This window comes from Flavobacterium sp. FlaQc-49 (assembly GCF_044005985.1).
In the GTDB taxonomy this organism is placed as follows: domain Bacteria; phylum Bacteroidota; class Bacteroidia; order Flavobacteriales; family Flavobacteriaceae; genus Flavobacterium; species Flavobacterium cupriresistens.
Genome location: NZ_JBIPCS010000007.1, coordinates 1 through 115,343 on the forward strand (window position 1 = coordinate 1; position 115,343 = coordinate 115,343).

Genomic DNA, 115,343 nt, shown 5'->3' on the forward strand with positions numbered 1-115,343 from the left:
GCACGAACAAAGTAAAGTTGAAATGAGAACTTATAAAACAAAAAACACCTGCAAAAACGTTTTTGCAGGTGTTTAATTAAAATATTTTTATCTAATAATCTGTATCGATTATTTAGGACTAGTCAAGTTTCTGATTACCAGATTTTAACTCGTTTGTCCGGGTCAACATACATTTTATCCCCTTTCTTAATTCCGAAAGCATCATAAAAAGCATCTACATTCTGAATTGGCACATACGCTCTGTACATTCCAGGAGAGTGCGGATCTGTTTTCACCTGACTTTTGATTGCTTCGTCTCTTGATTTTGTTCTCCAAACAGTAGCCCAAGAAATAAAGAAACGTTGCTCCGGTGTAAATCCATCAATTAAACCAGGATTTCCGTTTGCTTTTAAATACAATTGTAATCCATCGTAAGCAGCGTTTATTCCACCTAAATCTCCAATATTCTCGCCTAAAGTAAATTTACCATCTACGTGAATTCCAGGTAACGGCTCTAAAGCACTGTATTGTGCTGCAAGTGCCCCACCAAGTGCTGTAAATTGTTTCAAGTCATCAGCAGTCCACCAGTCAACTAAATTTCCGTCAGCGTTGTAACGAGCACCTGAATCATCAAATCCGTGTGAAATTTCGTGACCAATTACCGCTCCGATTCCACCATAATTTACTGCTTCATCAGCTTGGTAGTTGTAAAATGGAGGTTGCAGAATAGCTGCAGGGAAAACAATTTCGTTATAAGAAGGATTAAAATAAGCATTTACCGTTTGTGGAGACATTCCCCATTCTGTTTTGTCAACCGGTTTGCCCAATTTAGCTAAATCTTCTTTGAAATCCCATTTAGAGAACGTTTGCATGTTAGAGAAATACGTTCCTCCTTCAGCAACATTTTTAATTGTCAAAGCCGAATAATCTTTCCATTTGTCCGGATAACCAATTTTAACGGTAAGTTTCTTCAATTTTTCAATTGCTTTTACTTTTGTCTCAGCCGACATCCATGCCAAAGCATTGATTCTGTTTTCGTATGCCAAAATCACATTTTGGATCATTTTCTGCGCTTTCACTTTTGCTTCAGCAGGAAATAATTTTTCAACATATAATTTCCCTAACGCTTCTCCAACAGTATTATTAACTACCTGCAAAGCTCTTTCTTCACGTGGACGTTGTTTTAACGTTCCGGTTAATGTTTTTCCGTAGAAATCAAAATTAGCATTTTCGATATCAGTCGATAACAAAGAAGCTGATCCGTTAAGAACAGACCATTTTAGGTATTCTTTCCACTCTTCTACTTTTTTTGCTGTAAAAATCTTTTCCAGATCGGCCATGTAACGGGGTTGAGTTACAATAACAGTATCAACTTTTGCCATTCCGATTCCGGCAAAATATTTATCCCATTGAATAGAAGGAACTGTCTTTTTTAAATCCGCAACAGCAGTTGGGTTGTATTGTTTTCTGCGGTCTCTGCGTTCTACACGATCTAATCTTGGTGCAGACATAGCGGTTTCTAAAGCTAAAATCTGAGCTGCACTTTGTTTTGCTTTTGCAGGAGACTCGCCAATAAACTGCATCATTCTGGCAATATGAAGTTCATATTTCGCACGTTTTTCTTTAGAATCTTTATCATCAGCATTGTAGTAATCTTTATCCGATAAACCTAAGCGTCCTGGACCCATACTTACCGAATTCACATTACTGTTTTTCGCATCAGCACTAACTCCAACTCCAAAAAAACCAACACCACCCTGAGGCTCCATTTCGATAAGGAAATTTTGTAAATCCGCTACGTTTTTAATAGCCTCAATTTTCTTTAAAATAGGCTCAATCGGTTTTATACCTTGTTTGTTTCTTCCAACAGTATCTAAAATAGAATTGTATAAAGCAATTGCCTTACCTTGATCTGTGTTTGATTTGTACTTTGGATCTTTCGAAGCTTCTTTTAATATAGCAAGCGAATTATCATCCGTTCTTTGTCTCAATTCGTTAAAACTTCCCCATGAATTTCTGTCACTAGGAATTTCCGTTTTGTCTAACCAACTTCCGTTTACGTAGCGAAAAAAATCTTCACTTGGACTAATTTTGGTATTCATGTACGAAACATTGATACCCGGTTCCTTTGGTTTTGCATCCTGAGCCTGCGCAGCTAAAAATGTAAACATTGCAGAAACAACACAAAACATAGGCTTGTTTAGCTGTTTAATCATTATAATTTATTATTTAAGGTTTAACACAAACATATTGTTATTATTTCAAACTTTATGTTAAAATTGAACAATAATCTGCCACAGCTTTTTTAATGCAAATATTTCATCACAATAAGCTAAAAATTTCATGAATATATATTCCCTTTTTTACCTTCTATTTGAAATTGTTTTTGGAATATTTACCAAACCAATTCAAACAAAAGTGAAAGCAAGAATACAAGCCGCATTATCCGGTAGAGTTGAAGCTATCGGACTACCAATTCTCGCCTTATGTTGGGTAAGTTTCTTTTGGGGAACTACTTGGCTGGCCTCAAAAGAAGGTGTAAAACATATGCCTGCTTTACAACTGGCAACCATTCGTCAGTTTTTAGGAGGGATACTCTATGTTGGTTATTTCTTATATAAAAAAGAACCTTGGCCCAAAGGCAAACAATGGACAACGATTTTGATCCTGGCCATCTTAAATTTTGTTTGCAGTAATGGTTTAAGTACCTGGGGAGTAAAATACATAAGCAGCGGACTTGGCGCCATCATCGGTGCGATCTTCCCGATTTGGATTGTTGTGATTTGTTTTTTTAAAGGGGAGCGAATAGCAAAACTGGCCGTAACCGGACTTTTAATTTGTTTTGGGGGAATCTGTATTATTTTTATGGATCATTTGGGTGATTTTTTGCGACCGGATTTTCAATTTGGAATCTTTCTGTCTGTCGCATCAACCATTACGTGGGCTTTCGGGATTTTACATACCAAGAAAAAAGCAGCCAGTTTTAATCCCTATTTTAGTTTGGGATTACAAATGCTGATTTCAAGTTTTATCCTTTTGAGTGTAACAGAGCTTTCCGGAATTAATATCCCTTACAGTCAAATACCAACAACTTCCTGGTGGGCGATTGCCTATTTGGTAATCATTGGTTCTGTATTAACTTTTATTGCTTTTATATATTCTTTGCAACATCTTCCAACTGAAGTTAGCAGCATTTATGCGTATATCAATCCGGTTGTAGCTATTTTATTAGGCTCCTTTATTTTTGGGGAAATGCTTACACAGGCCATTACAATTGGAGTAATCGTAACATTGATAGGACTGTATCTCGTAAACAAATCGATTCGAAAATTAAAAAAATAATATAAAATAGTACATCACCAAAGTTAAAAAAACAAGGAATAAGGGTTTTAAAAACTGCTTTTTGTATTTTTGCGCCAAATCAAGTTTATGAAATCCTTACTTTACAAATACCGCAAATTCTTTATCGTATTAACTGTATTTTCTGTTATAACTCTTTCTTTGTTTTATTCTGCTTTAAAACCGCAAAAAACATTACCGATTTACAATCCCGCCGATGTAAATCCGGAAATGGTCGACAGTACGGTTCAATACAAAAGTAAGTACCACACCATTGCCGATTTCTCTTTTGTAAACCAAAACGGAGATACTATCACACAGAAAAACTATGAAGGTAAAGTATATGTAGCCGATTTTTTCTTTACAACTTGTGGTTCTATCTGTCCTAAAATGACAACCAATCTGGCCGATGTTCAAAAGGCCGTTCTGAATAATCCAAAAGTGATGTTATTGTCTCATACTGTTTTTCCTGAAGTGGACAGCATTCCTGTTTTAAAGGCTTACGCCATAAAACATGGTGTAGTAGACAGCAAATGGAATTTGGTAACCGGAGACAAAAAAGAGATTTACACCATGGCCAGAAAATCCTATCTGGCAGTAAAATTAGGCAGACCCGATCAACTATACGATATGGTTCATACTGAGAATTTTGTTTTGGTAGATCAAAAACGCCGCGTTAGAGGTTTCTACGACGGAACCAATAAAGAAGATGTAAAACGTCTGATAGAAGACATCAATTTCCTTTGCGAAGAGTAAAATCTCTCAATTTTTAGAAACATTTAGCATTTGTGTAAGCATTAAACGCCATTAAATACAGAATAATTACCTATTTTTGCAATCTAAATTCAATCTAAATAAGCTTGCAAAATACTATCCACACTCTGAAAAAAGGCGAGAAAGCCATTATCAAAGATTTTGATATCGATGTTATTCCTCTCAAATTATTAGAAATGGGTTGTTTGCCGGGCAGCATAGTAGAATTACTTCAGATTGCCCCTTTTGGAGATCCTTTGTACTTGGACATTAATGGTTCTCATGTGGCTATTCGCATAGAAACTGCTCGTGAAATTGAAGTTGAACTTATCAAAACCAATTTGTAATGAGTGTTCAAAATATCAATGTTGCCCTTATTGGGAATCCAAATACAGGAAAAACTTCAGTATTCAATCAACTTACCGGACTAAACCAACACGTTGGGAACTATCCGGGAATTACCGTTGAGAAAAAAATGGGTTTCTGCAAACTGTCTCAAAACATCAAAGCAAACATACTGGATCTTCCAGGAACGTATAGTCTGAACGCAAGTTCTATGGATGAAAGTGTTGTGATTGAGCTTTTGCTTAACAAAAACGACAAATTATATCCCGATGTTGCCATTGTTATTACGGATGTAGAGAATTTAAAACGAAATCTCCTTATTTATACCCAAATAAAAGACCTTGAAATTCCAACGATATTAGTCATCAACATGGCCGATCGTATGGAAACAAAAGGAATTACGCTTGACATTCCGCTACTTGAAGCGCAACTTAAGACTAAAATTGCTTTGGTTAGTTCGCGCAAAGGGCACGGAATTGATGCATTAAAAGAATTAATTGTTTCGTACAAAACACTTCCAACAGAACCTTGCCTGAATGCATCGGTTATGGATAAAGCTTATTTTGAAAGCTTACAACAGGCATTCCCGAATCAATTGTTATATAAATTGTGGCTGGTTATTACCCAGGATGTAAACTTTTCGAATTTAGATCGACATGAAATTCGCAATACGTTTACAAAATCACATTCTGAATTAAAACGTCTGCAGCAGCAGGAAACCATAAAACGTTATCAATTTATAAATAATGTTTTAAAAGAAGGATTGAAAGTCGATGCCTCAATGGCAAAAGACATCAGAGCCAAATTAGATCGTGTATTGACCCACAAAGTATGGGGATATGCTATTTTTCTTGGGATTTTATTTCTTATTTTCCAATCTATTTTTTCGTGGTCTACCATTCCAATGGACTTTATTGATGGTAGTTTTGCGGCATTAAGTGCCTGGACAGCCGAAACATTACCAAGTGGTATTCTAACAGACTTACTCTCTGAAGGAATAATTCCGGGAATAGGCGGCGTAATCATTTTTATTCCTCAAATTGCCTTTCTGTTTTTATTCATTTCGATTTTAGAAGAAAGCGGTTATATGAGTCGCGTCGTCTTTTTGATGGATAAAATCATGCGCAGATTTGGGCTTTCAGGAAAAAGTGTGGTACCTTTAATATCGGGAACAGCTTGTGCTATTCCGGCGATCATGGCAACCCGTAATATCGAAAACTGGAAAGAACGTCTCATTACCATTTTAGTAACACCATTTACAACCTGTTCCGCAAGATTACCGGTTTATGCGATTATTATCTCTTTAGTAATACCAAGTAAACGAGTATTCGGAATCCTGAATCTTCAAGGTTTAACGCTAATGCTTCTGTATGTTTTAGGATTTGCGGGTGCGATTATTTCGGCCTATATTTTAAATAAAGTTCTAAAATTAAACACTAAAACGTATTTCGTTGTCGAAATGCCGAGTTATAAATTGCCTCTATTTAAGAATGTTGCCATCAATGTTGTTGAAAAAACCAAAGCGTTTGTTGTAGGTGCAGGTAAAATCATTTTAGCCATATCGGTTATTTTGTGGTTTTTGGCGTCTTACGGACCAGGAAAGAATTTTAACGACGCAGAAGCTATCGTAAAAGAAAGAACCGCTGAAAAGCATTTGAATGAGGTTGAATTTCAAAACGAGGTAAACTCTCAAAAACTAGAGAATTCGTATATCGGATTGATGGGAAGAGCCATCGAACCGGCAATTGCACCATTGGGTTACGATTGGAAAATAGGAATCGCACTAATCAGCTCTTTTGCTGCCCGCGAGGTTTTTGTGGGAACTTTAGCAACGATCTACAGTGTGGGTGACAGTGAAAACGAAGACACTATAAAAAGTAAGATGCAACAAGAAGTTAATTCCCAAACCGGTGAAAAGATCTTTAATTTTGCTTCGGGAATTTCACTCTTGTTATTCTATGCCTTTGCGATGCAATGTGCCAGTACACTTGCCATCACAAAAAAAGAAACCAATTCGTGGAAATGGCCGGCTATGCAGCTATTCCTTATGAGTGCTTTGGCTTATTTTGCTGCATTAATTGCTTTCCAAATTTTAAAATAAAGCACCATGGTACAAGAAATTATTGCCTTCGCCATATTAGGATTCGCGGTTGCCTTTCTGATCAAAAAATTCTTCTGGAAATCTAAGAAGAAGAAAGATTGTGGTGATGACAATTGCGGGTGTGGGTGATTTTTTTCTAAAGGCTCTGAGGTTCTGAGTTGCTAAGATTCTGAGATTTTAAACTTAGCAACTATATTTCCCTTGAGATTTAACTGCAAGCAACGCAAAGTTTGAGCATAACATTACGACTCCTTTTTACTTTTATACCCTATTTTTTCTGCACGCAGCTTTAGCAGATTAGGCTGATCTTATTTACCTTTTATAAAAAATGTGTGCAATCTGCTATCCGAGTGATAGCGAACTGGCGAAGAAAATCTACGTGCAAAAGAAAATCTTTTCGAGCCTTGGTTAATTTTTTAATTACACAGTAAAGACACGGTTCACAAAGTTTTTCCGCAAAGTTCACTTTCACTCATGAAAACAGAAAGACGGTCATCGAAACCAAAACTGAAAACTGAGACCGAAAACTGAGACTGAGACTGAGACCGAAAACTAAAAAAACTACTTAACCCCTTCCCACTCAGCATAGAACTGCGACAGGAACAACTCCATAAAATGATGTCTTTCGGTGGCGATTTGTTTTCCGGTTTCGGTATTCATTTTGTCTTTTAGGAGTAAAAGCTTTTCGTAGAAATGATTTATTGTGGGTGCATTGTTATTCTTGTACTCCTCTTTGGTCATGTTTGTAACCGGAGCGATTTCGGGATTATACAATGCTCTGTTTTTAAAGCCTCCGTAGTTAAAAGCTCTGGCCACTCCAATGGCACCAATGGCATCTAAACGATCCGCATCCTGGACAATATCTAGCTCTATAGAAGAAAACTTCTTTTCGAAGTTACCGCCTTTGTAAGAGATGTTTTCAATGATTTTTATCACGTGTACAATAAGCTCTTCAGAAACATTTTCTGATTCCAGAAACAAACGAGCTGTTTTTGGTCCAATCGTTTCATCTCCGTTATGAAATTTACTGTCGGCAATATCATGAAGCAAAGCTCCTAATTGCACTACTGTAAGATCACAAGCTGTGTTTTTAGCAATTAAAAGCGCATTTTTATACACACGCTCGATATGAAACCAATCGTGTCCTCCTTCAGCATCGTTCAATTTTTCTTTTACAAAAACTATCGTTTTGTTTATTAGGTCTGTAATATTCATAACTTTTTACTGTTAAACGAATTCTATTTATGTTTCGTATCGGTACAAAGATTTACTTGAGTTCCTTTATTTTCATTTAAATCTTAACTGAAATTAACCTTATAAAAAATGTTGATTATCAAAGACTTGTTAGCTTCAATAATCAACATTAATTTATTTGCTTTTATTAAATGCAACTTAATTGCAATATCAAAAATCAATCAAAATCAGAAATTCAAGCCTCGCCAAAAAATCTAAAATCTAAGATTACAATCTAGCCGGTTCTACCCATTTGAAGATATGTGACTCCTGTGGAATAACCAATCTCTCCGAGATTCTTGCCATACGAGCCGGTAATTTCATTAAATAATCACGTGCTTTTTCGGCTTCATCTGTTAAATTAGAAATCTTATCAATTTCCCATTTATCGATTAGTTTTTGCATGATATCTACATAATCGTTTGCTGTGTAAACACCGATACGTTGTGCTGAATCTGAAAATTGTTCAAAAGCAGAACTAATCTTTTGACCTGATTCTCTTAGGAAATGCGCCGGCATAACGATTTTTTGTTTCATCATATATTGAAACGCCAACATCATTTCGCTTGGATCAACCTGGAAAATTCTAGTTACAAATTCGCTGTAAGCATGATGATGACGCATTTCGTCACCCGCAATCATTTTACACATTTTAGACAACTTATTGTCACCAAACTTCTTCGCCATTTGAGCTACTCTATTGTGCGAAACATACGTTGCTAATTCCTGAAAACTGGTGTATACAAAGTTTTTATACGGATCAGATCCCGTTCCGATATCAAAACCGTCGTTAATTAAATGCTGTGTGGTCATTTCGATTTCACGCATGTTCACACGACCTGACAAATACAAGTATTTATTTAGTAAATCTCCGTGGCGGTTTTCTTCTCCCGTCCATTGACGGATCCATTTTGACCAACCATTTCCACCATTTTCTACCTGATTTATTCCCTCTACATCCATCAACCAGGATTCGTAAGTTGGTAAAGCTTCTTCTGTGATCGTATCACCAACAAGTGTTACCCAGAAATCATATGGCAATTCTTTAGCAATCTCGCGCAATTCTCTTACCTCTTCAAAGAAGTTATCTCCTTCAGAATTAGGCAAAAAATCAGACGGTTGCCAAATTTTTTCCACTGGAATTAAATACTGCTCAACGAAGCTGTCCACGTTTTTTTCCAAAAACTGCATTACTTCTAATCTAATGTTTTTTATAGACATTACTTATTTTAGATTTGGGATTTAAGCTTTAGCATACACTACAAGCAAAAATCTATTTATATTCATTTACTCCTTCTACAACTGCCTTTTCTGTAAGCGCCATTAACTCGGCAAAATCATAATCCTTTACCGCCATCGCTTTATGAGCTGTAAAGGTAAGGTGATTTCCTAAACCAACAGGAAAAAAACCAAAACGTACCATTTTCCATGAATTGTTGATACTTATCGGTACCACATAGGCTGATGGTGCATATTTACATAAGATTTTTAATCCACTTTGGGCAAATTCTTTCGGTTTTCCGGTTTTGCTTCTTGTGCCTTCGGGGAAAATAACGGCAGATCTCGTGTTTTTTTCAATATATTCAGACAGACCCTTGATTACCGGGATCGCCTGTTTAGGGTCTTTACGGTCAATTAGCACAGATCCTCCATGTCGCAAATTGAATGAGACACTTGGAATTCCACTACCTAACTCTTTCTTACTGACAAATTTACAATGAAATCGTCTAAAGTACCAAATCATTGCCACGATATCGTACATACTTTGGTGATTCGACACAAATATTAAGGGAACTCCGGTAGGAATTATCTCCCTGTTCTCTATTTTATACGTTGTTCCCGCAAGATTAGTACATCTTAAAAGGAAGAAGTTTAAATAATCAACGCTTTTTTTATGAGCCTGATAACCAAAAACGTTTAGGCAGATCCATTGAATTGGGTGAAAAACAACCAGACACAATCCAAAACATAAATAATAAATTACGGATATGGGATACGAAATTATCTTTTGCATGCTTGAAAAAATTAAAGGCCAAAAGTAATAAATAAATTTTTAGCGCTATTAAAATTAAAAACAATAACCGTATTTCTGGTTTAATTGTACCTTTGCCTGATAATTTTGCAAATTTTTTCTGAACTAAATGAACTTTACCTATCCCAAAAATGAACGTTTAAAAAGCAAAACAACAATTGGTTTACTGTTTTCTGAAGGAAAATCAGTTTCAAAATACCCGTTGCGTTTGGTTTATCATGTTGGAGAAGTGGAAGCTGAAGAAAAAATCAAAGTTGGCGTTTCGGTCTCAAAAAAGTACTTCAAAAAGGCCGTCGACCGCAATTACTTCAAACGTGTTTTAAGGGAAACCTATCGCCTCAACAAACACTTACTTTGGGACAATCTGGAAGGAAACTATTCTTTTATGCTTTTTTACCAAACTAAAGACCGATTATCGTACGAAGAAATTAATACCAAAACAATCCAGTTGTTTGAAAAATTCCTTCTGCAGCTAAACAAAACGAACGATTCTGAGAGCAAAACTGAGTTATAAGATTCGAAAGACAACTTAATTTATCAAATTAGATAAAAAATTCTAAAAAAATTGTAGTTTTAGCTCTAAATTGAAATTTTATGCGACATATTTTTTACGTATTCTTTTTTGTATTGTTTTTAGCGGGTTGTGGAAAGGAACAACAAGATGAAGTTAATAACGACATTAAGATTTCGGCTATAAAACTGCCTGCCGCAAAAATGGAATCGGATGTAAGTTATGACAAAGAAGTTCCGCCGCCACCTGAAATTCCACAAAAAATAATCCGACAAGCCACTTTGCGATTTGAAACGAGTGATTTAGAAAGCACTTTTGAACAAATCCAAAAAGCGATAAAAGACAACAAAGGAACTGTACAGAATGATACAGAAGAAAAAGGATATAGTACGGCATCCAGAAACATAACCGTTCGTGTTCCCAGTCAGAATTTTGATGCTTTCCTGCAATCCATTTCAAAAGGAGTTTCTTATTTTGATACCAAACAGATTTCCAGTGACGATGTAACGACAGAATATATCGACCTGGATTCGCGATTAAAAACAAAACGCAAATTAGAAAGCCGCTATCTCGAGATCCTTCAAAGAGCCACTAAAATCAGTGAGATATTAGAAATAGAAAAACAGATTTCTGCTATCCGCGAAGAAATTGAAGCAAAAGAAGGGCAATTAAAATACTTAGAAAGTCGTGTTTCGGAAAGCACTTTTTATATTGAGTTTTATAAAACAACAGCCGAAAGAGAAGGCGTTAAGGTTTCCTACGGTTCAAAAATACTAAACGCTATAAAATCCGGTTTTTTCGAATTATCCGGTTTATTTATCTGGATCATAAGTGTCTGGCCGTTTATACTATTATTTGGCGTGTTGGGTTATTACATTAGAAGAAGATTTAAAAGAAAAAAAATATAATCATGTATCCTTATTTCAAAAAGAAGTTTGTCATTCCTGTCGTTGCGGCCGGGTTTTTATTTATCGGAACCAGTTTCAAAGACGATTTTTTCGAAATAGCCAAACAAATCGAAATTTTCACCACCTTATTCAAAGCGGTGAACACCAATTATGTGGACGACACTAATCCGGGAGATTTGATGGATAAAGCCATTAAAAGCATGTTGGGCAGCTTAGATCCGTACACGGTTTATTTTAATGAACAGGATGTTGTCAACTTCAAAATCAACAACACAGGTGAGTATACCGGAATTGGTGCTCTGATCGCCCGAAAAAAAGACCGTCTGATTGTTCGTGAACCTTATAAAAATTATCCAGCTGACAAAGCCGGACTAAAAGCGGGAGATGAAATTATCCAGATTGGGGATGTCTTAATCGCCGATTTTCAAGATGATGCTTCGCAATTATTAAAAGGAGCAAAAAACACTAAAATCACCATAAAATACCTGCGTCAGGGAAAACCATTTACAACAGAATTGGTTTTAGACGAGGTCGATATTAAATCGGTGCCCTTTTACGGAAAAATCGATGATAAAACCGGTTATATCGTCTTGGCCCATTTTAGCAGAAAAGCTGCGGCGGAAGTCAAAGAGGCTTTAGAAAAATTAAAAGCGGACGGTGCCAAACAAATTGTACTTGATCTACGCGGAAATCCCGGAGGTTTACTAAACGAAGCCATCGATATTTGTAATTTGTTTGTTCCAAAAAATGAGGTTATTGTGACTACAAAATCAAGAATTGAAAAACACAACAACATTTACAAAACACAAAGAGACCCTGTAGATACAGAGATTCCGTTAGCCATCTTGGTAAACGGGAGAAGTGCCTCGGCATCAGAAATTGTCTCAGGAGCTTTGCAGGATTTAGATCGTGCTGTAATTCTCGGTAGTCGCAGTTTTGGAAAAGGTCTGGTACAACGTTCTGTTGATCTGACCTACGGAACACAGCTAAAAGTGACTATTTCACGTTATTACACCCCTTCCGGTCGTTGCATACAGGCTTTGGATTATGCGCATAAAGACAAAAATGGTGTGGCACAAAAAACGGATTCCAAAAACTTTACTGCTTTTAAAACCCGAAAAGGCAGAATCGTATATGATGGTGGTGGCGTTTTACCGGATATTGAATTAGACGAGGCCAAAATGAGTCCGATCACTACTGCGTTATTAAAAAACGACGGTATCTTTGACTATGCTACAACTTACTACTATAAAAATCCGAATCTGGGTGATAAAATCCCTGTTGTAACCGATGCTGATTACACCGGTTTTAAACAGTATTTAAAAACCAACAAAATTACTTTTGACACCGAAACAGAAGTGGCTTTGAAAAATACTTTGGCTGCAGCCAAAAACGAAAAAATAGACGAAACAATTGCGCCTGAATACCAACAATTATTAAACGCCCTTGAGAAAAGCGAAACTACTTTGCTAGATAAAAACCAGAAAGAAATTAAAAACCTGATTCAGGAGGAACTTATCAAAAGGTACCAATATCAGGAAGGTTTGTATCAATTTTACATTAAAAACAATTCAGAAATTAAAAAGGCCGTAAACGTTTTAAACAATCAGACTGAATATAAAACGATTTTAAAAATGTAAAAAATGAAATTTTGTAAAACACTGTTTCTTTTCTTTATTTTCATCCACCTGTCAGCTCAAAAGAAACCCGTTGAAACGGTTTATTTTGATTTTGACAAATATGATCTTACAGAAAGACAAACAGACGTTATTACAAAATTTATAAAAACCATCGACACTTCAAAAATCGAATCGGTACAGATCTACGGGTATTGTGACGATCGCGGAAATGATGAATACAATTTTCGATTGTCTAATAATCGTGTAAATACCATTCAGAAATTATTAATAGAAAATGGTTTTAACCAAAGTAAAATAATCATCCTTGAAGGAAAAGGCCGGGTGATCATCAAACCCGATACGGTAGAAAACCTACACGAAACCCGTTCGCAAAACCGTCGTGTCGATTTGATCGCCGTAAAAAAGAACTCGTTCGGAAAAGGGATTCATACTTCGTTTAAAAACCGCTTAAAAGTGGGCGATAAAATCTATTTAGACAATATTCTATTTGATTTAGGAAGTTCTAAACTCACAAATAACTCCAAAAAAGAATTAGACAAAATCGCCAAAATTCTTGAGCAAAAGAAAACCCTTGAGTTCGAAATTCGAGGACATGTCTGTTGCACGCCTGAAATTTATAGCGACGGAATTGACAAAGTTACTAAGGAAAGGAGACTTTCCTGGAACCGGGCCAAAACCGTTTTTATCTATTTGATGGGTCGAAAAATATCCAAAAGTCGCATGATGTATCAAGGTTGTGGCAATAAATATCCACTGGGCAAAGGAGACAACTTAGACCGACGCGTGGAGTTTGTGATTACCAAAGTTTGATTTTAACTTAAGTCCGTTGCATTTCAATATGCGGGATATCATCTTCCAGATACATTTCACTAGTTGGAACAAAACCGTGACTTTCGTAGAATTTCTTTAGATACAACTGCGCTCCAATCGTGATTTTATCGGTGCCAAAATTGGCTTTTATGCCTGCAATGGCCTCACGCATTAAATCGTGTCCCCATTTCTTATCTCTATAATTGGCATCGACCACTACTCTGCCGATTGACGCATAGTCAAAACTAATTCCGGCATCAAATAATCGCGAATAAGCGACTACTTTTCCATCGTACTCACCAATTAGGTGCAAAGCGAGCTTGTCTTTACCGTCAGGATCTAAATAAACGCAGTTTTGCTCGACTACAAAGATCTCACTCCTTAGTTTGAGCAAATCATATACCTCATGTGCTGTTAATGCCTCAAAGGGCTTTATTTTCCATTTTATTTCCATCTGATTCTGTTTTTGTACTATTGTAAAAATGGATTCCATCTTTTCTATATTTCAAACATAGAAAAATTATTCTTTAGAGTAGTGTTAAAGAACTAAATTAATTTTACAGACTTAATGGGTCGCTTAACGGTTAAATGATATCAAGCCCAAAACCTATGGAGCAGTAACAAAAATGAATATTAAAATTTAGTTTGTCTACTCCCCCTAATTTAAACAATATCGTTAATTTGTCACTTTCGACGAAGGAGTCTTATTACTTCAATGATAAAAGCTGAATACGATCATTAAAGAATCAAAATGTATGGGTTGCAAAGTTTTTTTGCTCGCAGATCTTGCAGATTTTGCGGATTGTTTTATTGGGGAGGCTAACAAACCGAACGACACTCAATAGGCGAAGCTCATCTGCTTGAAAATGTTAATTGCAAATTGCTTGAATTAATATCTGAAGGTGTAGACAAAGTTCATATCCTTGAATAGCCCTGCGAAAAGTTCTCGGGTTTCAAACTATAGTTGTCCTTATGCCAACAGACTATTAAACGAGCTTGCTAATGCAATTATGATTAATAAAATACCCGCAATTAAAAAAAAGCAGGAAGCAAACAACAACAATCCACAATAATTTAAATCTTTCTCAAAGCTTAATCCTTCCCTTTTTATAGATTCTCCAAGTCGGATAAGTTCGGGTCTGTTATTTATTACTTTCTCTTCCATTTCAGACAATTTTTGTCGCATACGAAAACCCCTTATAAAATGAGTCATACAATGGGTCGAAAAGTAACGGTGAATTAATGCTACGAGTGCTGCAACTATTAATGTTAATGCGCCAAGAAACAGAAGTATTTTATTTTCGGAAAATGGATCAATAAATATATTTTTCTTTCCATCATCTGTAACTTTAAATAATACATTGGTAATTAAAAATCCATATATCGTTAAACCAAGTAATGAAAGCCTCAATATCTCTGACGAAAAACTTTGATACTTCTCTAAAATTATAAAATCAACTTTATAGTTATCCTCGCTAATTGGGATGTTGCTTAAATATTTACTTCGAAGTGTTCTCATAGGTTAAACGTTAGGTAGTTACATGTAACTTCAAATGTACGAAACTCTTACAAAGTGTGGTAAAAATATCTTAAGACTGATTTAACCGCAAGGGGCGCAAAGAGGTTACGCAAGTTTCGCTAAGTTTTTTTTCCCCGTATGTCAGGCTGAGCGAAGTCGAAGCCCTCCTTTTTATTTAACTAGCCTTCGACTTCGCTCAGGGTGACAGTAGTATGAAGTAGAAATTGATTGTTATTTTGTGAGAACTTGTTTTCAACCGCAAGGATCGCAAGGTTTTTTTTGATATGTGGGGCTTTGTAAAAAACGCGAAGTTCGCAAAGCTTGATCTGAAAAACTTTGCGCAAGGATCACAAGGTTTAAAAAAAGTGGCCGTCCCAATAATTTGAGACGGCCACTTTTTTGCCTTGTAGAAATAGGGTTACTGTTTCTTCATCAGGATTTCCATACTCTTGAATTCCTCCCCTTTTTTGACTTCAAACATTTCCATTTTACGAGTCGTGGCGTCTACGAAAGTGTATAATTCTCTGTACGGTGTTTTTTTGCCGTTTAATGGGTTTATCATGTCGCCTTTAAATTCTATACTTTTACTTTTTTCATCGTACTTGCCTATGGCTACCAACATACCGGTTCCCATGTTATCAATGAAAGTTGTAGTGTATTCTTTACTGGCATTATTGTAGGCTAAGGTGCTTTTACCCTCAAAGGATTGTCCCATCATCATTCCTTTGTAACTAGATTCCTGATAACGACCGCCAAGTATCATTTTAATGACTGCTGTAGAACTGGCTTTTTGAGGTTTGCCGTTCGGTTCCATCCAAAAAGTCATGTCACACTTCCAGGTACCATTTTCGTCAGCCATCATTTTGTGTGGAGTTCCGGGGGTTCCGTAAGCAATCCATGCTTTTTCTTGTGCCGCAGAATCGAGAGGTCGTTCTGCAATTGCTTCTTCTGTTTTTATACTGTCCGCAACTTTAGCATTATCGGCTTCGGTTTTCCCATCCTTTTTACAAGAAGAAAAACAAAATACGGACATCGATACTATCACATAAATTCTTTTCATAATTATCTCATTTAAAGTTTATTAAACAAAAGTAACGAAAAAACAGAAGCTATCTTTTATCTACTTTAACTGATTTTATGATCGCTTCAAGATCCAGCATTAAATCACGTTCTTCATCGGATGGGGAATAACAAAATCCTTCAATAACCAAAATTCTATTGTATGCCTCGTCAATAATAGCATAATTGATAAAAGGGCCGGTCATGAAATCATTTTTTAGTTCCCAGGTTCCTTTGGTCTCAAAAGTCTTCTTTCCGTTTAATTCCGTCACTAAAAAATAGGGTGCATAGGCTTCACCCGTTATCATTTGTGTATTGGTTTCCCGTCCTTTTATATATCGGCCAACAGAATCTCTCATTTTCACGATATCCTCTACAACATTAGACCCTCGTTTAAGTTTTTTTAAGGGAACTTGATAGATCAGCAAACTTGTACTGCCACTAATGATCTCCTTCTTTAGCCAGATAAAATTCTTTTTATGCAACATGTATTCGTATCCGCTGGGAATTTGCAAATCGATATGGAATTTATTCTTTATAATAGTCGGATGCAAAAGTGATTTGCTATTATCTTCCTGAATTTTCTGAATTTCGGCATCGCGAATCATTTTGATCATTTCAGCCGAATTTAATTCGATGCTGCAAATGATGTCATCGACCGATTTTGCATAAATCCGAAAGGTGTTGTGCGGTAAAGAATGGGGATTGTGTTTTATCTCGAACTTATCGATCGTGCCTTTTTTTATGACAATAATACTTCGGCTGTCGGTAACGAAGCCTTCAAGAAGTTTGGCAGGATATTGATTAATCGTAAACAAAGGTTCTTCCTGTGTAAGACCAAGAACCGGAGAGGCAAATTTATTTCTGACGCTGTCGCCCACTTCGCCATACCACAACTGATCATCGATGATAACAGAAATGGTGTTTGTTTTGCCTGATACAGGCTCAGGATGTTTGTCGTTTTTAAAACAAGAAACGAACAAACACGAAAGTAAAAGCAATAAAAAATGGGTTTTATTCATTTTTTTAATTTATGAAATAAAACCCAAATTTAGTTAAGATTTTTTATTATCCGTTTATTTTAAGTTTCATTCCCGGTTTTAAATCATCATCTTTAATTCCATTCCACTTTTTAATATCTGAAATTGTTACTCCAGGATACTTTTTAGAAATGCTATACAATGAATCTCCCTTTTTAACGTAATAGTCTTTACCTAAGTCTTTTGATACTGTTTTCTTTTTGAACGAATCAACAGAATTTGAAGCAATTGCTTTCGTTTCTACAGTAACCTCTTCAATAACAGCTGTGTTTTTAGAAACTACCAAAGTTTTTCCTAAAACAATATTATTTGAAGTCAGACTATTTAGTTCTTTTAAGTCAGCAATAGTCGTACCGAATTTTTTAGCAATACTACCTAAATTATCTCCGCTTGCCACAATATACTCCTGAGACTGCTCCGTTGCTTTTTCTTTATGATCTGCAGCTGCAATAGCTTCTTCATTCGCTTTTCTATCCAAATCCGGAGTTTTTAGCTCTTTCGAATTTTTAGCTATCGGATCATTTGCTTTGATTTTTAACGTTTTACCGTAAGCTACCGTGTTCGTTTTGATATTGTTCCATTTTTTTAATTCCGGAATCGAAACATCATATTTACTTGCAATTGAACCTAGATTGTCTCCTTTACGAACTTTATAAAATTGGATATCTTGTATGTCTTTTTCTACTTTCGCATCGACTTTTACTTTCGCTTTCGCTTTAGGCGCAACCTTCATAGCTAGTTGGGTAGGAAGACCTTTAAATTCAGAATCGTGTTTTACGTATGCGTAAATTTTATCCTCATTTGAAACAAAAGTTGCTACTTTATCTTTTGGTAAACGCAGATAATGCGCTTCGTTTTGATAAAACGGTACTATATTTAATTTGTATGAAGGATTTAAAAGTTGAATCTGTGCTTGTGGCATATCTAACAAATCAGCTATTTGTTTGAATGACATTTGCGACTTAACCTGAACCGTATCGGTTTCGAAGTTTTTTACTACAGCTCTTTGTGGATTAATACCGTGTTCTTTATGGTATTCAAAAAGATACATGGTAGCCAGGAAAGCAGGAACATACCCTTGTGTTTCTTTTGGAAGGTGATTGCGAATGTCCCAGTATTTTGTTTTTCCGCCCGAACGACGAATTGCTTTAGTAACATTTCCGGGTCCTGAATTGTAAGAGGCTAAAACAAGTTCCCAATTGCCAAAGATGTTAAACATCTTGGTCATGTATTCTGAACAGGCTGCAGTTGCTTTTAGAGGATCACTGCGTTCGTCAATATAGGAATCGATTTTAAGGGCGTATTGCTTTCCGGTTCCGTACATGAATTGCCAAATTCCTGTGGCACCCATTTTAGAAACTGCTTTAGGGTTTAAAGCAGATTCTACAACGGCTAAATATTTAATTTCCAACGGGACATTTTGCTTGGCAAAGGCGTCCTCAAAAATTGGAAAATAGTATTCTGATAAGGACATCAATCGTGAAAACGATTTTTTCCTGTTTTTTAAGAACGATTTTATAATATTCTCAAGTCCTTGATTGTATTCAATTTCAAAAGGCGATTTCCCATTCATGGCCTGCAGTCGCTGCTTGAGCAACTCGGTTGGCAATTCTTCATTGACCGACACATCTGAATTGATGGTTTGAATGTCTTTTGTTAAATCGTCGTATATATCCAGGCTCACTAATTCATTCATCCAGAGACTGTCTACACGTGTAGCCAGTTCATCTTTTTTGAAAGTACTCTTAACCGAATCTAAATACGATATTTTTACTTCAGGCTTAATTGGAGCGTCTGTATTTGCAACATCTTGTGCAAAAGCAGCGATCGAAAAAAAAGCTGAAACCGCTAAGGAAATTTTTTTTACAATCATAGAACATTTATTTCAATAGGCTATAATTCAAAGCATTATAACACCATCATTTTGCAAACTTAAATGGTTTACAGCTGAAAACTATCTAAAAAAATGTTAAAACTACGATTTAATCTAAAATCGCAGCGATTCCCGGAAGTACTTTTCCTTCTAACATTTCAAGCATAGCACCACCACCTGTAGACACATAACTCATTTTATCTTCGAAACCAAATTGCTTTACTGCCGCAACAGAATCACCTCCTCCAACTAAAGAGAAAGCTCCGTTTTCTGTAGCTTCTGCGATATAATCACCAAGGGCAATTGTACCTTTAGCAAAAGATTCCATTTCAAAAACACCTAATGGACCATTCCATAAAATAGTTTTTGACTCTAAAATTACTTTTTTGAAGCTTTCTAAAGATTTAGGACCTGCATCAAGACCTTGCCATCCATCAGGAATTGCTGTAACATCTACCACTTGCGTATTCGCCGTATTAGAGAAGTCATCAGCAGCGACAACATCAACAGGAATGTGAACCTGTACCCCTTTTTCTTTAGCTAATCTTAGGATTTCAAGCGCTAATTCTTGTTTATCATCTTCACAAATAGATTTTCCAATTTTACCACCAAGGGCTTTAACGAACGTAAAAGTCATTCCGCCTCCAATGATCATGTGATCTACTTTGTCCAAAATATTTTCGATAACCGTAATTTTAGAAGATACTTTAGATCCACCTAAGATAGCCGTTACCGGTTTTTCACTGTTTTTAAGTACTTTGTTTAAGCTTTCTATTTCTTTAGCCAATAAGGTTCCAAAACATTTTTCGGTTGGAAAGAATTGGGCAATAATAGTCGTAGAAGCATGCGCTCTGTGTGCTGTTCCGAAGGCATCATTTACATAGATGTCTCCAAGTGACGCTAATTCTTTCGCAAAAGCCACATCTCCAGCTTCTTCTTCTTTATGAAAACGCAAATTTTCCAATAATAGTACTTCTCCCGCTTTAAGATTCTTTGAAGCAGTCTGAGCAACATCTCCAACACAGTTTTCAGCGAACTGAACAGGAACTCCTAAAATTTCGGAAGCTGTCTTTAAAATATGTTTTAATGAGTATTTCTCTTCAACACCAGTTGGTCTTCCTAAGTGCGACATTAAAATTACACTTCCGCCTTGTGCCAAAATAGCATCAATAGTTGGTTTTGCAGCTTCGATACGCGTAGCATCCGTTACATTAAATTTTTCATCCAGCGGCACATTAAAGTCAACACGGATTATTGCTTTTTTATTTTTAAAATCGAAATTGTTTAAAGTTTTCATTTGATACTTATTTAATATTTTGAAAGAAAAACAAATATAGAACTTTTAAAGTAGTATTAAATTCGAAAAAAACAAAAATAGCGGGTCTATGAAAACGAAAACGTTGTAAATTATGAAAAAAAACAAATTTATATTTAAAAAAGATAAAAATGCTTATTTATATACTAACCGTTAAAACATACTGCAAACTAAAACTCCTGATCTTGTCAGAAAATTAGTTTGCAGTATACCTCAACTGTAAATTTTATTAATCGTGAACCGGACTTTGTGTACAAGGACAGCTACTAATAGATCCTAAGAAATCGAATCCGATAGTGACCATGTGCGTTCCTGAGTTGTAAGCTCCAAGATCATTGAACATCACCTGATACGAATACCCGAAGTAGAACTTAGATTTCATAAATCCGGCCATTGGTCCTACTGCCAAAGGTTTTCCAAACTGATCGTTTAGGAATCTATACGAAACCCCAACCCAGTAATAGTCTTCGTAACGGTTGTAATGTCTGTACTTGAAGTTAAAATCGGTACTGGAACGTTTATCATTTGCAAAATACTGGTAGTACACAGATGGTTCGTATTCTATTCGACTGTTTTCTGAATCTCTAAATACATATCCGGTATATACCTGATAATTGGATAACAATCGTGGTTCAAGTGCTCTGCTGGCATCCTTGCCGGTAACACCAAACTTGTCGATATTTTTCTTTAAGAGGTTATTGGCATTAAAACTAACATAAAAATCTTTGAAACGATATAAGGCACTGACATCAAAGTTATTGTTTGCTGTATATCGGTCGTCTGTAACATAGGCATCCAACGGTCTATCGGTCGAACTATCGAACTCATTAACATCAATTCGGAAAGTATTGAAGTTATATGAAATACCAAATGATAAATATTGTTTAGAATAATAATCTAAGATCAAATGGTGTGCAAAAGAGACTTTAGCACCGGTTTGTCTGGTGTATCCATTTTTATCATTATACATCGAAATACCAACTCCCGAACGATCGAGAATCCTGAAATCTGCATACACAGACTGGTTTTGAGGAGCATCTTTGACACCAACCCATTGTGTAAGTCCATTGGCCCTAATTCTAAGATTGTCGCCAATACCTGCATAGGCAGGAGAAAGAACAAAAGGGTTGTCGGCAAGATACTGCGTAAATACCGGTAGGTTTAACTCCTGGCTGTAACTTGTCGTTACAGCCATAAGTACTAAGGATAAAATTAATTTTTTCATTGTAATATTTTTTTTAGATAACATCATAGGGGCTATTATTTTGTTATCTGTATAAAGTGAAATGTCCAACAAACTCTCTCATATCTCTCTCATCATTTAGTTTAAGAACATACCAGTAATCACCAGAAGGTAATTCTATACCATTGTATTTACCGTCCCATTTTTGACCGTAACGGTATTTACCAACTTCACGACCGTATCTATCAAAAATAGAGAACGTTAGATTGTTGTAAATATTGGTACAACCAGGACCCCATTCGGTATAACTACCGTTTGGTGTAAAATAATTGTCAAGACAAACGTCTACAAATTCTCTGTAAAGATTTAATTCAGCTTCACAACCATTCTGATCTCTAACTATAATTTTATAAGTTCCTGTTTTGTAGAATTTAAATTTGTTAGAAGATGTAAACGGTCCTCCTTCAAAACTGTATTCGTAAGCAGGAGCTCCACCGCTAGCCGTAACAGAAATTACATTCATTTCCTGTTGACCGGTAGTCTCAGCTAAAGTCAATTTAGTATAGGCTTTTATTGTGAAATCATTAGTCTTATCCTCACATCCGTTTGCGTGACTTACCAAAATCCAATGCAAGCCCGGAGCAACATCTTTGAAAACCGGATCATTAGTTTTTGTTGCAGGATTTCCATCAAGTTGGTAAGTAATAAGTGATAAATCATAATTACTAGGATCTACTTTCACAATTACTCTATTTGCCTGTGCATTATCAACACAATCATAGAATATTTCAACTATCGGGTCAAGTATAACTGCATTTGGCAATGTTATTACTTCTTCATCTGAACAATCCTTACTATCCTTTATGTAAACAGTATGTGCACCACCACTAACACCAGGGAAAATAAAACGAATTTGTCCAACTGCTCCAAGTGTAAATGGTCCATTTTCACTTACTAAACTATAGCTATATGGTCCTGTTCCTCCTTTTACTTCAACTTCAAAAGAACCATCTTTATCACCTTTACAACGCTCAGGTACTGTGTTGGCTACAATTTCAGTAATTACAATTGGATCCGGTTGTTTAACCTCAACATCTTTGATGATGATATAACAACCATTTTCATCCTGAACCATAACATCGTAGAATCCTGGTTTCAAGTTTACGAATTTATTATCATCAAAGAACTGTTTGAACTCAGGCTCTATAGCATATTTATAAACTCCTGTTCCTCCTTGTGCATTTACTGTTATCACTCCGTTATTGTAACCGTTACAGCTTATATCTGTAGCAATTGCTACTGCCGTTAAAGGTGCTTTTGGTTCTGTAATATCGATTACAGCCGAAGGTTGCTCACAATCTACACTGCTTACCTTCACGATATATCTTCCAACTTTTAAATCGGTAAAGACACCTGGTGTAAGCTGAATCGGAGCTGGTATAATATCTTTTCCTGCAGCATCTTGTAAAGTATAGATATAGTTTCCTAAACCTCCTTTAGCAATCGCGGTAATAGCACCCGTAGCACTTCCACTACACATGATATCGATATCAACTAACTTGTCAAATGTTAACGCTGGAATTACAGGCATTTCTACATAATTAGACTCCGAACTTGTACATCCGTTTGCATCTTTTACAAAATACTTGTAAGTCGTTTTAGTAGTTATAAATGGTAACGTTATATCAATTGACGAACCTGTCATTGAAATATAGTTGGTACCATCTTCACTATAGAAATAAGGTGCAGTACCTCCTGTAGCACTAAGTGTAAGAACTGGGAAAACTTTACAAGTTTCGTTCGTTTTCGTATCTAGTGAAGCCTTAACTTTTGTAGGCTCAGCAATAGTCACTGTATTAGAAACTCCTTTACAAGTCCAGCTATCATTAACCGTTACAGAATACGTTCCGGCTTTAAGTCCTGTAAATTGCAGGGCTCCTTGTGATTGTTGGCTGATTACTGTTCCGTCTACTAAAGTTCCGTTCAAAGTATACGTATAGTTACCTGAACCACCTGTTACTGTATTAATCGTAACCACTCCATTTTCGTCATCATAACAAGCAAGTAATGGTGTAGCGCTGATCACAACGTCAATTGGTTTTGGAATCTCTAACACCACTGGTGTAGAAACTTCACATCCTTTACTGTCTCTCACAAATACCGTATAAGATCCCGGAATTAATCCTGGGAAAATTCTATCTGAAGAGTAAGCCACATTTACAGGTCCTACCAATTTAAACTCATAACCACCTGGCCATCCACCTTCAGCAGAAGCTGAAATTCTACCGTCTTTATTCCCTACAGCACAAGTGATATCATCTTTAGACGCTAAAATTGTTAATTCCGCTGTTGGTCCTTCAATACTAAATTCAGTTTGAACTGGACAGAACGGAGTGCTGTTTAATGTAGCATCTACTGTATAAGTACCACTTACCAAATTAGTAAGATCTAATTTAGCCGAAGTAGTAACTCCATTACGAGTTGCACCTGATTCTTTATGTGTAATCACATAAGTAAAGATACCTGCTTCATCTGTTGGAACAATGTTGTCAACCAATGTTAAAGTAGCGCTACCGTTAGCCTCACCAAAACAAATAACATTTTTCACATTAGAAGCTACGATTTTGAATGTATTTGGCTCATTCACTTTATGGAATTTTTCGATGCTACATCCCGTTACCGTGTTAGTCACGATAATTTTATATAGACCAACTTTTAATCCTGTAAACAATCCTGTAGGACTAGATGTAATAGGGTAAACCGTACCGTCAACACCTTCTAGGGTATACGTTAACGTTGGTAATGTTCCTATTGTCGAGATTGCCGAAACACGAATCGACTCATCGTCTTTACAAGTAATTGTAGTAACATCAATTTTTAAATCACTGATGTTAGCATATGGAGCAATAACAACACTGTTAGACTGACCTTGACAATTGTTAGAATCAAAAACAGTTACGGTGTATGTACCACCTAAATAATCAAATTCTGTAAAGGTATTTCTGCCGTCTTTTTGAACAGAAACTCCATTTCTAAAGAATTCGTAAATCACATATTTACCTGAACCTCCTGCAACAGAACCCGGGGTTACCGTGATTGTAGCATTGTTTGCGTCATTAGTACCCGCAGTACAAAGGTATTGCGTAACTGTTGGCAACAATACTGTAATAGGTTGCGGTTGAGGCACTGTAACAGTTGCTGTACCAGGACATCCTCTTCCTGACAATACACTTACGGTATATAATCCGAATGGTAAGTCATTGAAAATTGGTGAATCCTGAGCTGGTCTTGGAGTAAATCCGGCTGGACCAGTTAAACTGTACGTATATTTAGGATTATTATTTGATGCAGCTAACGTTACTGTAATAGTTCCGTCTGAACCACCATTACAAGAAACAGCTGTTGGAGCCAACTTAATTCCGGTTACCAATGTAGGAACCTCAATTTCTTTTACTACTTCTTTTTCACATAATGTAACAATATCTCTTACTTTAAAAGTATAAACTCCCGGAGCAAGATTTGTAAAGTTAGGTTGAACCTGACTTGTAGCCCAATTGTCTTTCGTATATACATAACTGTTTGGAGGTGTAACTGTACCACCCAAAGCTTCTAGTGTAATCTCACCATTCGTAGCATTACAAACCGGCATGATACTAACTCTTGCACGCAACTCAAGCGGATTTAAAATCGTAACCGGAGCAGCTGCTGTTGTTTTACATTGGTTTGCATCCATTACCGTTACGGTGTAGTTTCCTGCTGCTAAAACAGTAAAGAAACTACCGTCCTGGAATTGTTTTCCGTCTAAACTGTATTTTAAAGGACCAACTCCGTTTGCAGTAACATCAATTCTATATCCTGCAACGCTTGCACATTGGCTGGCCACTTTTACATCGGTAATTACCGGTAGAGGGTCAACAGAAATCTGTACGGTTTGGAAAGCAAAACAACCGTTAAGGTCTTTCACATAAACATCCCACGCATCAAACAATGGAGCGATCTTAGTCGTTGCAATTGTTTTAGTTCCTGATGCATCGTAGTCTGTAGCAACCGGTAAAGTTCCTGCAGGTACAAAAGCAAAGATATAATCCGGTGTACCACCCACAATAGTTGTTTTATCTACCGTAAGCACTGCTCCTTTTGTATTACAATTCTGATTAGCAACATTTACTTTCAATCCACTAATATTTAATACCGGTGGTTGTGTAAGAGTTACTTTATTTGAAAGTACGGTACAAGCAGGGTATGCTGTTTGTGTAACCTCAACTTCATAATCTTTTCCTGCTGCTAATCCTGTAATGATATACGGATTGTTAGTACCTGCATTTATAGCTGTTCCTGAAGCTACAGGGGCTCCTGCAAGAAGCACTCTGTAGTTGTAAGTTCCTGTATAATTTTCAATAGTAATAGTAATTTTTCCATCACTAAACCCGTCACAGGTTACCATTGAAGAAGCATTTGCAATTACTTTCATAATATTAAATAACGGAACGTTATAAACATCAGAAAGAACAGTACATAAAGTCGTTTTATCTTTGATTAAGAACTGGTATGAATGACCGGCATCTGCGGCTATGTATTTGAACGTACTTGTTCCAACCGGAACCTGAACTACGCCACCAAACAATACACCATCTTTATATACCTGGTATTCAAAATTAGCAGTACCACCAGCAATAACTACGTTTATAATTTCACCTGCATTGGTACAATCTGCTTTAGTATCTAAACTAGTTGTAGCAGAAATCAATGTAGGGAATGCATTTATTGAAATTTGAACATCATCAACACATCCGTTTGCATCTTTCACATAGAATGTAAGAGTCTGAGCAGATTTGTTGTCTACGTTGAATACGTTCGTAGTCTTCCAATTACCAGTTGCGATATCGCTATACGTATAATCTGAAACTAAACCTGCTCCTACACCACCTGCACCAGTAACGGTAACAATTGTTGTGTTAACAGTATTTGTAGCAGAACATGTAAATGGCGAAGCAACAGCCGAAGCTACAACCGGATTTGGTTCATTAATTACCACGTTATCAGAATCTGAACAACCTCTGGCAGAAGTCACCGTAATTGAATACGTACCTGCAATTAAATCTGTAAATAATGGATTATTCACCTGAGTAACGACAGTACCAACCGTTGGCGCTGTACGCTGAATAGTGTAGGTATAATCCGGATTATTATTAGAAGCAGCCAAATTAATTAAAATTGAACCGTCTCCTGTAATACCCTGAGTACCTGAACAACTTGGCGAAGTTGGAGTAGCAGTAAACACAACCGGAGTTGGAGCTGTCATAACAATCGCCGGAATTGGGTAAGAACATCCTTTAGTATCGTATACTGTAAATACATAACTACCTGCAGCAGTTACCGTATAGTCAGCAAAAGTAGCAGCGGCATTAGCAAATGCTACCGGTGCAGAAGGAAGTCCTCCGTTTATTGCTACTGTGTAGCTGTAAGCAGGATAACCTCCAACAGCTTTTACTCTGATTGTTCCGTCAAGAACACCTGTACAATAAAGGTCTTTTCTGTTTTCTACCGAAGCAAAAAGCTGACCATTGATCTTAGTTGTTGCAGTAGCTGTACAACCAAATATATCTCTAACTGTAATGGTGTAATCACCTGGTTTTAAACCTGGGAATGAACCACTAGTTTGCCAGTTTGTACCATCAATACTAAACTCGTATGGTGTTACCGCATGTGGCGCACCTACAGAAGTAGCACTAACGTTTATAGTTGTTGAATTATCACTTATATAACAGTAATTTGAAGCATCTATTGTAATAGTTGGCTTAACCGGTGCTGTTAACGTAAATGAATCTGTTAGCACGCAACCGTTAGCATCTCTTACAGCAATAGCATAAGTTCCTGTTTGTGTAAGACCACTAAAAGTTCCGTTGGTATTTGTCAAAACAACTGTATCAGGTTGCGTCACGCTAAAGGTGTAATTACCCCAACCATTCAGAGCTGTTATAACAACCCCACCAAAAGTAGTACAACCTAATGGCGTAACCACTTTACTCATCGTAAGTGCAGCCGGTGGAGCAGTAATTGTAAATGGCTTAGTCATTTCACAATTTGTTACATCATCGTACACTCTTATAGAATGCGGACCAGCAGCTAATCCTGTCAGATCAATTTTTGCTGCAGTTAAACCTGTTACGGCAGCTAAACCATCTAATTCATAACGATAAGTTCCTCCTACCACTGAACCAAAACCTGATACGAAGAAAGAAGCTTTCCCGTCTATGGCTGTAGAACAAGTGATACCTGTTGTAGATTGTACAACAATATTAATTTTTGTAACGTCATTGATACGCAATGGTCTTTGGAAAATACAACCATTTGCATCTTTAACCTGGAATACGTAATCTATATTCGGTTTAATATTTCCGAAAGTAGCAACTGGACCATTGTCAATCATTTCACTAACAGGTGAAACAATTTGATACGTAAGGGCACCAACACCATTATCAACTCCTGAAACAACAACAGTTGTTGTCAATTGTGTACATGTAATGGCTACTCCTGGTGTCAAATCAAAATCCGATGGAGGGTTTAATTTAAGGATATCAACAGTACCTGACTTAGCACAACCATTTGTATCTCTTACACTAAATGGAATATTTAATTGATCCGCTTTAGTATCAATAACGTAATAAGTGTTTTTAGTAGTGAACGCACTATTGTTAAAACTATATTCATAACTACCGCTACCTCCTGTTGCAGACAAAACAACTTTAGCGTCTTGTCCAACATTTGCAGGGCCGCAAGTTAATGGGTCAATAACCGGAGCAGAAATAAATACTTCTGTTGGCTGACCTAAAATTACAGAACCTGGAGCTTCACAACCTAAATTATCTTTTACAATGTAATTATAAGTTCCGGCCGCAACGTCATAAATAGTTTTTGTTGTGAATAATGATCCATCAAAACTATATGTATAAGGTCCTTTTCCACCTGTAGCCGATAACTTAACACTTCCTGTACCACCAAAACATAAGGGTTGAATAGGGTTTGAAGCCGGTACAATTGGTACAATGGCGTCAATAGTTATAGGATTTGTGTCAATAGGACAACCATTTAAATCTGTAATTCTGAATACATACGTATCTGCAGCAGCTGCAGGAACCGTATAATCAAATGAGGTTACACCGGCAACAACAGTTGTTACAGGAGTAAATGCTGCAAAACCACCAAGGCCTTTCTTAACCTGGTACGTATATGGAGTTGTTCCGTTTTTAACTTCAACATGAATAACAGCATCTTCAACAACAGCTCCTGTCACAGAACAAGCCAAGACTTTGTCGATAGTAGCCACCGCAATTGGTGTTGCATTTATGTTTATAGTATGTGTAATTGGACAACCATTTTTGTCCGTAATAATAATCGTTTGCATTCCGGAATTAAGACCAGAAGCTGTATAAATTAATGTGGTAAGTGGAATTGGATTTCCACCATTAACACTTACTTTATATGGCGCCATTGAAGGTGTTGGGTCTGTTACTGTAACCGTAACAGCAAATGCTCCTTCTAAAGCACAATGATTCACTACACTTAAAGCAAATACCGGATTTGGATCTAAAAGAACTTTAACTGTTTTTTCTGTAATACAGTTATTGGCGTCTTTAACCCAAACCAAATAATCTCCTGACTCCACATAGAATGTACCTGTGTTATGAGTAGGTAAAAATGAAGCTACAGTTGGCTTAGTATCATCAGCAGCGTTAAAACCAATTGATCCGTTATCCGTAACAATTTGGTATAAATAAGAACCCGCTCCACCAGAAGCCTGAGCACTAACAATACCAGCCTTTGGATTACAGTTATCATTTTTAAGAGAAGACGCCAGTAATGTTAAAGGTATTGTTGCTTCTTTTATTTCAAACATAGTTGAAGCAGCTTTACATCCAATAACAGCTCCGTTCTTTTCTGTGAATACGATATAATATCTTCCCGGAATTAATGTTCCAGGCCCTGTTGCAGGATATGTTTTAGTAAATGATGTACCTGTAATTACTTCGTTTAATACAGGGCTTATTACTGCATTATCCTGATCTCTGAAAATTTGGTAATCAACAGAAGTTGTCCCTGCAGCATATCCGGTAACTGTAAATGTTACTTTACCATCACCAGCTCCGTTACAAGTAACGTTCTGAGCAGTTGGAGTTCCAACTAAACTAGAAGCTGGAGCTATAGGACCACTTGCCGTTTTTAAGAAATAACAATTTGTAGTTAAATCATGTACCACAAAGGTATAAGTTACACCAGGTATAAGAGGATTAAATGTTTTGGTATTACCATTAACAACATCTGGTCCTGAATAGTTATTCGTATATGGAGGCGTATTAAATTCTAGTATTCCAAACGCATAATTTCCACTACCAACTGACGCAACAGCCTTAACAATCGCAGTTCCTCCTGAAGTACAATCAGAAGCAGTAGAAATATCAATTTGTAAATCGTTTGGCGGTGATGCCATAACTTTCTCTACCGATACCGAACAGTCGTTTTGGTCTTTCACTTCCACCGTATAAACACCAAAATTGATAATATCAAACTTGTGATTTTCTCGGGTAGTAGTGGTATGAGAAGCCTTATACCCAAAATTATTACTAATATAGTAGGTATATTGTCCTGTTCCACCCGTAGCGCTAATTACTGTAATGGAACCTAAAGTCGATCCCGGAGGTGTTGACGTTGGATCACATTCTATATTTGCCACAATAGTATCAAAATCAATAGGATCCGGAGCCACAACAAATACTTGCGCCGCTCCTGACACCACGCAACCTTTAGCATCACGAACCTGATAGGTGTATCCTAAACCAGTTCCTGTTGCTCCGGCTAAATCTGTAAAATACCCCGTAGTATTACTTGTAACCCAATTATCGATTGTATAAGTAAACGGAAGAACTCCACCAGAAGTAACCGAAATTTGAATGGTTCCTTCTTTAGAAGAAGTACATTTTGTTCCTGTCGCTACTGCAGTAATAACAGGAAGTATAGGCGTTGTAACGGTTACCGCAACTGTACTTTCTGCCTCACATCCGCCAGAAATAACTCTGAAATAATAGTCACCGGCAGCTGATGTAGTATAAACATTACCAGCAATTGGTGTATAAACCATTGAAGGTGCTTTTCTAACCTCATATGCATAAGTAGCTCCACCACCAACAGCAGACAATGTAACCTGCGCATTTGTAGTTGTAAAAGGAGCAACTATACTACAAGTAACATCTTTAACCGGTGTTACTGTAAGTTTTAATTGATTGTTGACATTTAAAACAAAAACCGGCGATATACAGCCGTTATCATCTTTAATAGTCAAATTATAAGAACCCGGTCCCGGAATATTTTTAATTGGATTTGAAGAATAGTTTCCGTCAACACCATATAAAATACCTGAACCTGCGTAAACAGTTCCTGACATTGTTATATTTAAGGTACCACCTGTATAACAAGTTGTTCCTATTGGATCTATTGTTGGTGCTGCATCGCGTACTACATTTACCGGAATATTCTGAGAACAATTTCCGTTTTTATCTTTTACATAAGCAACATAGGCTAAACCATCAACAGTCGTATTTTTAGTAAAAATACCTGAAGTATTGTAATCTGCTGCCACAGGAGTAACTCCCAATTTTACAACAGCAAATTGCAATGGTGCTACCCCACCCGAAGCGGTAACTTCGATTCTGGATTCTACTGTCGGTGAACAGAAAACCTTTGAAGCAGTAGCTTTCAAATTAATAATTGCAGCAGGTTGTGATAATACAACACTATCGGAATCTTTACATTTAGTCGCACTATTGATTACTAAAAAAGTATAGGTTTCATTCCCTTTTAATCCGGAGTAAAGAACAGTATCTCCTGTTTTCACACCTCCGGTAATTGCACCTGATACGCTTCCTGTTAAAGTATAGGTATAGCCACCTGCAATGTTTCCTCCAACAGTAAACTTAATTTTACCATCGCTTACTCCATTACAACTTACGTTTGTATCAACTACACCGTTCACATTAATTGGTGTTACATTGATAATTTCAAAATTATCACTTACTGTACAACCGTTAGCATCTGTAATAGTAAAGTAGTATTTACCAGGGGCTAAATCTGTAAAGGTGTGCGACTGCGCAACAATTCCTGTTTCAACAGGTCTTGCCGGTGCAATTGCAGCTGTTGTACTAGTGATTTCGAATTTAAATGGTGATATACCATTCGTTATTGTTACTGTTAAATCAGTATCTAATTTCGTAGGATCACAACTGATTACTTGTTGCTGTGCAAAAATCAAAGCACTTGGTGGTTTTAATGCAAGTATAGTAGTAGTTGCTGTTGTTGTACAATCATTGGCGTCTTTTACTGTAATTGTTACCAAACCAGGCTTATCGGTTGTAAATGTATTTGAATCTACAAACCCTCTTCCATCACCATAATCATATTTATATTTTCCTCCTGTAAATGGAGTACCATTAATTGCCGTTACGGTAACTGTAGCAGCTTCTGGTGCATTTGCCGGCCCACATTTTAATTTTGTTGCATTAGCAGTAGCACTCAAAGCAATCGCAGGTTCTGTAACTGTAACGGATACAGGTAGAGAAGGACAGCTTTTTGCATCTATCACAGTAACACTATATGTTCCTGCTTTTACATTTGTAAATACATTACTTGTTGTTTGTGAAACTACTGAACCTGTTGTTGGTGCAGTTGGTGTTAAAACATAGGTATAACTTCCTGCAACAGGATTTGTTACTACCGTAATTGTTCCTGTAGCGCCTCCTTTACATTTTATAGCAGTAGGAGTTGCAGAAGTAACAATCGGTTTTACCAATGTGTTTATCTTTTGATTTACAACTGCTGAACAAGTTTTAGTGTCTGAAATCTCAAAATAATAAGTAGCAGCACTACTAACCGGATGCGTAAACGATGTTTGTCCCGTCGAAAGTGTCGTGAAAGGTTCCGAAGTAAATGTACCTGTTGTATTAACTCTGTATTTATAATTTGGATAACCGCCCGCAATATTAAATACACTAATTACTGCATCCGGTGAACCAAGAGAACAATCCAAATCTTTATCTATCTTGATACTTGCTGTTATTGGTGAAGCAATCGTCGGTACTGTTAAGGTTTCATAACACCCTGTAAAAGTATCTGTTACAAGTATTTTATGATCCCCAGGAGTTACATTTGTAAACGTTCCATGATTCTGAGTGGTTCCGTTGTCTAACTTATAGACATAGTTTGGTGCTGCATTAGGAGATACTCTTATGGTAGCTCCGGCTCCTTTAGCACAAAAATCTGAGGTTACATCTATTTTTACGTCTATAGCTACTTTATCATTGATCGTGAAATCTTGAGTTTTTGAACAGCCATTTAAATCGGTTACGACAACAGAATACGTTCCTGCTGTTAAATTACTAAACGTTTTAACCGTTTGCGTAATAGCAGTACCTGCGGGAGCAGTTGGTGTAACTACATAAGTGTATGGCAACCAACCTCCAACTGCGTTTATAATAGCGGTTCCTTTTTCCTTACAAGTAACATGCGTTAATGTTGGTAAATTTAAAGCTAAAGCTGCTGTCGGTGCTAAAATATTTACCGTTTGCGTAGCAAAACAAGTAGTTGCTGTATTAGTAACAGTAATTGAATGTGTACCTGCATTTAAATTTGGTACAGAGATCTCAAATGAAGTTCCTGCTGCCGGAGATGTTCCGGTTTGAACTGCCCCAGAATCTACTGTATAACTATAAGCTACACTATTCCCCATTCCTGAAACAGTAAATATGGCTGATCCTTTAGAATCTCCCAAACACATCACATTGATTTGTGATTTAACTGTTACCGAAATAGTTGGCAATGAGGCAATAGAAATTTCTTTCTCGAATTTACAATTATTGGCATCTGCTACTTCAAACTTATAAGTAATACCGGCATCTAAACCAGCGAATACGTTACTTGGCTGATAAGTACCAACTGTAGGTAAAAGCATTCTATATTTTAACCCTGTAGTTGGCACAGCAATTCCAGCTGCATTGACAACATTTGAAATGGTTACATTCGCTTTATTAGTTGGACAAGTTACTGCTGTAGGAGTAAGTGTCATTCCCTTAGGCGGGTTTAACGCTACTATAGTTCCCGCAGGAATTGTTTTAGGACATGATTTGGCATCTGTAATAGTTACGGTATAAACACCCGCTGCTGTTAAACCACTAAATACATATGTTGATTGTGGACCGGCTACTGCTACTCCATCTTTATACAATGTAAACTTATAAGAACCATTTCCACCAAAAAGACTTGCACTTGCAACTGTAATAGTAGCAGGATTATCGCAGGTATATGGGGTCGTTATTGAGGCTGTACCTGTTAAATCTTCAGGTTGGAAAACCTTAAATTTATTTTGTATCTGACAACCTTTAGCATCTTTAACAATATAAGTATATTCAGTACCGGCAACTGAACCAACTAAAGGACCATAAGTATCTTTACTAATAAAAAGTCCCTTACCATCAAATTGAAAAGTAAACGGAGCTACTCCTGTTAAACCTATAAGTTTAACTTTACCATCGTTAGCGCCAAAACAAGTTACATTTTCTACTTCTTCTTTTCCTGTTACAGCTACTTTATCATCAACTTTTCTGTCAATACTAAAAGTACATTTGTTAGCATCTTCTATATCAAAAGTATATGTTCCGGCTGTATCTGCAGAATAGGTAAAGGTTGGTCCTGTAATAGCACCACTTGTAAATAAAGTAGTAGCACCTCTTTTAACCACATACTTATACGGTGCAGTACCACCTTCTATAGTAACTTCTATAGTAGCATTTGGCGCAACCGGGTCACAGCTTAGTGTATTTTTAATTTCTGTTTTAGCCGTAATTTTGGCGTCAATTTTTTGACTTACCGCAAGGGCTTCGCAATTATTATCATCTGTAATTAAGAAGTCATACGTTCCTGTAGCAGTTGCCGTGTACTTAAAACTTGGCCCTGCAAAACTAGGACTAGGATCGCTGTAAGTTCCGCCGTTAACTTTTACCTGGTAGGTATATGGTCCTATACCACCCTTAATAGTAACCGTAATTTCCGCTTTATTATTATCAAAACACAAACCTGTATTGGCTACAACTTCTGCTGTAGGTTTTACCGGTTTATCAATAATTAAATCTGTACCTGTGGTACCCGGACATAAATTTCCGTCTGTTCCGGTTACCGTATAAGTTCCCGGTGGGATATTCGTTAATATTCCATCCGCCGGGAAAGTTTTAGTAAACGGTGAATTTTTATCTTTTAGTGTTACAACATAAGGTTCAACCCCTCCGGCCGCCGTTACAGTAACGGTTGCATTGGTTTTACAATTTGCAATACTTGCTTTAGCAGTTAAAACAAATGAAGTAGGTGTCGTAATTTTTGTAAGTATCGTAACACTACAAAGTATTCCAGATGGTGCTGCAGGATTGTCGTATCTCACACGAACATCATAGTCACCAGCTGCTTTACCTGAAATATCAACTTGAGCAGTTGTTGATTTAGCCCATGTCGCTCCTCCATCTATGGAATAAAAGTAACCTTTCGCTGTATCGAAATTTTCAGCAACAATACTGAAACCACCATCTTTGTCCCCGTTACATTTTATATTTTTAATTCCTTTTACAGTAGCTGTAAATGCTTTTTTATCTTGAATAATAAGTTTAAGCTTCTGCTCAGACAAACATGATTTTGGTAGTTGACGGACCCAAATATCATCAATAACTAAGTCATTACCATCATAAACTTCACTTCCTGAACGTACGACAAAAGTTAAGTTTGTATTATTACCAGGGTTCATTTTTATACTAATTGGAACCCATTTTCTCCTGTTTACATCATAAGTACCAGGTGCAATTGCCCCAGTATTATCTGTTGCAACAACTTGTCCTGAAGAATTAACTAATTCAACTTTAATATATGGAGCTTTAGATGCATCGCCAACACCCGGATTTAATAAGTTTCCGACGTAAAAATCTACGATTATATCCTGATTAGGAATAACGTCTACAATTGGTTTACTATAAAGAACACCATATTTTCCAGCTGCAGATCCAATATTTACCAATAAAAATCGTCCATTAGGATCTCCAGTATTGTTTAAATTATTTGGATTTGTGGTATGATCTTTAAAGTGAAACCATGCTCCTGTATTATTGCTTAACAAATCGTCATCTCTCCAAAAGAAACTTGCAACAGAATATTGATTATCTTCAACCGACCTTGTTGGGTTAGGACATTGATAAGGCTTTAAAACTCTTTGATCATTAAAACAATATGCAGAAGCAATACCTGGCGAAGTTGTTGGGGCTCCGCTACCAAAATCTTCTTTCAATAAATTACTGAAAGTTGGAGCAGATACCAATTTATATTTTACAATAATATCGTAAGTACCAGCCGGAACATCTTTAAAGACATTTGGTGGCACATTAGTATTTAAGGTTGTTCCTAAATAATACTCATAGGTATAAGTTGTACTTGGATCGGTTGTTACGGTAACCGTAGTGGTTCCTTTTCCGTCACAAGTATAGGCTGTTGGTTGTACAGTGAAAACCGGATCAGACGGTTTCGGGTCTAAAACAATACCCGACATTTCATAAATACAATCTGCAGCATCCTTAATCAATAAAACATAAGGTGTGGCTCTTGGCTCTACATAAGCCTGATTTGAAGTTATCCATGTACCTCCACCATCAAAACTATAACGGTATAAATTTGGCGCAGCGAAAGGAATACCTCCCTGAGCATTTGTAATTCTTACCAATCCTTGGTTTTCATGACCAGTTGGTCCGCAACCTGATAATTCGGCAACTCCCGCTGATGCAGTCAATTTTGATGCTGGTCCTCCAACAATTACTTCTCTGGCCAGATCAAAACATTCATCTGTACCATAAGTATATTTAACGATTACACTGTATTTACCCGGATTCAGGTTAGTAGTAGGCGATGTAGTATAAGCACCACCATCTACATTATAAGAAACTGTATAACCAGAATTTGATGGCGTAACCACCATTGAAATTTCACCTCCGTTATCATTATAACATTTACCATTTTTGGTATTGAATGTTACAGTAGGTTTAAGAATATCCGTAACTTTTATTGGTGGTATTGTAACGCGACATCCCTTATCATCTACTACCACAATATTGTATTCTCCACTAGCCGGTAAAGGTCTTGTTACCGGAATTTTAGGATCTGTAACATAATCTGTACTACCATTTACATAGTATAAATAATAAGGTGGTGGTCCTGGTCTTGGAGTTCCACCGCTTACTGATACTAAAATTTCACCATTAGCACAAGCCGTGAGTGGTTTAGTAAGATTTGCTGAAGCTGTTAAACGATAATCGAAAACTTCTATTTCGTCGATTTTGTTACAACCATTATGATTTGTTGCGCTTAAAACCTCATACTTACCTGGTGCAACACCTGTAAATGTGACATAATTATTATCAATAAGTCCTGAATTCTGAATCTCAACCGCACTTCCCACTGCTCTTAAGATAAATCTGAATTGACCCGGTACATTATTAATAACCGCTTTTACTGTCCCTAGTTCACCATTACAACGTGGATGTGTTGCTGTAATTTCTGTGCTAAAAATAAGTTCTTCGACATTCACTTCAACATGAAACGGACAAGAAGAAATTTCTCCGTTTACAAATACAGTCTGTCTGATCTGAACATCATAAAACCCTTTCGCTAAATTATTAAATACATTTGAAGCTTGGTAGTTTACACCGTCAAGACTATAAGAATATCCGGTATTTGGAAGTGGATTTGTAACCGTGATCGATCCCTTAGTATCACAAATAATATCTTGTTTATCTGCTTTTGGATCTAGTAAATTTTGATATACATTAAAATAATAAGTAGCGATACAAGTATTACCATAATTCACTACAAGTCTAAAGACACCAGGTCTGTCGGCAATATAGTCAGGTCCGGTTTTAACAGTTGTCCAGTTTGTTGCTCCTTCATAAGGACAGGTATCCGGGCCTGGAGTTGCCGGAAGATCTTTAGTTTCTTGCCAAACAATACTTTCTGCTCCAATAATTCCGGTCACTAATGGTCTTTTATCGTTTAAACCACATAAAAAGATCTTAGGAAAAGGTTTACCATCTCTTACGCAGGTAATCACCTCACCTGTTAGGGGATCAATGTTGTCTCCTTTTATTGGATTCTTCTTAGCTCCTGTAAGATAATCAACTACGTTAAAAGTTTGTTTGATCGGTTTACAATTTACCGCTCCGCTATTTTCAACGGTATAAGTCCCGGCTTTAGTTACCGTTACCTGTTGGTTATTGCCTCCAAAAACAACTCCGTTTTGATCTTTCCATATATAAGTGGTATAACCGTTGGCTGCTTTTAAAGTTGCAGTATCACATAATGACACGTTTCTATTAAACAAACATTCGTCAATACCAACTAAGAAATTGGTCGATGTAGGCTCTCCAACATTACAAGAAGAAATAGTAGAAAAACTACCTTCACCAAATCCTTCAGGACTGGTATTTTTATCTCCATAATATTTAGAAATAGCCGTGTTTTTTATTTCATTAGAACAGGCATCCACTAATTCATTACAATCTTTTACGACTCTAACTTTAAACTTAAGAATGTACTCTGCTCCATCTGCAGGAACAAAACTATCCGGTATACTAAATACCAGCGTTCTTGTTGCTGCTGTATAGGTAGCGGTAATACCCGGATACGTTTTTAAAATATCCGCTGTACCGTTAAAAATTACATTATTAGGAAGAACGTCGGTAATAGTAAACCTTTTAGCATTGTCATTACCTTCATTTCTAAATTTAATTTCATATCTAAGTTCCTGATCCAGTTTTACCGGTTGTGATCCGATATTATTATCATCTTCATCTAATACATTCTTTTTAAGAACTATTTTCGGAGCGATAATTTCTACCGATAATGCATTAAAAAACATAAAATAAGAGTCTCCTGATGTACTAATCCTAAGCGTAGCATTGGTCTCATCATTCTGCATTATTTTATTCTTATCATTATCAACCTTAATAACACCGGCATCATAACCTAATGTATTTCTACTGGCTGGTTGTCGACCCGCCAGAATAATATCTCCATCAGTTATGGTACTGTTAAAAAAGTTTGGCTCACTGGACGTAATTGGTCTCACTAGAGATTTAATCGGTCCGTAAGCAGCTGATTTTGCTCCTTTAATGAAAAGACCATCACCTGTAATTCTATTATCCCCTTCTAATGCACTAAAAGCTAATTTTACATTTACGTCTCCAAAAGGATTCGTTCTAAAACCCGAAATAGGAATATCTAATGGCGGATCAGCATCTCTAATAATACTAAAACCATCAAAACTCGTAATATATTTACTTGGGAGCAATGGATCTTTATAAATCACAAAAATAGACCAACCGGCAGAATTACCACCGTCACCATTTAATATCCCCTCAGAACATACTAAATCAGCGACCGTGTAAACACCTTCTTTCGCTGCTTTAACCTCGTCTGTAATCTCTTTAAAACAAGCATAGGGCTTTGATTTATATACACCAGTAACACCCGTACCTCCTTCATCATAAATTAGTGTACCGGTAATCGCTTTATAAGCAGCACCAGCTTCAGGTGTTTTTAATCTAACTTGATTGATTTTGCTTCGATCAGATCCTTGATAGGTTCCTGACCAATATAAAGCAGCATAAACAATTTCAAAACAGCTTTTACTGGCTTGTGGAATTGTTAATGTTGCTGAACTTGAATTAAAGCTGGTTTCATTGTCGATATCAATATTTCGCATATCGAATCGGTCATTGTACTGGCTTCCACTACCAACATCATTATACGCATCATTTGGCTTTTGCCCAGTTCCATTATCTCTATTTAAGATATTGTTTCCAATAACTAAAATATCTCCATTCAAACTGGTCGTATATCGCGAACTGAAGCTTTTTCTTAACTGAGAATAAGAAGAAAAACTTAGCAATAACAGTACAACTGCGATTAACGTTTTAAAAATAGTAGGTTTTTTCATAGTCCTTTTTATTTACTTAAACTTTATTCTCTAAGGGGCATTAGAGAATAAAAACAATTAGTATTTTAAAATTTTATTATTCAGACTCTTCCCAAAAATTAAGAAGGGTACAACTTTTTATTGATATTAATTTTCCACTTTAGCGATAACCATTTTCCCATTGTATGGTTTACTGCCTTTAGCTTCCAGTGCTTTTTGAGCATCTGATAATCCTTCGAATTTATCGTAATAAATGTAATATTTACTTGTTGTAACATTATAAAAGAAATTCACATTTGAAACTCCTGAAGCTACTGCTTTGGCAAGGAATTCATCTCTCTTCTCCACACTGCTGTGTACAGCAACAATTAAATAATACCCATTGTCAGAATTTTTAATATTCTTAATAATCTGCATGTTTGACTGATCTTCTCCAAAATCAAAATCACTTGCTGTTAGTGGTGTATTACTTAGTTTTGTTGTTTCTTTTATACGCTTAAGAGCAGCCAAATCCTGTTCATATCTTCCTTGATCATTTTCGTATGCAGCTCGTTTAATTCTACGTTTTTTCTCAATTTCAGTTTCTGCCTTAATACGTTCTAAATTGGCAAGTAAAGCTGCACTGTCTTGTTCCATTTTAAGCTGTGCTGCTTTCAACTGATTTATTTTCTCCAAATAAGCTTTGTTTAAAGCATCATTTTTATTTGGCACTTTTTTAAGTCTTTCGTTGTATAAATTCGTCAGTTTAGCAATCTCGTCTTTTTGTATTCTGTTTGCATCAGCCAATTGTGATTTTAAAGCTTCTAACTGACTGTTTTCAGCAGCAACACTTTTGAACGGTTTAGGCTCTTTGTAGATCCCTTTATCGCTTAAGTCATTCTCTTCTCTTAAGTCGTCCAAATCTTTTTGTTTGTTGGCTACCGTTGCATTAAACTGTTCCAATAAATCACTTTGTGTTTTTCCTGAAGCATCTAAAGACTGCGTTAAATTGTCAATCGCTCTTGCTGTATCATCTTTCGGTGCTGAAGCCGCTTTTGCTGCTGCTACTGCTGCTGCATCTGCCGCTAGTTTTGCTTGTAGCGCTACCGCATCAGCTTTGGCTTTGGCATCTGCTAATAATTTTGCTTCACGTGCTTCTTCAGCCAGTTTTAATTGTCTTGTTTCTTCTTCAGCTTGTAATTTTTCATTTGCTTCTGCATCCGCTTTAGCTCTGGCATCTGCTAATAACTTAGCTTGCGCTGCTTCCATATCTGCTTTAGCTTTAGCATCTGCTGCTAGTTTTGCCTGAAGTGCTTCTGCATCGGCTTTAGATTTGGCATCAGCTTCTAATTTCGCTTGTAATGCTTCTGCATCCGCTTTCGCTTTTGCGTCTGCTGCTAATTTCGCCTGAAGTGCTTCTGCATCCGCTTTCGCTTTAACATCGGCTGCTAATTTTGCTTGTAATGCTTCTGCATCGGCTTTCGCTTTTGCGTCTGCTGCTAATTTCGCCTGAAGTGCTTCTGCATCGGCTTTCGCTTTGGCATCGGCTGCTAATTTTGCTTGTAATGCTTCTGCATCAGCTTTCGCTTTAACATCGGCTGCTAATTTAGCCTGAAGTGCTTCTGCATCAGCTTTTGCTTTTGCGTCTGCTGCTAATTTTGCTTGTAACGCTTCTGCATCAGCTTTCGCTTTGGCATCGGCTGCTAACTTAGCTTGTAATGCTTCTGCATCAGCTTTCGCTTTGGCGTCTGCTGCTAACTTAGCTTGTAGTGCTTCTGCGTCAGCTTTCGCTTTTGCGTCTGCTGCTAACTTAGCTTGTAATGCTTCTGCATCGGCTTTCGCTTTGGCATCTGCTGCTAATTTTGCCTGGCGCTCTTCTTCTTCTAATTGTAATTTTTTAGCTTCTGCATCAGCTTGTGCTTTGGCAGTAGCTTCTGCATCCGCCTTAACTTTAGCATCTGCCAATAACTTAGCTTGTAATGCTTCCATATCCGCTTTCGCTTTGGCGTCAGCTGCTAGTTTTGCTTGTAGTGCTTCTGCATCTGCTTTTGCTTTTGCGTCAGCTGCTAATTTCGCTTGTAATGCTTCTGCATCGGCTTTCGCTTTGGCGTCAGCTGCTAATTTCACTTGTAATGCTTCTGCGTCGGCTTTGGCTTTTGCGTCAGCTGCTAATTTTGCTTGTAATGCTTCTGCATCTGCTTTGGCTTTTGCGTCAGCTGCTAATTTCGCTTGTAATGCTTCTGCATCAGCTTTGGCTTTTGCATCGGCTGCTAGTTTTGCTTGTAATGCTTCTGAATCAGCTTTGGCTTTTGCGTCTGCTGCTAATTTTGCTTGTAATGCTTCTGCGTCGGCTTTCGCTTTAGCATCGGCTGCTAGTTTAGCTTGTAATGCTTCTGCATCCGCTTTGGCTTTTGCATCGGCTGCTAGTTTTGCTTGTAATGCTTCTGCATCAGCTTTTGCTTTTGCATCGGCTGCTAGTTTAGCTTGTAATGCCTCTGCATCCGCTTTAACTTTTGCGTCAGCTGCTAATTTTGCTTGTAATGCTTCTGCGTCGGCTTTCGCTTTTGCATCGGCTGCTAATTTTATTTTCAATGCCTCTGCATCGGCTTTCGCTTTGGCGTCGGCTTCTAACTTAGCTTGTAATGCTTCTGCATCCGCTTTCACTTTAGCGTCTGCCGCTAATTTTGCTTGTAACGCTTCTGCGTCGGCTTTAGCCTTAGCATCTGCTGCTAATTTTATTTTCAATGCTTCAGCATCGGCTTTAGCTTTGGCGTCGGCTGCAAGTCTTGCTTGTAGTGCTTCTGCATCGGCTTTAACTTTTGCGTCAGCCGCTAATTTTTCTTTTAAGGCTGCTTCTTCGGCTGCTTTAGCTTTGGCATCAGCTGCCAATTTTGCTTTGTTTGCAGCATCAATGCTAGCTTTTGTTTTTGCAGCTGCTGCAGCTTTTGCTTTTGCATCTGCAGCAATTCTTGCCTGAAGTGCATCAGAATCAGCTTTGGCCTTAGCATCGGCAGCTAAGATGGACTGTAAATCCGCTTCTTCCGCTTTTGCTTTTGCATCAGTTTTACGTTTCGCTTCAGCTGCGTCAGCTTTGGCTTTAGTATCTGCTGCTAATTTTATTCTTAAAGCTTCAGCATCTGCTTTCGCTTTAGTATCTGCTGCTAGTCTAGCTTTTGCAGCAGCTTCCGCGTCTGCTTTAGATTTATCAGCCGCTAATTGTGCTTGTGTTTTTTGAGGTGTTACCGGTGTTGCTGTTTTAGCTTTAGCCGCTCCTTCTGCGTCAGCTTTTGCTTTTGCAGCTGCTAATCTTGCTTTCGCAACAGCCTCAGCATCTGCTCTCGATTTATCAGCCGCTAATTGTGCTGCTGTTCTTTGAGGTGCTGCTGGTTTAGCTACAGTTCTGGTTCCGGCAGTTTTTGCTCTTGCTTCAGCTACAGCATCGGCTTTGGCTTTGGCATCGGCTGCTAATCTTATTCTTAAAGCTTCTGCATCTGCTTTCGCTTTAGTATCTGCTGCTAGTCTTATTTTTGCGGCAGCTTCTGCATCTGCACGAACTTTTTCGGCTGCCGCAAGTCTTGCTTGCTGCGCTTCTGCATCTGTTTTAGCCTTCGTATCAGCTGCTAACTTCGCTTTTTCTGCACCACTCACTCTTGTTACCGGAGTTGTAGAAGCAGTAGTCTTTTTAGACGGTACCGGCTTTGATTGTGCAGGATCTATAAGAGAACCTTCTTCATCATCACCATAATAATAATTTCTGTTTTTAAATTTATAAGCAATAGCAAATTCATGAGAACCTCCTAAATTAGACAGATTACCCAATCCTCTTTCATAGTTATATTCAATAGCAATGCTTGGTGAAATATTAACACCAAGACCCGCTGAAACACCGTATAATGAATTATATCCTGCCTGTGCCCAAACTCCTTTTGGAATCGCCACCATAGCAAGTCCAGAAATGATAGTTTTATCTTGCTTGATTTCTGTTTTTAAGATTCCCGAAAATTTACTTCTGTCAAAAAAACCATAAGCATCAATATAACCGGTATACATAGCATGTAACTGAATGGCTCTTTCCGGATCTTCTTTAACTACTCCTGAACCAAAATTGTACAGCACTAAATTATTCACAGACAATCCAAAATCAAGGAATGCAGTACCATAATTAATCCCGGGATTGATCGTTAACATGGTATTTGAAGGATAATCTGCGTTTAAAACGTCCTGATCATCAGATACAATCTTTCCTTTATTCAAACTGCTTTGATAAATGCCCGCGTTTAAACCAAAAGTCAAATTGCTGTCTTCCTCCAAAACGATATTGTGAGCAAAGTTTCCAACTCCGCCAAACACTGTCATTAAACCATAGTTTTGTTGAAAAAGACTAAAAGCAAAAGCTTCATTTTCTCTAAAACGTCCCGAATAACCGAAAACATAGGTATTTGGGGCGTTCTCAAACTGAGTCCACTGTCTTTTGTTATAAAAACTTATATAAGCATTTTGCTCTCTAACAAAGCTAAATGCAGGGTTGATTAGGTATCTATTAAACTTTAAAGAATTTCTGATAGGTAACGAAAACGAAACAACTCCATTCTCAGGGACAGCTGTGTCCTGCGAATAGAGTACATTTGAAAAACCGTAAAATAAAGTTATGAATAGGTAAATTTTCTTCATATTATTTTATCACAGTTATTGATCCTTTTTTATCACCCGAGCTGGATTTAATGACGTAGTAATAGACAGGATTAACATTTTTAAAATCTTTTATAAACGAATTGAATTCGGGATCGTAATTACTTCCAACATCATCATACATTACTTCTCCGTTTGAACTCAAAATTGTAATTTTTGTATCAGGCGTTTTGTATACTTCCGGTACATTCCAATAAGGAGAACTACTACTTAGTTTCACAATATTTGGAACAACATTCGTTTTTGCATCTTCTTCAGAAGTAACTCTGAATGCAAATTCTTTAGAAGAAATACAGCCTGAAGACTGTGAAATTTTTGCTCTGTAGCTACCTCTTACCGCTATCTGATAGGTATCTGTGTTAGCACCATCAATAAGATTGTTGTTTAGATACCACTCGTAAGTTGGATTGGTCGCATCAGAAGTTATAGACACTTTTAAAGTTTCGCCTGCTTTAAGTTTATAGGTATCTGCAACATCAATACTGGCAGAAAAACTATTGCTTTTTAAGTCGATAGTTCCATTAGCCACACATCCTCCAAAATCTACTGCAACCGAATATAATCCGCTTTCATTTGCATTGATAGAACGTGTTGTTTGTCCTGCTAATACTTTACCATCTTTACTCCAAACATAACTGTTTCCTGAAGTAGCAGTCAAAACTGTACCCGCTCCGCTGGAACAAAAAGGATTCCCTAAACTTGAGGTTACTGAAACCGCTGAACCGGAACCTGATGACGAAACTGTCACACGATTTGAATACGATTCGGAGCTACAAGTTCCATAATTTGTTTCTACATAATAAACTCCCTCCGCAGTTACGCTGTAACTAGGACCGGTCGCAGCAGCGACTAAGGTCGGAGGCACAGAAACGCCATTATCTTTGTACCAGTTATAAGTTAAAAAATCATACTTTAAAGGAGATTCATTTAAAGGATCTGCTCGATCAGGATCAATCGTTAACAAATAACTTCCTCCCGCACAAAATGTAGCAGTTCCTTTAAAATTATTTATAGTATACTGATTGTCATGTGCTTTAAAATAAATTGGGAAAGCCGTTTTATGAGCAAACGAAGTGAATTTAGGACTTGCATAACCGGCAGTTGAAACTCTAAGACTATAAGTATCCGATCCCTTAAGGGTTGAAGGAACCGCAAATTTTATTGTTTTCTGAGTAGGAGTATCGTTTATAACAGGCAGAATTGTAGCAGCAGGAATTACCGTTACAAAATTATCGGTAGATAACTCAACTGTAAACTCTGTTCCTGCCGGAAACCCGCTATAGGTAAAAGTAGCATTATATTCATTGTGCACCGTACCCGCACAAATCCTATCAAAAGATAGTATTTCCGGATTTACAACTTTCGTTTGGGCAAACAAACTCAAGTTGGCACAGAATAACATGCCAAATAAAAGAAAAAATTTGGTAAAAATTAGAGTAGTTTTTTGAATCATATAGTGCGTGTTCTGGCTAAATCTATATCTTCAAAAAACAAAATGTTTATAAATGATTCTGAAAAATCATATCTGTAATTCTCAATAATATCTTTTGCAAGTACTGAATAAGTAGCAGCTATTGATGAATTCTCTTCACATTTAAAAGTAATTAGATTACACTCACCAGTTGTAGCAAGGCTATCCTTGGGGATGGATAGCCCTTCTATAAACTGATTAGAATCAGTATCTAATTGGCTGATACGTTGCTCAGCTATATCTTTGTTTTGGTCAAGCGTTGACGCTGTCTTTTTACATTTATTAAGTACAGAAAAAGTAGGTTCCTCTATTGTACTTTGTGCATATAGACTTAATGTCATAGGCAAAGCCAAAAATATAATACAAGTAAAATATTTTTTTATTGTTGGGGCCATTATATTATGATCTTTATTTGAGTCCGATTTAAGACGAATACATAAATTGTGTCTGGGGACTTAATTAATAAAATTTACGCTCTAAAATAAAAATCTATGTCTTATCTATCTGTTTCCGCTAGAAGCCGTAATCTTTCCTAATTGTAGTCTGAAATCAGGTTTCTTTGGGTTAAAGATGTCAATAAATGTCTCTTTGTTATCACTTTGTGAATACACGTTAAAGAATACGCTATTACCATACCAGCTCTCTAAATCTTCATTGTTAGAATTGTATTCTGTAAAGATATTTCCGTTACATAGGTTGAAATACATTTCTTCAAATCTGATTTTTTTAAGATTGGCATCATTAATCTCTGTTTTACTGTCTAATAATACAGCTGGATTAAATCCGGAGATCACGCTACGTTTCATTTCAAGTGATGCAGTTTCTGCAACATAAATAGCTTCTTTTACTAAACCAGACTGAATGTCAGCTTTAATATTTTCACTATCGTTAAGCATTGTAATATTCGAAGCAACTACTAAAGTAGGTTTTTTAGTAAAATCTGTTTCGCTTTTCTTATCGTATGTTCTAACCTCCATACAACGAGATCCGTCTTTTGTACTAGACAAATAAGAAGATCTGATTGCTAATGAGTTGTATAAACGACATTGAACTCCTTGTGTGAATTTAAAATCATCATTGATTGATTTATAAGAAACCAATTTAGTTGCATTTAAGTCTCCACCATAGAAAGCAAATGAATTACCACCTGAGTAGCTAACCATTACGTTTTCAATTATTGTTTTGTTTCCAACACCTGCAACAGTTAATCCGTTGAAAGAATCTAAACCTTTTACTTTTTTCCCTGCGAATTCGATTCTAACGAATCTTAAAATTCCTGAGTTACCGGCAACATTATCACCACCATAAGTAGTAAGAGTAGGATCAAGATCAAGGTTGTAAGAACCGGCGTTTCCGAATTTATTAATTGGAGAATCACCAAGAATTACAAGTCCTCCCCAATCACCAGCTTTTTTCTGGCTACGGTTTGAAGTAAATACAATAGGATCAGTTTCTAATCCGTCTGCAATAATTGATGCACCTTTTGTAACTACCAATGTTCCTTTAGTTTCGAAATCACCAATGATTAACGTACCAGGTTCAATAGTTAAAACAGCATTATTAGTAACATAAACGTTTCCTTGTAAAACATAAACATTCCTTTTCATCAATTTTGTATTAACAGAAATGTTTCCTGCTAAAATTTGATTTGCTTCTCCATAGTCTACTTTGTTAGGCTTAAATTCGGTCCAGTTATTCAACCAATTGTTGTAGCCCATAATTCCTTTCTCTTGCTGAGCACTCATACTGGTTACTGTCAAAAGGATGCAGATGATTTGAGTAATTTTTTTCATGATAAGGGGGTATTACGGTTAATAATAAATTTGGGTATGCGTATGCGTAATATGATAAAAACTCATCTCGAATTATCTGATCGTAATCAGGATGCTTCGAGAACGAGTTGTTATTTGTACTTCTACTTTTAAAATTTTATGAAACTCTAACAGATCAAAGATTTACATTGTTTTATCGCTCGCTTAGAATAAGAGCTTCAAGCACACTGTTTTACAGTACTTTAACACTTCTTTTTCTCTTTACAAATGAACTTAAAAAATCAATACATAGCTTATACAAACAAACAACTAAGTTGTTATAGTTTATACTCGTCACCATATTAATCATTTAACAAGTAAAATACTTTGACAAAAAGGTTTCAGAAATTTTAAAATATTACATTTCGTTCAATTCGTTGAACTCATGTAAAGACTTTAATGTGCTTTCGTAAAATAAAATGGCTGCGATTAGATTTCCTTTATCAGAATATGGCATCATTTTTCTTTGGAATTCAACTGTAGTGTCCAAAAACGTAGCAGTTCCAGTTGCCTGAGAATCCAATACTTTTTTGTGCTCACTGTCGTCCGGAATACCTAAGTCTGCCATCGTAACACCTGGTTTAGTCACCAATGCAATGTAAGGGAGAGTTTTAACTAGTACTTTAATACGCTCGATATACAGTTCCAAAAGTTCACCTTTTTGCATACCACTCAATTCTTTTTGATCGTGATACTTGCGAATAAGCGCTGTTGTACTGATTATACTTCTAGGAGCATTCTTAGCCTGGGCAGAAATTGCTCCAGTTGTCATTAAACAAAATAAACTTAAAAAAATAATTTTCCCTTTCATAGATTCTTATTAAAATTGGTTGTTGATGAAAACAAAAATATGTAAATTATGTTAAAACGCAACTTTAATATTTTCTTTTTTGAAAAATTAAGCTTTTAGATCCTCCGAAAAACTGCCGTATGTCGAGAAAATATGCGTTTTAGCGAGTTTTTTGTTAATTTTGTTAAAATATATATTTGTAGGAATTGACTTTATATATGGTCTTCTTTACGCATTATTGTAGGTAAAAAAAAGATATGTTTTAAATATTTTTATAAAAACTATTAACAAAAAACCATTAATATCTCACCAAATCACACCCAGTACTTACCCAAGACGAGCCAAAAAAAATAAACAATTTAACAAAACGCTGCCTGTTAAAAATAAAAAAACAGAAACATAATTAATCTTTAATTCCGAAAATTTTTGACTACATCATTTTCTTCTATCTTTGCTACATGCAATTTTCTCAAATTTTAGGTCAAGATTACATCAAAAGTCACTTGATACAAAGTGCATCTTCCGGAAGAATTCCGCACGCACAATTATTTGTCGGGCCAGAAGGAAGTGGTACGCTATCAACTGCTATTGCTTACGCGCAATATATTTTATGTAACAATACGGGCACTGAAAACTCAAACGGAAATGATTCCTGTAATCTCAAATTCCAAAACCTTTCACATCCCGATCTCCATTTTATTTATCCAACCGTCACCACCGAAGATGTAAAAACGAAACCCAAAAGTTTAGATTTTATTCAGGACTGGCGCTCCTTTATACAAGAAATGCCTTACGGAGGTTTATTCGATTGGTATAAAATTTTGGGTGTTCAAAACAAACAAGGGGAAATCAGAGTAGAAGACGCACAGGAAGTTTTGAAATCACTTGCCTTAAAATCGTACGAAGGCGGTTATAAAATTATGATTATCTGGATGGCCGATAAAATGAATATCGCTGCTTCAAATAAATTATTAAAACTTCTCGAAGAGCCTTCAGATAAAACTATTTTTATACTGATCTCTGAAAATGAAGAAGATATCATTCAAACGATCCGGTCTCGTTGCCAGGTGATTCATTTTAACGGATTACCCGAAAAGGTAATCGCTGAAGCCTTGGTTGCTAAAGAAAATATCGATTCAAATTTAGCTTTAAAAATCGCACATCAGGCACAGGGAAATTTTAGTAAAGCACTTTCTATACTCAAAGAAGATGACTCGGAATATCCTTTTGAACAATGGTTTGTCAATTGGGTTCGTGCTGCTTTCAGAGCAAAAGGTAATGCCGCTGCCATTCAGGATTTAATTTCCTGGAGCGAAGAAATAGCCGCTCTTGGACGTGAAAGTCAGAAGAAATTTATCCAGTACTGTATCGAAATGTTCCGACAAGCTCTTTTGCTTAATTATCAGGCAACAAGCCTCGTTTACATTGAGCCGAAAGTAGATAAATTTAAACTCGAAAATTTTGCTCCATTTGTTAACGGAAACAACATACATGACATTTTTAAAGAACTTTCGGAGGCGATGTATCACATTGAACGGAATGGAAATGCAAAAATAATTTTAACAGATCTATCTATAAAACTCACACGTTTAATTCACAAAAAATAATTTGCTAATGAACAATACTGCCACAATTTTACTGTTGGTTTTTCTGGCCTTAACTTTTTTGCAATCCGGTTATGAAAAAGTTTTCTACTGGAAGGATAATGTTTCCTGGTTGAAGGAGCATTTTTCCAAAACAATCTTAAAAAATCAAGTACCACTAGCCCTCTTTCACCTTTTAATTTTAGAATTAATTTCGGGAATTTTATGCGTGGTTGGTGTCATACAGTTGCTTACAGACAGCGGTCGTGAATTTGGTTTCTACGGCGCAATTTTCTCTTGTATTTGTTTGTTAATGATGCTCTTCGGTCAACGATTAGCCAAAGATTACGATGGTGCAAGAACCATTGTTATCTATTTTATTCCGGCAGTTATGGCGGTTTACTGGCTGAATTAAATCTGTCAAATCCTATTTTACATAATGTTTAAATTAGGTAAAATAAAGCATCAAATCTAAGAAAGCTCATTTATGCACTTTGACAAAAGTTGCTAACCTCGCTCAACTATGAGGAAAAAAAGCCACAGATTAATGGATTAAAATGATTAAATAATCTGTGTAAATCCTTTTAATTCAGTGGCAAAAAAAAAACAATTAGTGCCAATTCGTGAAATTCGTGGCAAAAAAATAAATTTTTACATTAAAAAAATGAAATCAAAACATCCTGCAGAATCTCTAACTATTTTAACCGATTTAGTTTTACCAAGTGAAACAAATCCTTTGAATAACCTTTTTGGTGGTGAACTTTTGGCCCGAATGGACCGTGCGGCAAGTATCGCAGCCCGAAGACATTCGCGTCGAATTGTAGTAACAGCTTCTGTAAATCACGTTGCTTTTAACAGAGCTATTTCTTTAGGCAGCGTTGTTACCGTTGAAGCAAAAGTATCCCGTTCTTTCAAAAGTTCTATGGAAGTTTTTATAGACGTTTGGGTAGAAGACCGCGAATCTGGAAACAGAACAAAAGCCAACGAAGCCATTTACACCTTTGTTGCAGTTGATGATACCGGCAGACCGGTTGAAGTTCCTGCGATCGAACCTGAAACGGAACTAGAAAAACAGCGTTATGATGCTGCTTTACGTCGTAAACAACTGAGTTTGTTGCTTGCCGGTAAAATAAAAGCTGAGGAAGCTACAGAACTAAAAGCATTGTTTTTATAGCAATAAAACAACGTTGTAACTTCAAAAAAAAGAAGTATTTTTACAAAATTACAAGCCCTTTCAAATCTAAATCAAGACGTTATTTCCGATTTTGATTGGCTTTGAAAAAGAAAAAAATTATAACAATTTAGATGAAAGAAAAGATGAGTTCAGACAAAGAGGCCAAATTAAAAGCGCTACAACTTACGCTTGACAAACTTGATAAAACTTACGGAAAAGGAACCGTAATGAAAATGGGCGACAAAGCCATTGTAGAGGTAGAAACTATTTCTTCCGGCTCTCTTGGTGTTGATTTAGCTCTTGGGGTAAATGGTTACCCAAGAGGAAGGATCATTGAAATTTACGGGCCAGAATCGTCCGGTAAAACCACACTTACCTTACACGCGATTGCCGAAGCTCAAAAAGCGGGCGGAATTGCTGCTTTTATAGATGCTGAGCATGCTTTTGACAGAAATTATGCTGAAAAATTAGGCGTTGACATCGAAAACTTAATTATTTCTCAACCGGATAATGGAGAACAAGCTTTAGAAATTGCAGAAAACCTGATTCGTTCAGGAGCAATTGATATTGTGGTAATTGACTCGGTTGCAGCCTTGACCCCAAAAAGTGAAATTGAAGGAGAAATGGGAGATTCAAAAATGGGTCTTCACGCTCGTTTAATGTCTCAGGCCTTAAGAAAATTAACCGGAACGATCAGCAAAACAAACTGTACGGTTTTCTTCATCAACCAGTTGAGAGAGAAAATTGGTGTAATGTTCGGAAATCCGGAAACTACAACAGGTGGTAACGCCCTAAAATTCTACGCTTCGGTACGTATTGATATTCGTCGTTCTTCACAAATTAAAGACGGAGAAAATGTAATCGGAAACAGAACCAAAGTAAAAATCGTTAAAAATAAAGTAGCTCCACCTTTCAAAACTGCCGAATTTGACATCATGTATGGCGAAGGGGTTTCAAAAACAGGAGAAATTTTAGATTTAGCTGTTGAATTTGAGATCGTTAAAAAAGCAGGATCATGGTTCAGCTATGGTGATACTAAATTAGGTCAGGGACGTGATGCCGTTAAGTCTTTAATTAAAGATAATCCGGAACTAGCTGACGAATTAGAAGCAAAAATTAAAGCGCACATTAAAGAATTAGCTAACGCATAAAACGTTACAAATCTGATTGTTGCAGATTCTTATACTATAAACCCGACCGTTCTAAAAGCGGTCGGGTTTTTTATTTTGAAAAAAAAGAAAAAAAATCTACTTCTTGACGCAACCATTTTCCTTTTTGTTCATCTAATCATTATCATGTGACTTTTGTTAAAAGTTAAAAATCTAATTACCAAGGTTATCTCCTTTAAAACAATTAAGGAAAAAACTAAAAAGCAATTGATTTTGATTCAGATAAAAGTATTGATAAAATAAGATTTTGAATATAAAAGGGGTTTTAAATTCAAAAGAAAACCCGGCATGATTCATACTCAATGCCGGGTTTAATATTTAATTCTTTTTACTTTTACTTTAGGCTCTTAAATTCCAGTAATTTATTGTAAATCACCTGTCTGACCTGATCTCTCAGCTCTTTTCTGTTCTCGCCTGTAAGTCCTTTAGTTTCAATAAATGATAATATCTTACCTCTCATTTTACCGGGACTTCCGCTTAAAAAAGTATACGAAAATCGTTCTTTATTATCCGCAAAAACAATCGGAACAATTGGAATTTGATGCTCTATCGCCAATCTAAACGCCCCATCCTTAAACTCGTCCAGTAAAATCGATTCATCATCTGGAACTCCGCCTTCCGGAAAAATACAGATGCTTAATCCCTGATTTAGACGATCCTGAGCTCGTTTGAAAACATCATTTTTACTCTTCGATGAATTTCTGTCTACCAAAATACAAGTTCTTTTATAGAAAAATCCGAACAACGGAATCTTTACAAGCTCCTTTTTTCCAACAAAAACAAATGGATTTTTTATAATGGCCAGCATTAACATAATGTCTGTCATTGAAGTGTGATTAGCCACAATCATATAACTTTTGCCTCTTTCAAGCTTTTGTTCCCGTTTGATTTTGTAATAGAATCCCATTCCGTAGAGGATGAATTTCGCCCAAATTCGCGCCATTCTGAAAAAATACGGATAACCACTTTCGGTTATAATGGAAGCCAGTAAAAACGGCAACATAATCAATATCGGGATGGCCATTAAAATATAAAACCAAATGCGCCAAATGACCCAAAAAACAATTTTTATTCCTTTCATGGTTTCAAAAGTAATAAATCGAAGGTGATTTATTATAAAAGAATTTATTTTCGTAAAAACTTTGCCAACTTTACGCCAAAGAACAAATAAAGTTTGTGTACTTTACAAAAAACTTTGCGAACTTTGCGATCAGGAAAATAAACCTGGCAAACTTTCCAATTAAAAAATACGAAATTTAGGGTTAAAATCAACAATAAACCATGCGAACTTTGCGGTTAAAACCTTGCATCTTTGCGGTTAAGAGAAAACTAGAATGGCAAAAATACTTACCGGTGTTCAAAGTACAGGAACACCACATTTAGGCAACTTATTGGGAGCAATTATTCCCGCAATTGAATTATCTAACAATCCGGCAAACGAATCTTTTTTGTTTATCGCTGATTTACATTCGATTACACAAATCAAAGATGGTAAAACATTAAGAGAAAACACCTACAGTACAGCAGCAGCTTGGTTGGCCTGTGGTTTAAATCCCGATAAAGTTACTTTTTACAGACAGTCTGATGTCGCTCAAACAGCAGAACTAACCTGGTATTTAAGCTGTTTTTTTCCATTTCAACGTCTGACATTGGCCCATTCTTTCAAAGATAAAGCAGATCGTTTAGACGATGTAAACGCCGGACTTTTTACTTATCCGATGTTAATGGCCGCTGATATTTTATTGTATGACGCTCAATTTGTTCCCGTTGGAAAAGACCAATTACAGCACTTGGAAATTACTCGTGATGTAGCCTCTCGTTTCAATCACCAAATGGGTGAAACTTTTGTAATTCCAGAAGCTATAATTCAGGAAGACGGCATGTTGATCCCTGGAACTAATGGCGGAAAAATGAGTAAATCTGCCAATAATATCATCAATATTTTCCTTGACGATAAAACCTTACGCAGGCAGATAATGAGCATCGAGACAGACAGTACGCCACTTGAAGATCCAAAAAATCCGGACACTTGTAATGCCTTTGCTATTTATTCTTTACTGGGCACCGAAGCACAAATTGCCGAAATGAGAGCCAATTATTTGGGCGGGAACTATGGTTATGGACATGCCAAACAAGCCTTGTTTGAATTGATCACAGAAAAATTCAAAACCGAAAGAGAAAAATACAATTACTATATTACGAACCTTACTGAAGTAGAATTACTTTTGAAAAAAGGAGCTGATAAAGCAGCCCTGATTGCGAACGGTGTTTTACAACGCGCCCGCATTAAACTTGGCTTTGAACCATCATAATTAGCCGTTTTAAGACATTATTTATCCCTTTTCGAGCAGAAAGCTTGGAAAGGGATTTTTGTTTGAAAAAATCACCGAAATCCGGCATTTTATATATGTTCTTTCTAACTTATATTTACGAGAAACAGAAAAGACGTTATTCTTAATAAAACATTAAAATTTACTCAAAAAAATAACTACTTAGCTAATCTTGCTATAAAGAAAATCACTCTTAAAACAAGAACAATTATTCCTACTATTGCCCATGGCGACATACCTGAATCACTTGACGATGATGTTGTTTCATATGATTCCGTAAGCTTTTCTCTGTTTGCTTTTAAAAAACTATCCAATTCCGGATTAAGGGCATTATAATTACTCATCGCAATTATTGTAGCTTCCGTAAAAATCGATTTTATTTCTTGATTTAAAATGGGGCTGGTTATTTTATTTTGCAGCAATCTAATTTTCATATCTGTATCAACTGATTTAAAATTTGCAAGCAAAGCATAAAAAGGTCTGAATTTTATAAAATAAATAGACTTAATATTGTGATCCCCCATCGAAAAATTTTGATCTAACTTGTCTAAAACAAAATCTAATTTACCTGTAACTCTCTCACGCAAAAGGTCTAATGATTCTTCCGGCAAATATTCTTTGACCATTAAAATGTCTTCAATAGCTTCAAAATCGTTCTGAGCCATTCTTTCCTCAATAAACAACGTCAATGCTTCTGATAAAAATCTAATAATGAATACTTTTACGGCCTCTAAACTAACTGAGACAGCATTATCAGAACTAAATCTATTACGTGAATAATTTTTCTTAGAAAATAAATTATAAAGTATTCGATTATTTGAAATAGACAAAAGCTCATTTGGAAATTCATTCATTGCTAAAATCAAATTTGAAGCTACACTTGAATCTAAATTAGAATGCTGTGCACGTTCAATTTCAAATTGTTTCTGAATTTTTGCAATATCCTCAGGGTTAAATTCTCTTAAATTTGTTCTATAAATTCCGGCATTTTCGAATAATTCAATAATATTCATTAAAAAAGGGTTAAAAGTGAGGGGCAAAAATAAAATTTTAATATTTCAAACCTAATCTAATTAAAAATAAAGATCAAATAGCCTCAAACAATTTACCCGGTAAAGGTCTTATTACTCCCTTAAGCTCCATTTTTAAAAGGATTCCGGAAATTTTATAAACAGGAAAATCACAACGAAGCGCAATGATATCCAGTACTTCTTTTCCGTTTTTTATTAGAAAATCGTAAATGTTTTGTTCCTCTGCATCTAAAGCTACAAACAGCTGTTTTTGAATTGGTTTTGCTTTATTTTCAATATCCCAGTTCAGCATGTAGATCAAATCGGCCGCACTGGTAAGCACGTTGGCCTTCTGGGTTTTAATCAGATCATTGCAACCCTTACTGTACACATCTGTAACGCGGCCCGGAACAGCAAAAACATCACGGTTGTACTCATTTGCAAAATGGGCCGTAATGAGAGACCCTCCCCGATCTGCAGATTCAATTACAATTGTGGCCTCCGAGATTCCGGCAACAATACGATTTCGGCGAACAAAATTTTCCCTGTCCGGATTAGACGAGCTCCAAAACTCGGTGATAAACCCCCCTTTTTCTTCCATTCGGGCGATATACTTTTTGTGCGATTTAGGGTAAACCTGATTTAATCCGTGGGCTAAAACACCAATGGTCTGTAAGTTGTTGTCCATTGCAAATTGATGTGCAACAATATCAACTCCATAGGCAAAACCGCTAACAATTACAGGATCTAATGGTGCTAAATCTTCCAGTAGTGTCCTACAAAATTCCAGGCCATAGGAAGTAATCTGGCGTGTTCCGACTATACTAATTATCTTTCTGTTTTTTAAATCAATATTCCCCGCAGAAAAAATCAAAACCGGCGCATCAAAACAATGTTTCAGACGCTCCGGATACTGTTCTTCCTGAAAAAAAGAAACCTTTATCGCATTTGCTTTTATAAATTCTAATTCGGCATTTGCCTTTTCAAAAACGGTTTTGTCTTTACTATTTTTTAATAAAACAGAGCCGATTCCGTCAATAGCAGCTAGCTGATTGGTTTTCGTTTTAAAAAAAGCCTCCGCACTACCACAATGCAACAACAATCTTTTAGCCAAAATATCTCCAACTCCATCCACTTTAAGTAAGGCTAATAAATAAAATAATTCCTGATCTGACATCTTGCTAAAATATTATGTAAAATAGAGTCTGTTAAAAATTCGATTTGAGGCAGCAAATATTCATAAATTAAAGTAATTTCTTAATAAAAAATAAGATAAATCGTTTTCGCACCCTACTCGACATGAAGCAAAAACACTTAACCATTTGAAAATTAATTGTATATAAAATAAAGCGAATTGTTAATAACAATTGTGAATAAAATTTTGATAACTATATTCATTACCTAACTTTGTTACTATGAAAATCGAAACTTACATATCGCAGTTATTGTATCGTTATCAGTGTGTAACGGTTCCAGGGTTTGGAGCATTTCTAACCGAAAATCACCCGGCAAGACTTAATGAAAGCACCAATTCGTTTTCTCCACCTAAGAAAACGATCGCATTCAATAGTCTTTTAAAAAACAATGACGGATTATTAGCCAATCATATCGCTCAGACTGAAAATACTTCTTATGGTTTTGCCGTAAGTGCTATTACACATGAAGTTCTAAATTGGAAAAAAATATTAGACGAACATGGCGTTCTGAATTTTAAAAACATTGGTGATATTCGTCTAAACGCTGACCAAAACATGGTTTTTACACCTAATGATCAGACCAACTTCTTATCTACTTCTTTTGGATTAAGTCCGTTTGTTTCTCCTGTAGTAAAAAGAGAGCTGTTCGAGAAAAAACTGGAAAAAATGGAAGAAAGAGAAACGGTTGCTTTATACGATAATGAAGAGCACGTTAGAACTTCAAAACCATACTTGAGATATGCTGCTATTTTTGTTCTAGGTTTAGGAATTACCGGAAGTATCGGATATCCTTTGTACCAGAATCAAATTGCAAGTCAGACTCTTATTGTAGAAAGTGCTGTACAGAAAAAAGTACAAAACAAGATCCAGGAAGCGACCTTTTTTATACAAAGTCCATTACCGGCTGTCACGCTTTCTGTAGATTCTGCTAAAACTGCAACTGAAGAAGTAGAAATAAAAACAATGCCTTACCACATCATGGCAGGTGCTTTCAGAAGCGAACAAAATGCCAGAAAAGCCTATAACCAATTGGTAAAAGACGGTTATAAAGCCAGAATGCTTGGCGAAAACAAACATGGTCTGTTTCCTGTTTTATACGGAAGTTATGCCACTATGAATGAAGCACAAAAAGCACAGAAAGAAATTCAAAAAGGAGAAAATCCGGATGCCTGGATTTTAGTCGAAACGTTATAAATTTTCAATTGCCACTTACTTAACTAAATCCTTTTTTCTTAAACCGAAAAAAGGATTTTTTATTTATACTCGTGTCAGTTTTACAAAATCTACTTCTCGTATATCTGTTCCACGTGAAAATAACTTTTGACTTCAGAAGTTTAATTATTTATGAAAGTTTGTTGAAAAGAAAATGACACTTTTTAAGCAATTACTTTTAAATATTGGCAAGACGCTGTTTTAAAAAAAACGAATTATCACAGCCAAAGACCTTTACTCCTAGTCATTTTGTTCCGCAACTCCTTTTATTTCGACAAAAAACTCCCCGATTTAATTCACAAATAACGCCGAAGGCGCCGATTTTTTTTTGAAAAAATTGACTTCTAAAAAAATTACATCCCTAAAATAAGTTCCATAATTTCCTATATTATTACTGCCTAAAATCTATGATTTAATCCAACTCTCACCCTGAGCGAAGTCGAAGCTACGTTACAAAATTTTCGCTTTTTTTCAGTTTTTCTGTACTTCCTAAAGTTTAGAATTTGATAGATACTTATCCCTAGACCAGCCTTCGACTCCGCTCAGGGTGACATAACGTATATCAGTGAGATTTGAAGGCTTAAAACTAACGCACATTATTTTGTAAAACTTAGCCGTTCCACGTGGAAACTACATTGCAAAAATGGATTTAGATCTTGGAGTTACTTTTATCAAAAACGAAATAAAGAGATCAAAGGATCGTTTTATTGTGTCAGGTGAAATTTTAGTTTTTCTACTGCCTAAAGTCTCTAATTTGATCCAACTGTCACCCTGAGCGAAGTCGAAGGTTACGTTAGAAAATTTACACCTTTTTCACTTTCTCTGCGCTTCCTAAAGTTCAGAATTTACTAGATACTTATCCCTAGACCAGCCTTCGACTTCGCTCAGGGTGACATAACGTATATCAGTGAGATTTGAAGGTGTAAAACTAACATACATCATTCTGTAAAGCTTATCCGTTCCACGTGAAAACTACATTGCAAAAATGGCTTTAGATCATGGAGCTACTTTTATCAAAAACGAAATAAAGAGATCAAAGGATTGTTTTTTTGTTTCACGTGAAGTTTTTTATTTTTCTACGGCCTTCCCTTAGGCCTATGATTTAATCCAACTGTCACCCTGAGCGAAGTCGAAGGCTACGTAAGAAAATTTTCGCCTTTTTTCAGTTTTTTTGTGCTTCTTAAAGTTTAGAATTTGATAGATACTAATCCTCTAGACCAGCCTTCGACTTCGCTCAGGGTGACATAGTGTATATCAGTGAGATTTGAAGGTACAAAACTAATGTGCATTCTTTTTGCAAAGCTTAGCCGTTCCACGTGAAAATTACATTGCAAAATGGCTTTTGATCTTAAAGTTACTTTTACAAAGAACAAATAAAGAGATTTAAAGGCTTGTTTTTTGTTTCAGGCGGAAGAATGGCTTTTTATTGTAAAAACAAAAAATACGGCTTAAAAAGCATGGTTTTGCGACTGTTTTCAAACTAAACAGCCATTTTACTTTTATCCAATCACTATTTGTTGTTATTAATGCTAAAAAACGCCGAAGGCGCCGATTTTTTTTTTCGAATTTAAGCAAAGTCTTGGTCTCTCTTCGAAGTGATGCAAAATTCAATAAGTTTCACAACAAACTCCCCGCCTCTACTCCACAACCAAATCGTTTTGAAAAAAATCTCAAGAGTTTTATCTAAACTGGTCACACAACTTCTACCCAAAATATTCCTGCACAGGGTTTGCGCGAGTGATTCACTTATCTTAAAAATTGGAAAAATTATCGATTCAAGAATCGTGTTTTACCACTGTTTTTCCGTCGTTTTGGCATTTAGAAACCAAACGAGTTTTCGTGAAAAAATCATAAATAAAAATTAACACATTGTTAATCAATATATTAATAACATAAAAACAGGTAATTAGTCTAATGTTTCAGTGAATCCAAAATGTTCCACGTGAAACTATTTTCGAATCAAAAGCGTCTTAATTTTTCAAAACGATTCAAAAAACAAAATGAAAGCAATACAAAACGTTCTTTTTAAGTACAGCACAGCTAGATTTTCTTATGCTATAAAATCGCGTTATCAAACCAAAAAAACAACAATTTACCGTTATCTAATTATATTTTTATCAAACATATTACTTTGATTTTCGAATATTTCAATAAAATATATCTTCCCCAGCCTTCGACTTCGCTCAGGGTGACACCCGTCTAAAATTGACCATTAAATAACTAATAATACCCATTTATCCCAAGCTTGAAACCTGAAACTTGAAACTTGAAACCTGAAACTTGAAACTTGAATTTGGAATTTGGAATTTGAATTTGGAATTTGGAATTTGGAATTTGGAATTTCCCCTAATTTATGCTTGCCTTAAACATTTTAAGTTCATCCCAGGTAAATTCGTCACCATATTTTTCCTTCAATGGGTTAAGCGATTCTTCTTGATAAAATTGAAAAGCCTCTTGCAGAGCCAGTATTTTATCGTACGGCAATACGTCTGAAATATCCACTTTTTTAGTCTGAATTAGTTTGACTAAATGCATCTCAATTGTCTGCACCGTCAGCTTTCGAATTCGGGCAATATCCTGAATCGAATTCTTTTCTACCCATAGATCGTAGGTTTCTTCTATTGTGGTTTTTTTGACCGTTTTTGGTTCATTATTGTCGCGCTTTTTTGAAGTGTAACGTACAACCGGTTCTTCCACATTGAAGATATCCGTGTTGCTCATTTTAAACTCTTCACGAATCTTTTCCAGCTTATTTATTTTGAAGTTTTTAATAGCCGATGAAGTCAATTTTTCTTTGCAAATCGTTTCTCCCGCAACCACAATTTCGATCAATAACTTAGCTTTCATCAAGCGTAAAACCGCTTTTGTTTGCAAATCATCCAGCAAAGTCAGCTCTTCGTAAAACTCTTTTACTTTTTTAAACTTCTGAATTTCAGCCATTTTTTGCAGAAGATCCGCAACTAATTTGTCCATTGGACCGAAAAAATAATCATATGCTGCCACCATTCTTTCTTCAACAAAATACAAATCGACTGTTTCTTTATTGAAAATTTTGTTGAGTTGTTGGATAAACTTTTGCGAAGGATCTATCAGCTGCTCTATGGTTTCTAAGCGCTTTTGCGCCCAAATAGCATGTTTGGCTTTTTCTGAAGCAGCAGCATTTTCGTTGTAACTAAAACGGTGATTGCGCCATTCTTGTGCCAAATCTGACCAATTAAAACTGTTAATCAAATAGTTATGAATAAAGTTTTTCGTTTCAAAATGCAACGATTTCTCTAAAACGTCCTCGGTAGCTTTATTCAAAGCATAATCCATCACATCCTGATCGTTCGAAATCCCATTCATACGCATCGGAGAAAGCAAAATAAGCCCATTTAAGGACCTTAAACGCGATAATGCTACATATGCCTGTCCGGGAAGAAAAACTTGCGATACATCAAGCGCAGCTTTGTCAAAAGTTAATCCCTGGCTCTTATGTACCGTAATGGCCCACGCCAATTTGATCGGATAATGCGCAAATGTGCCCAAAACTTCCTCTTCAATCTCCTTGGTGAGCTCATTTACTTTGTAACGGATGTTTTTCCATTCGTACTTTTCTACCTCAATTGTTTTATTCTCTTCCGGGAAATGCACAAAGATTTCCTCCGGTGAAAGGGACTTGATAATCCCCATTTTTCCATTAAAATAGCGTTTTTCAAAGCTCAAATCGTTTTTTACAAACATGACCTGCGCTCCCACTTTCAACTTTAGATTTTCTTCTACCGGAAAGATTTTCTCCGGAAAATCACTTACGATAAAGGGTTGAAAAGAATACTCTTTTCCCGCTAAATCGTTTATCGCCTGCTCGTTAATAGAATCTGCTTTGGCATTATGAGTTGTTAAAGTAATATAACCCGGATTACTCTTTAAATCAAAATCAGGCTGTACATATTGGTTCAAAAACTGCACATCTTCCGCTGAAATCTGATTGTTACGCAGGTTATTCAAAACCGAGATAAAAGCATCGTCTGTTTGACGGTAAATTTTAGATAACTCAATGTACAAAGGCGGATTTTGCTGCATTACGTGCGAGTGAAAAAAGAATTTTCCTTTGTAATAATTGCGTAGCGTTCGCCATTCTTCATCCCTAATTACAGGCGGCAACTGCAATAAATCGCCTATAAAAAGCACCTGAACGCCACCAAAAGCATACGAATTTCTGCGAACAGTCTGCATCATAAAGTCAATGGCATCAAGCAAATCGGCCCGCAACATACTTACTTCATCAATAATCAGTAACTCCATATTGCGAATTACATTACGCTTCAGACTGTTCATTTTAAAGTGCCTGCGCAACGTATCTTTATTCTCAAATTTCACCGTTTCGGTAAACTGCGAATTCGCCTCAAAAGAGGGTATAAAAGCGGAAAATGGCAGCTGAAACATCGAATGAATCGTCACGCCACCCGCATTTAAAGCCGCAATTCCGGTTGGGGCAACCACCACAGTATTCTTGTGCGTTGTGGCAATAATTTCCCTCAAAAGTGTCGTTTTTCCTGTCCCAGCTTTACCCGTCAGAAAGATCGACTTTTGCGTTTGATTGATAAATTGTAAGGTGTAAGCTGCTGCTTCTGAAACGTTTTGCATTATGGCTTGTATTGAAAAACTAAAAGTATCGTATTTTTTATAAAAGAAAAAACCTAAATCCGTGTAGATTTAGGTTTTTAGAAATTAGTTTGTTTTGTGTTTTATTTTTTAGCTTCCACACCCTCTTTAGCAGGAGCTTTTTCTTCTGTTTTCGGTGCAGATTTGTACTTATCGTTCAATTCTTTAACGATTACTTTTGTAATATCGTATTTATCTTCAGCGTATAATACTGTTGCAGCATCACCTGTTCCGTAGATATAAGAATAACCGTTTTTCTTACCGTATTCTTTGATGTATTTTTTCACTCCGCTTACAAGAGAATCCATTTCAACTCCGCTTTCTTGTTGCAATTGTTGCGATAAAGCTTGTTGAGCATAACCCAATTGTTGCTCTCTTTTTTGCAATTCAGCACCCCTTTGTTGTGCCCATGCCTGACCGTTTGCTTGCGCTTGACTTTGAAAATTAGCAGCGTCTTGTTTAAAACGAGTAATTTCAGCTTGCAGTTGTCTTCCTTTTTCTTCTGCTTGAGATTTGTATTTTGCTTCAAGATCTTTTGCTTCAGTGTACTCTTTCATTAAAACCGAAGTATCAACGTAAGCTGTTTTTACTTCTTTAACTTCTGCTGTTTTACCACATGAAACAACTAAAATTGAAACCGCGATAATTACTAATGCTTTTTTCATTTCTTTAATTTCTATTTTTTTAATGTTGAAGACAAAAATATAAAAAAATAAATAGCATCAACATAAAGTTTAAAAAATGCTCTTTTTTTCTTGTATCAATTTTTGTTATCGGACTTAAGTTATGTATAATTTACTGTTATTAATAATGGATTTCATAGCTCGTTTTTAAGCGAATTTCTAAAAAAAGACATATTCAGAGTCCTTCTTACCTAAAAACGTCGCTAAAACGCGCTAAAAATAAGTTTTAGCTGTTTTTTAGCACGTAAATGTGCGAAGAATATTCCATCGTACGTCTGGCTTTTAGATTTGACTTCAAACCGATCAAAAAAGCACTGATGTAGTTCATTTTTCCTGTTTTGTATTTTTCCGATAATAAACTCACATAAAAAGAATCAAATTTCATCGGAAGCACTTTTTCTAATTTCATATCCACTTTTTCAAAAAGCGATTGAATGGCTTTTTTAGAGAAATGCCAAAAATGAATCGGCACATCATAAGCTGCCCAAAATGTATCGTAATGTTTTGCGTCGTATGATTTAAAATTTGGAACCGCAACAATTAATGTTCCAGTTGGTTTTAATAAACGTTTCAATTCTGCAATTTGCAATTCCAAATTTGGAACATGTTCTAAAACGTGCCACATTGTAATTACATCAAACGAATTATTCTCCAGAGCACTGATTTTGTCCACAAATGAAATTCCTTTTTTAACTGCAATTTCTTTTGCTCTTGCGCTTGGTTCTACTCCAATCGTTTCCCAACCATCATTTTTTGCTGTTAATAAAAAATCGCCAGTTCCGGCACCAATGTCCAAAATTCTGCCTTTCTGAGCTTGCTCTGCATTAATCAAATTCAGCTTATTTTTTAAGGCTATATTTTTTACAAAGTGATAGGCTTTTTCAAATAACGAACGTTTGTTGTCTGTGTGCGAAATATAATCTTCACTTTCGTAATACCTTCCTAAATTTTCTAAATCCGGTTGTGGAGACGTAATTAACATGTCCAGGTTTTCATCGTAATACAATTCGAAAATTTCTTTAGAAACGGAATGATCTTTTACCGTAAGAAAGTGTTTTTTATTTAAAACGTTCATTTTATAAATATTGGGGTTTTGATTTAACTTCATAGCAAACCCTAAAAATGAAAAATTCACTTTTAGGGCTTATTCTATTTTATATACTTTTTTAATACTTCCAATTTATTTTGACGGCAGACATTTTCTCGCCTTCATATCTCTTGTCTTCAACCACTACAAATCCATTTTTAATATAAAACGGCAATGGAGATTTGTATGGCTCTTTATTTAGTTTCACGTCATTCTCATGATCGATCACCCAACCATTCAAACTTTTTTTATTCTTTTTTAATTCGTTTATCAAAAGCCTGCCGTTACCACTCCCTTGAATATCGCTATCCAAAATTATAACAAACCAATCCTCTTCCTCTCGTAAAAAAGTAAAAGCCCAGCCTTTGATCCTGCTATTCTCATCAAGCAACAAATAATGCTTCTTTTCCGCCAAAGCATCCAGATACAAATCAAAGTCATGCATAGCCTGATAATTTAATTTCACCGGATATTCGTTATTCCAAAGTTGCAACAACGTTTCTGTATCTTGCAATGATAAAACTTCTTTCTCAATTATCTTCATGACTAAACAATAACTTAAATAAAATCTATCACAAAATAGTTTCACGTGGAACAATTATAATTTTAGATTGTGGATTTTAGATTTTACATTGCGCGAAATCGAAAATTTAAAATCTACTTCCTACGCTCAACAATCTAAAATCTAAAATCCACAATCTAAAATACCTTTATCTTCCCATATAAATCAATAACACCGAAATATCACTTGGTGATACGCCGCTGATTCTTGATGCTTGCGAAATGGTTACGGGACGAATTTTGCTTAATTTTTGTTTTGCTTCAATTGACATTGATTTGATTTTGTTGTAGTCAAAGTTCTCTGGAATTTTCACTTCTTCAAGTCTTGTCAATTTGTCTGCGTTATTTCTTTCCTTCTCGATGTATCCGGAATACTTCACTTGAATTTCGGCTTGCTCTAAAATTTCCTGATCAAGATCGTTTGCTGCGATGTATTCTTTTACTTTCTCAAATTTCATGATATCCTCCAAATCAATTTGTGGACGCGAGAACACTTTAAACATTTTATCACCTTGTGTAATCAATGCGGTATCCTTCGCTTCTAAAATAGGATTTGCCTCTCCAACCGAAACACTTGTTTCTTTGAAAAAGGCAACCATCTTTTCAGACTCATTTAATTTGTGTTCCATTCTGCGCAAACGCATTTCAGAAGCCAAACCAATTTCATGTGACATTGGTGTCAATCTGAAATCGGCATTATCCTGACGTAACAAAGTTCTATACTCTGCTCTTGAGGTAAACATACGATATGGTTCTTCTGTACCTTTCGTAATCAAGTCGTCGATCAGCACACCGATATACGCTTCATCACGTTTCAAAATCAATGGCGCTTTTTCGTGCACTTTTAAATGCGCATTTATACCTGCCATCAAACCTTGCGACGCGGCTTCTTCATATCCGGTCGTTCCGTTTATTTGCCCTGCGAAATACAATCCTTCCACCAGCTTTGTTTCCAAAGTATGTTTCAATTGTGTTGGCGGGAAATAATCATATTCGATCGCGTAACCGGGACGGAAGAACTTCACGTTCTCAAAACCGGCAACTGAACGCAATGCTTTAAATTGAATATCCTCAGGAAGCGAAGTCGAAAATCCATTCACATAAACCTCACACGTATTCCAACCTTCCGGTTCAACAAATAACTGATGACGTTCTTTATCAGCAAAACGATTAATCTTATCTTCTATCGAAGGACAGTATCTTGGGCCGATACTTTTTATACGACCGTTAAACATTGGTGAACGATCAAAACCAGATCTCAAAATATCATGCACGTCCAAGGACGTGTACGTCATATGACATGATCTCTGATGAATTAAAGGTGACGTCACATCCGAGTACGAAAACTTATCCGGCTTTGCATCCCCCTTTTCTTCGTTCATTTTAGAATAATCCAAAGAACGTCCATCGACTCTCGGTGGCGTTCCTGTTTTCATTCTTCCAGATTCAAATCCTGCCTGAACTAAATCTTCGGTGATTCCGTACGCAGCACTTTCGCCTGCTCTACCCCCACCAAACTGTTTGTCTCCAATATGAATCAGACCATTCAAAAAAGTACCATTTGTCAAAACTACCGATTTCGAACGAATCTCAATTCCAAGCGAAGTTTTCACTCCCTTGATTTTGCCATTCTCAATAATCAAACCTTTGACCATCTCCTGGTAGAAATCCAAATTTGGAGTTCCCTCCAACATCATTCTCCATTCTTCGGCAAAACGCATTCGATCACTTTGAACTCTTGGCGACCACATTGCAGGGCCTTTTGATTTGTTCAACATCTTAAATTGAATTGCCGTCCGATCTGAAATAATTCCGGAATATCCTCCGAGTGCATCAATCTCACGAACGATCTGTCCTTTTGCAATTCCACCCATTGCAGGGTTGCAAGACATCTGTGCAATGTTTTGCAAACTCATTGTAACCAACAGCGTTTTGGATCCCAAATTTGCTGCCGCTGCCGCGGCCTCGGAACCGGCATGGCCAGCACCCACCACAATAACATCGTATTCTTCTAAAAACATTTTGTTTTATTATTCTCCGGAAACCCTTTAAGGTGGCTCTCAGAATTAACTTTATACTCTTTTGTTCCACGTGGAACTTTTCTTAAATTCCAAAAAAAATAAAATTCCAAATTCCAAAACTTGGGGTTTTAGCTGCGCTAAAACGAGGTTCAAACTCGTTCCACGTGGAACGAGTTTGATTTCAAAATTTCAAAACTGAGCGTTCCACGTGGAACGTTTTATTGACTCAATCTTAAAATTCTTTATGTTTCACGTGGAACGTTTTCTGATTCCGTCTACAAAAACAGAATATGTTTCACGTGGAACAGCTTACTTCAAATTTTTAAAAAGATGTTTAAGCTATAGTTCCACGTGGAACATGGCGATTTTTTCATCTTCTTTTGAACGCATTAACGCTGCATCAGTATCACTTTTATCTTTGTATCCACAGTAATGTAAAATACCGTGGGCTAAAACACGCTTCAATTCTTCATCAAAAGAAACATTAAAATCTTTAGCATTGTCTTCTACTCTTTCAACAGAAACAAAAATATCTCCGTTTAATTCGTTACCAACTGTATAATCAAAACTGATAATATCGGTTAGTGTGTCGTGATCCAGATACTCTACATTTATTTTATGAAGATATTCATCGTCACAAAAAATGTAATTTATCTCTCCTTCGTTTTTGTTTTCAGAAACAATTACAGCACTCAACCAATCAGTAAAGGCTTCTTCGTTCTCTAAATTAAATTCTGTTTCGTAATTAAAATTGATCATTTTGTATTAAAATATTCTTGAACTTTTTGATTAAAATTCGAGCGCAAAGGTAGTGATTGTCTATTTAAAATCTCCACGCTGTTTAAATAATCCAATAACGAGCTTGGCAACGCATTAGTTCTATTTGTAAATTCAGCTTTATTTGTTTCAGATTGGCGCTTGGTATCTTGACCTTGCTGCTGCACTGCATTGTTTAATTTTAATAATTCTTGCTGGATATTTAATATTCTTTGCAAGTTTTCATTCTTAAAACCTTTATTCAAAAGTTGCTTTTCGGATTGTTTCATTTGCTCAATAACAGATCTTCCTTGAGAATCTAATCCTTGTTTTGCCAACTCCTTTTGTAATGCTTCACGAAGTTTAACTTGTTCTTTATAAATTTCCATTATTGCTTCAGCATCTCCTTCTCCATCCTCACCTTCTTTCCCGTCCTTTTCTCCTTTGCCATTTTGGTTTCCTTTGCTTCCTCCATTCCCGCTTTTACCATCTTTACCTTGTCCATCTTTACCTTGACCGCTTTGTCCCTGACCTGATTTTCCGTCTTTACCTTCTCCCGGTTTTTGTCCCGGTTGACTACCCGGCTTCATTCCTTCTTTCATTTTATCACCTAATCCTTTTTGTTTTTGAATGATATCCGGCAATTGCATTCCTTGTCCGTCACCAGGTTTTGGTTTTCCGCTTCCGGGTTTAGACATTGACATCTGCATGTTGTTTAATAAATCACTTAAAAAATCAGCTAATTTATTGGCAGATGAAACAGCATATTGTTGGTGCGAAACTCCTTTTGGAACCTGAACATCGGTTAACGACTCTATAGCTTTATCAATATTGTATTGTACATTCCCAATTTCCTTCGTTACATCTTCGGCTACTTTAGGGTTTCTTAAAGACAAAGCAAACAGACTATCGTCAACGTGTTTGAATTGTTGTTTTAGATTTTGCTGCACTTTTATATTCTTCGTATATATAGAAGATCCCAATTTCATCGATCTAAATTGTTTCATTACATCTTCCTGAGATAAAGAATAGGCTAAAAGATTATCCAGAATCTGACGCAGCATAGCCACATCTTCTTCCATTTGTTCTTTCTCCTCACCTTCCATACCGGACTTCATATCTTGTGCCAAGCTTTTCATTTTCTTAGCAGCACTCTTTTGTTTTGGTTTGGCCGAAGAAGTATTCTTTTTATTTAATTCTTCCGAAGCTTTATTCAAATCTTCTTTTACGTCTTTTTCTTTTGAAGCATCTGAAGGAATTTCTAATGGAGATTTTAATGATTTATTTTCTTCTTTTAAGTCCTTTAAATCTTCCTGAATTTTCTCAAATGCTTTATTAATTTCTTCTTGTTTATCAGAAGTGTTTTCTTTTTCTTTATTAGAAAGCTGTTCTTCTTTCTCAGCAAGCTTGTCTAATTTATCTGCCACTTGTTCGGCTTTCTTCGAAACATAAAAACGCTTTGTAAGTTCTACCAATTGCTCTAAGTTTCTCGATTGGTTTTTACTGATTTGTTTGAACTTTTCCATCTTATCAAACAACTCTTCGTTGTTTAATTTGTCGTTTAAGTTCTTCAATTCGTCCAATAACTTTTGATTTTTTTCTAAATCCTTATCTGCATTCTCTAAACGCTTTTGCAAATCTTCTGCGGTTTTATCCTTTTTATCTTCTTTGAATTTATCCAGATTCTTGTTCATCTTCTCTGCAAACTGCTTCATCAATTCATCTTGTTGCTTCTGACGTTTCAGAAACTCATTTATCTTTTGCTGATCTTTGAACTCTAAATTATCTTTCTCTTTTCCGGTATTCTGAATCTTATCCATTTCAGAAAACTGTTTGGTTTGATTCTTTAAAGATTTCTCTAAACTATTAATGTTTTGATTTTGCTGTTGTAATTCTAAGTCTTGCACTTCATCAGTAGTAGCCACTCGATCTGAAAACACAGAAGACTTTGTACTCTTAAAATTATGAGGCGCATCATTGTCAAAAATCTCAAAATAGTACTCATACGATACTCCTTCTTCAACTGCCAAATTGCTTGGAAACGAAAAAACGAATTGATCAAAAACAGCTTGCTTTACCGGAATAGTTCCACGTTTGGCAGTCTGTGGTTTGTTGCGTTCGTAGTAAACAATCTGTAATTTAGATAAACCATAGTCGTCACCCAATCTTCCTAAAACATAATTTTTATCTAACTTCAAACTGTCCGGTGCCGGTGCAACAGTGATCGTTGGATGCTGATCTTTGATAACAGAAAGCTGATAATCGAGTTTTTCGTAGTTTTTAACCTTATTATTGGAGGTAAGAATTTGATATTCTGTGTTTTGACCTATGTTTTTACTCAATTTAAACTCATTTTCGGCTTTATTGAACTTAAAAACTGATTTTTCATTCTTCCAAACAATCTCTTCCGTAGCCTGAGTTTTCATTTTCCAAGTCACTAAAGTTCCTTCCGGTACAATAGCATTTCCTGTTCCCTGAATGGTTTCTGACTTTTTCTTTAAGTACGATGGGAAGTTTAAAACCATTTCGAAATTGGCAATGGATGGAACGGTAATTACTTTCAATTCATATTCATTAGATGAAACCGAATTTCCTTCAAACGAAAAAGTAACATTCTCTATCGGTTTCTCGATTTTAAATTCAAACTTTCCTGGTTCTGATGATTCCATAAAATAACTTTCATCACCAATATGAATCATAACATTCTCTGGAACGATCTTTCCAACAGATTCCATTTTCACAACAAAATCTTTGTTTTGTTCTGTTTGCAAATTCTGATTTAACACCACAAATTTGAAAGGTGCGGGAGGCAAAAAAGTAGCATTAAAATGGACTACCCTATTTAAACTTTGAGAAATAATCGTGCTGTTCCCTGAAATATAAAACACTGCAAAAAGCAAAATTGGAATCAATGCCAATGGCAAATACTTTCTATTCGAATTAAAATTGATTGCATTTCCAAATGGAATTGGTTGCAATGAATTTGCTTTTTGCTCTATTGAAGCCAGCATTAATTCTGAACTTTCTGCTGAATTCTCAGAGGCTGATAATTGTAAAAAGTTCGTCAGTTTATCACTTACTTCTGTAAAATGATTTCCAATAATAGCAGAAGCCTGATTGTAATCTATTCCTTTTTGAAGTTTGAATAACTTAAAAATTGGAAACAAAATAAAACGAAATAAAAGAAACACTTCTACTCCAATAAAAAGCCAAAACAAAAGAGTTCTTCCCAATGGTTTTAACCAAAGGAAATACTCAATAAAAAGAGTAATCAAAAAATACAAAAGTCCAAAACCGGTAAAAAGAAGCATTCCTTTTATGAGTTCATTGGTATAATATTTTTTAATAAAGGCTTCTAGCTTTAGATATATGGCAGACGTTGTTTTCAAAATGAATCTGTTTTACTTATAACCTATAAAAGTACTAATTATAGCAATTCAATTTCCAAAAAATAAATTCCAAATTCCAACAGTTATAGCGTTTTGGAATTTGGAATTTTAAAAAATTTGGATTTTAACTAATATCGTATCTTTGCATCAAAATTTCAAACAAATGTCAAAGCAAGTTCGTGTGCGTTTTGCACCAAGTCCAACAGGGCCATTACATATTGGTGGTGTTCGTACTGCCCTATTTAATTATTTATTTGCCAAAAAAAACAACGGCGTTTTTTACCTAAGAATTGAAGATACAGATCAGACTCGTTTTGTTCCCGGTGCTGAAGCTTATATTATGGAAGCTTTAGAATGGTTGGGAATTGCTCCTGAAGAAACCGTTGGTAAAAATGAAAAATTTGGTCCGTACAGACAAAGTGATCGTAAAGCAATCTATCAAGAATATGCCGATCAACTGATCAATTCGGGTTGGGCGTATTATGCTTTTGATACTCCGGAAGCACTTAATGCTTTAAGAAAAGAACATGAAGCAGATGGAAAAACATTTATTTACAACCATCATAATCGTGAAAAGTTAGATACATCTCTTGTAATTTCTGCTGATGAAGTTGCTAAAAGAATCGCAAATGGAGAACATTATGTGATCCGTTTTAAAACTCCTGTTGACGAAACTTTACATTTGAAAGACATCATTCGTGGAGATGTAAAGTTTGAAACGAATCTTCTAGACGATAAAGTTTTGTTTAAAAGTGACGGAATGCCAACCTACCACTTAGCTAATATTGTGGATGATCATTTGATGGAAACTTCACATGTAATTCGTGGTGAGGAATGGTTGCCGTCTATGCCACTTCACGTTTTATTATATAGAGCTTTTGGATGGGATGCTCCGGAATTTGCTCATTTACCTTTGATATTAAAACCAGTTGGCAATGGAAAATTATCTAAAAGAGATGGTGATAAATTAGGATTCCCTGTGTTTCCGTTAGAATGGAAAACCGAAGAAGGTATCTCTTCCGGTTACAGAGAGAAAGGTTTTTTCCCGGAAGCTGTTATAAATTTCCTTGCTTTATTAGGTTGGAATGACGGAACTGATAAAGAATTGTATTCATTAGAGGAACTAGTAGATGCTTTTGACTTAAACAGAGTGCACAAATCAGGAGCAAAATTTGATCCTGAGAAAAACAAATGGTTCAATCACCAGCATTTGATCAAACAAAATGATGCAGATTTAGCTAAAGACTTTACTCCTATTTTGGAAGAAAAAGGGTTCTCAACTCCGCTCGAACTGACAACACGTATTGTGTCTCTTATTAAAGAACGTGCTCATTTTGTTTCTGAATTTTGGGATCTTACTGATTTCTTTTTCCAAGCACCAACTTCTTATGACGAGAAAGCAAGTAAAAACTGGAAGGAAGAAACACCGGCTTTAATGCAGGAACTGATCTCCGTTTTAGAAAATATTAGTGATTTTACTTCTGCGAATATCGAAACAATTGTAAAAGATTGGTTGACGAAAAACGAAATTGGAATGGGTAAAGTAATGCAACCTTTCCGACTGAGTTTGGTTGGAGCGCTTAAAGGTCCTCACCTATTTGACATTGTAGAAATCATCGGAAAAGAAGAAACTATTTCGAGAATTCAGAAAGCAATAAGTTCAATATAAAACCAACTTTCAATAAAATTCAGACGCTAAGAAACATCCTTTAAATGTTCTTAGCGTTTTTTTATAGTTGCAAAAAAAATAAATCCGAGGAATTTTCGTAATTTACCGGATCATAAAACTAAATCAATCTCATTATGTTCACACCATTTATTATCATTTTAGTATTTGCGTTCTTTATTTTAATGTCTTCCTTTTTTACTGTGAAACAACAATCCTCAGTAGTTATAGAAAGATTTGGAAAATTCTTGAGCGTTAGAAATTCAGGATTACAATTGAAAATCCCGATAGTTGACCGATTAGCAGGACGTGTTAATTTGAAAATTCAACAGTTAGATGTTATCATTGAAACCAAAACTAAAGACAACGTTTTTATCAAAATGAAAGTTTCGGTTCAGTTTAAAGTGATCCAGGAAAAAGTATATGATGCTTTTTATAAACTGGAATATCCACACGATCAGATTACTGCTTATGTATTTGATGTAGTTCGTGCTGAAGTTCCTAAACTAAAACTGGATGATGTTTTTGAAAGAAAAGATGATATTGCGATTGCAGTAAAAAGAGAATTGAATGAAGCGATGACAACTTACGGGTACGATATTATCAATACTTTAGTGACTGATATTGATCCGGATATCCAGGTAAAAAATGCGATGAACAGAATTAATGCAGCCGATAGAGAAAAAACTGCTGCTGAGTTTGAGGCAGAAAGTTCAAGAATCAGAATTGTTGCCAAAGCAAAAGCCGAAGCAGAAAGTAAACGTTTGCAAGGTCAAGGTATTGCAGATCAACGTCGTGAAATTGCGAGAGGTTTAGTAGAAAGTGTTGAAGTTTTGAACAATGTTGGAATTAATTCTCAAGAAGCTTCTGCCCTAATTGTAGTGACACAACATTATGATACGTTACAAGCCATTGGAGCTGATGCCAATTCTAATTTAATACTTCTTCCAAACTCTCCGCAAGCCGGAAGTGATATGCTAAATAATATGGTTGCTTCGTTTACTGCTTCTAACCAAGTTGGTGAAATGATGAAGAAAAACAATAAGAAAATTGAAAAACCGAAACCAATTCAGCCACAATCGGGTTATGAAGATGATATAACACCGGAAGAAAAATAATCATAAAAACAAAAAAGAGGCTTAATTGCCTCTTTTTTTATTGATAAACCACCCGATAATATAGGGCAAAATAGACTGTAAAATACTCACATAGGAATTTGAAAAGTACTCTTTGTACGAGGACAAAAAGCCATTGACAATATTCTGCGGTGTTATCGTTTCCTTAGTTTTCTGAAAACTTAAAACTAATTTCTGATAATTAATGTCTTTTTGAAGTTTCAGTATTTCTAACTCTCTTTCAATTTCAGCGTATGAAGCGTATTTTTTTGTTTCCATAATTAATCATTAAAAAAGATTTCTGAAAATTTCTCCAAAATTGGTCCTTCAACAAACTTGTCTTTGATAAAGAAAAGTAAAATAGTTGCAACCAAATACATCCCTCCTACTGTTAAAAATCCTAAGGTATAACTCCCAAACATGTTGCTAAAAGCAAAAGCTGCTGCAACAGAACCAAATAACAAAACCATAGCAAAACACAGCAAAATTAAAGTAAACTTAAAAATTAGTGTGGTAGACTTCATGGCTACTTTAAAACCCCAAAGTTTGTAATATGCTAAGTGACTGTCTAAATACTCTTTAGCCTGATCTTGCATATTTTCGGTATGTTCTTTTAATTCTTCAAAAGCCATAATTTGATTTTTAGTTAAATAATAAAGCACAAAACGCACTTTAAAAATTGCCATTTCCATATTAAAAGTAACCAAATAAACTGGAAATGCAATCTATTAAAAAATTCGTTTTGTGCCTGACTTAGAAATTTACTTTTGAAGTTTGGCGTTTTGTGCTTTCAAATCCGCAAGCTTAGATTCTAAAAATGAAATTACTTCTTCAGTTTTGTAACTCATATTCGAAAGTAAATCATCGTATGTTCCGTCAAGATTCTTTTTTGCATGTGCAAATTTTTCACGTAAAACTTCAGAACTTGCTCCTATTGAATCCTTCAAATTATGTGTTGCATCATCTAAACCTTCTTTAAGTTTTGCACGTGTTTTAGATCCTTTATCCGGAGCAAATAAAATTCCTACTGCGGCTCCTACTGCGGCACCGGCCAAAATTGCGGCGATTGTATTTGATTTATTAGACATATTATTAGATTTAAGTGATTAATAAAGATACTCTTTTTTATAATTATAAAATATTGATTAAAAGATGTTTACAAAAAATTAACAAACTAATTAATACACATAAGCAACTGCTTCGTATTTCCCATTATCTTTTTCGACAATACTTACAAACGGATAACCCTTTAAAGCTGACTTTGTTTTAATCAACATCGCAGTTTGCTTTTGCTGTCCCAATGGTCCCTCTCCTTTTGTCTTAACAGAAACTCCTTCAAAGTTTGCCACTTTTTTTAAACCAACCGTTTTATCCTCAGACAAAACCTGAACCTTATTGTAATCAGATTTTGAAACTACTTCTACCCTATCTGAAACTTTTTGAGTTTGATTGGTCTGTTTGTTGGTAACTTGAGAAACTGCATATTTGCTAATTTTCATTTCTTCAGCACTTCCATTTAAAGAATAATAAATTAAATCATTTTCACTTTTAATGAAATTAACATCCAACTGTTCTCCATTGTGTTTTGTAATTTGATGTGTTTGAGAAATTGCCACATTGGCAAATAATACGGCTAATGTAAAATATAGTGTTTTCATAAATTTAGATTTAAAATTAAAACTAAAAATCAGAACGAAATTTAAAATTCAAAACTATCGCATAATCAATGTTATGAAATTTCGAAAATTATGAAACCAATTTGAAAAATGTTTTATAGAAAAAACAGCATCAAAATTGGCACACAATAAGAATTAGATCATAAAATTATTATTTTAAGAAATCAATTTAGAGTACACACTAAAACAAAAATTGCTTTTTTGATTCCAGCGAAACTCTCTTTAACATCTTAATACGAAATCATCAATTTTAAAAAAATCACTACTGACTTCTGGTATGATCGTAAAAATACCAACTTTATAAACAATTCTATGTTAATAACCCGTTAAACTAAGAAAAACGAAGATAAAAACTTAAATAAAGCACCCAAATCAACAATAATTTAAAATACACCTATTGATATAAAAGAAAATAAAAAACAGCTTACGATAGTTTTATGAAGGTCAATTTTAATTACAAACAACTATTAAAATTTAAAATTCAATAGTTTTTATAAATAATTATAAAATACTTTTCAAATTAATTTTATCATAATTAAAATTGATTAAAACTTAGCGTTTCTCTTTTTAGAGAAATTCATACACTTCAAAAATGGCAAATCTCTCAAAAAATAGGAAACCAATTGTATTCTCAACTTTATAAACAATTTGGTGTTAATAAACCAAAAAAATGAGCAAAAAGAAGGCTAAAATTAAAATAAAGCTTTCTTTTTAATGATCTTAAAAAAGAGGAATTATGAGTCAGGGGAAATAAAAAAACGTCTTAAAATACATTTATGAAAGCCGTTTTTAATTACAAATAACTATTAAATTTTAAATATCAATAATCATAATCAATAATAAACAAATAAGAAAAATAATAAAATAACTATCAACATAATTGATGATTAGTCTAAAAACCCATTTAGTTCGATTTTATTTTTTTTCGGATCAAAATCTACAAAATAAATTGCGTTCTAAATTTTATAGAAGATTCAGTACCTAACAACTCAAAAATGAAGGCAAAAAAAGGTAAATTTAAAATAAGGCTTCTATTTCAAAGATTTTTAGAAATACGATTTAGCACTCGCAAGAAATAAAAAGATGCCTTAAAAAACATTTATGAAAGTCACTTTTAATATAAAATAATTATAAATATTAACTTTATAATAGATAAAATATATAATAATTAAAATATACAATTACAAAACAAATTATCAATAAAATTTATACTAAAGTATGAAAGTCTCTTTTTAAAACTTAATCCATTCTTCGAGTGGCAAAAAACTACAAAAGGACTATAATTCTCAACTTTATAAACAATCTAATGTTGATAACCCTAAAAGCAAGGTAAAATAGACGCTAAAATTAAAATAAAGCTCTTTATTTAATTATTTTTCAAAAGATGATTAATGAGTCGGCAGAAACTAAAAGACGTCTTAAAATCAATTTATGAAGGTAGTTTTTAATCTATAAAAATTATTAAATTACAATTTTCAATAGAAAAACTATATAATAAAAAAAAGCGCTTAAAAAAGCGCTTTTAATAAATAATCTTGATATTATTTCTTTACCATCTCTCCAAGAATTTCAATTTCTCTCTCAGAAGCATTTTTCGGCGGATTTGAATATAATTTCAAAATATCGTCTTCAAACTGATTTTTGAAAGCTTCATTTTCCAAATCTCTTAAATTCAAAAGTGCTTTTGATCTTACATAAGTCGATTCACTTCTTAAAGACATTGTATATAATTTTTTGATTTCTTCTTCTTCAAAATCAGAAGATTTCAAACTTGAATATTTCAAAATAAACTGAGCAAATAACAACGAACTCTTATTATTATTGCTATTTTTCTTTAAAGAATTTTGCAATAAAGAGAAACTACTAACATTTTTGATGCTCTCCCCTATTGCACTTTCAATTGCAATACGTTCTGCTTTTGTTTCCACTTTGAAATATTTGTTGATATCTTTCAAAGAATTATTAATACTATTTTCTTCTTTTTTACCTTTTTCTTCCCAGGCATCTTTCAATCCAACGGTTTTGTTAAAGACTAATTTTGAAGCAGTTGAATCTTTATCAACCGTAAAATAGCCTAAACGTTGAAACTGAAATTTGTCTTCATTTTGTGCTGTAGCCAAACTTGGTTCTACAAAACCTGTCACAATTTCTAATGAATTTGGGTTCACAAAATCCAAGAAATTCTTATCTTTATAACCATCCGGAGCTTCATCTGTAAACAAACGATCGTATAAACGAACTTCTGCTTTAACGGCATGAGCAATAGAAACCCAATGTAAGGTACCTGATACTTTTCTTTGGCTTGCTTCAGTCCCACTTCCGCTTAAGGAATCCGTATCATAAGTTACATGAATTTCAGTAATATTACCTTCAGTATCTTTTATAACACTCTCCCCTTTAATGATATACGCATTTTTAAGGCGTACTTCTTTTCCTAAAGTCAAACGGAAATATTTAGCCGGAGCTTCTTCTAAAAAGTCTTCTCTTTCTATAAACAATTCACGTGAAAAAGGTACTTTTCTGAAACCAGCACTTTCATCTTCCTGATTATTTTCGGCTTCTAACCACTCTTCTTTTCCTTCCGGGTAATTTGTAATAACCAATTTTACAGGATCTAAAACAGCCATTACACGAGGTGCAATTTTGTTCAAATCTTCACGAATACAAAATTCTAAAACCGATACACTAATCAAATTATCTCGCTTTGCAATACCAATTGTATTAGCAAAATGACGTAAAGAAGCAGCAGTATATCCTCTTCTTCTTAAGCCCGAAATAGTCGACATTCTAGGATCATCCCAACCATTAACATGTTGTTCTTTAACTAATTGCTGTAACTTTCTTTTACTTACAACAGTATGCGAAAGATTACGTCTTGCAAATTCTCTTTGCTTTGGACGTAACTTATTTTCATCTAAAATCTGATCTAAAAACCAATCGTATAATTCACGGTGAGGCAAGAATTCAAGCGTACAAAACGAGTGTGAAATTTGTTCTAAATAATCACTTTGTCCGTGTGCCCAATCGTACATTGGATAGATTTTCCAAGTATCTCCTGTTCTATGGTGTTCTTTGTGCAAAATTCGGTACATAATAGGATCACGCATCAACATGTTTGTCGATTTCATGTCTATTTTTGCACGAAGAATATGAGTTCCGGCTTCAAATTCACCGTTTTTCATTCTTTCGAATAAATCTAAATTTTCTTCAACAGAACGATTTCTATACGGACCGTCTACTCCTTCAGTTGAAGGTGTTCCTTTTTGAATGGCCATATCTTCAGAAGACTGACTGTCAACATAGGCTTTATTATTTTTAATTAATAAAACAGCCCAATCATACAATTGTTGAAAATAATCTGAGGCATAACGTTCTTCTGACCAGGTATACCCTAGCCATTCAACATCTTTTTTAATTGCATCAACAAATTCCTGCTCTTCTTTTTCCGGATTAGTATCGTCAAAACGTAAGTTTACAGGCGACTGATAATCAAGTCCTAAACCAAAATTCAATGCAATAGAACTTGCATGTCCGATATGTAAATAACCGTTTGGTTCGGGTGGAAAACGAAAATGAAGTTTGTTATTTGACAGACCTGATTTCAGATCTTCTTCTATGATTTGTTCAATAAAATTGAGTGATTTCTCTTCTGATGCCATTATTTTATAGTAATTTTAGCAAAGATAAAAAAAAGGTTTCAGGTTTCAGGTTTAAAGTTATTTTAGTCACAGTAAACCTGAAACTTAAAACTTGAAACAAAGACAAAATGGGAGTTATAAAATTAAAAAACATCCGTACTTTTTCGTACCATGGGTGTTTAATTGAAGAAGGAAAAATTGGATCTGATTACACTGTCGATCTAAAAATTAAAGCTAATTTACAGCAATCAGCAGATACGGATCACTTAGCTGACACGGTAGATTATGTCCATTTGAACAAAATTGTAACCGAAGAAATGGCTATTCGTTCGCATTTATTAGAGCATGTGGCTAAAAGAATCGTACTTCGTGTCCTGGAAGAGATAAAATCTATAGAAAAAACTACCGTTTGGGTATCTAAAATAAATCCTCCTATTGGTGGTGATGTTGAGACGGTTACCATAAAAATGACAGAAAAGAGAAAGTAATCCTTTTTAAAAAAGGCGTATTTTTTTAAAATTCTTCTCTTTAAACTTTTGAAATTTAAAGATTTTAGTTACTTTTGCCATCCGTTCAAGTACGGCGTCGTGGCCGAGCGGCTAGGCTGGGCTCTGCAAAAGCTCCTACTCCGGTTCGAATCCGGACGATGCCTCAAAAACCTTCAAAGCAATTTGAAGGTTTTTTTTATGCTAAAACTTAAAAAATTCCAATTTTTAAAATTCCAAATTCCAATCTCCTTAAATATCGCAAAGGTTGTAAAGTTGTAAAGCTTAAACGTTTCGTTTTTTCTTTTGATGAAGGAGAAAAAACAATCAATACGTTGCACATGACAGGTTTTTAAAACCTGTTAGGCGTAAAAATTATACTACCTTTTTCTATTTAATAAATTATGTTAAAGCAACTTACATTTAATAGGTATTATTCCCTATTTTTATTTAAAAAACATAAATATGAGAAAGCTACTGTTTATAATTCTATTTTCAAGTTTTGCATCTGCTCAAAACATAGCCCGGGACACTTTGTTAAGTAATAACCAACCTGCAACTATTCTAAAATTAGGAAAAACTAAAGTCTATATCCTTCAAAACAAAGATAAAATAACTCCATACGTGTTGCAAAAAGATGGTAGTTATATCTCTAAAGGTGTCCCCTTTGTTTCGATTTTAATTGATAAAAAGTATTCAGGAGATACTAATGAGCTTATTAAGGCATTATTTGAAAATAAACAATCAGTACCAGGAGAAATTAATAAATCGATTGTTAAATCTGACGAAACAAACGTCTTTATCAGGACAATTAAACTTAAAAAAGAAAAAAAACTAAGCTTACATGTTACTTATCCTTTAAGTGATCGTTTTATAAATATGTCTTTTGCTGTTAATTATATCGATGATAAAGATGCTGATGAAAAAGATAATGCAATGAGAGATATAATTCAAAATGGATTTATCGTTCTGGAAAATTATTACGAAACCAGGAAAATATAAATTAACTACAAATTTAGATTAGAATCTAAAAGATATTATTAATTACACCTAACAGGTTTTTAAAACCTGTTAGGTGTAATTCTTAAAACATAAAAAAACCTCTCAAATGGAGAGGTTTTCTATTTTTATCTAAATGCTAAACTACTTATTTTCAATCTTTTCAAAGGCATTTTTTACCATTTCTTTTTCTTTAGGAAACCAGCCTTGTACGATTAAAACTAATCCGAAAACCATTAAAACGATACTAATGACCTTTTTGATTTTTAAGATATTTGTCGGTGTCATTTTAGACTTTAATTGCTTAGCTAATAATATTTTAATACAATCAACTGCCAAGTAAGTAATGATAACTGAGGTAAAGAAAGTCATCATTCTCGGGGTCTGCATTTGTAATTTTGGGCCGACAGAAATAATAACCGCCAACCAAAAACCAAGGACACCAATGTTGATAACGTTCAATAAAAAACCTTTTACAAACAAACTGGCATAATTTCTTTTTATAATATCGCGATCAATTTCTTCGTCATTAATCTTTTCTTCTTTCTTTAGTTTTACAAAGGAAATAATACCGTACGCCAGCATTATAATTCCACCGAAAATAAAAAGAGCCGGTTTATCTTTTAAACTCTGAATGAGTCGATAACTCCCTAAATAAGCAATAGCTATAAAAAAAATATCACCTAATACTACTCCGAAATCAAAAACTATTGCAGCTCTAAATCCCTTTGTAATACTGGTTTCCAGCAGTATAAAAAATACTGGACCTACCATAAAACTCAGAAAAAGTCCCCACGGCAGTCCAGCTAAAATATCATTTATCATTCAAATACAATTAATTTACTTTACTTCTTCAATTTTTCCTCCGAAAACCGTTTTCTGATTGATTTGTTTTGGTTTTCCATAAATGTAAATAGAGCCTCCTGCGCTTACTTTAGCATCTACAAGGGTAGAAGCATTCACATCTGCTTTTCCTCCCGCAGAAACGCTTACTTTCGTTTGAGAGGTACTTAATTTACTTGCCAGAAGATATCCTCCTGCTCCCAAACTTGCATCCTGATTCGCTGCTTTACCTGATAAAGTGATTTCACCACCGGAAACAGAGCTTACATTTAGCTTATCTACATCTAATGCTACATTGATTTTTCCGCCTTCTTGTGCACTAACTTTAAAAACAGTAGCTTTTATAGCTTCTTTTCCGTCTACAGTTGCGCCTTCATTAACATCTATTAGCTCAAGATGTTTATAATACAGCGTAATATCCAAATCATTACCGGATAATAATTTAGGGAAAGGCATTCTTAATTTTAATAATCCTTTTTTGTTAACCACTTCAACTTCTGCTTCACGAGTCCCTTTTATGACAATTTTATTTTCTGAAGACGGCACCAGTTTTACACTTAGCTTATCAAAAACTTTTACAGAATCAAAATCTCCTAACTCTTTGGTTACTTGTCCAAAAGACAATTGTGCCACTAATATCGCGGCACCTATAATTAATTTTTTCATGTTACTTTTCTTTTAATTTAACAACTATTCAGCTCTTCTTAAAAAATGAAAATCCAATTGTTTCTTAACTAAATCTGCATTTTTTACTTTAACGTAAATTTCATCTCCTAATTGTAAAATACTGTTTGAAGTCGCACCAACTAAGGCATACTGCTTTTCATCAAAAGTATAATAATCGTCTTTTATTTCGCGAATTCTAACCATTCCTTCACATTTGTTCGAAACGATTTCAACATAAATTCCCCATTCCGTAACACCTGAAATAACACCCAAAAACTCTTCGTCCTGATGGTCCTGCATGTATTTTACCTGCATGTATTTGATACTATCACGTTCCGCATTAGTCGCTAAACTTTCCATATTTGAGCAATGCAAACATTTTGTTTCATACACTTCTTCGTCTACAGATGCTCCTTTGTCTAAATAATACTGCAGTAAACGATGCACCATAACGTCCGGATAACGACGAATTGGCGAAGTAAAGTGACTGTAATAATCAAAAGCCAGACCATAATGTCCAATATTCTCTGTCGAATATTTGGCTTTACTCATACTTCTAATGGCAAGAGTATCAATTAAATTCTGCTCTTTTTTACCGTTTACTTCTTCCATCAAAGCATTCAGTGATTTCGAAATATCTCCTTTGTTTCTAAAATCAATCTTGTAACCAAACTTTGCAATAACCGATTGCATGGCAATTAGTTTGTCTTCATTTGGCTCATCGTGAATTCTGTAAACAAATGTTTTCTTTTGTTTTCCAATGTATTCGGCCACTTTTCGGTTGGCTAAAAGCATGAATTCTTCAATCAGATGATTGGCATCTTTTGAAACTTTGAAATAAACGCCTTCCGGTTCTCCTTGTTCGTCTAAATTGAATTTTACTTCTACTTTATCAAACGAAATGGCACCATTGGCCATTCTTTTTCTTCTTAGAATCTTAGCTAATTCATCTAATTTTAAAGTAGCCTGAACAATTTCATCTGAAACTAAATACGAACTTCCGGTAATTGAAATATCAACCGGGATCGTATGATCTTTTGTTTCAATGATATACTGTGCTTCTTCGTAAGCAAAACGCTGATCAGAATAAATTACAGTTCTTCCAAACCATTGGTTGATAACTTGTGCATTTTCTGAAACTTCAAAAACAGCAGAGAATGTATATTTTTCTTCGTTCGGACGTAGTGAACAGGCAAAATTAGACAAAACTTCCGGAAGCATTGGCACTACCCTGTCAACTAAATAAACCGAAGTAGCACGTTGATAGGCTTCATCATCTAAAATCGTTCCTTCTTCCAAATAATAGGAAACATCGGCAATATGGATTCCGATTTCATAATTTCCATTCTCTAACTTTTTGAAAGACAAGGCATCATCAAAATCTTTTGCATCTTTTGGATCTATCGTAAACGTAAGCGTATCACGCATATCACGACGTTTTGCAATTTCAGCTTCCTGAATGGTAGTGTCTATCTTTTGTGCATAAACTTCTACTTCTACCGGAAAATCTGCCGGCAAACCGTATTCTGCTAAAATAGCATGAATCTCTGTATTGTGTTCTCCTGGTTTTCCTAAAACACGAATCACAGATCCAAATGGACTATCGGCTCTTTTTGGCCAATCTTCAATGGTAACCAAAACAACATCACCATTTTCTGCTTCGCCTATTTTATCTTTTGGAATAAAAATATCGGTATACATTTTAGGATTTGCTGTAGAAACGAAGGCAAAATTGGCCTGAATGTCAATAACTCCGACAAAATCAGTTTTATTTCTTTCTACAACTTCAATTACTTCACCTTCAGGTCTTTTACCTTTTCTTCGGTTGTAAACGTATACTTTAACTTTGTCTTTATCCAGGGCACGATTCAAATTATTCGTTGGGATAAAAACATCTTCTGTAAAATCAGGGCAAATGAAATAAGCTGTTTTACGGCTTGTCATATCAATTGTTCCTTCGTAGTAATCCTGACTTTCTGCTTTTACTAAATATTTACCGGGTTCAGATTCTATAATTTTTTTTGAAGCAGCCAGAATCTTTAAATCTTTAATAATCTGGTTTCTGCTTTTGGTATCATCAAGTTCTAACTTTGCTCCTATCTGTTTGTAATTAAATGCTTTATTCGGGCTTTGCGATAAAATCTTTACTATCTTACTGGAGAAATCTTTCTCATTTTTTATCGGCTTTCTAATTTTCTTACTCATATATCTTTTCTTATAAGGTTTAAAATTACAAATAAGATATCAGATAACAGATTTTAACAAATAGAATTATTAAAAATATAACTTTCGTATCTTTACAAAAAGACCTTTTATGGAAACCTTTAAAACGATTGCCATATTCAATTTCGAGCACGAAACGGTAATTCTCAAACACTTACTGGAGCAAGAAGGAATTCCTTATTTTTTTGAAAACGAAATCACCTTATCTGTGGTTCCCTTCTACTCTGCAGCGCTGGGTGGAATCAAACTCAAAGTACATCCCAACGATTTCGAACAAGTTCAGGAAATCCTGGACAATCTCAACAATCCTTTGAAAATCGTTTGAAACAATTTACAATTTCAAAAATCAATTTCAATTACAAATCAATCTGAAAACTCAAATTCAGTTTTTTTCTTTTTAAACTTTCAAAGTTGTCAACATATATTAAATACAACAAAAAAGAAATTTTAAATTTAATTAAATTTTGGTTGTTATTATAGCGTGTTAATAGGTACAATAATTTTATTTTTAAAAGTATTGAAATGAAGTTTCTCTTAGTTATCTAGAGTTATCAACATACTTATATTTTGTTAAAGGATTAGTTTTTAAGACTTTTTGAATTTTAATTAACAACGGTTGACAACCTAAAATGAATTGATTTTGTAGATAAGTTCATATGTCGATTTTTGTTGAAAATGGTATTTTTGATCTTGATAACTTTTCTAAAAATTCATGAAACTTTATTAGGTTATTTCATTCCGGTTTTGGATTAGGTTTTTTTTTGACACGACCAAAAAAAACTTCTAATTTTCTATCTTTAGTTATTAACAGATAATGTTAATTTAAGGTTAACTGAATATCAATGAATTAGGTTTCAGTATTAACATTCTAAAATTTTAACAAAAACATTGTTTATTCTTAATTGATAATCAGCTTCTTATGGAGATACTAAAATTGTTAATAACGTTAACATTTTGAAATTAAGGCAGTTGTATTAGATGTTTTTTCGCGACGAATTGCAATAACTTCCACGAATTGAAAAAAGTGTTTATAAAGTGGCTATTTCTATAAATTCTAAAAGAAAAATTGGTAAAAATTGGTGTAATTCAAGGCAAACTTTTCTTTTAAAATTGGTTAAAAATAAAATGTATTACTGATATATTGATTATCAGTAATTTATACAGATGTTGATAATTGTTAATAACGTTAACGCATTTAATATTAGGTAGTTATTTTTCTTTTTTTTGCCACGAATTACATGAATTACCGCAAATTGAAAAAAAATATTGATAACGTGTGTATTTCTGTAGTTTTAAAAGAAATATTAGTGAATATTGGTATAATTTGTGGCTAACTTTATATTTTTAAGTTATTTTATTTAGGGTTTGTTATGTTTAGTATCAATGAGTTAGATATAGGTAATAAATAGGATATGGTTTAGAATAAAATACACTAATTATGTATTGATTATCAGATATTTATATAGATATTAGCAATTGTTAATAACGTTAATTAACTTAAAATAAGATAGTTATATAATACTTTTATGCCACTAATTGCACTAATTTTCACTAATTGGAAAAAAGTGTTTATCAAATACCTATTTAGGTAATTTTTAAAAAGAAAAATCAGTGAAAATCGGTAGAATTCGTGTTCAGCTTTACGTTTTAAGTTAGTTTATAATAAAAATGCACTATTTGTATCTTGATTATCAGTGATTTATATGGATATTCATAATTGTTAATAACCTTAATGTGTTGAAAATTAAATAGTTATTTCATTCCCGAATTTCGTAAAATGCCCATTCCTATAATTTTAAAAAGAGGAATTAGTGTAATCCGTGTTGAACTTTACGTTTTAAGTTAGTTTATAATAAAACTGTATTATTTGTATTCTGATTATCAGTGATTTATATAGATATTAATAATTGTTAATAACATTAAGATATTGAAAATTAAATAGTTATTTCAGTCACTAATCGCGGTAATTTTCCCGAATTATATAAAATGCCCATTCCTGCAATTTTAAAAAGAGGAATTAGTGAAAATTAGTGTAATCCGTGTTGAGCTTTAGGTTTTAAGTTAGTTTATAATAAAAGTGCACCAATTATATCTTGATTATCAGTGATTTATATAGATATTAATAATTGTTAATAACGTTAAGATATTGAAAATTAAATAGTTATTTCAGTCACTAATCGCGCTAATTTTCCCAAATTTCATAAAATGTCTATTCCTGTAATTTTAAAAAGAGGAATTAGTGAAAATTAGTGTAATCCGTGTTCAACTTTTCTTTTGAAATAGATTTACTTCAAAATTCTTTGGTTAAATTTGTGCCACACAACTTAATAGTATTTAAAAATGAAAATCTCGATAGGAAACGATCACGCAGGACCAGAGTATAAAAAAGCAATTGTTGCGATGTTGAAAGCAAAAGGATATGAAGTAACCAATTACGGAACTGATTCTGAGGATTCTGTTGATTATGCTGATTTTGGACATCCGGTGGCCACTGATGTATCTGAGGGAAAAGCTGACTTCGGAATTGTAATTTGCGGAAGTGGAAACGGAATAGCAATGACAGCAAACAAACACCCAAAAGTTAGAGCTGGTCTTTGCTGGACTAAAGAAATTGCTTATTTAACCCGTTTACATAATGATGCTAACATTGTTAGTATTCCGGCACGTTTTACTTCTATTCCTCAGGCTGTAGAAATAGTTGAAACGTTTTTAACTACAGCATTTGAAGGTGGGAGGCACCAAAATAGAGTAAATAAAATTGCTTGTCAGTAAAGATTAAAAAAATCGGGTGCTTCGCACTTTAAGAAATAGAATAAACCGGGCGGATTTTATAAATTCACCCGGTTTATTAGTTTTAATTACTTTAATTTCAACTTTTTATGGTTTGTTTTTGCAGTTGTTAACAATGTTAATAACTAGATTTTGTTCGTTATTTTTAGGAATACTATTAAGGCTTGAATTAGAATAATTATCAAAAACTTTACAATAAAAGAGATTTTACTCGTTTTATGTCTAAACAATATCATTGCCAGTAATAATCCGACTGAGCCGCCAATTAAGGCCATTGTAAACAATGTATTTTCGGGAATTCTGCGTTTATTTTTGATTGCCAGATATTTATCATATCCGGCGATGAGAAAATCGAGACTATTTACAATTAAAAAATAGAGTAATAAAACTTTCATGGGACTAAAATTAGAAACAAAGATATCATTTAGTTAAAGGAATAATCAGGTGTGATTTTGATTTTAAAAAAGAGAATAAAATTAGTAAAAAATGCGAGATTTGTCTTGAATCTCGCATTTTTTACTAATTTAGTATAAAAATAGTTTTATGTTAGAGCATGCACCCATATCGAAATATGACACTAGCACTATCGATTTGCTTAAGCAACTTACATTATCAGGTGAATTGAAGGAAATTAATGATGACTATTTGTATTGGGATAAAGTAAAATATAAAACCAAATCAATTGAACCTGAACAGTATTGGAATGCTGTTAAATTATCCAGATCGTTCAATAAACAAAATATTCTGTTTGGAACCTATCAGTTTAATTTTAATGTTACGGATTATATTCTAAGACTTTTGCATCAATTTGATTTAAATATTGGAGGTAATTTAGGGAGTAATGTAGGTATAACAGAAACGGATAAGAATAAGTTCTTGATAAGTTCAATAATGGAAGAAGCTATTTCCAGTAGCCAAATGGAAGGTGCAAATACCACCCGAAAAGCTGCCAAGGAGATGATCCAAAAAGAACGGAAGCCAAAAAATAAATCAGAGCAGATGATTATGAACAATTATGCTACAATGAAGTATATTGTTCAGCATAAAAATGATGATTTAACGCCGGAAAAACTTCTTTTTATTCATAAGCTAATAGCTAATAATACTTTAGATTCCATTGAAGAGGAGGGGAAATTCAGAGAGAATAATGATATTTATGTTGTAAATTATTCTAATAGTGAAATAGTTCATATACCTCCAAAAAAGGAAGAAATTGAATTAATAATGAATGATTTATGTGTCTTTTTTAATGAAGAACAAAAAACATTTATTCATCCGATAATTAAAGGTATTATCATTCATTTTATGATCGGCTGGATACATCCATTTACAGATGGAAACGGAAGAACAGCACGTGCCCTATTTTATTGGTATATGCTTAAAAATGGGTATTGGCTTACAGAATATTTAACTATTTCGACAATTATAAAAGATACAAAAATTCAATATGAGAAAGCGTTTTTATATTCGGAAATAGATCAAAACGATCTTACTTATTTTATTACGTATCACATAAAAACGATGGAAAAAGCTTTTATTGCTTTGAAAGAGTATATTAGCAGAAAACAAAATGAAGTGATTCAAGCAGCAAAATTTATTAAAATACCGAACGTAAATGATCGTCAGGCTCAAATTTTAAAAATTTTAAATGAAGATTCGGATCGAGTTTTAAGTAGTAAAGAAATGGAAAACAGGTTTGGAATATCAAATTTTACCGCCAGATCAGATCTTAACAATCTTGAAAGTTTAGGTTTTCTCGAAAAAATACAAGTGAACAAAATAAAACACAATTTTATAAAAGCGAAACAGTTTAATAAAATTTTAAAATCTTATAAATTATAAAAATTACGAGATTCTTGTTAAATCTCGCAGTTTTTATATCTTTTTTAAAACAATAAATAATGACTAATATTCAATTCATTGCCAAGTCTGTTCAAACAGCAGCGATCAACATTCAAAACACGGTAAAATTATTAGACGAAGATTGTACAATTCCGTTTATCTCCCGTTACCGAAAAGATACGACGGGAAATCTGGATGAAGTGGTAATTGAACAAATTGCGAAGCTTCAGAAAGAGTATGATACGATTGTAAAACGTAAAGAAGCAGTTTTAAAATCTATCGAAGAACAAAAAGCGCTTACGCCGGAATTGAAGCAAAAAATTGAACAAAGTTTTGATTTACAGGAGATAGAAGATTTTTATCTTCCTTTTAAAAAGAAGAAAAAAACAAAAGCAGATGTAGCCCGTGAATTCGGTTTAGAACCATTGGCCAAAATTATAATGTCGCAAAATGATGTTGACGTTGATTTTATTTCGACGCAATATCTTAATGATAATGTTATTAATGAAGAAGCTGCAATGCAAGGCGCTCGTGATATTGTTGCAGAGTGGATTAATGAGAATATTTATGTTCGTAAACAACTTAGAAGGTTATATCAGCGCAAAGCAACGATCGCTACAAAAGTGGTAAAAAAGAAGGAGGAAGATGAAAATGCCAAGAAATTCAGTCAGTATTTTGACTGGGACGAACCCTTAACCAAAGCGCCTTCACACCGATTATTAGCAATGCTTCGTGCAGAAAATGAAGGTTTTGTTAAAATGAAAATCGAAGTGGATCTTGATGAAGCCTATGATATAATAGACGAAATTGTGATCAAAAAACAAAATAGCACCACTGCACATTTACAATTGGCGATTGAAGACAGTTATAAGCGCTTGTTAAATCCGGCAATTGGAAATGAAACCCTCCAGGAAGCCAAAGCCAAAGCCGATGCGAATTCTATTCAGGTTTTTGCCAATAATTTAGGACAGTTGTTACTAGCACCGCCTTTAGGTGAAAAAAGAATTCTGGCAATAGATCCGGGTTTTAGAAGTGGTTGTAAAGTAGTTTGTCTGGACGAACGAGGTGATTTGTTGTACAACGAAACTATTTACCCGCATGCCCCTCAAAATGAGGAAACCATGGCAATCAAGAAAATCCGTTCAATGGTAAATGCGTATCAGATTGATGCCATTTCAATCGGAAACGGAACGGCTTCAAGAGAAACGGAGTTTTTTATTAAAAAAATTGCGTTTGACAAGCCGCTGCAGGTATTTATTGTTTCTGAGGCAGGAGCATCGGTATATTCCGCTTCAAAAATTGCGCGTGAAGAATTTCCAAATTATGATGTTACCGTTCGTGGTTCGGTTTCTATCGGGCGAAGACTTTCTGATCCTTTGGCTGAATTGGTAAAAATCGATCCAAAAGCAATTGGAGTAGGACAATACCAACATGATGTTGACCAAACGAAACTTAAAGAAGAATTAGACAATACGGTAATTCGTTGCGTGAACTCAGTGGGAATCAATATCAATACGGCAAGTAAACATTTACTAAGTTATGTGAGTGGAATAGGAGAGAAGCTGGCTGAAAACATTGTGCAATACCGTTCAGAAAACGGCCCTTTCGAAGATCGAAAACAGTTAAAAAAAGTGCCTCGCTTAGGCGAGAAAGCGTATCAGCAAGGAGCGGCATTTATCCGAATTTCGAATGCAAAAAATCCGTTAGACAATTCGGCTGTGCATCCGGAAGCTTATCCGGTGGTAGAGAAAATGGCAAAAGATCTGAAACTTTCCGTAAACGACTTAATTGCCAACAAAGAGAAAACAGCCCTAATTAAGGCCGAAAACTATATTACACCTGAAATTGGTTTACTAACGTTAAAAGACATCATAAAAGAGCTTGAAAAGCCCGGATTAGACCCTAGAAAGTCTGCGAAGGTTTTTGAATTTGATGCCAATGTAAAATCAATCAAAGACGTTAGAACCGGAATGATTTTACCGGGAATTGTGAATAACATTACCAATTTTGGCTGTTTTGTTGATATCGGAATTAAAGAAAGCGGATTGGTTCACATTTCGCAGCTAAAAGCAGGTTTCGTGAGCGATGTAAACGAAGTGGTAAAACTGCATCAACATGTTGATGTGAAAGTAACGGAGGTTGATGAGGACAGAAAAAGGATTCAATTGACGATGGTACTTTAAAAAAATTCCAATTTTGAAATTCCAAATTCCAAATTTATTGGAATTTTTGAAATAAAAAAAATCCCAAGACTACAGTGTAGCTTGGGATTTTTAATACGTTTAAAAAAACTATTGTTTTGTTTCTTCCTCTTCTTTTTTGGCAGCAGGAGCAGATTGATCGTCTTTGGCAGCATTTTTAAATTCCTTAATTCCGCTTCCTAAACCTTTCATTAATTCTGGAATTTTTTTACCTCCAAAAAGTAATATCACAATACCTACTATTACGAGGATTTCTGTAAGACCTAATCTTCCCATGATTGTATATTTAATGCCGAAGCAAATTTGTATCTAATTTTAGGCAAAGGTATATAGAATTAGCATACGGGAAATGATTTTGCTCGTAATTTTTTATCTTAATAGGCGTTAAATATTCCATAAAATAGTAATTTACGAACATTCCCTTAATTTTGGCAGGTATCAGAAAGATGATTAATTCTTATATTTGCTCGCAATAAATAACGATAATGGCCAGGAAGAAATTCAATTTCAGAAAAAAATTATTCATCAAAAACCGGTTAATTATTTTGAATGAAGATACTTTCGAAGAGCAGTTTTCGTTGAAACTGACCTTGATGAATGTGTTTGTTGTTTTCTCCTTAGGCGGTATTTTTTTGATTTTAATTACTACTTTCATCATTGCATTTACACCACTGCGCGAGTTTATTCCGGGATATTCTTCTTCTGAATTGAAACGAAATGCCACGGAGTTAGCCATAAAATCAGATTCTTTAGAAAGAGCCTTAAAGAAAAATGAGGCTTATATAAAAGGAGTTCAGAAAGTGCTGAGGGGTGAATTGGAGTATGCAAAATTCAATAAAGATTCCATTCTCGCAGAAACCGATGAAGCTGCTGAAGTAAATATGAAAGTTACAGAAGAAGAGCTTAAATTAAGGGAAGAAGTTAATAAAGCAGAGAAGGAGTCGAACGGAAAAATTAGAGATAAAAATAAAAAAGAGAAGAAATAATATCATAAAGGATGTCTATTAAAGCTGTAGCGGCAAAATTATTTGCCAGTAAAATATACTATCAAACATTTGCCTGGGCCAATAAACCGGTCGAAACCCAGCAAGAAGTTTTTAAGCAGTTAATTCAAAGTGCTAAAGAAACTCAGTTTGGCGTTGATCATCATTTTGATAAAATAAAGTCTGTTCACGATTTTAAGAAAAGAGTTCCAATTCGGGATTATGAAGATTTAAAACCGTACATTGATAAGGTTAGAATGGGCGAAAAGGACATATTGTGGAAGGGAAAGCCTCTTTATTTTGCAAAAACTTCGGGAACAACTTCCGGAGCAAAATACATTCCGCTGACCAAAGAATCAATGCCGTATCATATTGAAGCTTCCCGAAATGCGATTTTGCATTATATCTACGAAAGTGGAAATGCAGATTTTGTTGACGGAAAAATGATTTTTCTGCAAGGAAGCCCTATTTTAGTAGAGAAATACGGAATTAAATTTGGCAGATTATCTGGAATTGGAGCACATTTTGTACCGAAATATTTGCAAAAAAACCGAATGCCATCCTGGGAAACCAACTGCATCGAAGATTGGGATACCAAAGTAAATGCTATTGTTGAAGAAACAATTGAACAGGATATGACCATTATTTCGGGAATTCCATCTTGGGTTCAAATGTATTTTGAGCGTTTGCAGGAAAAAAGCGGTGGAAAAAAAATAGGAGAGTTATTCAAAAATTTTAATTTGTTTATTTACGGCGGAGTTAATTACGAACCGTATCGGGCCAAGTTTGAAAATATGATTGGCAGAAAAGTAGACAGCATTGAGTTGTTTCCGGCCTCTGAAGGCTTTTTTGCCTATCAGGATTCTCAAAAAATTAAAGGAATGCTTTTGTTACTGAACTCGGGAATTTTTTATGAGTTTATCAAAGCAGATGAATTCTTCGAAAATAACCCAAAAAGTTATACAGTTGGCGAAGTAGAAATTGGAGTAAACTATGCATTGATTATTTCTACAAATGCAGGACTTTGGCGATATAATATTGGAGATACCGTTCAGTTTACTACCTTGTTTCCGCATCGCGTGATTGTTTCAGGCCGAATCAAACATTATATTTCTGCTTTTGGAGAACATGTTATTGCCAACGAAGTAGAAAATGCAATGAAAGAGGCGACAGAAGGAACAAAAGTCGTAATTAACGAATTTACAGTTGCACCACAAATCATACCGTCAAGCGGATTACCGTATCACGAATGGTTTGTAGAGTTTGAAACAGAGCCGGAAAGTATGGAAGTCTTTGAAGAAGCAATTGATAACGCAATGCGAAAGCAAAACATTTATTACGATGATCTGATTACCGGGAATGTTTTGCGAAAAGTAGTGGTGACAAAAGTTTCGAAAAACGGATTTCAGGATTATATGAAATCACAGGGAAAATTAGGCGGACAAAATAAAATTCCACGACTATCAAATAATAGGGATATAGCGGATAATTTAAAATAGAAATACAGCTTATTATTTATAAGTTTGAAAATTAAATAAAATGAAAGAGACAAAACACATATCAAGATCAAGAGCACAGGAATCATCAGCAGCGATAGAAAAAATGTACATTACCATGCGTCATTTATTCAACCGTGGTTTTTACAAACCAATGGGAGTCTCAGGGGATAGTTTACGTGAATCTTTATTGGCGCTTCGTCCGGAAATTTATGGAAACATTGCTGAAGAGAAAGTAGAGTTAAATGGACTTTTGTACGTAATAGAACGTCTTCCAATTGGAATTGAACAATGCCGATTTATTAATTTAACCTCAGATGAAGGGTATTCTAAATCACATTTTCAAGCGATTGTTCCTCCAAAAAGAAGAAGAAACTGTTACCGCATTGATGAGGAGCAAATGAATGTTGAAATCACACGTGGTCGTTCAGATATTTACGATATACTTACGCATTTGACGTTTATTTTCATTGAATCACATAAAATAAAAAACAGAGTTTTATTGGATGATGGAGGCGAAGTTTCACGCGATTGGATGAAATTGGAGCAAGCCGTAATGCAAACCAAAAAATTATCTTTAATAGAAAAGGAAAAAGCCATCTCGCATGTTGCGAATATTTTAGGCAGAACCTTCGAAGAGGTTTTGGATATTTATGATGCTTTTGGTTCAGATGACGTTCCGGATCGTTTTTTACATGTTATTTATTGGTTAGGAAAACTAGCAATCGAAGAAGTAATTGACAACAATAAACGTACGATTACCTTTAGTCCGGTTTTACGAGAGCGTTTAGGACACCATATTCACGGAGAGATCTGGGCAACAAATATTAAGGAAGTTTTAAAAGCAAATAATCTGTTGAAGCGTCCAATACACGTTATTAGTGCCAACATGCACAGTGTAATGAATTCTATTTTTGCAACTCCGTTGTTGAAAACAAAATTCAAGGACAAATCTGATTTCTTTATTTATGAAGAGTTAAGTAAATCAGGTGCTAAAGAAACCAGAAAAGGAGTTGAAGACCTAGCATTGAAAAACGGAATGATTTCGTTATTGGATACCTCAGGAACCAATATTGACGTTCAGATTTTTGATACCGCAAAAATTGACTGGACAAAAACAGCTTTTCCAAAAGCAAAACTGGAGGAAGAAAAACCGGTGATCATTGTAATGGATTATGCTTTTGGAGAACAAGCGTATGAAACCATTGATGAACTTTTAAAACCGTTCAAAAAAGACACTTTGTTAGAAGTAAAATCAGTGTCAATAATGGGGAAAGCCGGAATTTTAGAGGGTGGAAAAGGAGATATCATGATTCCGACTGCCCATATAAATGAAGGAACTGCGGATAATTATTTCTTCGAAAATGAATTAACAGGAGCCATGTTTGAAGGAAATGACATTGCCGTTTTTGAAGGCGCTATGGTAACTGTTTTAGGAACATCCTTGCAGAACAGAGACTTGTTAAAATTCTTTCACGAATCGACCTGGGGGGTGATTGGTCTTGAAATGGAAGGTTCTTATTATCAAAAAGCAATACAATCGGCATCAAAAATCAGAAAAAGTGTGCCACACGATATCAAAGTAAGATACGCTTATTATGCATCAGATAATCCATTAGAAACAGGAAGCACCTTAGCTTCAGGAGGACTTGGAACGACTGGTGTAAAACCTACTTATTTGATCACGATTAAGATTTTAGAGCAAATTTTTAACATAAAATAGAACTTATAGATGAGTACAAAAGTACCTCAAAGCCAAGAAGATCAGGAAATTGATTTGTTGCAGATTTCTAAAAAAATAAATGATTTTTTCCAAATGATTAATTCATCAATTTTTAGAGGAATTCAGTTTTTTATAAAAAACAAGATTGTTGTTTTGGCTTTGGTTATAATTGGCTTTGGTCTGGGAATGTTTTTAGATAAAACTCAAAAAAGCTATGAGCATCAAATTATTGTTGCACCAAATTTTGAGAGCACAGATTATCTATATGCTAAAGTGAATTTAATTGATTCTAAAATTAAAGAGGGTGATACCCTTTTTTTAAAGGGGACAGTTGGAATTCTGCACCCTAAAAAATTTAAGTATATTGAAATCGAACCGATAACGGATATTTATAAATTGATTGAAGATAAACCTGAAAATTTTGAATTGATCAAGTTAATGGCAGATAATGGAGATATTAAAAAAACCATTGAGGATAATCTGACAAGTAAAAACTACCGATACCATAAGATTTCGGTGTTTACAGATAGTGTAGTTATTGATAATGAAATAATGGAATCTCTTCTTAATTTTTTTAATAAAACAGAGTATTTTAAAAAAATTCAGGAGGCAAATTTGATTAATGTAAAAGCGAAAATGGTACAAAATGATACGACCATTTCTCAAATTAATAATGTATTAAAAGAATTTTCTACAAATGTGAATGGTTCTCAGAAAAGTGACAAGTTGGTCTATTATAATGAGAACACACAGCTTAATGACGTTATTAAAACGAAGGGAGATTTAGTTAAAGAACAGGGATATCACAGGCTTGAATTAATAGGCTATGACAAAATTATAAAAGATATAAGTACTACATTAAACATTGAAAAAACAGGTTTATTTTACGGAAAAAAGAAGTTATTGTTGCCTTTCGTGTTTGTTTTTGGCTATATTTTCTTAAGTTTTTTTAGAGCTTTTTATAGAAAACAAAAGCTGATTATTGAGAATAATAACTAATATTTTTATCTGAATAATAGCATAAAAGATCATGTTATCAGTTTATGTAAAGCATTATTTTTTTAAGTCTTAAAAAACTAATTTAGGCCAAAATTTTAAAAAATGAGAACAAAATTAATTTTTACAAGTTTGATTTTAGCATTAACTTTTATTTCTTGCAAGAAAGAGGTTAGTAAAGAAGAAATTAAACCGATTGAAGTTGAAACGAATAAAAATAATTTTCAAGTAACTTTAACGGCAATAGTCAAAACGGACGATAATTTTCAGTTATACTACAGTCAAGACGAGTATGATGTTCCTTATAAGGAAGAAAATTCGGTTTGGGTAGCTGTAAAAGCGAATGATAATCCACAAGATATTGTTTTTAATTTACCGGAAGATGTAATTCCTAACTATCTCAGAATTGATTTTGGTACCAATGAAGCACAAAAAGAAGTTACCGTCAAAAATTTTAAGATGAAGTATTTCAGCAAAAGTTTTGAAGCCAAAGACTCGCTATTTTTCAACTACTTTATTCCGAATGATTGCGTTAAAATCCTTGACAAAAAGAATTCAGTTGTGCAAAACATCAAATCTCAAAAAGGAATTTATGATCCGTTGTTTTATTCTGAGAAAGCACTTTATGATCAAATACAATTAATTGTAAAATAAGATCATTTCATACTATTTGAGAGCCATATTTTGTGGCTCTTTTTTTTGAAATAGGTAATCTAGGTTTGATCTAAAATGATTTGTTAAGTTGAACTTATATTATTTTAGAACAGACAGGTGACCATATAGTAAATTTGTAAATAAATCATATCATTTTGTTTAAATCAAAATATCTAAATGTATTGCAGCATAATAGAATTAAAAATTTTATTATTTATGGAATTGGCCAGGTCTTTAATCTTGTTAGTCCGCTTTTGGTAATGCCTTATTTGGTTGCTATTTGCGAAAAAAAAGGACTAGGGAAGATTGGCGTTGGGTTTTCTTTTGCTTTAATATTAAATGTTTTGGTTGATTACGGTTCGTATATTAACGGAACCAAAGAAATATCTATTAACAGAAGCAATCCTGAGATCATTAAAAGAAAAATAGTTTCAGTATATATAATGAAATTGTTTTTGATAGTAGTCTTACTGTTACTCGCCTTTTTGCTGATCTGTTTTGTACCCTTTTTTAATAAAGAACAAGCGGTTTTCTTCTTTAGTTTTTCATATGTTATTGGACAATTCATTAACCCTACATGGGTTTTTCAAGGTTTAGAAAATTATAAATGGATTACTTTTGTTAATATTACTTCTAAGATTATCTATGTGGCCGGTGTTTTTATTTTTATCAATAAAAAGGGTGATTATATTTATGCCAATGCGTTTTTGGGATTGGGGTTGATAATTGCGAGTTTAATAGGATTAATTAGTCTGATAAAAAAATATGATCTTCGACTCTATAAAAATGTTTCAAAGGACGCTTTAGAGCTATTAAAAAAGGATTTTTCCCTAACATTTTCACAATTGTTTCTTTCCTTTTATCAATACCTGCCGATTATGATAATTAGTTATGTGGGAGGAAATAATATGGCAGGACAGTATAGGATCATAGATCAGATTATTATGACTTTCAGGACTTATTTGCAAATGTTTTTCAATTTTATCTATGCAGATGTTTGTTTACAGGTTCATAAGAATTTGAAAAATGGAATTTCACAGTGGTTTAAGTATAATGGTTTAAATTACGTACTAGTATTATCATTATTGATTATTGCAGTTGTTTCTACAAAGCAAATTTTATTATATTTCAATATTCGTTCAAATGAATTAGAATCGATGACATTGTTTTTCAAAACTGGTTTAATTATTCCAATATTTATGGCAATCTCTATGGCTTTAAAACAATTACTTTTTGCATTAGACCGGAATAAGGAATACATAAACATTACAATTGGATCCTCCTTTTTTAGCTTATTTGTGTTTTTCATATTAGTAAAAAACATTGGATTACAAGGGGCTTTTATAGCAACAATAAGCATTGAAATATTGATTATAGTATTATATGGCATCGTTTTAAAACCAATAATAAGATTGAGCAAGTAATGATGAATTTAACCATTTATAAAAGTTTTCCGTATCAGATTTTATTTTTGCTCTGCATCGGAGTCTCTTTGTTTGCTAATTACGAACTCACTTTTGCCGTTTGGGTTTTAACTTTATTGATAACTATTAAAAGAAAATATTCTGTTACTATTATCAAATACAGTGCTATTTTTCTTGCGATACTTTTAATTGCAGTGGTTTCTACTTTATTCAGTGCGACAACCGTTTTTTTATTCATTAGAGATTTTACCTATCTAGTTAAACCCATTTTAGGATTGTTGGTGGGGTATCAGCTTTGTAGATTCAGTAGTAAATTGGCCTTAAAGGTTATAGTGTATACCGGATTAGCGATTGCTTTGATGCACTTGATAATGTTATTTTTTACGGTACTTGAATTTAGAACTTTAAGTGTTAATCTTTTACGGGAACACGGGGGCTATTTTAGTGATTATGAGATTTATGTACTAATTATTCTTATTTTTTATAAAAATCTGAAAGTAGAAATTTCAAAAAATCAGAGAAGAATATTGCTGGTAATAATAGGTTTATCAAGCTTTTTGTATCTGGCACGAACAAATTTGATTCAGTTTATAATTTTATATATAGGCTTAAAAGGATATTTAATTTATAGTAAGAGATCTTTAAAAGTAATTTTATTTGTTGCATTGGGTGCAATTATAGGTTACACGGCGATTGTTTACATTAACCCAAAAAGAGAAGGGAAAGGGATACAGGCTTTTTTATATAAAGTAAAAATTGCTCCCGTAGAAGCTTTTAAAACAAGAATAGACAAGGATGACTGGAAAGATTTTAACGATAATTACAGATCGTTTGAAAATATAATTGCCGTAAAACAGGTTTCAAGTAAGGGAAACAGAGCTATTTTTTTCGGGGAAGGCTTAGGTTCAACCCTAAACTTGGGCAGAAAAGTTTGGACAAATGATCATGAGTACGTTCAGTATATTCCTATTGTGCACAACGGATACATGACCGTGTTTTTAAAATCGGGACTATTGGGTGTTTTTTTGCTTCTTATTTTTTTGATCGCTTTATACAGACAAAAAAGATCGGATATCGAGGCAGTACAAAGCATTAATTATTTATTAATTGGAACCAGTGTTTTCCTCATCGTTTCCAACTGGGTCTTTCTGGGATTGTATTTAAAATTGGACAATAAATCGATAATAATTGGGTTTCTGATAGCGCTTAGAGAAGTTATTATAAGGGAAAATAATCGTCAAAAAGGCATAGAAAATGAGTAGTAAAAATACCATCAGTATTTTTGTTGATTGTCATGTTTTTGACGATGGCTTTCAAGGAACAAGAACCTATTTAAAAGGGTTGTATTCTGAGCTAATCAGACAACAGGAACTTCATTTTTTTTTAGGGAGTACTAAACCGGATCACTTAGCGTCTATTTTTGGTAATCATTCAAATGTTACCTACATAAAGTATAAATACCACAACAAATATTTGAGGTTACTCGTTGATATACCTCAAATTATCAAAAAGTATAAAATTGATTTTGCTCATTTTCAGTACATCGTTTCCCCTCTTAAAAGGTGTAAATATATCGTTACAACCCATGACGTACTGTTTATCGATTTTCCGGGTTTCTTCCCGTTTTTTAGCAGAATGGTCAATAGAATTGTATATAGACAAAGTGCTAAATTGGCCGATATTAGACTAACTGTTTCTGAATATTCTAAACAGCAAATCCAGCAACATTTTGGGATATCTAACTACGAAATTACACCGAATGCCGTTGAGGACGCTTTTTTTAAGGAGTATGACAAAGAATTGATTAAAGCAAAAGTCAGAAAAGAATTCGCTTTGAATGAATATATTATTTATGTAAGCCGATGGGAGCCAAGAAAAAATCAACAGATGGTTTTAAAAGCTTTTGTTGATTTAGAATTATATAAAAAACAGCAACTTCTTTTTTTAGGAAACCATACTATTGTTGCTCAGGAGTATAATGAAATTTATGACAAATTGAGTCCTGAAATAAAAGAGCAGGTAGTTACCTTAGAAAACACCGATTTTCAGACCATGTTGTTGTTGCTTAGAGGAGCAAATGTATCCGTTTATCCTTCCGTGGCAGAAGGTTTTGGAATTCCTCCACTGGAATCAGTAGCAGCTAAAATTCCAACAATTTGTTCGGATAAAACCGCAATGTCAGATTTTAGTTTTTTTGAGGAATTTTATTTTGACCCATACAATCAGATTGAATTTAATAAAAAACTTCTCCAGATCTTAGAAGAAAACCGAAGCTCAGATTTTGAAATAATGGCGCAGAAGATTAAAGAAAATTACAACTGGGAAAAATCAGCGGATGTTTTATATCGACTAATAAAACAGTATCGCTAATCTGAAAGTCAAGTTATTGATTTTTTGCAGTGTTGCTACCAAATAATTTATTTTTTGTTTTCACTAAAAAATTATAATTTTTAGCAAATTGTTTCTTTAAAAACGAGGCATCATCCTTAGGAAACCAATCTGTAGTTCGTGGTTTTTCAATTTGCCTTTCATGAATTTGATAGGCGTAGGTTGCAACAGACGTTCTAAAACATCCCTCAGGGAAATAGGTCATATCATATCCATGAAGTGTATAAGGGGCACATTGCTGAATAATTAAACGATTAAAAGGTACATCAAGTTCTGCTTCTTGTCCGGTTCTTAAATCGGTTATTTTTAAGCCACCCTTATACTCAGGTTTCCAATCTTTGTTCAGATATAAAAGTAAATTTAATTCCCGATACCAATTTTTGTTTAAAGGATGATAATTAAAATCTAAGTGCATGTCTAAAAAACTATTCTTCTTGCCTTGATGTAATCCTCCACCATGATTCTTTGGGTCAACAAAAATTGTTTTTGAGGTTATATATGAAATAATTTTATTGAATCGTTCAGACGAAAGGTCGTCATATAAATCACGTAACTCAGGTCCTAGTTCCTTATAATTTGATTTTTCAAATTTATTATTTGCAAAAGAATAATCACGGCTCTTATTATTGAGTTCAGGAATGCTTTTATGCGCTTTTATTAATTTTTCTTCTTCACAAAAGCCATCAATTATTAAATGCGGAAATGGGCTGGCAGTTAGATATTGTAAGCGCAAATCGTCTAAATGTTTTTCCAGATATTCAAAATTAATCATAACCTGCTGAGATAAATTATTCTCAGACAAAAGTAGGAATTTAATCAAACCTATTGGTTAATTAAAATTTAATTTGTTCATAATCAATTAAATTATTTAAGAACTTTTAATTCATTATTTTTGAAGCCTGATTAAAATAATTTAAATGAGAATAGCCATACTTGGAACAAGAGGAATCCCAAATAATTATGGCGGGTTTGAACAGTTTGCCGAGTGTTTTGCTGTTTATGCAGCAGAACAAAAGCACGATGTTTATGTCTACAATTCGCATACTCATGTTTTTCAGGAAACGTATTATAAAGGGGTGAATATTATTCATCAATACGATCCGGAAAATAAAATAGGTACCGCAGGACAATTTATTTATGACCTGAATTGTATTCTGGATTCCAGAAAAAGAAATTTTGATGTTATTCTACAATTGGGGTACACAAGCAGTTCGATATGGTCTTTTTTATTACCAAAAAAATCAATTATCATTACTAATATGGATGGATTGGAATGGAAGAGAAGTAAATACTCTAAAATAACCCAAAAATTTCTAAAGATAGCTGAAAAAAAAGCAGTCAAAAGTAGTGATCATTTGGTTGCAGATTCGCTTGGAATTAAACAATATTTAAAAGAGATATACCATAAAGACGCGGTCTATATTGCTTATGGCGCTGAGGTATTTTTAGATCCACAACAGGATTTGCTTTCACAATATAATGTTGAAAAAAACAATTACAACTTGCTAATAGCACGTTTTGAGCCTGAAAATAATATTGAAATGATTTTGGACGGAGTTGTTGATAGTCAAAATGATAAATTAATATTGGTTGTAGGAAATAATGATAATGGTTTTGGAAAATATCTCAAAAAGAAGTTTTCTAACAATCAAAAGATACGTTTTACAGGAGGAATTTATAACAAAGAGCATCTGGATAATTTGAGATATTTCTCGACGATTTATTTTCATGGACATTCAGTTGGAGGAACAAACCCTTCTTTACTGGAAGCAATGGCGGCTAAAACATTAATTGTGGCACATAACAATGAATTTAATCGCGCTATTTTACAGGAAAATGCATTTTACTTTTCGAATGCTACTGAAGTTAAATGTATTATCGAAACAGTAAAAAGAAAGGATTATGAACAAATTGTTCAGGATAACTTTGATACTATAATTAAAGAGTTTAATTGGGAAAAAATAAATGAATCATACCTTAGTTTATTCGAAAAAAGTCTTCAATAAAATTGATAAATTGTGGCAAAATAAGACTTTGCTGGTTTATTTTTTAACAGCAATGCTGATTACACTTCCAATGGAATATATAATTGGCAGCTTGACTTGCATACTTTTTTTAATTGTATCTTTTTCCAAATTCAAAAAAGCAAATTTTTCAATTTCCGGAGCGCTAATACTTCCAATACTATTGTATGGGGTAATGCTTGTGTCGCTCATTTGGACATTGGACAGTAAATTAACAATTAGAGGGTTGCAAAAAGAAGTGCTGTTTTTTCTGATTCCGTTAGCTTTTTGCGGATTGCCGAAAATAAATCGCAATCATGTAAATAAGGTTTTTAATTACTTCAGTTTTGCAATGGTTGGTTTTGCTGTCTTTTATTTTTTAAAAGCGATTGTAAAATTTTTGGTATCAGGAAACGCAAATGTTTTTTTCTATCACGAGCTAGTCACACTAAAGTTAAATGCAATTTACGTTGCTGTTTTTGCTTCTTTAGGAATGTTTTTTTTTCTGGTTAAGAAGAATAAATTATTTGTTGATAAAGTTGGTTTTGCAATTCTTATTGTCTTTATAATCTTATTATCATCCAAGAATATTATTATTGTCGATTTGGTTATGATAATGATTTATTATTTCTTTTTTTCTGCAGTTTCCAGAAAAACAAAAACGATATTAGTCTCGACGGTAATTACGGTGTTTTTAAGTTCGATATTTTTAATTAAGCCAGTCAGAGACAGGTTCATGATTGAGTTTGAAACAATATTTGTTGATAGCTCCTTAAAGAAATCTACTGAAGAAAATCAGGGACCGGTTTATAATATTAGTTTGAAACAAGCTTGGAACCAGGATAAATTTCAACAGAATGATTTTTTCCCTGGAGCAGCTTTTCGGGTTTTTCAGATTAGAATTTTTAAAGAAATGCTTCAGGAGGATGCTATTTTTTTTACAGGATTTGGATTAGATGCTTCGCAGAATAAAATAAGAGAAAAAGTAAAAGAGTATAATTTGCACTCCAGTTATGGAGAGTTTAATTTTCATAATGAATATGTTCAAATATTTTCAGAACTCGGGATACTTGGTTTTTTAATCGTTGTCAGTATGTTGTTTATTTCGATAAAAAAAGGGATCAGGAATAAAGATTTTCTACTTATTTCTTTTTCTGTAACTATGATCGTTTTATTTTTAAGCGAATCTTTTTTGAGTAGACAGAGAGGAATAATTTTCTTTATAGTTATTTACTGTATGTTTAGCGTAGCTAATAATGCTGATGAACAGAAAATATAGAGATAAAAGCACTATTTTCAGAAGCTAGGGTTAGTGTTTTGATCCAAAAAGAGAAAAATCATCTTTTGGACAAAATACTTTAGAACTTTTTTCTGCATTAGTATAATAGTAATGAATAATAAATTTTTAAAGAATTTATAAAACTGTCCAAATTAATTTAGACAGTTTTTTTTTAGAATAGTTTTTATAATTTTCAAATAAGTTACATTTGCGATGTATAAATAATTACTATGAAAAGAATACTTATCACCGGGGCAGCAGGATTTTTAGGATCGCATTTGTGCGATCGATTCATCAAAGAAGGCTATTATGTTATTGGAATGGATAATCTGATTACGGGAGATCTTAAAAATATTGAGCATTTATTCAAATTAGAGCATTTCGAATTTTACCATCACGATATTACCAAATTTGTTCACATTCCGGGTGATTTAGATTATATACTACATTTTGCTTCGCCGGCGAGCCCTATTGACTACTTAAAAATTCCGATTCAGACTTTAAAAGTAGGTTCGTTAGGAACACATAATTTGTTAGGTTTAGCCCGAGTAAAAAAAGCCAGGATTCTGATTGCATCAACTTCAGAAGTTTACGGAGATCCGTTGGTTCACCCTCAGACAGAAGAATATTACGGAAACGTAAATACAATCGGGCCACGTGGTGTTTATGACGAGGCGAAACGTTTTCAGGAGTCGATCACTATGGCATATCATACTTTCCATGGTGTAGAAACCAGAATTGTGCGTATTTTTAATACGTATGGACCTAGAATGCGACTCAATGACGGTCGTGTAATTCCTGCGTTTATCGGACAGGCACTTCGCGGAGAAGATTTGACGATTTTTGGCGATGGAATGCAAACACGTTCGTTTTGTTATGTGGATGATCAGGTAGAAGGTATTTTCAGATTACTGCATTCTGATTATGTGTATCCTGTAAATATTGGAAATCCGGATGAAATCACAATTAAGGATTTTGCAGAAGAAATCATTAAATTGACAGGAACCAATCAAAAGGTAGTCTACCATCCATTACCAATAAATGATCCCTTACAACGTCAGCCAGACACCACAAAAGCAAAAGAACTATTGGGCTGGGAAGCAAAAGTAAATCGTTCGGAAGGAATGAAAATTACGTATGATTATTTCAGATCCCTTTCTCCGGAAGAACTTTCTAAAGAGGAACACAAAGATTTCTCCAGTTATATAAAATAATACACTTCATACAGTCCGGATTTCTTAATTGAATTCGGATTGATTTTTTTTAATTAAAAAATATAAATTCCGATAGTCGTCGTCAAATGAATGAATTAGTATCGATTATAATACCCACCTATAATACTGAAAAGTTCATCAGAGCAACTTTAAAATCAGTCCAGAATCAAAGTTATCAAAACTGGGAAGCAATTTTGGTTGATGATGCTTCAACGGATCAAACGGTTGCTATTATTGCGGAATTTGCACGAAACGACAACAGAATAAAATTTTTTCAGTTAGCGAAGAACTCCGGAAATGGTTTTGCGAGAAATGTAGCCTTAGAAAAAGCCACAGGAAAATATATTGCCTATCTCGATGCAGATGATTTATGGTTTCCGGAAAAGCTGGAAAAACAAATCCGGTTTTTAAAAGCAAACAATTTGCCCTTTACCTTTTCATTTTATGATTGTATAGACGAAGAAGGCAACGATTTAAGCAGAAGAGTAGAAGCACCATTAAAGCTAACTTATAAGCAATTATTTTACTGCAATTATGTAGGTAATTTGACGGCAATTTACGATACAGCTTATTTTGGAAAAATTACCTTGCCAGCCTCTCAGAAAAGGCAAGATTGGCGTTTATGGCTTACAATTTTAAAACAAATCAAAGTTACGAAACCTGTACCGGAATCTTTGGCTTTTTATAGAATTAGAAAGGATTCTATTTCGTCGTCAAAATTCAAATTGATTAAACACAATTTTGGCGTTTACAGAGGATTTCACGGTTATAACTTTGTATTTTCTCTTTTATTGATGACAAGGTTTTTATTTACGCAGTTGGTTATAAAACCTCGATATATAAAGAATAAATAGAGTAAGATTGGAGGTTGCAATTTGTGACCTTAAAGAATATTATTTTTTATAACCAATTTTAATTCTTTCACTTTCGTTTTCCTTTTTCTCCGTTAATTCATCTAAGTAACTAAAAACCAATTCTATATTTTTATCGTGATTTTCTAATTTCTTTTGAATTTGGAGAATATCAATTTTCATTTCTGTGGTACCTAAAAGCAATTCTCTCACTTTTGTGAAAATGCGCATAATTTGAATATTAGTTTGGATTGCTTTATCGCTTTTCAAAACACTTGAAAGCATTAAAATTCCGTGTTCTGTAAATGCCATTGGAGCATAACGTAAACCCATCTTATCAGAATTGGAGGTCACAAACTGTGACCTCCAATTTTTAAACTCTGATTCATTAAGTTCGAACATAAAATCTTCTGGAAATCGGGATAAATTTCTTTTAACAGCTTGTTTTAAAACTTTTGTTTCAACACCATAGAGCATCGCAAGATCACGATCAAGCATTATTTTTTGATTGCGAATAAAGTATATTTTATTTGAAATTGTTTCTTCCGGAAGTAAAGATAGATCGTCCATAAGTTTTTAATTGAAAAACAAATGTAAGATTTTATTTACAAACAAGATTTAAACTGTTTTAGTTTTCCACGGTTCGTTCTTTCTAAAACTGTCTTTCGAATAAAACTGAAATTTAAATTAGGTTCTAAATACAAAGAAATAGCCTCTTCAATTTTTTGAATCTGATGGGTATCTAATTCATGTTCACTGATATATTCAATTTCAAACGTATCTAATTGGATTTGTTTGATGATAAACTCTTTTACGTTTCCATCGTCTTCAATGATGCTTTTGGTGACATAATAAAACGTCAATCCGGGTGATTTTTTCCCGCTTGGCAGGATAGCAACATCATTGGTTCTGCCAACCAGTTTTTTGAGAATCGGTTTTTGAAGCGTACTTTTTTCATCTAAAATTCCAATGTCGCCAATGTCGTATCTTATAAATGGATTTGCCTTATTAAATAAAGAAGTAATCACAATGCGACCTTCTTTTCCATAAGGTAAAACCTGATTATGTTCATCCAAAATTTCAACAAAAAGTGTTTCGGAGTTTACCTGCCATTCGCCTTTTGGATTTTCAAAAGCAATCAAATCCAGTTCCGAAGCCCCGTATTCATTGATAATCGGAATTCCGAATTGCTTTTCTAAGAGTTTTTTATCCGATTCAAAAAGCATTTCCGAAGTCACAAAACAGGCCTTTAGTGTTGGGCAAATGTCTTTTAAAAGACTATTTTTTTTCTCTAAGAATTTAGCAAACAAAACAATAGAACTAGTGTAGCCGTTGAGGTAATCGAATTTTTTTGTTTTGAATTTCTGCAAAAATCTTTCCAAAACTTCATCCGATAAATCAAAAACAGGAAATCGGAACCGGTTCCCTAAATAATCTTTAAAGCGCTCTTTTTGATAGCCAACAAAATCCATTGGAATTCCGTAAAATCGTGCCTGATAAGAGTGATTAAAATCGATTCCGAACCAGCCAAAACGCATACTGTTGGAAGCCCAGGTCATGGCATGAGTATACTTATCTTTAGCAAAAACAAAAGGCGTCCCGCTGGATCCGGACGTTTTGTTGCGATAGACATTTTTTAAAGTATAGCCTTTTGAAAGTCTATGTTCGAGTGGCTTTTGCAAATTTTGCTTGTTCAGAACGGGTAAATCTTCCCATTTTGGGACAATTTTGTTTCCAACTAATTCGTTATAAAATGGATTGTTTTGCAAGTGAAAACCAACAATATCATCTTTTTGTTTTTGAAGAAATTGTAAAAACTCCTTTTCAGAAAGACGAGTGATTGCATCTAAATCAGCTTTTGCTTTCTTTATCGGAAAACCATTTAATTGAAGCGAAAGGTCAAAAAGAGAAATCATTTGAAGACTGAATTTTCATCAAAAATAATATTATCCAATTACTAATAGTGATGAATCAACAACTTTTTAAGATTTAATTATTTTTTACGTTCAAAAGCAATTATTTTTGCACCACAACTAAATACAACAACACATGACAATTTTACTATTGGGATCAGGCGGAAGAGAGCATGCATTTGCATGGAAAATGATTCAAAGTCCGCTTTGCGAAAAACTTTTTGTTGCACCGGGAAATGCCGGAACTGCCGGTATTGCCACAAATGTTGCAATGTCTCCAACCGATTTTGATGCTATAAAAACATTTGTACTACAGGAAAAAGTAGGTATGGTAGTCGTTGGACCTGAAGATCCGTTGGTAAAAGGTATTTACGATTATTTCAAAAATGACGAAAGTTTAAAGCATATTCCGGTTATTGGGCCATCTAAATTAGGGGCACAATTAGAAGGAAGTAAAGAATTCGCTAAAGAATTCTTGATGAAACATAACATTCCAACTGCAGCTTACGACAGTTTTACGGCTGAAACAGTTGAAAAAGGATGTGACTTTTTAGAAACATTACAACCGCCATACGTTTTAAAAGCAGATGGTTTAGCTGCCGGAAAAGGAGTTTTGATTATTCAGGATTTAGAAGAAGCTAAAACAGAATTGAGAAACATGCTGGTTCATCAAAAATTTGGTGCAGCGAGTTCAAAAGTAGTTATCGAAGAATTTTTAGACGGAATTGAATTAAGCTGTTTTGTTTTAACTGACGGTAAAAGCTATAAAATTTTGCCAACAGCTAAAGATTACAAACGAATTGGTGAAGGTGATACAGGATTAAATACAGGCGGAATGGGAGCTGTTTCTCCGGTTCCTTATGTAGATGCCGTTTTGATGGAAAAAATTGAAACTCGTATCGTAAAACCAACAATTGAAGGTTTTCAGAAAGATGGAATTGAATACAAAGGATTTGTATTTATTGGTTTGATCAATGTGAAAAACGAACCAATCGTTATTGAATACAACGTGAGAATGGGTGATCCGGAAACAGAAGTTGTAGTACCAAGATTAAAATCTGATTTAGTTGAACTGTTCTTGTCCGTAGCAGATCAGAAATTAGATTCTTTTGAATTAGAGGTTGATCCAAGAAGTGCCACAACAATTATGGTGGTTTCAGGCGGATATCCGGAAGATTTCGAGAAAGGAAAAGTAATTACCGGTTTAGAAAATATTACTGATTCTATTGTTTTCCACGCGGGAACTAAATTAGAAGATGGAGCAGTTTTGAGTAACGGAGGTCGTGTATTGACGATTACTTCTTACGGAGATGATTTCCAACAAGCCATAAAAAAATCTTATCAAAACATAGATAAACTAAATTTTGATAAGATGTATTTTAGAAAAGATATCGGCTTCGACTTACTTTAAGAAAGAGTGAGCCGTAGTATCTTGATTTTCTGTTCCTGCAGCATCAAAAATGCGTAATTGTTTAATCCAATATACGATTGCTGCAGAACAAATAATCATAAATATCCAGTTAATTGTGTTTGCACCAAACCAAGTAATTAGCTCTAAACGACGTAAAAAGTCAAGTGGAGCAAATAAAATGTTAACGAATAAGTATTGTATTCCTTCAAAAAAAGCTGTCATAATTTATAAAATTATATGTTATTTATTGTTTTGTAACGCATTGAACACAAAATTCAATTGATCGAATCTTTTTCAACTTGTTGGTTTTCCTTTTAAACAAGTATTATATTTACAGTCACAAAAGTATAAAATATCCTTATGATAACAAGTGTTTTTAAAAAATCTACGCCATTAAATTATTCATTGGTCGTAATTTTAATACTGGTTTTCTTTTTTCTTTTTCAAATTCAGGAACCATCCTGGATCAGTTCCCCGTTTTTGGCATTTCAAAAAATAAGCCTTTTATGCTTTATTTTTGCTTCTTTTTTCCTGATTAATTTTATCGTAAAGAAGAACGGACTCAGTAAAGACAACGGTTACTCGATATTTTTCTACTTATTATTCTTATTGTTTTTCCCCACAATATTTAATGATTCGAATGTAATATATGCGAACTTTTTTATTCTGTTAGCCCTTAGAAGGTTAATTTCGCTTCAGTCTCTGAAGGCTTCAAAAGAAAAAATATTTGACGCTTCTTTTTGGATTTTAGTAGCTTCTTTATTTCAATTTTGGTGTATTCTTTTCCTGATATTGGTTTTTATATCGATTATTTTTCACGTTTCACGTGATTATAGAAACTGGGTATTGCCTTTTATAGCACTTTTAGCGGTTAGCGTGATTTTTTTATTAATCTCTTTGGTCTTTCATATCGATGCCATTCAGTTTTTTGAAAAACGTGCTGTAGTTGATTTCAGTATTGATTATTTTAAGAACAATTACGAAAACGCTGCACTTTCAATCTACACTGCGGTAGCCTTATTTTTTGTGTTTTCGATGTTAACAACCTTTTCAAACAGGCCACAAATTGTGCATTCATCATACAAAAAAGTAGTAGCCTGTTTTTTTATAGCGGTTATTGTTTTTATTGTTTCACCAAACAAAAGCAACGATTTATTGTTGTTTAGTATTGCGCCTTTAACCATTATGGCATCAGGACATGTAGAATATATACAGCAAAAGTTAAATAACGAAATTGTTTTTTACGCGCTCATTGCCTGTAGTTTATTTACATTTTTGTCCCAATTATAATTTACTGCCATAAGCAAGATCACCGGCATCACCAAGACCCGGAATAATGTAATTTTTTTCGTTTAATTTTTCGTCCAACGAAGCAACCCATAAGTGGCAATTTTCGGGAAGATTCTTTTCCAGATACTGTATGCCTTCCGGAGCAGCAATCACGACTACAATATGAATTTCGTTTGGAGTTGCGTTCTGTACTAATTTTTCATGAACAGCAACGATAGATTGACCTGTGGCCAACATCGGGTCAAGAAGCAAAACCGTTTTATTGTTTATGTTTGAAAGCGCCTGATATTCAACTAAAATTTCAAAAGCATCATCATTATTCGGATGATGTCTGCAAGCAGAAACAAAACTATTTTCTGCATGATCAAAATAATTTAAAAACCCATTGTGCAGGGTTAATCCAGCTCTTAAAATTGAACATAAAACCAGATCTTCGCTTATTTCAGTTGTTTTTTTAATCCCAAGCGGAGTCTGAATTTCGACACTTTTATAAGCCAAAGTTTTACTCAGTTCATAGGCCATAATTTCACCAATTCGCTCTATGTTTCTTCGAAAACGCATACTGTCGTTCTGAACATTTATATTTCGAATTTGACCTAAAAAATGGTTTAAAACACTGTTATCTTCCGATATATAATGAATTTTCATAAGGAGTTTTTAGAATTGTTAGGATATAACCTTTATTAATGACGAAAAAGTAAAGTTTTTTTTCGAACTATAAAAGTATAAAAAGTATCTTTGTCTCTCTAAAAAATAAAGACATGTTTTCAAAATTAGCATATTCGGTTTTCGAACAAAGCATCAAAGATTATCACGAGTTTGATAATGTTGATCAACCTATAAACAATCCGTTTCCAAAAGATAAATTTGAACATTTATTATACTTAAAAAACTGGATTGACACTGTTCAATGGCATTTTGAAGATATTATTCGTGATCCGCAAATTGACCCGGTAGCAGCATTAACACTAAAAAGAAGAATTGATGCTTCTAACCAGGAACGTACCGATATGGTAGAATATATCGACAGTTACTTTTTGCAAAAATACAGCGAAGTAAAAGTAAAAGACGGTGCGAAAATCAACTCTGAAAGTCCGGCTTGGGCATTTGACAGATTGTCTATTTTGGCATTAAAAATTTATCATATGCATGAAGAAGCTACTCGTGCAGAGGCTTCACAAGAGCACAGAGATAAATGTCAGGAAAAATTAAATATTCTTTTAGAACAAAGAAGTGATTTATCTACAGCGATCGATGATTTGCTGACTGATATCGAAAATGGAGATAAATTCATGAAAGTGTACAAACAAATGAAGATGTACAACGACGATGATTTGAATCCGGTTTTATACCAAAACAAAAAATAGTTTGACAGCAAAATTGTCTAAGACTATTCAACATATAGCCGTCATGCGACTCTCTGCAATGGGAGATGTTGCCATGACGGTTCCTGTTTTACGTGCTTTTGTAAAACAGTATCCGACGGTAAAAGTTACGGTGATTTCACGTCCGTTTTTTAAGCCTTTTTTTGAAGGAATTCCCAATCTTGATTTTTTTGCTTTTGATGAAAAGGAACGCCACAAAGGTTTTCTGGGGCTTTTGAGATTATTTTCAGATGTCAAAAAACTCAAAATTGATGCTTTTGCAGATTTACATAATGTTTTGAGATCTAAAATTGTGAGTTTTCTTTTTGCTTTAACCGGAAAAAAAAGAGCCACAGTCGATAAAGGACGAGAAGGTAAAAAGGAATTAACACGTGTCGAGAATAAAATTTTCAAGCAATTACCAACGATGTTTGAGAGACACGCAAAAGTGTTTGAAAAATTGGGTTTTCCCGTAAACTTATCGAATCCTGAATTTCCGAAAAGAGCGGTATTAAGTGCTGAAATTACTGATTTGGTGGGAGAAAGTTACCAAAAACTAATCGGAATCGCACCGTTTGCACAATATGATTCTAAAGTATATCCGTTGGATTTCATGGAGGAAGTAATTGCAAAACTGGCTGATAATAAAGAGCAAACCATTTTGCTTTTTGGAGGAGGAAAGAAAGAAATCGAAATTTTAGAGTCCCTTTCAAAGCCCTTTAAAAATGTAATAAATGTAGCCGGAAAAATTAAATTCCAACAAGAGCTAAAACTAATAAGCAATCTGGATGTAATGCTTTCCATGGACTCCGGAAATGCACATATTGCAGCGATGTTGGGTGTAAAAGTGGTTACGCTTTGGGGCGCAACGCATCCGTATGCAGGATTTTTACCGTTTAATCAAAGTCTTGATAATGCTTTGGTTTCGGATCGAAACCTGTATCCTAATTTACCGTCCTCTGTATATGGAAATAAAATAATCGAAGGTTATGAAGATGCCATGAGAACCATTTCTCCTAAGAAAGTGGCTAAGAGGATTCAGTCGCTTTTGGAAGAAAAAAAGTAGTTTCGGTTTGCAGTCTCAGTTTGCAGTCGCAGTCTCAGTCGCAGTCTCAGTCGCAGTTTGCGGTCACAGTTTATAGTTACAACTCGACAGCATTTATGTCACCCTGAGCGAAGTCGAAGGCTTGTTAGTTAAAAGGGGCTTCGACTTCGCTCAGCCTGACAGTTGGGGTTTTCAGTCACAGTTTACTGTTTACATGTCACAATAAATAATAATATAAAAAAAGAGTTTGCTTCTGCAAACTCTTTTTTTATATCTGTAAACTGAGACTGAAAACCGCGACTGCGACTAAGAAACCCTCCTAAACGTCATCAAAATCTACGTAAATAGTCTCCGATGTTGGGTGTGCTTGACAGGTCAAGACTAAACCGGAAGCAATTTCTCGGTCAGTTAAAATAGAATTTTTAGTCATTTCTGCCGTTCCTGTTGTGATACGTGCTAGACAGCTGCTGCAAATTCCGCCTTGGCAAGAATAAGGAGCATCGATTCCTTGTTTTAGTGCTGCGTCAAGAATCGTTTGTTTTTGAGACATTTCAAAAGTAACTTCATCATCATCAACTAAAACCGTAATTTTTGTATGTCCTTCTAATGAGGTATTGATTTGATTTTCTTTAGTAGAAGAAGTAAAAAGTTCAAACTTAATAGCGGATTCTTTTATGTTTTTCTCTTTTAGAATACCCGAAACCGTATTGATCATTTCTTCAGGACCACACAAGTAGAATTTATCAAATTGTAATTCTTTATGTTTGTTATTCAATACAAAATTCACAGCCGATTTGTCAATTCTGCCAAATAAAGCATTTTCAGCTTTAGCTTGACTAAATACATAATGCACAAATAAGCGCCCTACATATTGCAATTGTAAATCGTGTAATTCCTGATGAAAGATCGTCTCTTCAGGTGTTTTATTTCCATAAACCAATACAAATGAGCTTTTTGGTTCACTTTTTAAAACGGACTTTATAATAGAAAGTACAGGAGTGATTCCGCTACCTGCTACGAAAGCTGCGTAATTTTTTTGTCTTTCGGCATCTGGTTCAAACGTAAATTTTCCTTCAGGGTGACCTACTTCAAGAACATCTCCGGCTTTTAGTTTGGTATTTGCGAATTGCGAAAACAAACCATTTTTAACCGCTTTTACCGCAATTCTTAATTCACCGCTTTCCGGTCCGGAACAAATTGAGTAAGCACGTCTAATCTCTTGATTGTCAAGTGTTAGTTTTAAGTTTATATATTGTCCGGCAACAAATTTATAGTCCGGTTTTAGTTCTTCGGGAACATTAAAAAGAACAGAAACAGCATCGGCAGTTTCACGTTTTACCTCTTTAATTATAAGTTTTAAGAATGAAGGCATGATATGATATTTTCTGCAAAAGTAGCAAACAACAGCTAATTGATGGTAACGAAATTATTTTTTTTAACTTTTTTTGTAACGTTTACTTACATTTGATCTCTTACTATAAAACTGAAAACCAAAGAACCATGATTAAAAAGTTTATTTACCTGGAATGGAAAGCCTTTATTCGATCTGCCTCATTTGGTTCTAATTTGGCCATGAAAATTCTGATCGGTTTCTTGATGATCTATTTTTCAATCCTTTTTATAGGGATGGGCGTTGGAGCCTTTTATATGCTTAAAGAAATGAATCTGGAACCATTAGTTACGGTTAACAGATTTCTAATTTATTATTTTCTGTTCGACCTCGTTATTCGATTGCTGATGCAAGCTATACCGGTGCTTAACATAAAACCGTTACTGGTTTTACCTTTTAAGAAACCAACAATTGTTCATTTTTCGCTGGGCAAAACAGCTTTATCTTTTTTTAATTGGGTCCATGCGCTTTTCTTTCTTCCTTTTTCGATCGTATTAGCTATTGAGGGATATGATATTATGGGTATTATTTTGTGGC

Annotated in this window: 83 protein-coding genes and 1 tRNA gene (1 of these 84 running past the window's edge); 41 read left to right on the top strand and 43 right to left on the bottom strand. The window is 34.5% G+C overall.

Translation table 11 applies throughout. From position 1 onward, the window contains the following. Positions 1-134: 134 nt before the first annotated feature. Complete coding sequence (locus ACHRV3_RS14875) at positions 135-2,195, bottom strand: M13 family metallopeptidase (protein ID WP_395435237.1); 2,061 nt, start codon at positions 2,193-2,195, stop codon at positions 135-137. A 202-nt stretch (positions 2,196-2,397) separates the two neighbouring features. On the opposite strand from ACHRV3_RS14875, the gene ACHRV3_RS14880 reads away from it, so the two are divergent. From ACHRV3_RS14880 to ACHRV3_RS14900, 5 genes are all read left to right on the top strand, one after another. Further along, a complete protein-coding gene (locus ACHRV3_RS14880; RefSeq protein ID WP_047776878.1) occupies positions 2,398-3,321 on the top strand; it encodes a DMT family transporter in 924 nt (307 codons plus the stop codon). Between the two features lie 87 nt (positions 3,322-3,408). Beyond that, positions 3,409-4,074, top strand: a complete 666-nt coding sequence (locus ACHRV3_RS14885) for an SCO family protein (RefSeq protein WP_047776876.1) — start codon at positions 3,409-3,411, stop codon at positions 4,072-4,074. A gap of 104 nt (positions 4,075-4,178) precedes the next feature. Continuing rightward, on the top strand, positions 4,179-4,418 hold the full coding sequence (locus ACHRV3_RS14890; protein ID WP_047776875.1) for a FeoA family protein: 240 nt from the start codon (positions 4,179-4,181) through the stop codon (positions 4,416-4,418). Then, on the top strand, positions 4,418-6,517 hold the full coding sequence (gene feoB / locus ACHRV3_RS14895; RefSeq protein ID WP_395435238.1) for a ferrous iron transport protein B: 2,100 nt from the start codon (positions 4,418-4,420) through the stop codon (positions 6,515-6,517). Before ACHRV3_RS14890 ends, feoB begins: the two co-directional genes overlap by 1 nt. 6 nt (positions 6,518-6,523) lie before the next feature. Further along, a complete protein-coding gene (locus ACHRV3_RS14900) occupies positions 6,524-6,646 on the top strand; it encodes a FeoB-associated Cys-rich membrane protein (protein WP_230003993.1) in 123 nt (40 codons plus the stop codon). Positions 6,647-7,078: 432 nt separating this feature from the next. Here the strand turns inward: ACHRV3_RS14900 and ACHRV3_RS14905 are convergent, their stop codons facing one another. From ACHRV3_RS14905 to ACHRV3_RS14915, 3 genes are all read right to left on the bottom strand, one after another. Beyond that, positions 7,079-7,732, bottom strand: coding sequence for an HD domain-containing protein (locus ACHRV3_RS14905; protein ID WP_395435239.1), 654 nt, complete (start codon positions 7,730-7,732; stop codon positions 7,079-7,081). Between the two features lie 246 nt (positions 7,733-7,978). Continuing rightward, positions 7,979-8,971 (bottom strand): acyl-ACP desaturase, encoded by a 993-nt coding sequence (locus ACHRV3_RS14910; RefSeq protein ID WP_047776872.1) that lies wholly within the window; start codon positions 8,969-8,971, stop codon positions 7,979-7,981. A 52-nt stretch (positions 8,972-9,023) separates the two neighbouring features. Further along, the gene (locus ACHRV3_RS14915; protein WP_047776871.1) at positions 9,024-9,764 is read right to left on the bottom strand and encodes a 1-acyl-sn-glycerol-3-phosphate acyltransferase; all 741 of its coding nucleotides are present in this window, start codon (positions 9,762-9,764) and stop codon (positions 9,024-9,026) included. A 127-nt stretch (positions 9,765-9,891) separates the two neighbouring features. Here ACHRV3_RS14915 and rnpA point away from each other — a divergent pair, with 127 nt between their 5' ends. The 4 genes from rnpA (at position 9,892) to ACHRV3_RS14935 (ending at position 13,651) form a co-directional block, all read left to right on the top strand. Continuing rightward, on the top strand, positions 9,892-10,296 hold the full coding sequence (gene rnpA / locus ACHRV3_RS14920; protein ID WP_395435240.1) for a ribonuclease P protein component: 405 nt from the start codon (positions 9,892-9,894) through the stop codon (positions 10,294-10,296). An 80-nt stretch (positions 10,297-10,376) separates the two neighbouring features. Beyond that, positions 10,377-11,201, top strand: a complete 825-nt coding sequence (locus tag ACHRV3_RS14925; protein WP_395435241.1) for a DUF4349 domain-containing protein — start codon at positions 10,377-10,379, stop codon at positions 11,199-11,201. A gap of 2 nt (positions 11,202-11,203) precedes the next feature. Then, a complete protein-coding gene (locus ACHRV3_RS14930) occupies positions 11,204-12,841 on the top strand; it encodes a S41 family peptidase (RefSeq protein WP_395435242.1) in 1,638 nt (545 codons plus the stop codon). Positions 12,842-12,844: 3 nt separating this feature from the next. After that, positions 12,845-13,651, top strand: coding sequence for an OmpA family protein (locus ACHRV3_RS14935; protein ID WP_395435243.1), 807 nt, complete (start codon positions 12,845-12,847; stop codon positions 13,649-13,651). 7 nt (positions 13,652-13,658) lie between these two features. Here ACHRV3_RS14935 and ACHRV3_RS14940 read toward each other — a convergent pair whose 3' ends face one another. The 13 genes from ACHRV3_RS14940 to ACHRV3_RS15000 form a co-directional block, all read right to left on the bottom strand. Then, positions 13,659-14,105, bottom strand: a complete 447-nt coding sequence (locus ACHRV3_RS14940) for a GNAT family N-acetyltransferase (protein ID WP_230005135.1) — start codon at positions 14,103-14,105, stop codon at positions 13,659-13,661. Between the two features lie 516 nt (positions 14,106-14,621). Next, positions 14,622-15,170 carry a hypothetical protein gene (locus ACHRV3_RS14945; protein WP_395435244.1) on the bottom strand — a complete coding sequence of 183 codons (549 nt, stop codon included), beginning with the start codon at positions 15,168-15,170 and terminating at the stop codon, positions 14,622-14,624. A 418-nt stretch (positions 15,171-15,588) separates the two neighbouring features. Continuing rightward, a complete protein-coding gene (locus ACHRV3_RS14950) occupies positions 15,589-16,230 on the bottom strand; it encodes a DUF1579 domain-containing protein (RefSeq protein WP_395435245.1) in 642 nt (213 codons plus the stop codon). Positions 16,231-16,279: 49 nt separating this feature from the next. Beyond that, positions 16,280-17,251 (bottom strand): DUF4837 family protein, encoded by a 972-nt coding sequence (locus tag ACHRV3_RS14955; protein WP_230004009.1) that lies wholly within the window; start codon positions 17,249-17,251, stop codon positions 16,280-16,282. Positions 17,252-17,297: 46 nt separating this feature from the next. After that, entirely contained in the window at positions 17,298-19,142 is a 1,845-nt protein-coding gene (locus tag ACHRV3_RS14960; protein WP_395435246.1) for a LysM peptidoglycan-binding domain-containing protein, read from the bottom strand. Between the two features lie 109 nt (positions 19,143-19,251). After that, on the bottom strand, positions 19,252-20,439 hold the full coding sequence (locus tag ACHRV3_RS14965) for a phosphoglycerate kinase (protein ID WP_395435247.1): 1,188 nt from the start codon (positions 20,437-20,439) through the stop codon (positions 19,252-19,254). Between the two features lie 247 nt (positions 20,440-20,686). Then, positions 20,687-21,682, bottom strand: a complete 996-nt coding sequence (locus tag ACHRV3_RS14970; protein WP_395426284.1) for a type IX secretion system membrane protein PorP/SprF — start codon at positions 21,680-21,682, stop codon at positions 20,687-20,689. Positions 21,683-21,725: 43 nt separating this feature from the next. Further along, complete coding sequence (locus ACHRV3_RS14975) at positions 21,726-39,704, bottom strand: T9SS type B sorting domain-containing protein (protein WP_395435248.1); 17,979 nt, start codon at positions 39,702-39,704, stop codon at positions 21,726-21,728. Positions 39,705-39,830: 126 nt separating this feature from the next. Continuing rightward, positions 39,831-44,333: a PorP/SprF family type IX secretion system membrane protein gene (locus tag ACHRV3_RS14980; protein WP_395435249.1), complete on the bottom strand. Its 4,503-nt coding sequence runs from the start codon at positions 44,331-44,333 to the stop codon at positions 39,831-39,833. Position 44,334: 1 nt separating this feature from the next. Then, positions 44,335-45,804: a gliding motility protein SprC gene (gene sprC / locus ACHRV3_RS14985; protein WP_395435250.1), complete on the bottom strand. Its 1,470-nt coding sequence runs from the start codon at positions 45,802-45,804 to the stop codon at positions 44,335-44,337. Next, positions 45,801-46,217, bottom strand: coding sequence for a hypothetical protein (locus ACHRV3_RS14990; protein ID WP_047774525.1), 417 nt, complete (start codon positions 46,215-46,217; stop codon positions 45,801-45,803). The genes sprC and ACHRV3_RS14990 overlap by 4 nt, the downstream gene beginning before the upstream one ends. A gap of 105 nt (positions 46,218-46,322) precedes the next feature. Further along, positions 46,323-47,615 carry a hypothetical protein gene (locus ACHRV3_RS14995; RefSeq protein ID WP_047774527.1) on the bottom strand — a complete coding sequence of 431 codons (1,293 nt, stop codon included), beginning with the start codon at positions 47,613-47,615 and terminating at the stop codon, positions 46,323-46,325. Between the two features lie 376 nt (positions 47,616-47,991). Beyond that, a complete protein-coding gene (locus tag ACHRV3_RS15000) occupies positions 47,992-48,444 on the bottom strand; it encodes a hypothetical protein (RefSeq protein WP_047774529.1) in 453 nt (150 codons plus the stop codon). A gap of 437 nt (positions 48,445-48,881) precedes the next feature. On the opposite strand from ACHRV3_RS15000, the gene ACHRV3_RS15005 reads away from it, so the two are divergent. From ACHRV3_RS15005 to recA, 4 genes are all read left to right on the top strand, one after another. Further along, positions 48,882-50,030, top strand: a complete 1,149-nt coding sequence (locus tag ACHRV3_RS15005; protein WP_395435251.1) for an ATP-binding protein — start codon at positions 48,882-48,884, stop codon at positions 50,028-50,030. A 7-nt stretch (positions 50,031-50,037) separates the two neighbouring features. Then, entirely contained in the window at positions 50,038-50,421 is a 384-nt protein-coding gene (locus ACHRV3_RS15010) for a hypothetical protein (protein WP_047774533.1), read from the top strand. Positions 50,422-50,670: 249 nt separating this feature from the next. Further along, positions 50,671-51,180 carry an acyl-CoA thioesterase gene (locus ACHRV3_RS15015; RefSeq protein WP_230004023.1) on the top strand — a complete coding sequence of 170 codons (510 nt, stop codon included), beginning with the start codon at positions 50,671-50,673 and terminating at the stop codon, positions 51,178-51,180. A 143-nt stretch (positions 51,181-51,323) separates the two neighbouring features. Then, positions 51,324-52,331, top strand: a complete 1,008-nt coding sequence (gene recA, locus ACHRV3_RS15020) for a recombinase RecA (RefSeq protein ID WP_047774954.1) — start codon at positions 51,324-51,326, stop codon at positions 52,329-52,331. Between the two features lie 352 nt (positions 52,332-52,683). Here recA and ACHRV3_RS15025 read toward each other — a convergent pair whose 3' ends face one another. Continuing rightward, a complete protein-coding gene (locus tag ACHRV3_RS15025; protein ID WP_395435252.1) occupies positions 52,684-53,430 on the bottom strand; it encodes a lysophospholipid acyltransferase family protein in 747 nt (248 codons plus the stop codon). Positions 53,431-53,683: 253 nt separating this feature from the next. Between ACHRV3_RS15025 and trpS the strand changes: the two genes are divergently transcribed. Next, positions 53,684-54,661 carry a tryptophan--tRNA ligase gene (gene trpS / locus ACHRV3_RS15030; RefSeq protein ID WP_395435253.1) on the top strand — a complete coding sequence of 326 codons (978 nt, stop codon included), beginning with the start codon at positions 53,684-53,686 and terminating at the stop codon, positions 54,659-54,661. A 176-nt stretch (positions 54,662-54,837) separates the two neighbouring features. Here trpS and ACHRV3_RS15035 read toward each other — a convergent pair whose 3' ends face one another. Continuing rightward, positions 54,838-55,692 carry a hypothetical protein gene (locus ACHRV3_RS15035; protein ID WP_395435254.1) on the bottom strand — a complete coding sequence of 285 codons (855 nt, stop codon included), beginning with the start codon at positions 55,690-55,692 and terminating at the stop codon, positions 54,838-54,840. Positions 55,693-55,765: 73 nt separating this feature from the next. Beyond that, positions 55,766-56,866, bottom strand: coding sequence for a DNA-processing protein DprA (gene dprA, locus ACHRV3_RS15040; protein WP_395435255.1), 1,101 nt, complete (start codon positions 56,864-56,866; stop codon positions 55,766-55,768). 238 nt (positions 56,867-57,104) lie between these two features. Here dprA and ACHRV3_RS15045 point away from each other — a divergent pair, with 238 nt between their 5' ends. Continuing rightward, a complete protein-coding gene (locus ACHRV3_RS15045; protein WP_395426270.1) occupies positions 57,105-58,079 on the top strand; it encodes an SPOR domain-containing protein in 975 nt (324 codons plus the stop codon). A gap of 2,364 nt (positions 58,080-60,443) precedes the next feature. Here the strand turns inward: ACHRV3_RS15045 and ACHRV3_RS15050 are convergent. From ACHRV3_RS15050 to ACHRV3_RS15080, 7 genes are all read right to left on the bottom strand, one after another. Continuing rightward, positions 60,444-62,723: a helix-turn-helix domain-containing protein gene (locus ACHRV3_RS15050; RefSeq protein ID WP_395435256.1), complete on the bottom strand. Its 2,280-nt coding sequence runs from the start codon at positions 62,721-62,723 to the stop codon at positions 60,444-60,446. A 101-nt stretch (positions 62,724-62,824) separates the two neighbouring features. Then, positions 62,825-63,406, bottom strand: coding sequence for an OmpH family outer membrane protein (locus tag ACHRV3_RS15055; protein ID WP_047774550.1), 582 nt, complete (start codon positions 63,404-63,406; stop codon positions 62,825-62,827). A 244-nt stretch (positions 63,407-63,650) separates the two neighbouring features. Next, positions 63,651-64,499 (bottom strand): class I SAM-dependent methyltransferase, encoded by an 849-nt coding sequence (locus tag ACHRV3_RS15060; protein ID WP_395435257.1) that lies wholly within the window; start codon positions 64,497-64,499, stop codon positions 63,651-63,653. A 91-nt stretch (positions 64,500-64,590) separates the two neighbouring features. Next, positions 64,591-65,055, bottom strand: a complete 465-nt coding sequence (locus ACHRV3_RS15065) for a GNAT family N-acetyltransferase (RefSeq protein WP_395435258.1) — start codon at positions 65,053-65,055, stop codon at positions 64,591-64,593. A gap of 166 nt (positions 65,056-65,221) precedes the next feature. Beyond that, positions 65,222-67,093, bottom strand: coding sequence for a tRNA uridine-5-carboxymethylaminomethyl(34) synthesis enzyme MnmG (gene mnmG / locus ACHRV3_RS15070; protein ID WP_395435259.1), 1,872 nt, complete (start codon positions 67,091-67,093; stop codon positions 65,222-65,224). 339 nt (positions 67,094-67,432) lie between these two features. Next, complete coding sequence (gene ybeY / locus ACHRV3_RS15075) at positions 67,433-67,852, bottom strand: rRNA maturation RNase YbeY (protein ID WP_395435260.1); 420 nt, start codon at positions 67,850-67,852, stop codon at positions 67,433-67,435. After that, on the bottom strand, positions 67,849-71,238 hold the full coding sequence (locus tag ACHRV3_RS15080; RefSeq protein WP_395435261.1) for a hypothetical protein: 3,390 nt from the start codon (positions 71,236-71,238) through the stop codon (positions 67,849-67,851). Before ACHRV3_RS15080 ends, ybeY begins: the two co-directional genes overlap by 4 nt. 163 nt (positions 71,239-71,401) lie before the next feature. On the opposite strand from ACHRV3_RS15080, the gene gltX reads away from it, so the two are divergent. Together gltX and ACHRV3_RS15090 are read left to right on the top strand one after the other, a co-directional pair. Then, positions 71,402-72,907 (top strand): glutamate--tRNA ligase, encoded by a 1,506-nt coding sequence (gltX, locus tag ACHRV3_RS15085; protein WP_395435262.1) that lies wholly within the window; start codon positions 71,402-71,404, stop codon positions 72,905-72,907. A gap of 134 nt (positions 72,908-73,041) precedes the next feature. Then, positions 73,042-74,022, top strand: a complete 981-nt coding sequence (locus tag ACHRV3_RS15090) for an SPFH domain-containing protein (RefSeq protein ID WP_047774572.1) — start codon at positions 73,042-73,044, stop codon at positions 74,020-74,022. A gap of 21 nt (positions 74,023-74,043) precedes the next feature. Here the strand turns inward: ACHRV3_RS15090 and ACHRV3_RS15095 are convergent, their stop codons facing one another. From ACHRV3_RS15095 to ACHRV3_RS15115, 5 genes are all read right to left on the bottom strand, one after another. Then, on the bottom strand, positions 74,044-74,298 hold the full coding sequence (locus ACHRV3_RS15095; protein ID WP_047774574.1) for a DUF6327 family protein: 255 nt from the start codon (positions 74,296-74,298) through the stop codon (positions 74,044-74,046). Between the two features lie 2 nt (positions 74,299-74,300). Then, positions 74,301-74,651, bottom strand: a complete 351-nt coding sequence (locus tag ACHRV3_RS15100; RefSeq protein WP_047774958.1) for a hypothetical protein — start codon at positions 74,649-74,651, stop codon at positions 74,301-74,303. A gap of 129 nt (positions 74,652-74,780) precedes the next feature. Beyond that, positions 74,781-75,107, bottom strand: coding sequence for a YtxH domain-containing protein (locus tag ACHRV3_RS15105; protein ID WP_047774575.1), 327 nt, complete (start codon positions 75,105-75,107; stop codon positions 74,781-74,783). 90 nt (positions 75,108-75,197) lie between these two features. Next, a complete protein-coding gene (locus ACHRV3_RS15110; protein ID WP_395435263.1) occupies positions 75,198-75,677 on the bottom strand; it encodes a hypothetical protein in 480 nt (159 codons plus the stop codon). A 1,559-nt stretch (positions 75,678-77,236) separates the two neighbouring features. After that, the gene (locus ACHRV3_RS15115) at positions 77,237-79,354 is read right to left on the bottom strand and encodes a glutamine--tRNA ligase/YqeY domain fusion protein (RefSeq protein WP_395435264.1); all 2,118 of its coding nucleotides are present in this window, start codon (positions 79,352-79,354) and stop codon (positions 77,237-77,239) included. Positions 79,355-79,461: 107 nt separating this feature from the next. On the opposite strand from ACHRV3_RS15115, the gene folB reads away from it, so the two are divergent. From folB to ACHRV3_RS15130, 3 genes are all read left to right on the top strand, one after another. Beyond that, positions 79,462-79,821 carry a dihydroneopterin aldolase gene (gene folB / locus ACHRV3_RS15120; RefSeq protein ID WP_395435265.1) on the top strand — a complete coding sequence of 120 codons (360 nt, stop codon included), beginning with the start codon at positions 79,462-79,464 and terminating at the stop codon, positions 79,819-79,821. Between the two features lie 93 nt (positions 79,822-79,914). Further along, positions 79,915-79,985: transfer RNA gene (locus tag ACHRV3_RS15125), tRNA-Cys, on the top strand. A gap of 298 nt (positions 79,986-80,283) precedes the next feature. Further along, positions 80,284-80,820, top strand: coding sequence for a hypothetical protein (locus ACHRV3_RS15130; RefSeq protein WP_395435266.1), 537 nt, complete (start codon positions 80,284-80,286; stop codon positions 80,818-80,820). A 141-nt stretch (positions 80,821-80,961) separates the two neighbouring features. On the opposite strand, the gene ACHRV3_RS15135 is transcribed toward ACHRV3_RS15130, so the two are convergent. From ACHRV3_RS15135 to rnr, 3 genes are read right to left on the bottom strand one after another with little or no spacing between them, the layout of a single operon-like run. After that, positions 80,962-81,642, bottom strand: a complete 681-nt coding sequence (locus tag ACHRV3_RS15135; RefSeq protein ID WP_047774587.1) for a LysE family translocator — start codon at positions 81,640-81,642, stop codon at positions 80,962-80,964. A gap of 15 nt (positions 81,643-81,657) precedes the next feature. Beyond that, the gene (locus tag ACHRV3_RS15140) at positions 81,658-82,326 is read right to left on the bottom strand and encodes a head GIN domain-containing protein (protein ID WP_395435267.1); all 669 of its coding nucleotides are present in this window, start codon (positions 82,324-82,326) and stop codon (positions 81,658-81,660) included. 24 nt (positions 82,327-82,350) lie between these two features. Continuing rightward, positions 82,351-84,531: a ribonuclease R gene (gene rnr, locus ACHRV3_RS15145; RefSeq protein ID WP_395435268.1), complete on the bottom strand. Its 2,181-nt coding sequence runs from the start codon at positions 84,529-84,531 to the stop codon at positions 82,351-82,353. A 109-nt stretch (positions 84,532-84,640) separates the two neighbouring features. On the opposite strand from rnr, the gene ACHRV3_RS15150 reads away from it, so the two are divergent. Both ACHRV3_RS15150 and rpiB read left to right on the top strand, forming a co-directional pair. Continuing rightward, positions 84,641-84,874, top strand: coding sequence for a DUF2007 domain-containing protein (locus ACHRV3_RS15150; protein ID WP_047774592.1), 234 nt, complete (start codon positions 84,641-84,643; stop codon positions 84,872-84,874). A gap of 2,015 nt (positions 84,875-86,889) precedes the next feature. After that, entirely contained in the window at positions 86,890-87,321 is a 432-nt protein-coding gene (rpiB, locus tag ACHRV3_RS15155; protein ID WP_395435269.1) for a ribose 5-phosphate isomerase B, read from the top strand. Positions 87,322-87,464: 143 nt separating this feature from the next. Here rpiB and ACHRV3_RS15160 read toward each other — a convergent pair whose 3' ends face one another. Continuing rightward, complete coding sequence (locus ACHRV3_RS15160; RefSeq protein WP_395435270.1) at positions 87,465-87,734, bottom strand: DUF1294 domain-containing protein; 270 nt, start codon at positions 87,732-87,734, stop codon at positions 87,465-87,467. 148 nt (positions 87,735-87,882) lie between these two features. Between ACHRV3_RS15160 and ACHRV3_RS15165 the strand changes: the two genes are divergently transcribed. Continuing rightward, positions 87,883-89,181, top strand: coding sequence for a Fic family protein (locus ACHRV3_RS15165; RefSeq protein WP_395435271.1), 1,299 nt, complete (start codon positions 87,883-87,885; stop codon positions 89,179-89,181). A 59-nt stretch (positions 89,182-89,240) separates the two neighbouring features. Then, entirely contained in the window at positions 89,241-91,364 is a 2,124-nt protein-coding gene (locus tag ACHRV3_RS15170; protein WP_395426249.1) for a Tex family protein, read from the top strand. Positions 91,365-91,472: 108 nt separating this feature from the next. Here ACHRV3_RS15170 and ACHRV3_RS15175 read toward each other — a convergent pair whose 3' ends face one another. After that, positions 91,473-91,658 carry a twin-arginine translocase TatA/TatE family subunit gene (locus tag ACHRV3_RS15175; RefSeq protein WP_047774603.1) on the bottom strand — a complete coding sequence of 62 codons (186 nt, stop codon included), beginning with the start codon at positions 91,656-91,658 and terminating at the stop codon, positions 91,473-91,475. 209 nt (positions 91,659-91,867) lie between these two features. On the opposite strand from ACHRV3_RS15175, the gene ACHRV3_RS15180 reads away from it, so the two are divergent. The 8 genes from ACHRV3_RS15180 (at position 91,868) to ACHRV3_RS15215 (ending at position 101,028) form a co-directional block, all read left to right on the top strand. Further along, positions 91,868-92,368: a peptidase gene (locus tag ACHRV3_RS15180; protein ID WP_230004069.1), complete on the top strand. Its 501-nt coding sequence runs from the start codon at positions 91,868-91,870 to the stop codon at positions 92,366-92,368. An 11-nt stretch (positions 92,369-92,379) separates the two neighbouring features. Continuing rightward, on the top strand, positions 92,380-93,864 hold the full coding sequence (locus ACHRV3_RS15185) for a GH3 auxin-responsive promoter family protein (protein WP_230004071.1): 1,485 nt from the start codon (positions 92,380-92,382) through the stop codon (positions 93,862-93,864). 40 nt (positions 93,865-93,904) lie between these two features. Next, positions 93,905-95,584, top strand: a complete 1,680-nt coding sequence (locus ACHRV3_RS15190) for a DUF6909 family protein (RefSeq protein ID WP_047774606.1) — start codon at positions 93,905-93,907, stop codon at positions 95,582-95,584. 9 nt (positions 95,585-95,593) lie between these two features. Next, entirely contained in the window at positions 95,594-96,583 is a 990-nt protein-coding gene (locus tag ACHRV3_RS15195; RefSeq protein ID WP_395435272.1) for a hypothetical protein, read from the top strand. A gap of 102 nt (positions 96,584-96,685) precedes the next feature. Further along, positions 96,686-97,234: a hypothetical protein gene (locus ACHRV3_RS15200; RefSeq protein WP_047774608.1), complete on the top strand. Its 549-nt coding sequence runs from the start codon at positions 96,686-96,688 to the stop codon at positions 97,232-97,234. A 155-nt stretch (positions 97,235-97,389) separates the two neighbouring features. After that, positions 97,390-98,658 (top strand): oligosaccharide flippase family protein, encoded by a 1,269-nt coding sequence (locus ACHRV3_RS15205; protein ID WP_395435273.1) that lies wholly within the window; start codon positions 97,390-97,392, stop codon positions 98,656-98,658. Further along, complete coding sequence (locus ACHRV3_RS15210; RefSeq protein ID WP_395435274.1) at positions 98,658-99,920, top strand: hypothetical protein; 1,263 nt, start codon at positions 98,658-98,660, stop codon at positions 99,918-99,920. The genes ACHRV3_RS15205 and ACHRV3_RS15210 overlap by 1 nt, the downstream gene beginning before the upstream one ends. Further along, positions 99,913-101,028, top strand: coding sequence for a glycosyltransferase family 4 protein (locus ACHRV3_RS15215; RefSeq protein ID WP_395435275.1), 1,116 nt, complete (start codon positions 99,913-99,915; stop codon positions 101,026-101,028). Before ACHRV3_RS15210 ends, ACHRV3_RS15215 begins: the two co-directional genes overlap by 8 nt. A 13-nt stretch (positions 101,029-101,041) precedes the next feature. Here ACHRV3_RS15215 and ACHRV3_RS15220 read toward each other — a convergent pair whose 3' ends face one another. After that, positions 101,042-101,848 (bottom strand): 2OG-Fe(II) oxygenase, encoded by an 807-nt coding sequence (locus ACHRV3_RS15220; protein WP_230004082.1) that lies wholly within the window; start codon positions 101,846-101,848, stop codon positions 101,042-101,044. A 115-nt stretch (positions 101,849-101,963) separates the two neighbouring features. Here ACHRV3_RS15220 and ACHRV3_RS15225 point away from each other — a divergent pair, with 115 nt between their 5' ends. The 4 genes from ACHRV3_RS15225 (at position 101,964) to ACHRV3_RS15240 (ending at position 106,396) form a co-directional block, all read left to right on the top strand. After that, positions 101,964-103,052, top strand: coding sequence for a DUF1972 domain-containing protein (locus ACHRV3_RS15225; RefSeq protein WP_395435276.1), 1,089 nt, complete (start codon positions 101,964-101,966; stop codon positions 103,050-103,052). Beyond that, positions 103,012-104,328, top strand: coding sequence for an O-antigen ligase family protein (locus ACHRV3_RS15230; protein ID WP_395435277.1), 1,317 nt, complete (start codon positions 103,012-103,014; stop codon positions 104,326-104,328). The genes ACHRV3_RS15225 and ACHRV3_RS15230 overlap by 41 nt, the downstream gene beginning before the upstream one ends. Before the next feature lie 230 nt (positions 104,329-104,558). After that, positions 104,559-105,542, top strand: a complete 984-nt coding sequence (locus tag ACHRV3_RS15235) for a UDP-glucuronic acid decarboxylase family protein (RefSeq protein ID WP_047774620.1) — start codon at positions 104,559-104,561, stop codon at positions 105,540-105,542. 86 nt (positions 105,543-105,628) lie between these two features. Further along, entirely contained in the window at positions 105,629-106,396 is a 768-nt protein-coding gene (locus ACHRV3_RS15240) for a glycosyltransferase family 2 protein (protein ID WP_395435278.1), read from the top strand. Between the two features lie 39 nt (positions 106,397-106,435). On the opposite strand, the gene ACHRV3_RS15245 is transcribed toward ACHRV3_RS15240, so the two are convergent. Beyond that, positions 106,436-106,963 (bottom strand): ORF6N domain-containing protein, encoded by a 528-nt coding sequence (locus ACHRV3_RS15245; RefSeq protein ID WP_230004093.1) that lies wholly within the window; start codon positions 106,961-106,963, stop codon positions 106,436-106,438. Between the two features lie 35 nt (positions 106,964-106,998). Next, entirely contained in the window at positions 106,999-108,309 is a 1,311-nt protein-coding gene (locus tag ACHRV3_RS15250; RefSeq protein ID WP_395435279.1) for a phenylacetate--CoA ligase family protein, read from the bottom strand. A gap of 133 nt (positions 108,310-108,442) precedes the next feature. Between ACHRV3_RS15250 and purD the strand changes: the two genes are divergently transcribed. Continuing rightward, positions 108,443-109,717, top strand: a complete 1,275-nt coding sequence (purD, locus tag ACHRV3_RS15255) for a phosphoribosylamine--glycine ligase (RefSeq protein WP_047774626.1) — start codon at positions 108,443-108,445, stop codon at positions 109,715-109,717. Here purD and ACHRV3_RS15260 read toward each other — a convergent pair. Next, a complete protein-coding gene (locus ACHRV3_RS15260; RefSeq protein WP_047774628.1) occupies positions 109,709-109,939 on the bottom strand; it encodes a hypothetical protein in 231 nt (76 codons plus the stop codon). The two genes, purD and ACHRV3_RS15260, sit on opposite strands and share 9 nt — an antisense overlap. Positions 109,940-110,077: 138 nt before the next feature. Between ACHRV3_RS15260 and ACHRV3_RS15265 the strand changes: the two genes are divergently transcribed. Next, positions 110,078-111,007, top strand: coding sequence for a DUF6427 family protein (locus tag ACHRV3_RS15265; protein WP_047774630.1), 930 nt, complete (start codon positions 110,078-110,080; stop codon positions 111,005-111,007). Here ACHRV3_RS15265 and upp read toward each other — a convergent pair. Further along, positions 111,002-111,655, bottom strand: coding sequence for a uracil phosphoribosyltransferase (gene upp, locus ACHRV3_RS15270; RefSeq protein ID WP_395435280.1), 654 nt, complete (start codon positions 111,653-111,655; stop codon positions 111,002-111,004). The two genes, ACHRV3_RS15265 and upp, sit on opposite strands and share 6 nt — an antisense overlap. A gap of 113 nt (positions 111,656-111,768) precedes the next feature. Between upp and ACHRV3_RS15275 the strand changes: the two genes are divergently transcribed. Both ACHRV3_RS15275 and ACHRV3_RS15280 read left to right on the top strand, forming a co-directional pair. Further along, positions 111,769-112,374, top strand: coding sequence for a DUF4254 domain-containing protein (locus ACHRV3_RS15275; protein WP_395426233.1), 606 nt, complete (start codon positions 111,769-111,771; stop codon positions 112,372-112,374). A gap of 43 nt (positions 112,375-112,417) precedes the next feature. Then, a complete protein-coding gene (locus ACHRV3_RS15280) occupies positions 112,418-113,437 on the top strand; it encodes a glycosyltransferase family 9 protein (protein WP_395435385.1) in 1,020 nt (339 codons plus the stop codon). Between the two features lie 298 nt (positions 113,438-113,735). Here the strand turns inward: ACHRV3_RS15280 and ACHRV3_RS15285 are convergent, their stop codons facing one another. Beyond that, entirely contained in the window at positions 113,736-114,788 is a 1,053-nt protein-coding gene (locus ACHRV3_RS15285) for a ferredoxin--NADP reductase (RefSeq protein WP_305070196.1), read from the bottom strand. Between the two features lie 128 nt (positions 114,789-114,916). On the opposite strand from ACHRV3_RS15285, the gene ACHRV3_RS15290 reads away from it, so the two are divergent. Continuing rightward, positions 114,917-115,343 carry the 5' end (the start) of a DUF5687 family protein gene (locus tag ACHRV3_RS15290; RefSeq protein ID WP_395435281.1) on the top strand. Its footprint extends 1,034 nt past the window's final position, so the window shows 427 of its 1,461 coding nt (coding positions 1-427); it begins with the start codon at positions 114,917-114,919; its stop codon lies off the right edge, out of view.

Coding starts and splice junctions, on each gene's coding strand:
- ACHRV3_RS14940 (WP_230005135.1), bottom strand. CDS start 14,105: ATGGAAATAAAATGGAAAATAAAGCCCTTTGAGGCATTAACAGCACAT.
- ACHRV3_RS15230 (WP_395435277.1), top strand. CDS start 103,012: ATGAATCATACCTTAGTTTATTCGAAAAAAGTCTTCAATAAAATTGAT.
- ACHRV3_RS15135 (WP_047774587.1), bottom strand. CDS start 81,642: ATGATAAATGATATTTTAGCTGGACTGCCGTGGGGACTTTTTCTGAGT.
- ACHRV3_RS15045 (WP_395426270.1), top strand. CDS start 57,105: ATGAAAATCGAAACTTACATATCGCAGTTATTGTATCGTTATCAGTGT.
- ACHRV3_RS14925 (WP_395435241.1), top strand. CDS start 10,377: ATGCGACATATTTTTTACGTATTCTTTTTTGTATTGTTTTTAGCGGGT.
- ACHRV3_RS14885 (WP_047776876.1), top strand. CDS start 3,409: ATGAAATCCTTACTTTACAAATACCGCAAATTCTTTATCGTATTAACT.
- ACHRV3_RS15015 (WP_230004023.1), top strand. CDS start 50,671: ATGAAATCAAAACATCCTGCAGAATCTCTAACTATTTTAACCGATTTA.
- ACHRV3_RS15285 (WP_305070196.1), bottom strand. CDS start 114,788: ATGCCTTCATTCTTAAAACTTATAATTAAAGAGGTAAAACGTGAAACT.
- ACHRV3_RS14935 (WP_395435243.1), top strand. CDS start 12,845: ATGAAATTTTGTAAAACACTGTTTCTTTTCTTTATTTTCATCCACCTG.
- upp (WP_395435280.1), bottom strand. CDS start 111,655: ATGAAAATTCATTATATATCGGAAGATAACAGTGTTTTAAACCATTTT.
- ACHRV3_RS14995 (WP_047774527.1), bottom strand. CDS start 47,615: ATGAAAAAAATTACTCAAATCATCTGCATCCTTTTGACAGTAACCAGT.
- ACHRV3_RS15280 (WP_395435385.1), top strand. CDS start 112,418: ATGCGACTCTCTGCAATGGGAGATGTTGCCATGACGGTTCCTGTTTTA.
- ACHRV3_RS15150 (WP_047774592.1), top strand. CDS start 84,641: ATGGAAACCTTTAAAACGATTGCCATATTCAATTTCGAGCACGAAACG.
- ACHRV3_RS15035 (WP_395435254.1), bottom strand. CDS start 55,692: ATGAATATTATTGAATTATTCGAAAATGCCGGAATTTATAGAACAAAT.
- ACHRV3_RS15025 (WP_395435252.1), bottom strand. CDS start 53,430: ATGAAAGGAATAAAAATTGTTTTTTGGGTCATTTGGCGCATTTGGTTT.
- ACHRV3_RS15130 (WP_395435266.1), top strand. CDS start 80,284: ATGAGAAAGCTACTGTTTATAATTCTATTTTCAAGTTTTGCATCTGCT.
- ACHRV3_RS15210 (WP_395435274.1), top strand. CDS start 98,658: ATGATGAATTTAACCATTTATAAAAGTTTTCCGTATCAGATTTTATTT.
- ACHRV3_RS15095 (WP_047774574.1), bottom strand. CDS start 74,298: ATGGAAACAAAAAAATACGCTTCATACGCTGAAATTGAAAGAGAGTTA.
- rnr (WP_395435268.1), bottom strand. CDS start 84,531: ATGAGTAAGAAAATTAGAAAGCCGATAAAAAATGAGAAAGATTTCTCC.
- ACHRV3_RS14955 (WP_230004009.1), bottom strand. CDS start 17,251: ATGAATAAAACCCATTTTTTATTGCTTTTACTTTCGTGTTTGTTCGTT.
- gltX (WP_395435262.1), top strand. CDS start 71,402: ATGTCAAAGCAAGTTCGTGTGCGTTTTGCACCAAGTCCAACAGGGCCA.
- ACHRV3_RS14915 (WP_047776871.1), bottom strand. CDS start 9,764: ATGCAAAAGATAATTTCGTATCCCATATCCGTAATTTATTATTTATGT.
- ACHRV3_RS15000 (WP_047774529.1), bottom strand. CDS start 48,444: ATGAAAGGGAAAATTATTTTTTTAAGTTTATTTTGTTTAATGACAACT.
- ACHRV3_RS15175 (WP_047774603.1), bottom strand. CDS start 91,658: ATGGGAAGATTAGGTCTTACAGAAATCCTCGTAATAGTAGGTATTGTG.
- ACHRV3_RS15110 (WP_395435263.1), bottom strand. CDS start 75,677: ATGAAAACACTATATTTTACATTAGCCGTATTATTTGCCAATGTGGCA.
- ACHRV3_RS15170 (WP_395426249.1), top strand. CDS start 89,241: ATGACTAATATTCAATTCATTGCCAAGTCTGTTCAAACAGCAGCGATC.
- ACHRV3_RS14970 (WP_395426284.1), bottom strand. CDS start 21,682: ATGAAAAAATTAATTTTATCCTTAGTACTTATGGCTGTAACGACAAGT.
- ACHRV3_RS15260 (WP_047774628.1), bottom strand. CDS start 109,939: ATGACAGCTTTTTTTGAAGGAATACAATACTTATTCGTTAACATTTTA.
- ACHRV3_RS15200 (WP_047774608.1), top strand. CDS start 96,686: ATGAGAACAAAATTAATTTTTACAAGTTTGATTTTAGCATTAACTTTT.
- ACHRV3_RS14980 (WP_395435249.1), bottom strand. CDS start 44,333: ATGAAGAAAATTTACCTATTCATAACTTTATTTTACGGTTTTTCAAAT.
- ACHRV3_RS14990 (WP_047774525.1), bottom strand. CDS start 46,217: ATGGCCCCAACAATAAAAAAATATTTTACTTGTATTATATTTTTGGCT.
- ACHRV3_RS15215 (WP_395435275.1), top strand. CDS start 99,913: ATGAGTAGTAAAAATACCATCAGTATTTTTGTTGATTGTCATGTTTTT.
- ACHRV3_RS14975 (WP_395435248.1), bottom strand. CDS start 39,704: ATGAAAAAACCTACTATTTTTAAAACGTTAATCGCAGTTGTACTGTTA.
- ACHRV3_RS15100 (WP_047774958.1), bottom strand. CDS start 74,651: ATGGCTTTTGAAGAATTAAAAGAACATACCGAAAATATGCAAGATCAG.
- ACHRV3_RS15010 (WP_047774533.1), top strand. CDS start 50,038: ATGAACAATACTGCCACAATTTTACTGTTGGTTTTTCTGGCCTTAACT.
- ACHRV3_RS15275 (WP_395426233.1), top strand. CDS start 111,769: ATGTTTTCAAAATTAGCATATTCGGTTTTCGAACAAAGCATCAAAGAT.
- ACHRV3_RS14905 (WP_395435239.1), bottom strand. CDS start 7,732: ATGAATATTACAGACCTAATAAACAAAACGATAGTTTTTGTAAAAGAA.
- feoB (WP_395435238.1), top strand. CDS start 4,418: ATGAGTGTTCAAAATATCAATGTTGCCCTTATTGGGAATCCAAATACA.
- ACHRV3_RS15005 (WP_395435251.1), top strand. CDS start 48,882: ATGCAATTTTCTCAAATTTTAGGTCAAGATTACATCAAAAGTCACTTG.
- purD (WP_047774626.1), top strand. CDS start 108,443: ATGACAATTTTACTATTGGGATCAGGCGGAAGAGAGCATGCATTTGCA.
- dprA (WP_395435255.1), bottom strand. CDS start 56,866: ATGTCAGATCAGGAATTATTTTATTTATTAGCCTTACTTAAAGTGGAT.
- ACHRV3_RS15140 (WP_395435267.1), bottom strand. CDS start 82,326: ATGAAAAAATTAATTATAGGTGCCGCGATATTAGTGGCACAATTGTCT.
- ACHRV3_RS15250 (WP_395435279.1), bottom strand. CDS start 108,309: ATGATTTCTCTTTTTGACCTTTCGCTTCAATTAAATGGTTTTCCGATA.
- ybeY (WP_395435260.1), bottom strand. CDS start 67,852: ATGATCAATTTTAATTACGAAACAGAATTTAATTTAGAGAACGAAGAA.
- ACHRV3_RS15180 (WP_230004069.1), top strand. CDS start 91,868: ATGGCCAGGAAGAAATTCAATTTCAGAAAAAAATTATTCATCAAAAAC.
- ACHRV3_RS15105 (WP_047774575.1), bottom strand. CDS start 75,107: ATGTCTAATAAATCAAATACAATCGCCGCAATTTTGGCCGGTGCCGCA.
- ACHRV3_RS15090 (WP_047774572.1), top strand. CDS start 73,042: ATGTTCACACCATTTATTATCATTTTAGTATTTGCGTTCTTTATTTTA.
- folB (WP_395435265.1), top strand. CDS start 79,462: ATGGGAGTTATAAAATTAAAAAACATCCGTACTTTTTCGTACCATGGG.
- ACHRV3_RS15060 (WP_395435257.1), bottom strand. CDS start 64,499: ATGAACGTTTTAAATAAAAAACACTTTCTTACGGTAAAAGATCATTCC.
- ACHRV3_RS15065 (WP_395435258.1), bottom strand. CDS start 65,055: ATGAAGATAATTGAGAAAGAAGTTTTATCATTGCAAGATACAGAAACG.
- ACHRV3_RS15190 (WP_047774606.1), top strand. CDS start 93,905: ATGAAAGAGACAAAACACATATCAAGATCAAGAGCACAGGAATCATCA.
- ACHRV3_RS15185 (WP_230004071.1), top strand. CDS start 92,380: ATGTCTATTAAAGCTGTAGCGGCAAAATTATTTGCCAGTAAAATATAC.
- rpiB (WP_395435269.1), top strand. CDS start 86,890: ATGAAAATCTCGATAGGAAACGATCACGCAGGACCAGAGTATAAAAAA.
- ACHRV3_RS14960 (WP_395435246.1), bottom strand. CDS start 19,142: ATGATTGTAAAAAAAATTTCCTTAGCGGTTTCAGCTTTTTTTTCGATC.
- ACHRV3_RS15115 (WP_395435264.1), bottom strand. CDS start 79,354: ATGGCATCAGAAGAGAAATCACTCAATTTTATTGAACAAATCATAGAA.
- ACHRV3_RS14900 (WP_230003993.1), top strand. CDS start 6,524: ATGGTACAAGAAATTATTGCCTTCGCCATATTAGGATTCGCGGTTGCC.
- ACHRV3_RS14945 (WP_395435244.1), bottom strand. CDS start 15,170: ATGAGAACACTTCGAAGTAAATATTTAAGCAACATCCCAATTAGCGAG.
- sprC (WP_395435250.1), bottom strand. CDS start 45,804: ATGATTCAAAAAACTACTCTAATTTTTACCAAATTTTTTCTTTTATTT.
- ACHRV3_RS15235 (WP_047774620.1), top strand. CDS start 104,559: ATGAAAAGAATACTTATCACCGGGGCAGCAGGATTTTTAGGATCGCAT.
- ACHRV3_RS14950 (WP_395435245.1), bottom strand. CDS start 16,230: ATGAAAAGAATTTATGTGATAGTATCGATGTCCGTATTTTGTTTTTCT.
- ACHRV3_RS15225 (WP_395435276.1), top strand. CDS start 101,964: ATGAGAATAGCCATACTTGGAACAAGAGGAATCCCAAATAATTATGGC.
- ACHRV3_RS15165 (WP_395435271.1), top strand. CDS start 87,883: ATGTTAGAGCATGCACCCATATCGAAATATGACACTAGCACTATCGAT.
- ACHRV3_RS15240 (WP_395435278.1), top strand. CDS start 105,629: ATGAATGAATTAGTATCGATTATAATACCCACCTATAATACTGAAAAG.
- ACHRV3_RS15245 (WP_230004093.1), bottom strand. CDS start 106,963: ATGGACGATCTATCTTTACTTCCGGAAGAAACAATTTCAAATAAAATA.
- mnmG (WP_395435259.1), bottom strand. CDS start 67,093: ATGTTTTTAGAAGAATACGATGTTATTGTGGTGGGTGCTGGCCATGCC.
- trpS (WP_395435253.1), top strand. CDS start 53,684: ATGGCAAAAATACTTACCGGTGTTCAAAGTACAGGAACACCACATTTA.
- recA (WP_047774954.1), top strand. CDS start 51,324: ATGAGTTCAGACAAAGAGGCCAAATTAAAAGCGCTACAACTTACGCTT.
- rnpA (WP_395435240.1), top strand. CDS start 9,892: ATGAACTTTACCTATCCCAAAAATGAACGTTTAAAAAGCAAAACAACA.
- ACHRV3_RS15160 (WP_395435270.1), bottom strand. CDS start 87,734: ATGAAAGTTTTATTACTCTATTTTTTAATTGTAAATAGTCTCGATTTT.
- ACHRV3_RS14910 (WP_047776872.1), bottom strand. CDS start 8,971: ATGTCTATAAAAAACATTAGATTAGAAGTAATGCAGTTTTTGGAAAAA.
- ACHRV3_RS14875 (WP_395435237.1), bottom strand. CDS start 2,195: ATGATTAAACAGCTAAACAAGCCTATGTTTTGTGTTGTTTCTGCAATG.
- ACHRV3_RS15195 (WP_395435272.1), top strand. CDS start 95,594: ATGAGTACAAAAGTACCTCAAAGCCAAGAAGATCAGGAAATTGATTTG.
- ACHRV3_RS15265 (WP_047774630.1), top strand. CDS start 110,078: ATGATAACAAGTGTTTTTAAAAAATCTACGCCATTAAATTATTCATTG.
- ACHRV3_RS15055 (WP_047774550.1), bottom strand. CDS start 63,406: ATGAAAAAAGCATTAGTAATTATCGCGGTTTCAATTTTAGTTGTTTCA.
- ACHRV3_RS15050 (WP_395435256.1), bottom strand. CDS start 62,723: ATGCAAAACGTTTCAGAAGCAGCAGCTTACACCTTACAATTTATCAAT.
- ACHRV3_RS14965 (WP_395435247.1), bottom strand. CDS start 20,439: ATGAAAACTTTAAACAATTTCGATTTTAAAAATAAAAAAGCAATAATC.
- ACHRV3_RS14930 (WP_395435242.1), top strand. CDS start 11,204: ATGTATCCTTATTTCAAAAAGAAGTTTGTCATTCCTGTCGTTGCGGCC.